This is a genomic window from Megalodesulfovibrio paquesii (assembly GCF_054653055.1).
The window spans coordinates 285198-398957 of sequence record NZ_BAAIGQ010000008.1 but is presented as its reverse complement, the minus strand read 5'-3'; the positions used below and the strand labels follow the sequence as shown (position 1 = coordinate 398957).

General features: G+C 62.0%; 104 protein-coding genes (2 of these 104 running past the window's edge). 50 read left to right on the top strand and 54 right to left on the bottom strand.

Annotated elements, in window-relative coordinates; genetic code table 11:
- The 5 genes from ACYQ00_RS20115 to ACYQ00_RS20095 form a co-directional block, all read left to right on the top strand.
- Positions 1-62, top strand: partial view of a phage virion morphogenesis protein gene (locus tag ACYQ00_RS20115; protein ID WP_460033850.1) — the 3' end only. Its footprint begins 478 nt before the window's first position; 62 of the gene's 540 nt are visible here — the last part of the coding sequence; its start codon lies off the left edge, out of view; it ends in the stop codon at positions 60-62.
- A 2-nt stretch (positions 63-64) separates the two neighbouring features.
- Positions 65-526: a hypothetical protein gene (locus ACYQ00_RS20110; protein ID WP_460033849.1), complete on the top strand. Its 462-nt coding sequence runs from the start codon at positions 65-67 to the stop codon at positions 524-526.
- A gap of 17 nt (positions 527-543) precedes the next feature.
- Complete coding sequence (locus ACYQ00_RS20105) at positions 544-1203, top strand: phage tail tube protein (protein ID WP_460033848.1); 660 nt, start codon at positions 544-546, stop codon at positions 1201-1203.
- A 115-nt stretch (positions 1204-1318) separates the two neighbouring features.
- Positions 1319-1630 (top strand): phage tail assembly chaperone, encoded by a 312-nt coding sequence (locus ACYQ00_RS20100; RefSeq protein ID WP_460033847.1) that lies wholly within the window; start codon positions 1319-1321, stop codon positions 1628-1630.
- A gap of 20 nt (positions 1631-1650) precedes the next feature.
- Positions 1651-1971 (top strand): DUF1799 domain-containing protein, encoded by a 321-nt coding sequence (locus tag ACYQ00_RS20095; protein ID WP_460033846.1) that lies wholly within the window; start codon positions 1651-1653, stop codon positions 1969-1971.
- A gap of 65 nt (positions 1972-2036) precedes the next feature.
- On the opposite strand, the gene ACYQ00_RS20090 is transcribed toward ACYQ00_RS20095, so the two are convergent.
- Positions 2037-2231, bottom strand: coding sequence for a hypothetical protein (locus ACYQ00_RS20090; protein ID WP_460033845.1), 195 nt, complete (start codon positions 2229-2231; stop codon positions 2037-2039).
- Between ACYQ00_RS20090 and ACYQ00_RS20085 the strand changes: the two genes are divergently transcribed.
- From ACYQ00_RS20085 to ACYQ00_RS20015, 15 genes are all read left to right on the top strand, one after another.
- Positions 2230-5814 carry a tape measure protein gene (locus ACYQ00_RS20085; RefSeq protein WP_460033844.1) on the top strand — a complete coding sequence of 1195 codons (3585 nt, stop codon included), beginning with the start codon at positions 2230-2232 and terminating at the stop codon, positions 5812-5814. The genes ACYQ00_RS20090 and ACYQ00_RS20085 overlap by 2 nt on opposite strands.
- Positions 5814-6191, top strand: coding sequence for a hypothetical protein (locus tag ACYQ00_RS20080; RefSeq protein ID WP_460033843.1), 378 nt, complete (start codon positions 5814-5816; stop codon positions 6189-6191). The genes ACYQ00_RS20085 and ACYQ00_RS20080 overlap by 1 nt, the downstream gene beginning before the upstream one ends.
- The gene (locus ACYQ00_RS20075; RefSeq protein WP_460033842.1) at positions 6188-7540 is read left to right on the top strand and encodes a hypothetical protein; all 1353 of its coding nucleotides are present in this window, start codon (positions 6188-6190) and stop codon (positions 7538-7540) included. Before ACYQ00_RS20080 ends, ACYQ00_RS20075 begins: the two co-directional genes overlap by 4 nt.
- Positions 7540-8025 carry a DUF1833 family protein gene (locus ACYQ00_RS20070; protein WP_460033841.1) on the top strand — a complete coding sequence of 162 codons (486 nt, stop codon included), beginning with the start codon at positions 7540-7542 and terminating at the stop codon, positions 8023-8025. The genes ACYQ00_RS20075 and ACYQ00_RS20070 overlap by 1 nt, the downstream gene beginning before the upstream one ends.
- Positions 8025-8429 carry a hypothetical protein gene (locus tag ACYQ00_RS20065; protein ID WP_460033840.1) on the top strand — a complete coding sequence of 135 codons (405 nt, stop codon included), beginning with the start codon at positions 8025-8027 and terminating at the stop codon, positions 8427-8429. The genes ACYQ00_RS20070 and ACYQ00_RS20065 overlap by 1 nt, the downstream gene beginning before the upstream one ends.
- On the top strand, positions 8426-12904 hold the full coding sequence (locus ACYQ00_RS20060; RefSeq protein WP_460033839.1) for a host specificity factor TipJ family phage tail protein: 4479 nt from the start codon (positions 8426-8428) through the stop codon (positions 12902-12904). Before ACYQ00_RS20065 ends, ACYQ00_RS20060 begins: the two co-directional genes overlap by 4 nt.
- 4 nt (positions 12905-12908) lie before the next feature.
- Entirely contained in the window at positions 12909-13946 is a 1038-nt protein-coding gene (locus ACYQ00_RS20055; protein ID WP_460033838.1) for a hypothetical protein, read from the top strand.
- A gap of 3 nt (positions 13947-13949) precedes the next feature.
- Positions 13950-14345 (top strand): hypothetical protein, encoded by a 396-nt coding sequence (locus ACYQ00_RS20050; protein ID WP_460033837.1) that lies wholly within the window; start codon positions 13950-13952, stop codon positions 14343-14345.
- Positions 14346-14542: 197 nt separating this feature from the next.
- The gene (locus ACYQ00_RS20045; RefSeq protein ID WP_460033836.1) at positions 14543-14713 is read left to right on the top strand and encodes a Com family DNA-binding transcriptional regulator; all 171 of its coding nucleotides are present in this window, start codon (positions 14543-14545) and stop codon (positions 14711-14713) included.
- The gene (locus ACYQ00_RS20040; protein ID WP_460033835.1) at positions 14697-15428 is read left to right on the top strand and encodes a DNA-methyltransferase; all 732 of its coding nucleotides are present in this window, start codon (positions 14697-14699) and stop codon (positions 15426-15428) included. The genes ACYQ00_RS20045 and ACYQ00_RS20040 overlap by 17 nt, the downstream gene beginning before the upstream one ends.
- A gap of 312 nt (positions 15429-15740) precedes the next feature.
- Positions 15741-16019: a sunset domain-containing protein gene (locus ACYQ00_RS20035; RefSeq protein WP_460033834.1), complete on the top strand. Its 279-nt coding sequence runs from the start codon at positions 15741-15743 to the stop codon at positions 16017-16019.
- A gap of 190 nt (positions 16020-16209) precedes the next feature.
- A complete protein-coding gene (locus ACYQ00_RS20030; protein ID WP_460033833.1) occupies positions 16210-17367 on the top strand; it encodes a DUF3592 domain-containing protein in 1158 nt (385 codons plus the stop codon).
- 149 nt (positions 17368-17516) lie between these two features.
- Positions 17517-18203, top strand: a complete 687-nt coding sequence (locus ACYQ00_RS20025; RefSeq protein WP_460033832.1) for a (2Fe-2S)-binding protein — start codon at positions 17517-17519, stop codon at positions 18201-18203.
- Between the two features lie 137 nt (positions 18204-18340).
- A complete protein-coding gene (locus tag ACYQ00_RS20020) occupies positions 18341-20674 on the top strand; it encodes a xanthine dehydrogenase family protein molybdopterin-binding subunit (RefSeq protein WP_460033831.1) in 2334 nt (777 codons plus the stop codon).
- Between the two features lie 2 nt (positions 20675-20676).
- Positions 20677-21654: an FAD binding domain-containing protein gene (locus ACYQ00_RS20015; RefSeq protein WP_460033830.1), complete on the top strand. Its 978-nt coding sequence runs from the start codon at positions 20677-20679 to the stop codon at positions 21652-21654.
- A 3-nt stretch (positions 21655-21657) separates the two neighbouring features.
- Here the strand turns inward: ACYQ00_RS20015 and ACYQ00_RS20010 are convergent, their stop codons facing one another.
- Together ACYQ00_RS20010 and ACYQ00_RS20005 are read right to left on the bottom strand one after the other, a co-directional pair.
- On the bottom strand, positions 21658-22425 hold the full coding sequence (locus ACYQ00_RS20010) for an energy-coupling factor ABC transporter ATP-binding protein (RefSeq protein ID WP_460033829.1): 768 nt from the start codon (positions 22423-22425) through the stop codon (positions 21658-21660).
- Entirely contained in the window at positions 22418-23167 is a 750-nt protein-coding gene (locus ACYQ00_RS20005; RefSeq protein WP_460033828.1) for an energy-coupling factor transporter transmembrane component T family protein, read from the bottom strand. The genes ACYQ00_RS20010 and ACYQ00_RS20005 overlap by 8 nt, the downstream gene beginning before the upstream one ends.
- A gap of 374 nt (positions 23168-23541) precedes the next feature.
- Between ACYQ00_RS20005 and ACYQ00_RS20000 the strand changes: the two genes are divergently transcribed.
- A complete protein-coding gene (locus ACYQ00_RS20000) occupies positions 23542-24126 on the top strand; it encodes an RlpA-like double-psi beta-barrel domain-containing protein (protein WP_460033827.1) in 585 nt (194 codons plus the stop codon).
- A gap of 235 nt (positions 24127-24361) precedes the next feature.
- Here ACYQ00_RS20000 and ACYQ00_RS19995 read toward each other — a convergent pair whose 3' ends face one another.
- Both ACYQ00_RS19995 and dacB read right to left on the bottom strand, forming a co-directional pair.
- Positions 24362-25330 (bottom strand): DUF1848 domain-containing protein, encoded by a 969-nt coding sequence (locus ACYQ00_RS19995; protein WP_460033826.1) that lies wholly within the window; start codon positions 25328-25330, stop codon positions 24362-24364.
- 99 nt (positions 25331-25429) lie between these two features.
- Positions 25430-26962, bottom strand: a complete 1533-nt coding sequence (dacB, locus tag ACYQ00_RS19990) for a D-alanyl-D-alanine carboxypeptidase/D-alanyl-D-alanine endopeptidase (RefSeq protein ID WP_460033825.1) — start codon at positions 26960-26962, stop codon at positions 25430-25432.
- 292 nt (positions 26963-27254) lie between these two features.
- On the opposite strand from dacB, the gene ACYQ00_RS19985 reads away from it, so the two are divergent.
- On the top strand, positions 27255-28925 hold the full coding sequence (locus ACYQ00_RS19985) for a PEGA domain-containing protein (protein ID WP_460033824.1): 1671 nt from the start codon (positions 27255-27257) through the stop codon (positions 28923-28925).
- Here ACYQ00_RS19985 and ACYQ00_RS19980 read toward each other — a convergent pair.
- Positions 28914-31496, bottom strand: coding sequence for a sensor domain-containing protein (locus tag ACYQ00_RS19980; protein ID WP_460033823.1), 2583 nt, complete (start codon positions 31494-31496; stop codon positions 28914-28916). The two genes, ACYQ00_RS19985 and ACYQ00_RS19980, sit on opposite strands and share 12 nt — an antisense overlap.
- Positions 31497-31688: 192 nt before the next feature.
- On the opposite strand from ACYQ00_RS19980, the gene ACYQ00_RS19975 reads away from it, so the two are divergent.
- Positions 31689-32141: a hypothetical protein gene (locus ACYQ00_RS19975; protein WP_460033822.1), complete on the top strand. Its 453-nt coding sequence runs from the start codon at positions 31689-31691 to the stop codon at positions 32139-32141.
- 68 nt (positions 32142-32209) lie between these two features.
- On the opposite strand, the gene ACYQ00_RS19970 is transcribed toward ACYQ00_RS19975, so the two are convergent.
- Positions 32210-33118 (bottom strand): M23 family metallopeptidase, encoded by a 909-nt coding sequence (locus ACYQ00_RS19970; RefSeq protein ID WP_460033821.1) that lies wholly within the window; start codon positions 33116-33118, stop codon positions 32210-32212.
- Between the two features lie 197 nt (positions 33119-33315).
- Here ACYQ00_RS19970 and minC point away from each other — a divergent pair, with 197 nt between their 5' ends.
- The 4 genes from minC (at position 33316) to ACYQ00_RS19950 (ending at position 37245) form a co-directional block, all read left to right on the top strand.
- Positions 33316-34068, top strand: coding sequence for a septum site-determining protein MinC (minC, locus tag ACYQ00_RS19965; protein WP_460033820.1), 753 nt, complete (start codon positions 33316-33318; stop codon positions 34066-34068).
- Between the two features lie 38 nt (positions 34069-34106).
- The gene (gene minD, locus ACYQ00_RS19960) at positions 34107-34937 is read left to right on the top strand and encodes a septum site-determining protein MinD (protein ID WP_460033819.1); all 831 of its coding nucleotides are present in this window, start codon (positions 34107-34109) and stop codon (positions 34935-34937) included.
- A gap of 3 nt (positions 34938-34940) precedes the next feature.
- Positions 34941-35201, top strand: coding sequence for a cell division topological specificity factor MinE (gene minE, locus ACYQ00_RS19955; protein ID WP_460033818.1), 261 nt, complete (start codon positions 34941-34943; stop codon positions 35199-35201).
- A gap of 268 nt (positions 35202-35469) precedes the next feature.
- On the top strand, positions 35470-37245 hold the full coding sequence (locus ACYQ00_RS19950) for a methyl-accepting chemotaxis protein (protein ID WP_460033817.1): 1776 nt from the start codon (positions 35470-35472) through the stop codon (positions 37243-37245).
- A 94-nt stretch (positions 37246-37339) separates the two neighbouring features.
- On the opposite strand, the gene ACYQ00_RS19945 is transcribed toward ACYQ00_RS19950, so the two are convergent.
- A complete protein-coding gene (locus ACYQ00_RS19945; RefSeq protein ID WP_460033816.1) occupies positions 37340-39337 on the bottom strand; it encodes an HD-GYP domain-containing protein in 1998 nt (665 codons plus the stop codon).
- A 161-nt stretch (positions 39338-39498) separates the two neighbouring features.
- Positions 39499-39954 carry an RrF2 family transcriptional regulator gene (locus tag ACYQ00_RS19940; protein ID WP_460033815.1) on the bottom strand — a complete coding sequence of 152 codons (456 nt, stop codon included), beginning with the start codon at positions 39952-39954 and terminating at the stop codon, positions 39499-39501.
- 368 nt (positions 39955-40322) lie between these two features.
- Here ACYQ00_RS19940 and ACYQ00_RS19935 point away from each other — a divergent pair, with 368 nt between their 5' ends.
- A complete protein-coding gene (locus ACYQ00_RS19935) occupies positions 40323-40745 on the top strand; it encodes a universal stress protein (RefSeq protein WP_460033814.1) in 423 nt (140 codons plus the stop codon).
- Positions 40746-40893: 148 nt separating this feature from the next.
- Here ACYQ00_RS19935 and ACYQ00_RS19930 read toward each other — a convergent pair whose 3' ends face one another.
- The 4 genes from ACYQ00_RS19930 to ACYQ00_RS19915 all read right to left on the bottom strand — a co-directional run bounded on the left by ACYQ00_RS19930 (position 40894) and on the right by ACYQ00_RS19915 (position 45186).
- Positions 40894-41535 carry a hypothetical protein gene (locus tag ACYQ00_RS19930; RefSeq protein WP_460033813.1) on the bottom strand — a complete coding sequence of 214 codons (642 nt, stop codon included), beginning with the start codon at positions 41533-41535 and terminating at the stop codon, positions 40894-40896.
- Positions 41536-41559: 24 nt separating this feature from the next.
- Positions 41560-42708 carry a lytic murein transglycosylase gene (locus ACYQ00_RS19925; RefSeq protein WP_460033812.1) on the bottom strand — a complete coding sequence of 383 codons (1149 nt, stop codon included), beginning with the start codon at positions 42706-42708 and terminating at the stop codon, positions 41560-41562.
- A gap of 12 nt (positions 42709-42720) precedes the next feature.
- The gene (locus ACYQ00_RS19920) at positions 42721-44529 is read right to left on the bottom strand and encodes a lytic murein transglycosylase (protein ID WP_460033811.1); all 1809 of its coding nucleotides are present in this window, start codon (positions 44527-44529) and stop codon (positions 42721-42723) included.
- Positions 44530-44679: 150 nt separating this feature from the next.
- Entirely contained in the window at positions 44680-45186 is a 507-nt protein-coding gene (locus ACYQ00_RS19915) for a hypothetical protein (RefSeq protein WP_460033810.1), read from the bottom strand.
- A 124-nt stretch (positions 45187-45310) separates the two neighbouring features.
- Here ACYQ00_RS19915 and ACYQ00_RS19910 point away from each other — a divergent pair, with 124 nt between their 5' ends.
- The 3 genes from ACYQ00_RS19910 to ACYQ00_RS19900 all read left to right on the top strand — a co-directional run bounded on the left by ACYQ00_RS19910 (position 45311) and on the right by ACYQ00_RS19900 (position 48481).
- Positions 45311-46663 (top strand): MATE family efflux transporter, encoded by a 1353-nt coding sequence (locus tag ACYQ00_RS19910; protein WP_460033809.1) that lies wholly within the window; start codon positions 45311-45313, stop codon positions 46661-46663.
- Between the two features lie 315 nt (positions 46664-46978).
- Positions 46979-47440, top strand: coding sequence for a PilZ domain-containing protein (locus ACYQ00_RS19905; RefSeq protein WP_460033808.1), 462 nt, complete (start codon positions 46979-46981; stop codon positions 47438-47440).
- 168 nt (positions 47441-47608) lie between these two features.
- Positions 47609-48481 carry an AAA family ATPase gene (locus ACYQ00_RS19900; RefSeq protein ID WP_460033807.1) on the top strand — a complete coding sequence of 291 codons (873 nt, stop codon included), beginning with the start codon at positions 47609-47611 and terminating at the stop codon, positions 48479-48481.
- A 77-nt stretch (positions 48482-48558) separates the two neighbouring features.
- On the opposite strand, the gene ACYQ00_RS19895 is transcribed toward ACYQ00_RS19900, so the two are convergent.
- The 4 genes from ACYQ00_RS19895 to ACYQ00_RS19880 are packed head-to-tail and all read right to left on the bottom strand — an operon-like array spanning position 48559 to position 52859.
- Entirely contained in the window at positions 48559-49044 is a 486-nt protein-coding gene (locus ACYQ00_RS19895) for a V-type ATP synthase subunit K (RefSeq protein ID WP_460033806.1), read from the bottom strand.
- A complete protein-coding gene (locus ACYQ00_RS19890) occupies positions 49035-50930 on the bottom strand; it encodes a V-type ATP synthase subunit I (RefSeq protein ID WP_460033805.1) in 1896 nt (631 codons plus the stop codon). Before ACYQ00_RS19890 ends, ACYQ00_RS19895 begins: the two co-directional genes overlap by 10 nt.
- Positions 50927-51544 carry a V-type ATP synthase subunit D gene (locus ACYQ00_RS19885; protein ID WP_460033804.1) on the bottom strand — a complete coding sequence of 206 codons (618 nt, stop codon included), beginning with the start codon at positions 51542-51544 and terminating at the stop codon, positions 50927-50929. The genes ACYQ00_RS19890 and ACYQ00_RS19885 overlap by 4 nt, the downstream gene beginning before the upstream one ends.
- A gap of 22 nt (positions 51545-51566) precedes the next feature.
- A complete protein-coding gene (locus ACYQ00_RS19880; RefSeq protein ID WP_460033803.1) occupies positions 51567-52859 on the bottom strand; it encodes a V-type ATP synthase subunit B in 1293 nt (430 codons plus the stop codon).
- 151 nt (positions 52860-53010) lie between these two features.
- Here ACYQ00_RS19880 and ACYQ00_RS19875 point away from each other — a divergent pair, with 151 nt between their 5' ends.
- Both ACYQ00_RS19875 and ACYQ00_RS19870 read left to right on the top strand, forming a co-directional pair.
- Positions 53011-53208 (top strand): hypothetical protein, encoded by a 198-nt coding sequence (locus ACYQ00_RS19875; protein WP_460033802.1) that lies wholly within the window; start codon positions 53011-53013, stop codon positions 53206-53208.
- A complete protein-coding gene (locus ACYQ00_RS19870; protein ID WP_460033801.1) occupies positions 53189-53662 on the top strand; it encodes a hypothetical protein in 474 nt (157 codons plus the stop codon). The genes ACYQ00_RS19875 and ACYQ00_RS19870 overlap by 20 nt, the downstream gene beginning before the upstream one ends.
- Here ACYQ00_RS19870 and ACYQ00_RS19865 read toward each other — a convergent pair.
- From ACYQ00_RS19865 to ACYQ00_RS19855, 3 genes are read right to left on the bottom strand one after another with little or no spacing between them, the layout of a single operon-like run.
- On the bottom strand, positions 53649-55463 hold the full coding sequence (locus ACYQ00_RS19865) for a V-type ATP synthase subunit A (RefSeq protein ID WP_460033800.1): 1815 nt from the start codon (positions 55461-55463) through the stop codon (positions 53649-53651). The genes ACYQ00_RS19870 and ACYQ00_RS19865 overlap by 14 nt on opposite strands.
- Positions 55464-55488: 25 nt before the next feature.
- On the bottom strand, positions 55489-56088 hold the full coding sequence (locus tag ACYQ00_RS19860) for a hypothetical protein (protein WP_460033799.1): 600 nt from the start codon (positions 56086-56088) through the stop codon (positions 55489-55491).
- Positions 56088-56741, bottom strand: coding sequence for a hypothetical protein (locus ACYQ00_RS19855; protein WP_460033798.1), 654 nt, complete (start codon positions 56739-56741; stop codon positions 56088-56090). Before ACYQ00_RS19855 ends, ACYQ00_RS19860 begins: the two co-directional genes overlap by 1 nt.
- A 247-nt stretch (positions 56742-56988) precedes the next feature.
- On the opposite strand from ACYQ00_RS19855, the gene ACYQ00_RS19850 reads away from it, so the two are divergent.
- Together ACYQ00_RS19850 and ACYQ00_RS19845 are read left to right on the top strand one after the other, a co-directional pair.
- Positions 56989-57399 carry an Hsp20/alpha crystallin family protein gene (locus tag ACYQ00_RS19850; RefSeq protein WP_460033797.1) on the top strand — a complete coding sequence of 137 codons (411 nt, stop codon included), beginning with the start codon at positions 56989-56991 and terminating at the stop codon, positions 57397-57399.
- A 20-nt stretch (positions 57400-57419) separates the two neighbouring features.
- A complete protein-coding gene (locus tag ACYQ00_RS19845) occupies positions 57420-57839 on the top strand; it encodes an Hsp20/alpha crystallin family protein (protein ID WP_460033796.1) in 420 nt (139 codons plus the stop codon).
- 30 nt (positions 57840-57869) lie between these two features.
- On the opposite strand, the gene ACYQ00_RS19840 is transcribed toward ACYQ00_RS19845, so the two are convergent.
- Positions 57870-59522 (bottom strand): GspE/PulE family protein, encoded by a 1653-nt coding sequence (locus tag ACYQ00_RS19840; protein ID WP_460033795.1) that lies wholly within the window; start codon positions 59520-59522, stop codon positions 57870-57872.
- Positions 59523-59903: 381 nt separating this feature from the next.
- Here ACYQ00_RS19840 and ACYQ00_RS19835 point away from each other — a divergent pair, with 381 nt between their 5' ends.
- Both ACYQ00_RS19835 and ACYQ00_RS19830 read left to right on the top strand, forming a co-directional pair.
- Complete coding sequence (locus ACYQ00_RS19835) at positions 59904-61178, top strand: EAL and HDOD domain-containing protein (protein ID WP_460033794.1); 1275 nt, start codon at positions 59904-59906, stop codon at positions 61176-61178.
- 91 nt (positions 61179-61269) lie between these two features.
- Positions 61270-62181 carry an AEC family transporter gene (locus tag ACYQ00_RS19830; RefSeq protein WP_460033793.1) on the top strand — a complete coding sequence of 304 codons (912 nt, stop codon included), beginning with the start codon at positions 61270-61272 and terminating at the stop codon, positions 62179-62181.
- A 312-nt stretch (positions 62182-62493) separates the two neighbouring features.
- Here the strand turns inward: ACYQ00_RS19830 and qrcD are convergent, their stop codons facing one another.
- Genes qrcD through qrcA form a run of 4 tightly spaced genes read right to left on the bottom strand, consistent with a single transcriptional unit; the run spans position 62494 to position 67273 of the window.
- The gene (gene qrcD / locus ACYQ00_RS19825; RefSeq protein ID WP_460033792.1) at positions 62494-63729 is read right to left on the bottom strand and encodes a menaquinone reductase integral membrane subunit QrcD; all 1236 of its coding nucleotides are present in this window, start codon (positions 63727-63729) and stop codon (positions 62494-62496) included.
- Entirely contained in the window at positions 63722-64522 is an 801-nt protein-coding gene (gene qrcC / locus ACYQ00_RS19820) for a menaquinone reductase iron-sulfur cluster-binding subunit QrcC (protein WP_460033791.1), read from the bottom strand. Before qrcC ends, qrcD begins: the two co-directional genes overlap by 8 nt.
- Positions 64523-64539: 17 nt before the next feature.
- Complete coding sequence (gene qrcB / locus ACYQ00_RS19815) at positions 64540-66621, bottom strand: menaquinone reductase molybdopterin-binding-like subunit QrcB (RefSeq protein WP_460033790.1); 2082 nt, start codon at positions 66619-66621, stop codon at positions 64540-64542.
- A gap of 13 nt (positions 66622-66634) precedes the next feature.
- Entirely contained in the window at positions 66635-67273 is a 639-nt protein-coding gene (gene qrcA, locus ACYQ00_RS19810; protein WP_460033789.1) for a menaquinone reductase multiheme cytochrome c subunit QrcA, read from the bottom strand.
- A 300-nt stretch (positions 67274-67573) separates the two neighbouring features.
- On the opposite strand from qrcA, the gene ACYQ00_RS19805 reads away from it, so the two are divergent.
- From ACYQ00_RS19805 to ACYQ00_RS19795, 3 genes are all read left to right on the top strand, one after another.
- A complete protein-coding gene (locus tag ACYQ00_RS19805; protein ID WP_460033788.1) occupies positions 67574-69622 on the top strand; it encodes a sensor histidine kinase in 2049 nt (682 codons plus the stop codon).
- A gap of 276 nt (positions 69623-69898) precedes the next feature.
- Positions 69899-70981, top strand: coding sequence for a radical SAM/SPASM domain-containing protein (locus ACYQ00_RS19800; RefSeq protein ID WP_460033787.1), 1083 nt, complete (start codon positions 69899-69901; stop codon positions 70979-70981).
- Complete coding sequence (locus ACYQ00_RS19795; protein WP_460033786.1) at positions 70978-71937, top strand: class I SAM-dependent methyltransferase; 960 nt, start codon at positions 70978-70980, stop codon at positions 71935-71937. The genes ACYQ00_RS19800 and ACYQ00_RS19795 overlap by 4 nt, the downstream gene beginning before the upstream one ends.
- A 25-nt stretch (positions 71938-71962) precedes the next feature.
- Here ACYQ00_RS19795 and ACYQ00_RS19790 read toward each other — a convergent pair whose 3' ends face one another.
- The 28 genes from ACYQ00_RS19790 to ffh all read right to left on the bottom strand — a co-directional run bounded on the left by ACYQ00_RS19790 (position 71963) and on the right by ffh (position 101357).
- Entirely contained in the window at positions 71963-72817 is an 855-nt protein-coding gene (locus ACYQ00_RS19790) for a methyltransferase domain-containing protein (protein ID WP_460033785.1), read from the bottom strand.
- A gap of 328 nt (positions 72818-73145) precedes the next feature.
- Entirely contained in the window at positions 73146-75056 is a 1911-nt protein-coding gene (gene asnB, locus ACYQ00_RS19785; RefSeq protein ID WP_460033784.1) for an asparagine synthase (glutamine-hydrolyzing), read from the bottom strand.
- On the bottom strand, positions 75056-75793 hold the full coding sequence (locus ACYQ00_RS19780; RefSeq protein WP_460033783.1) for a class I SAM-dependent methyltransferase: 738 nt from the start codon (positions 75791-75793) through the stop codon (positions 75056-75058). The genes asnB and ACYQ00_RS19780 overlap by 1 nt, the downstream gene beginning before the upstream one ends.
- 13 nt (positions 75794-75806) lie before the next feature.
- Positions 75807-77267: a B12-binding domain-containing radical SAM protein gene (locus ACYQ00_RS19775; protein ID WP_460033782.1), complete on the bottom strand. Its 1461-nt coding sequence runs from the start codon at positions 77265-77267 to the stop codon at positions 75807-75809.
- Positions 77264-78925, bottom strand: coding sequence for an ulvan lysase-like protein (locus tag ACYQ00_RS19770; RefSeq protein ID WP_460033781.1), 1662 nt, complete (start codon positions 78923-78925; stop codon positions 77264-77266). The genes ACYQ00_RS19775 and ACYQ00_RS19770 overlap by 4 nt, the downstream gene beginning before the upstream one ends.
- Entirely contained in the window at positions 78912-80477 is a 1566-nt protein-coding gene (locus tag ACYQ00_RS19765) for a hypothetical protein (RefSeq protein WP_460033780.1), read from the bottom strand. Before ACYQ00_RS19765 ends, ACYQ00_RS19770 begins: the two co-directional genes overlap by 14 nt.
- 78 nt (positions 80478-80555) lie before the next feature.
- Entirely contained in the window at positions 80556-81317 is a 762-nt protein-coding gene (locus ACYQ00_RS19760) for an FkbM family methyltransferase (protein ID WP_460033779.1), read from the bottom strand.
- A 1-nt stretch (position 81318) separates the two neighbouring features.
- The gene (locus ACYQ00_RS19755) at positions 81319-82302 is read right to left on the bottom strand and encodes a glycosyltransferase family 2 protein (RefSeq protein WP_460033778.1); all 984 of its coding nucleotides are present in this window, start codon (positions 82300-82302) and stop codon (positions 81319-81321) included.
- Between the two features lie 255 nt (positions 82303-82557).
- Positions 82558-83196, bottom strand: coding sequence for an HD domain-containing protein (locus ACYQ00_RS19750; RefSeq protein WP_460033777.1), 639 nt, complete (start codon positions 83194-83196; stop codon positions 82558-82560).
- A 2-nt stretch (positions 83197-83198) separates the two neighbouring features.
- Positions 83199-84380, bottom strand: coding sequence for a bifunctional glutamate N-acetyltransferase/amino-acid acetyltransferase ArgJ (argJ, locus tag ACYQ00_RS19745; RefSeq protein ID WP_460033776.1), 1182 nt, complete (start codon positions 84378-84380; stop codon positions 83199-83201).
- A gap of 171 nt (positions 84381-84551) precedes the next feature.
- Positions 84552-87062 carry a preprotein translocase subunit SecA gene (secA, locus tag ACYQ00_RS19740; protein ID WP_460033775.1) on the bottom strand — a complete coding sequence of 837 codons (2511 nt, stop codon included), beginning with the start codon at positions 87060-87062 and terminating at the stop codon, positions 84552-84554.
- 220 nt (positions 87063-87282) lie between these two features.
- Complete coding sequence (locus tag ACYQ00_RS19735) at positions 87283-87417, bottom strand: DUF3096 domain-containing protein (protein WP_460033774.1); 135 nt, start codon at positions 87415-87417, stop codon at positions 87283-87285.
- Between the two features lie 88 nt (positions 87418-87505).
- The gene (locus ACYQ00_RS19730) at positions 87506-88681 is read right to left on the bottom strand and encodes a (Fe-S)-binding protein (RefSeq protein WP_460033773.1); all 1176 of its coding nucleotides are present in this window, start codon (positions 88679-88681) and stop codon (positions 87506-87508) included.
- 1 nt (position 88682) lies between these two features.
- Entirely contained in the window at positions 88683-90074 is a 1392-nt protein-coding gene (locus tag ACYQ00_RS19725) for an FAD-binding oxidoreductase (protein WP_460033772.1), read from the bottom strand.
- Positions 90074-90559 (bottom strand): SsrA-binding protein SmpB, encoded by a 486-nt coding sequence (gene smpB, locus ACYQ00_RS19720; protein ID WP_460033771.1) that lies wholly within the window; start codon positions 90557-90559, stop codon positions 90074-90076. The genes ACYQ00_RS19725 and smpB overlap by 1 nt, the downstream gene beginning before the upstream one ends.
- Positions 90560-90776: 217 nt before the next feature.
- Positions 90777-92561, bottom strand: coding sequence for a phosphoenolpyruvate--protein phosphotransferase (ptsP, locus tag ACYQ00_RS19715; RefSeq protein ID WP_460033770.1), 1785 nt, complete (start codon positions 92559-92561; stop codon positions 90777-90779).
- A complete protein-coding gene (locus ACYQ00_RS19710; protein ID WP_460033769.1) occupies positions 92561-92815 on the bottom strand; it encodes an HPr family phosphocarrier protein in 255 nt (84 codons plus the stop codon). Before ACYQ00_RS19710 ends, ptsP begins: the two co-directional genes overlap by 1 nt.
- A gap of 223 nt (positions 92816-93038) precedes the next feature.
- A complete protein-coding gene (locus ACYQ00_RS19705) occupies positions 93039-93839 on the bottom strand; it encodes a PTS system mannose/fructose/sorbose family transporter subunit IID (protein WP_460033768.1) in 801 nt (266 codons plus the stop codon).
- A 106-nt stretch (positions 93840-93945) separates the two neighbouring features.
- Positions 93946-94830 (bottom strand): 16S rRNA (cytidine(1402)-2'-O)-methyltransferase, encoded by an 885-nt coding sequence (gene rsmI, locus ACYQ00_RS19700; RefSeq protein ID WP_460033767.1) that lies wholly within the window; start codon positions 94828-94830, stop codon positions 93946-93948.
- The gene (locus tag ACYQ00_RS19695; RefSeq protein WP_460033766.1) at positions 94772-95191 is read right to left on the bottom strand and encodes a YraN family protein; all 420 of its coding nucleotides are present in this window, start codon (positions 95189-95191) and stop codon (positions 94772-94774) included. Before ACYQ00_RS19695 ends, rsmI begins: the two co-directional genes overlap by 59 nt.
- Positions 95173-95832 carry a ribonuclease HII gene (locus ACYQ00_RS19690; protein ID WP_460033765.1) on the bottom strand — a complete coding sequence of 220 codons (660 nt, stop codon included), beginning with the start codon at positions 95830-95832 and terminating at the stop codon, positions 95173-95175. Before ACYQ00_RS19690 ends, ACYQ00_RS19695 begins: the two co-directional genes overlap by 19 nt.
- Before the next feature lie 117 nt (positions 95833-95949).
- Positions 95950-96300, bottom strand: a complete 351-nt coding sequence (rplS, locus tag ACYQ00_RS19685) for a 50S ribosomal protein L19 (protein ID WP_460033764.1) — start codon at positions 96298-96300, stop codon at positions 95950-95952.
- Between the two features lie 81 nt (positions 96301-96381).
- Entirely contained in the window at positions 96382-97701 is a 1320-nt protein-coding gene (gene trmD, locus ACYQ00_RS19680) for a tRNA (guanosine(37)-N1)-methyltransferase TrmD (RefSeq protein ID WP_460033763.1), read from the bottom strand.
- 8 nt (positions 97702-97709) lie between these two features.
- A complete protein-coding gene (locus ACYQ00_RS19675) occupies positions 97710-98612 on the bottom strand; it encodes an FRG domain-containing protein (protein ID WP_460033762.1) in 903 nt (300 codons plus the stop codon).
- Positions 98524-99183 carry a ribosome maturation factor RimM gene (gene rimM / locus ACYQ00_RS19670; RefSeq protein WP_460033761.1) on the bottom strand — a complete coding sequence of 220 codons (660 nt, stop codon included), beginning with the start codon at positions 99181-99183 and terminating at the stop codon, positions 98524-98526. The genes ACYQ00_RS19675 and rimM overlap by 89 nt, the downstream gene beginning before the upstream one ends.
- A 33-nt stretch (positions 99184-99216) precedes the next feature.
- Complete coding sequence (locus ACYQ00_RS19665) at positions 99217-99447, bottom strand: KH domain-containing protein (protein ID WP_460033911.1); 231 nt, start codon at positions 99445-99447, stop codon at positions 99217-99219.
- A 64-nt stretch (positions 99448-99511) separates the two neighbouring features.
- Positions 99512-99760 (bottom strand): 30S ribosomal protein S16, encoded by a 249-nt coding sequence (rpsP, locus tag ACYQ00_RS19660; protein WP_460033760.1) that lies wholly within the window; start codon positions 99758-99760, stop codon positions 99512-99514.
- Positions 99761-99788: 28 nt separating this feature from the next.
- Entirely contained in the window at positions 99789-101357 is a 1569-nt protein-coding gene (gene ffh / locus ACYQ00_RS19655) for a signal recognition particle protein (protein ID WP_460033759.1), read from the bottom strand.
- A gap of 261 nt (positions 101358-101618) precedes the next feature.
- Here ffh and ACYQ00_RS19650 point away from each other — a divergent pair, with 261 nt between their 5' ends.
- The 3 genes from ACYQ00_RS19650 to ACYQ00_RS19640 all read left to right on the top strand — a co-directional run bounded on the left by ACYQ00_RS19650 (position 101619) and on the right by ACYQ00_RS19640 (position 105745).
- A complete protein-coding gene (locus ACYQ00_RS19650) occupies positions 101619-103475 on the top strand; it encodes a hypothetical protein (protein WP_460033758.1) in 1857 nt (618 codons plus the stop codon).
- A 63-nt stretch (positions 103476-103538) separates the two neighbouring features.
- Complete coding sequence (locus tag ACYQ00_RS19645; protein WP_460033757.1) at positions 103539-104000, top strand: 4Fe-4S binding protein; 462 nt, start codon at positions 103539-103541, stop codon at positions 103998-104000.
- Positions 104001-104002: 2 nt separating this feature from the next.
- The gene (locus ACYQ00_RS19640) at positions 104003-105745 is read left to right on the top strand and encodes an aldehyde ferredoxin oxidoreductase N-terminal domain-containing protein (protein WP_460033756.1); all 1743 of its coding nucleotides are present in this window, start codon (positions 104003-104005) and stop codon (positions 105743-105745) included.
- Between the two features lie 57 nt (positions 105746-105802).
- Here ACYQ00_RS19640 and ACYQ00_RS19635 read toward each other — a convergent pair whose 3' ends face one another.
- Positions 105803-106903: a Fic family protein gene (locus ACYQ00_RS19635; RefSeq protein WP_460033755.1), complete on the bottom strand. Its 1101-nt coding sequence runs from the start codon at positions 106901-106903 to the stop codon at positions 105803-105805.
- Between the two features lie 185 nt (positions 106904-107088).
- On the opposite strand from ACYQ00_RS19635, the gene ACYQ00_RS19630 reads away from it, so the two are divergent.
- The 7 genes from ACYQ00_RS19630 to ACYQ00_RS19600 all read left to right on the top strand — a co-directional run.
- Entirely contained in the window at positions 107089-108297 is a 1209-nt protein-coding gene (locus ACYQ00_RS19630; RefSeq protein ID WP_460033754.1) for an efflux RND transporter periplasmic adaptor subunit, read from the top strand.
- Positions 108294-109034, top strand: a complete 741-nt coding sequence (locus tag ACYQ00_RS19625; protein ID WP_460033753.1) for an ABC transporter ATP-binding protein — start codon at positions 108294-108296, stop codon at positions 109032-109034. Before ACYQ00_RS19630 ends, ACYQ00_RS19625 begins: the two co-directional genes overlap by 4 nt.
- A gap of 5 nt (positions 109035-109039) precedes the next feature.
- Positions 109040-110272 carry an ABC transporter permease gene (locus ACYQ00_RS19620; protein WP_460033752.1) on the top strand — a complete coding sequence of 411 codons (1233 nt, stop codon included), beginning with the start codon at positions 109040-109042 and terminating at the stop codon, positions 110270-110272.
- Between the two features lie 40 nt (positions 110273-110312).
- Positions 110313-110846: a TPM domain-containing protein gene (locus ACYQ00_RS19615; RefSeq protein ID WP_460033751.1), complete on the top strand. Its 534-nt coding sequence runs from the start codon at positions 110313-110315 to the stop codon at positions 110844-110846.
- Positions 110843-111325: a ribonuclease HI gene (gene rnhA / locus ACYQ00_RS19610; RefSeq protein ID WP_460033750.1), complete on the top strand. Its 483-nt coding sequence runs from the start codon at positions 110843-110845 to the stop codon at positions 111323-111325. Before ACYQ00_RS19615 ends, rnhA begins: the two co-directional genes overlap by 4 nt.
- A 90-nt stretch (positions 111326-111415) precedes the next feature.
- Complete coding sequence (locus ACYQ00_RS19605; RefSeq protein WP_460033749.1) at positions 111416-112564, top strand: ABC transporter substrate-binding protein; 1149 nt, start codon at positions 111416-111418, stop codon at positions 112562-112564.
- 111 nt (positions 112565-112675) lie between these two features.
- Positions 112676-113760: the 5' portion of an ABC transporter substrate-binding protein gene (locus ACYQ00_RS19600; protein WP_460033748.1), read on the top strand. It continues 61 nt past the right edge of the window; 1085 of the gene's 1146 nt are visible here — the first part of the coding sequence; its start codon is at positions 112676-112678; its stop codon lies off the right edge, out of view.

Sequence of the window (113760 nt, the reverse complement as noted above, 5' to 3'; positions counted from 1 at the left end):
ATGAAACCAGCGTCAACCGGGATGCCATCCTGGCTGCCATTGCCAAGCACCTGGAGCTGTAAAGATGCCCACCCGAGCCGAAACAGAAGACGCCCTCCTGGACCTGCTGCGGGCCGGGCTGCCCGCCCTGAAACAGCTGGGCAGCCTGCCCCTGGGCCTGCACGACCGGGCCGCCCTGGACGTGCGGGATAGCGCCGTGTGGGTCTACTACGCCGGCGGAGAGCCCGGCGAGAACGAGTCCCTGTCCGGCCATCTGCAGCAGGAACAGTGGACCTTTGCCGTGCTCTGCCTGGCCAAGCGCTACCGCGGCGCCACCGAGGGCGCAGCCGCGGCCCTGGAGCTGCTGGAGGCCGTCATCGACCTCCTGGCCGGGGCCGTGCTGTACCCGGCCGACCCCAACGGGGATGGGCTCGGCCTGCACCTGTCCAAAGGCCCGGACCGCATCTTGCCGCTCCCCGAAGGCTGCGGCGTGGTCGGCTATGAAATCCTCATCACCTGCGACACCTTCATGCAGCGCCTGGACTAGGGCGCAAGGAGACTCCCATGGCAGTCAAACCCATCAAATGGTCCAACGTGGCCGTGCGCATGACCCCCGTGGCCGCCGGCTCGCCCGTGACCCTGGCCGCCGTCACCAACGCCGCGGAGCCCGTGTGCAGCGCCACGGCTCACGGCTTCGTGGTGGGCGACTATCTCTGGCTCACCGTGGACGCCGGCATGATGCAGCTCAACAACCGCATCGCCCGCGTCAAGGCCGCCACCGCGGACACCTTTACGTTGGAAAATCTGGACACCACGCTCTTTGACGCCGACGTGGAAGACAAGACCTACGCCCGCAAGCTCAGCTTCGACCACTCCCTGGCCACGGCCACCACGGTTTCCCCCAGCGGCGGCGAGCCCGACCAGATCGATACCACCACCATCCACTCCAGCGTCCGCACCTCCATGCCCGGCCTGCCCAGCGCCGCCAGCTACAGCTTTGACGCCATCTGGGACCCGGCCGACGCGGGCCAGCAGGCCTTCCAGGCCGCTGCCGACGCCCAGGACATGCGGGCCTTTCAGTTCCAGTTCGGGACCTCGGGCAGGATCATGGTCTTCGCCGGCTACCCCTCGGCCAACGGGCTGCCCGCCGGCTCGGCCCAGGGCCTGGTCACCACCAAGCTGGGCATCAACCTCGCCGCCCTGGCCACCAACTACGCGTCGTAGGGCACGGCGCAAGCAAACGGCAGGATTGGGGGAAACCTTTCTGGAGAAAGGTTCTCCCCCAAACCCCCTTCCAAAGACTTTTAACCGTTTAACCATTTAGCACGGGTGAATGGAAATGCTGAAATTGACCCCTGATCCGCAGTTCACGGCCAAAGTGGGCATCACCGTGCCCGGGCAGGACGCCCCGGCCCAAATCACCGTCACCTACAAGTACATGACCCGCAGCCAGGCCCAGGCCTGGGGGCAGGGGCTGGGCGAGAAAACGGACAACGAGGCCCTGGCGGACGTGGTCCTGGGCTGGGAAGGCGTGGACGCGCCCTACAGCCGTGAAACTCTGGACCAGCTGCTGGACGCCTACCCGGCCGCGGGCCTGGAGCTGCTGACCGCCTTCCGCCAAAACCTGCTGGAGAGCCGGCGAAAAAACTAAGGGCCGCCGCCCGCGCCCTCATGGCTGGAGGAAGCGGCGACAATGATCCCGAGAAGATGGCCGCACAGGCCGCGGCCCTGGGCCTGCCCGTGGAGCTGCTGGCCGAAGCCGACGGCTACGCGGATGTGGACGTCTACCCGGATAATTGGCCCGCCCTCTGGATCTTCAAGGACTTAGCCACGCAATGGCGGGTGGGCCTGGCCGGGGCCACGGGCCTGGACTACGCGGCCCTCCCGGCAGTCCTGGACCTGCGCGGCGTGCCCCAGGCCGAACGGGCAGACCTGTTTGACTGCCTGCAGGTGCTGGAGGCCGAGACATTAACGGCCTGGCACGAGGAGTGAGCGGCGGCAACGATGCGTTAAACGGCGGGCGGGGTGGCGTTAACAGGGAATCAGGCCGGGCGGCGTTAACGTGCCGCGCTGCCCCTTGACGTGCCGCCCCCGGCCCAGCCCCTGGCCCCGAACACCCCAAGGCCGGCAAGGATCAGCAACACCGGCAGCACCAGGAAGCCCCAGGCCCCGACGTACTTGCAGAGCAGCCCGGCGGCCACAACCACGCCCAGGAAGGCGAAAAACCCGAAGGCGACTTGGAAGAGCAGCATGGCCAAATCCTATGATGTAGGCATCCGGATCACGGCAAAGGACGAGACCGGTCCAGCGTTATCCAAAACGCGGGCCGGTGTCGAGTCCATATCCCGCCAGCTGGAGTCCATGCGCTCCCAGGCCCTGGCTACGTTCACGGGCCTCGCCGCAGGGGCATCCGTTGTCTATGCCCTGAAGCAGATCGGGAGCGCCGCATTCGCCTCTGCTGTCGAATTGGACAAGCTCGGTCGCACGCTGACCGGCGTTTTTGGCAGCCGGGCCGCGTTGGAACTGGGATATCTCAAGGCTGCCGCAACCACGTTCGGGAAGAGCCTGACTGAGACCTCGCGGGCGTATGTGAAATTTGCGGTGGCGGCTGAATCCGCGGGGTTTGCTACGGAGGCCACGCGTAGGACCTTTGATGCCACCGTGAAGGCCGTGTCAAAGGTTGGGGGCTCGTCGGAGGACGTGTCTGGCGCATTGTTGGCACTGTCACAGATGCTCTCCAAAGGCGTGGTTAGCGCAGAAGAGTTCCGGCAACAGTTTGGGGAGCGCGTCCCGGGTGCGGCAAAGCTTGGAGCCAACGCCATGGGGCTGACCATGGCGGAATTCTCCAAGCTCATGGAGTCTGGCAAACTGGCGTCTGCGGAATTCGTGGAGAAGTTAACACCCCAGCTGGAACAGTTCGGTGCCGGATGGGAGGCGACCGCAACCGGGATCCAGGCATCTACCGCGCGGGTCAGGGATTCCTTCGCCTCATTGTCTGACGGGGCGCTTAATCTGCAGCCCGTGCTCAATGTCCTGGATGAAGTGGACCAACGGCTGAAGACCTTGGATCAAACCGTCCGCGCCCTAAACGTCAAGTCCAAGGTGCAGGATGCATATGACGCTCGCATACTGACCAGCGAGCAGTACAAGGAGGCATTGAGCCTGTACCCAAGCGGTGCAGAACGCATCGCCTCATCCGTGCTGTCTACGGTAACTGCAGGGCTTGCGAGCGGATGGGATGAAAAAGTGCGGGCCGAAATTTACGGCGCGTCGGTACTGGCTGAGACCGTGTTGCGGCAAGGGGAGGACAACCGCAAGCGTCTCGTGGAGCAGTACACCGAAGACTATAAACGGGTGGCGGAAGAGAGGACTAAGGCACTCGAAGAATCTGTAGGCTCTATGTCGGGCGGGAAGCAGCTCCGCGAAATGACGAGGCAGCTGCACACGTTTGAACGCGAATTGACCCGCATGGCCGGCAAGGAATATGTCCTCAAGCTCAAAATGGACACAACCGGGCCGCTTGCCCAGTCGTTACGGGAGCTGGGGATGACCGAAGACCAGCTTCGCGGGGCGGAAGACACCTTTTCGCGTGCGGCCTCCAGATCGCTGACGGCGGATAGCAAGTACATCCTTGATCAGCGCAACGCCCGCGCCAAAAGCGCACACGAATCTTGGCTGAAAGAGCAGTATGGGCTGTCCGACAAGTCCGACGCCACCATCTCCCAGGTGGGTGCCTCCCTGGTGACCCAGGCCCGCCAGGCCATTGCCGACGGCGTCAAGTACGAGCTGGGCGCGCGGGACATGGCCACGGGCAAAATAGACTGCAGCGGCTTTGTCTCCCAGATCAACCAGGCCACCATCACCGGCATTGAGGCGCAGTCCAAGGCCAATCTGCCCGACGGCCTGGCCCAGGCCCTCACGGGCACCTCGGAATCCATCATCACCAAGGTGGGCAAGCTCACCGGGGAGACCCTCAAACTCCAGGCCAACAAGCTGGACCTTTCCAAGATCCGCGAGGGCATGCTTATCGGCCTGGACACCGGCCCGACCAGTTTTGACGCCGGCCGGAAATACGGCATCGATCACATTGCCCAGTTTGTGAAGGATGCCAACGGGGTGATGCAAGTCATCGAATCCCGCGGCCGCCGAGGGGTGACAGAGACCGACGCCGAGGCCTGGCTCAAGCGCTTTGGCGACTCGGTCAAGGCCTATGTGGTGGACCCCTATGAATCCATGCGCCCGGCGTGGGATCGCACCCTGGCTGACTATGCCCGGGGCGCGAAGACCATGCAGGATCTGCAGCGGGAGACCACGGACAAGGTCAAGGAGGCCACCCTCTCCGAGGCGGACTACAGGCGCTGGGCGCTGGATCAGACCATCCAGGCCGAGCGCCAGAAGGCCATCGAAGCCGGGGCCACGGCCGAGGAGCTGCGGGCCATCGACGCCGGCCTGGCCGACTACAAGGCCGCCACCTTGCAAAAAATCGCCGCCGAGGAAGCCCAGGCCAACGCCCAACAGCTCCAAACCGCCCGCCAGCATGCCCAGCAGCTGGCCCGCGTGATGCAGGATCTAGGCGAGGCCACCGGGGACAAGGGGCTCATGCGGGAGGGCCTGCTCAGTGACATCGCCTCCCAGGCCCAAGAGCTCAAGCTGCTGGCCAAGACGCAGGAAGAATTTGACCTCATCGAGCGCCAAGCCAACCTGAAAGCCGCCCAGGCCCGGCGGGACACGGCGCTGGACTTCGGGGAATACTGGTCCGCCATGGATGAGCTGGGCGCGGCCTCCAGGGCCGCGGCGGAGCAGGAACAAGACATCTGGAAAGAGGTGCTGCAGACCTGGATTGCCAACTCCGATGCCATGGCCCAGGCCCGCGTGGCCGCCTATGACCAGGTGATTGCCAAGGCCCTGGAGGCCGGCAACACCGAGCTAGCCGCCCAGGTGCAGGTGGCCAAGGCCGCCGCAGCGTCCGACGCGGCCCTGAAGAAGCTGCAGGACGCGCAACAGACCGGCACGCCGGGGGAGGCCTTCCTGGCCCGCCTCTCCGAGGGGCTGGAGGAATTCAAGGACGCGGCCACCAAGGCGCGGGAGTCGGCGGTCGAATTTGCCGACAGCGTCCTGGCGCTCAAGAGTGAGGCGGCCAGCGCCCTGGGGCAGTTTGGCGGCGACCTGATGTACGGGCTGCTGACTGGTGAGGCAGTGGGCGCCTTTGCAGAACTGGGGGACACCGCCGCACGGGCGTTTAGTGACAAATTCGCCAGCGTGTTGGAATCCCAGCTCAATGATATTTTCGATTGGGTGCTGGCCGAGATGAAGACCGCGCTTTCCGGCATGTTCTCCGGAGGCAGTGGCAGCGGCCTGCTGGGCGGCCTGTTTTCATCCATCTTTGGCGGCGGGTTTGACAGCAGCGCCATCTGGACAGGTATTGAGGGCGGGACATTTTCCACGGCGGGCATCCTCGCCAGCGCCAAGGGCAACGTCTTCAACGCGCCCGGACTGTCCGACTACGCCAACAAAATCGTGACCAGGCCCACAGTGTTCCCCTTCGCCGCTGGAGGCGTGCCGAATCTTGGGCTGATGGGCGAGGCCGGGCCGGAAGCGATCATGCCGCTGACGCGGTTGCCCTCCGGGGATCTTGGCGTGAAGGCTTCTGCCAGTGGAGACAGTCCACAGCCCATTACCGTGAACATCAACAAGTCTCCGGGAACAGATGTGGAAGTCTCCCAGGGGGACAACGGCGCGCTCAATATTGAGGTGCTGGCGACGGCACTGGACGGCGTCTATTCTCGATGGGCGGGCCAAGGGAAGGGACCGTATCGCAACGTCAGGGGGTGGTAATGGCGCTGGCAAGCTGGCCGGAATGGATGCCACAATGGCCGCTGATTGACTTTGACAGTGTGCCGCGTGGGGGACTCTCCAGCACGGGAGAGGCCCTGTACGTGGTGCAGAATCGAGCGTTCCCGGAGCAGGATGCGTCGTTCAAGTTCCTTGTGACATTGGAGCAGAAGGAGCGCTTTCGGGAATGGTACCGGACAGCCCTGAACGGGGGGTGCGCCCCTTTCGCATGCCCTTGGGCAGAGACTGTCGGGCTGCCAGGGTATTACGCTCGCTGTACGGAGCCGTATGAATCCAAGCATCTTGGCCTGGAAAACTGGCAGCTGACCCTGCACCTGGAGTTGATCGCCCCGGGCGGAATCGTGCGGGGGGGCGCATGAACAGAATCGCGCGCCCCGTCTGGCCGTTGGCGCTCCCGTCGCCCACCATTGCAACGCCGTCAGGAAAGGCCGGAGATGACCGCCTCAAGCGGGAACTGCAATCTGGCCGGTTCGAGTTCCGACGCTTTGGGGAGGGTACTTCGGATACCGTGCAGCTCGATTTACGTTGCATCCGCGTCCAGGCACAGCAGTTCCTGGAGTATGTGCGCCAGGATTTGGCCATGGGCGCACGCTGGTTTGAAGCGGACTGGTTGCCCAGGATGGGCTATGGATCAGCCAGAATCCTCGAATATGCACCACGCAAGGGGTATGGGGGACTGTATTCCGACTATTCGCTAACCTTGGCCGTCCGGCCCATGGAGCGGGTCACCGCCTGGGGTAACTGCGGGTTGGCAGAACTGCTCCCCTCGCCCCTGCAGGTGACATATAATTGGAAGAAACGCCCCCTCTGGGTTGAGTGCGCCATCAAAGATACGGCCGCCACGACGGCATACGGCGTCGCAGTGCTTGCTGATGGCACCATGCAGTTGTGGGGCGATATCCCGGATTCGCTTTCCGGTCTGGATGGGTGGACCTACTTCAAGAACGTCTCCCGCGCCTGGGTCCAATACGGCGGCATGCTCTACATCACGACATCAGGAGAACTGAAAAAGCACGGGACCTTGCTTCCAAGCATCATGAACAACTGGCCCACCATTACAGATGCCGTCATGCTCTGGTGGCCTCGTGGAGGGACAGTCCAGGGTGAAAACGTGCTGGTGCAGCGCAGGGACGGAGCGCTTGTCGGCTTCGGACGCGCCCTGGGAGAGTACCCCCCGCCTGCTGGCATGGCTTATCCGCTCAAGAGTATCAGCCTTGGAGGGACAAGTACGTCTCCAGTGGCTGCCGCAGTGGACGCGACAGGCAAGCTGTGGGTCTGGGGAGTTGATGACGTCACCGGGAAGCTGGTCTCGACAGCCCCGACCATCACAGACGCCGTGGCGGTGTGTGTGGTTGCAGATCAGGCCCAGGGACCGGGCATGGTGCAACGCGTCAACGGGGAGTGGGTGTTCTGGTCTGGAAGTCAATCCGCTACGCACCCGTATTGGGCCTCATTCCGGGCCATGCCGCAATGGTTCCGCGCAGCGGCCATGCAGTCACTAGGGCCAGCTGTGGACGTGTCTACTCAATATCCAGCGTACTCTGGTGGGATGGGCCTTGATGCTCATGAGGTGCTGCGTGTGTGGGGCGGTGCGTCGTTACTGTCCAGCATGACGCCGCGAGGGCTGCACGCCGTACAGGCTGCTGGTTTTGCCCATGTTGGACAATACGCCAGGCTGTACGGCGGCGTGGCGTTGGAGGTGTTGTGATGCGATATGCCACCATGAGCGAAGCCATCCAGGAGGCCTACGCGACCGCGCCGGCACAGGTGACCTATTTTGACACGCTGATGTTGGCGCATCCAGCGCTGGATGAACCCATCCAGGTGGTGCATTCCGATCTCCCGCTCCAAACGCCACAAGGGTTGTATCACCCGCTGCGGTTTGGGCTCAAGCTGCCAGAAGTGGAGGGGAAGGTGTGTGGTGAAATGGCCATCACCTGTGGCCCTGCCCCGGCGGAAATCTATGACGCCCTGGACGCCATTGCCCGGCAGGGAGATTCCGCCACGCTGCGCTATCGGCAATACCTGGGGCACCACACAGAACCGGACATGGACATCCCAGTTCCATTGGAACTGACTACGGTGACGCACACCGCCGCCAGCACGGAAATCCGCGCCCAATATCCGAACCTCACGGATATGGAATTTCCGCGTCGAAAAAAGACCGCAACGAACTGTCAGGGGGCGCTGTGATGGCCCATTGGGTGGAGCAGTACACAGGGCAGCCGTGGACTCCGGAGCAGGACTGTTTTTACTGGTTCGTCAGGATCAGCCGGGAACAGTTCGGGCGCGACATCCCCGGATACATGGCAGACCATGCCCGGCTGGTGCATGCCGCTGCCCGCGCCTTGTCCGGCGATTTGGCTAGTCATTATCCTTGCCAGCAGACCGCGACACCGCATGACGGCGATGCGGCCCTACTCACGCAGCATCGCGTGCCGCATCATATCGGTATGGTTGTGTGGCTCAAGGGCAAGTTGCATGTGTTGCACGCGTTGCAGAATGTGGGCGTGGTGTGCAGTGACCGCCGCAGCCTGCAGGCCAACGGCTGGCACCTGGCCGGCTTTTGGACGCCTTTGAACAAGGAGGCAGCATGAGCGGGCCACTTGATCCTACCCGCGGACGGGTGGGATGGGTCAGTAACCCCGTGACAACCAGACGTGACTTGGTCGTCGTGGAGGTGCCCGCCGGGGCAACTATCCGCGAATTGCTGGAACTGCACCAGCCAGGATACGTGCGTCCCTTTGTGGCATTGGTCAATGGGCAGCCTGTGTTGCAAGACCAATGGAACGATCCACTGCCTGCCGGGGCAACTGTCCATTTCATGCAACTGGCCCTCGCCGGGGGAGGCGGCTCCAATGGGTTACAGATTCTGGCGTCCATCGCCGTCATTGCCGCGTCCTTGCTGATCCCCTATGCATTCTCCTTGACCGGTATTGCTGCCACGCTGGTCTCGTCAGCCACTCTGATGGGCGGCACCCTGCTTGTTAACCTTATGTTTGCCAGGAAGGGAGGGAGTGCAGCCACCACAGACCTCGGATTGGACACAAAGGCCCTGGCCAGCCTGAATGCCGGAGGAAACCGGGTCCGACTGGGAGAGCCGTGGGTTGAGCATTTCGGGCGTGTGTTGTTTTATCCTGACCTGATCCAGAAAGCCTACACCAGTATCTATTGGGCCACACAGGACCAGTATTTTTACGCCATCTATGAAATCGGCGTCGGGGCGTATGACATACAGGGCGTATATATCGATGAAACGCCACTGACGGATTACACCGAGGCCCAATATAACATTGTACCTCCGGGCGGCACACCGTCGCTGGTGCCACAGATCGTCTACACCTCGGATGAAGTTAGCGGCCAGGAACTGCAGTCGGATGCTTACCTGACGGCCATTGTGAACCCGGCGGGAACAGCCATCAACGAAATCGAATTCGACATCGTGTTTCCTGCCGGATTGGGACAGTATCTGTCGAACGGCATGTTCTTCAGCGCGGCCTGCAACGTGGAAGTGACGGTGCGACAGATCGATGACAATGAGCACGTTGTCCATGACTGGGCGCTTTTGTGGGCGTGGCCGTACTATCTGGCCTGGAAGGAACCGCTGCGCTGGTCGTATCGCCTGCCCGCTCCATGGGGGCCGGGGCGCTATGAGGTGCGTTTCCGGCGTGGCATGGAAGAACTGATGCAGACAGACGCCATTGACAGCGTTATTGTCGGCGGCCTGCGTGGGTTTGGCTGGATGCATCCCACCTATGGAGACGTCACGCTCCTGGAGGTCAAGATCAAGGCCACGGACCAGATGAGTCCGAACGTGGTGGACAAGATCAACGTCATTGCCACGCGGAAATTACGCACCGTTGGGCCGACGGGCTTCGGAGACGTTGTCGCTACCAGAAACCCCATTGACGCCATTGCCTACATGGTGACGTCCATGAACGGCGGAGGGCAGCCAGAAGAGTTCCTGGACTGGGAAGGGCTGTACGAGTTGCGCCAGCTCATGGAGGAAAAAGGGCACTGCTACGATTTCCGCCACGCCTCCACAACCTCCGTCATGGATGCCGTGGAACAGGCGGCGCTCCTGTGCCGGGCTGTTCCGTATCTGCCTAGTGGAAAGTTTTCCCTGGTGCGGGACGAGTGGCATGACGTCCCGGCCTTCTCCTATTCCGACGATGACTACACTCGTGACAGTCTGAATGTGGTGAACAACTTGCGCCGGACCAGCCGGGACGCCACCTGTGTGACGTGCAAGTACGTGAACCCGGTGACGTGGGAAGAGGAGAGCGTCACGTACCTTGATGAGTTCGGCAGCGAGGATCGTCCCAAGGAAATCACCCTGGCGGGCTGCACCAATCGCCAGCACGCCTATGAGCTGGCCAAGTATTTCTACCTGGATGACCGGCTGAACCGGACTACTGTTGAATTTGTCACCGGGCTGATGGGGTTGATCCCGCAACTCGGACAACGCATCCAACTGGCCAGTACGCGCCCTTCGCAAGGACAGTGCGGGCTGGTGGCGGACCTGGATGGGACCAATATCTACCTATCCGAACCGGTGGACTTTGCGGGAGAGACGAGCGGAAATCTGTATGTGACGCTGGCGGACGGGACCAGTTCCGGCCCGCACGTGGTGACAGCCACAGAGAGCCCGCATTGCGTGCAAGGATCGCTGCCGGCAGAGGTCAGAACCCAGGCGGAATACCACACACAGGCGTCAAAATACTCCCTGGAGACGGAAACACGCAAGCTTCTGGATATCAGAGTGTTGGGCGTACTGCCGGAAGAACGCAACAGCATTCGGATCGTGGGGAATATTGTCCATGAAGAAGTGTTTGAACCCGCCGGAGATGCGCCGCCGGTCGGACAGCTGTACGGCGCTATCCCTCCGTTGACGAGCGTGAATCTGCGGTATGTGGATGCCGTTTCTGGGGGCGGGTATTCGCTCGCCGCCTCTTGGGCCGGAGGAGCAACAACATTCCGAGTGCAATTGTACATTAACGGTATCCTTTCCAATACCTGGGATTATTACACGGGATATACCCTGGATGTTGTGGCGGCAGGACTGCCGGTCACGTTGCAGGTCACGCCGTATGTGGATGGCGTAATCAGTCCGGCGGATGCGTTGTCCACCTCGTATGACGCCATTCCAGCGCCATCCAATCTGCGGCTCGCGTCTCAGGATAGCGACCGCATTACCGTGGCCTGGGATGCCCTGTCCGGAATATCGACATACCAGGTCGGACTGTATGTTGATGGGGCACTGGTGGTCGGCACTGTCACGCCCGAGATCACATACACGGTGACTACGGCACAGCTACAGCAACTTGGCGGGCCATGGCCAGAGATGGTGGTCAAAGTGGCCGCGGTCTCCGGGTCCACAGCCAACCCCGCGGCGGCGCTGACAGTGTCGTGGCCCTCGATGGAGGCGCCGCAAAACCTCCATCTGGTGGATATCTTGGCGGGTGGTGTGGTTGTGAGTTGGGATGCCGTGCCTGGTGCGGTGGAGTATGTGGTATATCGCGGGAGCACTCCAGGGTTTGACCCCGCAGCCTCTGGAATGCTGGCCTGGGTGGGCGGGGCCACGACAGCGACCATTGGCGCGGCGATGAACCCGCCATACGCGCATTATTTTGTGGTGGCGGCCCGGGACGCCGTGTTTGACACCGTGGGAGAACTGACCTTTTCGGCAGAATTGATGGTGGCGTCCATTCACGCCACGGCAGATGCTGCAGAGGTTGTGGTGGGCGAGACGGTGTCTGGCAATTCGCTGGTCAATGACTGGGGTGGCTCTGCCGCGCTTTCTGTTGTGGCCGTAAATGGCGATCCGGCGGGCGTCGGCAGTGCGGTTGCAGGCAGTTCGGGCGGGGTGTTCGTGCTCCAGCCCAACGGAGACTGGGTGTTTGATCCGGGCACAGACTTCAACTGGCTCGCGTCGAACCAAAGTGCGGAAACCTTCGTGGAGTATACCGTCTCTGATGGTCGCTTCTCGCAGGTCGGGATGGTGACTGTCACGGTGGGTGGGGTGAATTTTGACGCCTTTGCCGTAACAGCCTGGGGCAACGCAGGACTGGCGGAATCAATGCCCACAAACTTGCGCGCGGTATGGGTGGATTGCGCCGTGCTCTCGTCCTCTTCCACCGCGGCGTACGGGGTGGCGGTTCAGGCCGATGGCACCATGCAGTTGTGGGGCGATGTGCCTGCCGGACTGGCCGGGTGGGAATCACTGACGGATGTGGCCCGCGCCTGGGTTCGGGGCGCAGGCATGCTCTACATCACGACATCGGGAGAACTGAAAAAGCACGGGACGTTATCATCATATATCACGAACAACTGGCCCACCATTACAGATGCCGTCATGCTCTGGTGGCCAAGGTCTATTGGCGGGGAGCAGATGACAAACGTCCTGGTGCAGCGAACGGATGGAACGCTGTTCGGGTTTGGGCAGGTGCTAGGCAACTATTCGCCGCCCGCTGGCATGGCGTATCCGCTCAAGAGTATCAGCCTTGGGGGGACCAACACATACCCCGTTGCCGCCACAGTGGACGCGACAGACAAGCTGTGGGTCTGGGGTATCAATAACTTGACCCCCAACCTGGTGACTGCCGCACCAACGGTATCTGACGCGGTGGCGGTATGTATTGAAGAAAACAGCACACAAGGACCGGGTATGGTGCAGCATGCTGACGGGAGTTGGTCTTTCTGGGGCGTGGGCGCGAGCTCCAGCTATTGGGCTTCTTTCCGGGCCATTCCCTCTGGGTTCTATCCTGAGCAGATGCAGACACTTGGACCTGCGGAATCCTCTTCGACTGCTTACGCGGCGTACTCAGGAGGAATGGGGCGAAACACTGATGGGTTGTTGAAAGTATGGGGCGGTGCATCGTTGCTTGCAAATCTTACTCCGCCAGAGGATCCTATGTTGGTTGAACAGATGAGCGGTTTTGCACATTCAGCAGCATCCAAAATGTATGGAATGGTCGCTTTGCTGCGTGATGGTGCATCGAACGTGTTGATGGCCAGCAGTGGAGATGTGGTGCGCACCAGCGCGGGTGAAGATATCTTGTATAGGAGTTGATACGATGGCAAAAACAATCCCACAATTGCCTGCGCTTGCATCGCTGGCGGATGATGATGCATTGGTCATGGAAGACACCAGCGACGCCGTTACAAGCCGTGCTACGGTGGCACAGATGGTCGCGTACGCCCGGTCTGGCATGGTGCCGGATACCGATGCCCGGCTGTCCGATGCCCGCACGCCCACGGCGCACAAAACCAGCCACGCGATTGGAGGGGCAGACGCCCTGACGCCATCGGATATCGGCGCAGCGGCGGCGGATCATACGCATGATGGGCTGACTGGAGGAGGTGGGCAAGGCGAATGCCGCCTGGAATATGCCAGCGCCACAGAAGTGAAGCTGCAGCCAGTGGGCCGGGGCAGCATGCTCTGGCCGGACGGTAGCAATCTGACCCTCCCGGCGGCCGGCCTGTCCCTGGCCAGCAGCGGGCTGACAGCGGAGACGGTCTATTATGTTTATCTGACGTCGGCCGGCGCATTGGAGGCGTCCACCACTGCCCCGGCGACAACGGACGGCTGGAGGCACAAAACCGGTGACCCGACCAGGCTGCTCGTCGGCCTGGTCCGGCCCAATGCCAGCGGGCAAATCCAAGTTGATGCGGCATATATAGGGGTGCTGTCCTGGTTTAATCGCAGGCGCAGGCACGGGACAAACACTATCAAAGCCCAACGCTCCACCACCTCGCAGCTGACACCGGTAGTGTTAAGCGCGGCGGCTGAGCAAATCGGGTTTTTGAGCTGGAACGAAATTGTCCAGGTGGGGCTGACCGGGATCCTCCTGACCAGTGGTGCGGCAGCGGTGTACTGCGGGGTGGGGATTGATGGCGCACTCCTCGGATCGCTGACGCCTGCCCAGACGTCCGGGGCCAACATCTGGGCGACCGCAGCCACCCCTATGGCTCCGGCGCTCGTGTCTGAGGGCTGGCACTCTGCCATGGCCATGGGCTGCGTGAATGCCGGGGTGACCTACAGCATGTCCTTGTACGGGACGACCACCAATGACAACCTGTGCGCGCGCATCCACGTGGCGCTGGAGGGATAGCAGATGATCATCAACACCCAAACAATCTGGCATGAGCTGGATAGCGCCGGACTGTCAGGACTGTTTAACCGTCTCTCCATTGGCTCAGATGGCGCCATCCTTGGTGACCTGACGAACGACGAGCGCGCGGCGGTGCAGGCCGTGCTGGACGCCCACGACCCCACGCCCCTGACCCCGGCCCCGCGCATCCTAAGTCGGGTGCAGTTCCTGGGCCGGCTCACACCCCAGGAATGGGCCGCCGCCGTCACCAGTCCCGTGCCTGAGGTCATGTACTTTGTGGAGCTGGTGCGTGCGGCTTCAGAAATTGATCTGGACGACGCCCAGACGCAGGCGGGGCTGCAGGTGGCCGTACAGGCCGGGGTGCTGGAATCATGGAGGACCGCGCAGGTGCTGGCATGACATGAGGCGTTTTTGGGGCGTTAACAGCGAGTTACCGCCCCAAAAACGGAGGCGCAGGCGGGGTGGTGACACACCCCACCGGCCCGGTGCACGAACACCGGACCACGGCCGGAGCCGCTGCGCCATGAGAGCCCGGAGTGGCAACCCCAGGGCCGCATGGACGTAGCAGGGCCAAGGCCTAACAATCAAGCAGGGATATGGATCAAATCCGATGCGGAAGCTGCAATAAACTCTTGGCCAAGGGCGAGGTTGTTCATATCGCCATCAAATGCCCCCGCTGTGGGGCGCTCAATCACGTGCGGGCCGCGAGCCCCAGGCAAGAGGCCCGAGAGGCTCCTACGGGAGCGCAACGTGCGGATAATCTTTGACAATGGCAAAGTGTTTCAGGGAGATGCGGTCACGGTGTTGCGGGACCAGCCCGCACTATCCGTGGACGCCGTGGTGACAGACCCGCCGTATTCCAGCGGCGGCACCCATGCGGCCGCTCGAAAGCGCGATCCGGCGACGAAATATCAAAACACCGGGACTGCCAAGAGCTACCCGGCCATGCTGGGCGACAGCAAGGATCAACGGAGTTACGCCCTGTGGGCCACGCTCTGGCTGGCCGAGTGCTGGCGCATCGCCCGGCCGGGCGCGCCACTGCTTATGTTCACGGACTGGCGACAACTGCCCCTGGCCTCGGACGTGGTCCAGGCCGCTGGCTGGGAATGGCGCGGCCTGGTGATCTGGCACAAGCCCAGCGCCCGGCCCATGCTCGGGGAGTTCAGACGGGACGCCGAATATGTGGTCTATGCCGCCAAGCCGCCCTGGAAGCGCCTGCATGACCGCTGCCTGCCCGGCATCTTCCGCCACGCGGTTAACACCGCCGCCAAGGTGCACCTGACCAGCAAGCCCATCCCGCTCATCAAGGACCTGCTGGCCGTGACCCCCGAGGGCGGCACCGTCCTGGACCCGTTCCTGGGCGGCGGAACAACCGCCATCGCCTGCATCGAGACTGGCAGGCAGTTCGTGGGGGTGGAGCTGTCACCAGAGTACGCAGCCCTGGCGGCAGACCGGATCAGACAGGCGGAGGCTGACGGGTAACCCAGAGTATGCGCCACGACGGGCGGCATGATCCGGACGAAGGGCGGCGGCGTTATATCAAAGTTCGCCGTCGCCTATATCGTTACAAAAGATACTTCGTCTTGCGAACTTGTGCCAAATCACCCGCTAATTTGTGCCAAATCGCGCGCGAAGTTACACCACAAGCAATGGCTACCCATCATCTGGTTTAGCGGGTGAAACCTTGCGTCACAGACGGAAACAGAATAATATACTTAAAAATATTGAGCACTCGTAGCATGACGAACATCAGGCCCGCGCAATGGTCGGCGGCTCTTTTTGACGAGGGATCCCATGATGTATCGCACGCCGCTTCACGTCCTGTGTTGTTCCTTGCTGTTCTGCGCGCTCTGTCTTGCCTCGGCCGGTGTTGGCAGCACACCCTCCGGCAGCGGCCTGTTGCCTGTGGCCCAAGCCGCGAGCGCGGCGCTGCATGGCAATCCTAATTCGCATATCTATCACGGCCCGAGCTGCCGATATTATCATTGTAAAGCCTGCACGATGCCCTTCTCAAGCAGGCAAGAGGCTGAAGCCGCGGGCTACCGGCCGTGCAAGGTGTGTGGAGGCAGGTAATTACGAGGCCTGCCTGTTCTGTTGCCGCCAGCATGGGTACCAGACTTGCTGTTTGAGTGAATCTGCCTCTCACCTTTCTCGATCTCAACATTCCTCATTTCCGCGGTGATGTCCGGCTTTCTGCGCCCTCTTGCCCCATCCTCCCTTATTGCGGCATAGTACCCGGCATCCCCCAGCCCTGGAGCGCCGCATGCCCACACCCAGCCGGACCCCACCCAGCCGGCCCACCTCCCGCTCTGCTTCCCGCCAGCCCCTGCCCCGGCCGCCGCGTGACTTCCGGCTGTATGGTGTCGCCATGGCCATTGCCCGGCTTTTGCCGTTTATGCTGATGCTGCCAGTGCTGGTCCTGGCAGTGGCAGGGATGTTTTTTTCTCCGTCCCTTCGGGAGGCTGCACCCGCCTTACTGGCTGTGGCCGCCATCCTGCTGCCCTTGAGCTTGTGGTTGCAGAGACTGACCAAATCCATGCGCGACGGCCAACAGGAGGCGGCAATCCGCTTCACCACGGCATCGCCCCGGGCCTGCCTTCTGGAAAACCTGCGCTATGCCGACATGGGCGGTCAGGCCTTCCTGGTGTTGGATGCAGACGCCAGGAAGCCGCTATTTCCGGCCATGATGCGCTTCAGCCGCCGCGTCTGGAACCTTCCGGCAACCGAAGAGGTGGATCTCTTTCTGGACTCCTCAGGCGTCTCCCCGATCTTTGCCCTTGCCGCCAGGAATGTCTCCGGCTGGGGTGAACGGCTGACCCGCGCCACCCTGGATACCGGCTGGCGACAAACCCGGCGGTTGTTTTTCTGGCTTGGGGCGCTTTTCATCTTTGGGTTGATTGTGCTGAGCGTGCTGCTGATCCGGGAGTATCAGTCCCTGCAGCAAACGCGGGCCTGGGCAGAAGAGAGCCTCTCCTGGCCCGCGGTCCCGGCCACCATACACTCCAGCCACGTGGAGGAAACACGTATTTCCTCCGGCAAACGCACCGTCAAAGGCTGGAAGGCTGTCGTGGAATATCAGTATGTTATGGATGAAATTTCCTACCCGGGGCAGCGCATCCGCTATGGCTACGCCGCCGAGCCCAGCCCGGACGAAGCCGAAGCCATCGTGGCCCGGTATCCCGCAGGAGCCACGGCCGAGGTGCGCGTGGACCCGCGCATGCCAGCCCGTTCGGTGCTTGAGCCCGGCCATGTGGCGCCGCTTGCCCACGAGCTGGCGACCCTGCGGCTGGTTGGCTTTGGCGGCTGTGGCGCCATCCTGCTGCTGATGGGCATCCCCGCGGGGGTGCTGGCCTATTATTCCAAGCGCCGGCGGCAGCTCATTGCCCGGCTGGAAGAGGCGGGAATGCTGGCCCGGCAATGAGCGGCGGCTCTCTGGATTTTTTCTGACCCTTGGCGTAGACGGGGAGATGACAACGCCGGCTTGTGGCGTTGTCATCTGGAACCATCCTCTGGGATCGCCAGTGGCCTGCCATTGCAGCGCGCAACACGCACCGGCCCGGGAGTCTTTGCATGTCTTCGTCGTCCTCCAAGCATTCCCCCCCACCCTGCCCGCCGTCCTCTTGTGAGGATGTTTCGGGCGGCATGAGCCGTCGCGGCTTCATCAAATCCCTGGGGGCTTCCGCTGTGGTCAACACCCTGGCCTCGGGACTGGCCGCCGGTGCTGCCACCATGGCCGATGCTGCCCGGGCCGCCGCGCAGGACGATATGCCCCCGCCCATTCTGCAGGGGCTGACCCCTCTGACGCTCACGATCAACAGCACCCCCCGCACCGTGCTGGCCGAGCCGCGCTGGACCCTGCTGTACGTCCTGCGCGAGGTGCTGGGCATCACCAGCCCCAAGCCCGGCTGCGAGCGCGGTGAGTGCGGCGCCTGCACCGTGCTGGTGGACGGCGCGGCCCGCTACGCCTGCATGATGCTGGCCTTCGAGGCCCAGGGCAAATCCATTGAGACCGTGGAAAGCCTCATGGATGGCGAACGGCTGGGGCCGGTGCAGCAAGCGTTTCTGGAGGAAGATGCCCTGCAGTGCGGCTATTGCACCCCCGGGCAGATCATGGCCGCTGAAGCCCTGTTGCGCCAGCAGGCCGATCCCACCCTGGAGGAGATCCGTGTGGGCATGAGCGGCAACCTCTGCCGCTGTGGCGCCTACCGGCATATCCTCACGGCTGTGGCTGCGGCCGCCATCAAAAAGAAGGATTGATCTTCCACCCTTGCCTGCCCACTGGTTGCCCATGGCCACCACTGGCCGCAAAGGCGCGCAAGGGGCCGGCATGACAAACCGGAACAACAACATCTCAGGCTGCCAAGACGCTCTAGGATCCCGCAAGGACGTGCTGCATGGCCGACAAAGGCTACTTCGATCCCGTCTCCCCGCTCCCTCAGCCCGCCAGGCCGGGCGAGCCGCCGCATCCCTGGGAACGCACCACCCTCATCGGCCAGCGCATCCCACGGGTGGACGCCTATGAACGTGTCTGCGGCGCGGCGATCTATCCTTCAGATGTGCACCTGCCCGGCATGCTCCATGCCGCCATCCTGCACTGCCCACACGCCCACGCCATTGTCCGCGGCCTGGACGTGACCGCGGCCAGAGCCATGCCCGGCGTGCATGACATCATCACCGCCCGCACGCCCGAGGCCGCCTTGCGCTGGCCATATGCCGAGGGACATTCCCTGCCGCTCTTTGACCCGCACCTGCGCTTCGAGGGCGAGGAAGTGGCCGCCGTGGCGGCGGAAACCCCCTGGCAGGCCTGGGACGCCGTCCGGGCCATCGCCGTGGAGTTTGATGAGCGGCCCGTAGCGGTGGAAGAACGTCTGGCTCTGACGGAAAAGGCGCCCAACGTTCATCCCGGCGGCAATCTGGCCCGCCCCATCCAGCAATACTCCCGCGGGGATCTGACCAAGGGACGGGCCGAGGCGGCTGCCATCCTCACCGGCTCCTTCCGCACCGCATCCCAACTGCACATCCCCCTGGAGCGTCACGGCTGCGTGGCCCAATGGGATGGCGACGGCCTGACCATCTGGGAATCCACCCAGGGGGTCTTTCCCGCTCAGGAACGCATTGCCGCAGTGCTCGGCCTGCCTCTCAACAAGGTCCGCGTCCGGGGCGAATACGTGGGCGGCGGGTTTGGTTCCAAGCTGGAGACGAGCAAATATGCCGTCATCGCCGCCATCCTGGCCCGTCGTACCGGCAGGCCGGTCAAGCTGTTCCTCTCGCGCGAACAGACCATGCTCGCCATGGGCTTGCGGCCCGCGGCAATCATGGAGATGGAGCTCGCAGCCAAGGCCGACGGCACCCTCGCGGCAATCAACCTCACCGTCCTCGCCTCTGGCGGAGCGTATGGCGCCGGTGGCAGTTCCCTGGTGGACTGGCCGGCCAGGGATCTGTACGCCTGCCCCAATGTCCGCACCGAGATGACCGACGTTTTTCTGCACAGCCAGCCCTCGCGCCCCTTCCGCGCCCCCGGCTACCCCCAGGGAGCCTGGGCTCTGGAGCAGATGATGGATCAGCTGGCCGAAACCCTGGCCATGGATCCCGTGGCCCTGCGGCTCAAGAACATCCCCACCGTCTCCCAGGCCCGCGAGGGAGCGCCGCCATACACCAGCACGGGCCTCAAGGCCTGTCTGGAAGAAGGAGCCACGGCCTTCAACTGGCAGGAATCCCGCCAGCGGACTGCAGCCCAGCCGGCGAATTTCACCACCCGCCGCGGTGTGGGCATGGCCGCCTGCACCTGGCTGGTGGGCGGCGGCTTCCCGCCTTCTACGGTCCTGCTCAAGATGCTGGCCGATGGTTCCCTGATTCTGAACATGGGCGCCAGCGACATCGGTTGTGGCAGCAAAACCATCATGGCCATGGTGGCTGCGGAAGAAATGGGGGTGACCCTGGACCGCATTCACATCGAGCATGCAGACACGGCCGCCACCCAGTATGCCACAGCTTCCGGCGGTTCCAAGACCGTCCCCACAGAGGCCCCGGCCGTGCGCGAGGCCGCCCAGGAACTCAAACGGGTGCTCCTCGGCTGGGCAGCAGAGGAACTGAATCTCAAGCCCGACGCCCTGCGCTACGACGGTGCCGTCATTGTCACCCACAAGCAGGCGGACAAAAAGGAAAAGCGAATTGCAGTCACCGAACTGGCCCGGCTCAAGCAGCAGCGCGTGGCCATCGGCCAGGGACACAAACGGCCCAACCCCAAGGGCAGGGCCATCTGCCCCTTTGGCGCGCAGTTCTGCGAGGTGGAGGTGGACACCCTGACTGGCGAAATCCGCATCATCCGGTTTCTGGCCTGCCATGAATCCGGCCGGGTCATGAACCGCCTGACCTACGATTGCCAGGTCCACGGCGGGGTGACCATGGGCACGGGCTTTGCCCTCACGGAAGGCCGTATCCTGGATGCAGCCACCGGCAAACTCTGCAACCGCAACCTGCACGACTATAAACTGCCGACCATGCTCGACATTGCTGCCGATACCGTCTCCTTGCCCCTGGACCTGCCCGACGGCGCTGCCAACTCTGCCGGCGCCAAGGGGTTGGGCGAGCCCGTGGTGGTGCCCACGGCGCCGGCCATCGCCAACGCCATCGCCGACGCCCTGCGCCCCTGGCAGGTGCGGCTCAGCGTGACGCCCATCACCCCCGCGTCAGTGTTGCACGCCCTTGCCGCGGCAAAGGAGGCCTGAGCATGTTTGAAGATTTTGCCTATGTCCGACCCAAAAGCGTGGCCCAGGCCGCGCAACAACTCCAGAGCGAACAGGCCCATGCCCTGGCCGGCGGCTCGGATCTGCTCGGCTGCCTGCGCGAGCGCATCTTCCCGGCCAAGCTGGTCGTCTCCCTCTCGGATTTGCAGGATCTACGCGGCATCGCCCGCACGGCCGAGGGCGGTCTGGCCATGGGCGCACTGACCAGTATTGCGGATCTGGCGCAATCCCCGGAAGTCCAGACCCTCTATCCCGGCCTGGCCCAGGCGGCGTCCGAAGTCGCCAGCCCGCAACTGCGCAACCAGGGCACCCTGGGCGGCAATCTCTGCCAGAAGCCCCGCTGCTGGTACTACCGAGGGGATTTTTCCTGCCTGCGCAAGGGCGGCCCGGTCTGCCTGGCTGTGGATGGCGAGAACCAGCTCCACTGCATCCTGGGCGGCGATGCCTGCGTCATGGTCCACCCGTCAGACACGGCGCCCATGCTCCAGGCCTTGGGCGCCACCATCTGGGTGGCCGGCCCCGCCGGCGACCGCGAACTGCCCCTGGAGCAGCTCTTCATGCCCCCGGCCCAGGACCCCACCCGGGAAACAACCCTCCAGCCCGGCGAACTCGTCACCCACGTGCACCTGCCCCCGCCCCCGCCCGGCCTGCACACCAGCTACCGGAAAATCCGGGCGCGCCGCTCCTGGGACTTTGCCCTGGCAGGCATGGCCCTGGCTGCAGTGCTTGACGACGATTTCATGGTGGATTGCCGCATTGTGCTTGCCGCCGCTGCCCCGTTCCCCTGGCGGGCCAGGGAGGCGGAAACCGTGCTCCTCGGCAAGCGCCTCACCCGGGCACTGTGTGCCGAGGCCGCCATCTCTGCCATGGCGCAGGCCGAGCCCCTGAAAAAAAACGCCTACAAAATCGAACTGTTCAAGGGAATGATCGAACAGGAACTGGGCAAACTCCTGCGCCTGTGAACCTCAGCTGCCCGGGCGGACAGGGTGCAGATGCGGGCGTTGCGGATCGGCCTCGTCTTCCTGCTCTCCCGGCCCGCCGTGACGGTGGCTGTGCAGCACATCCATCGGCACGGGCCGCAGCCTGCCGTCTTCCATGGCCAGACAGGCATCCACGGTGCGGGAGAGGAAGTCCCAGTCGTGGGAGACAATAAGCATCCCCTGCGGCAATTCCTTGAGAATATGCATAATTCTCCGCCGCATCGCCGGATCCAGGTCATTGGTCGGTTCATCCAGCAACAGCACCTTTGGGGACATTGCCAGCACCGTCCCCAGGGCCACCAGCCGCTTCTCTCCGCCTGAGAGCCGATGGCAGACGCGATCTTCATATCCCTGCAAGCCCAGTGACTTCAGGGTGCTGCGGGCAACAGATTCGGCCTCCCGGGGTGGCATCCCCAAATTCAGCGGCCCAAAGGCCAAGTCTTCCAGAACAGTCGGCGAAAAAAGCTGATCATCCGCCTGCTGAAACACAAACCCGACCTCGCGGCGCATGGCCCGGAGAGATTCCTTCCCAGCTATTTGCGTACCATTGAAGCGCAGCACTCCGCTATCAGGCTGCAAAATTCCAATAAGGCAATGCAGCAAACTCGTTTTACCGCTGCCATTTGGGCCAATGAGCCCTATTTTTCGAGTGGTAACGCTGATATTGCAGTCATCCAATATCTTTTGATCCCTTCCTGAATACCGAAGGGAGGCATTCTCAAGAGAAAGCACCGCACATTCAACATCATTCATAAAACAACTCCAATCCGTTCAGGCCATGCACAGCCCCACACTCTATGGCCACCAGCAGGGCCAGCCACCCGGCCATCCCGGCCAACGCAAGCCAATCGCTCCTTCGTAAAGGCGGCTCAGGCAAATGCCGGAAACTGCCATCATACCCGCGCAACTGCATGGCCTGATACACGCGATGGGCCTGATCCAGCGTTCGTACCACTGTCATGGCGAACATGTTTCCCGTAGTACGCCAGGTGCGCCAATTCATTCCAGGCGAATAACCACGCAAGGCGGCTGCAGTGTGCAGTTGTTGGTGCATAGATTTGATATCGTATATATATCGTGCACAAAAAAACAACATGGAGCACAGCTTTTTAGGAAGTCGCAACGCTTCCATACTGCGGATCAACGCGTGAAGTGGTGAGCCAATCACCATGCCGAGCACCAGACAGGCAATGGCGTTGGCGCGTGCCGTTGCCAGCCATGCCAGCTGCAGACCGTCCGCCCGCACCGTCAACGGCCCGAAGGTATGGAGCACCTCCCCCTTGCCAGAGAACGGTACCACCAGCCAGAGCAGTAGGATAAAGACATTGACCGCGCCCAGGCCCCGCAGCACGGCAGCCCGGCCGGGCCATCCCAGCACCAGCGCCCCGAGTACCAGGGGGGCCGCGGCCATCAGAGTCAGAGGATCCCTGCTGATTGCCAACACTGCAGAAAACGCCAGACAAGCAGTCAGACGCACGCGAAGATGCAACGTCATGGCGCTGCTCCCCCTGGATAGCCATGCAATGCGACGTGCTGCCATGCCATGCCTCGTGAATCTGTTGAAGGTTGGTGGAGCAGTATCCCGAGCTCAACGTTGCGTCAAGATGACATATCAGTCATGTTGCAGTGTCTGAAATACGAAATTACACCATCTTGCCTGCAGTCTATAAAAAGTATAGACCCTGAACACTATTGACAAAGCCCGAATTGATATGTCATGGGAATATTGCAACCTTGTCGTTGTGACAGTCAGAGCCCTGTACGCTGCTGCGGCGAACTGCTCGCCTCGGCGCCCCGGCACGCCGGGCACCTCCATGCCTGCGCATGGCGTGGCTCCAGCACACCAGGACCCTGAACCCGGACTCAACCATGCGTACTCTATTACTTTGTAAAGCCATCCTCATCCTCGGCGTCATCTGCTATTTCCAGTATCGGCTCAATCAGGAGCTGGAAACACAACTGGAAGGCTACCGCGCCAGCTACAATCAACTCCAACTCGCCCAGGCCAGTACTGAGGGAGCTCTGGAAGGCCTGCAGCTTTCCAGCTACACACAGCAACTCAAACTCATCAACTCGCTTGCAGACAACAAGTCAAAGGTCACTGAACTGCTGCGCATGGTGCAGCAAAAAGACTTCCTCATCCAGAGCATGACCAGGGGCCGTGTTTGTACTGTCACAGCATACAGCCCCACGGTCGGACAAACAGATGACACTCCGTTCACCACCGCCAACAACAAGCGTGTCCGCGATGGCATTGTGGCTGTTTCGCGCGATCTGTTCGCCAACGGCTGGAACTTTGGCCGTAAGATCTACATCAAAGACCACGGCGTCTACACCATAGACGACCTCATGAACGAACGGATGCGCAACAGCCTGGATATCTTCATGTTCGATACGGAAACTGCCTTGAAGTTTGGCAAAAGACAAATCCGCGCCTATCTCCTCGGTGCGTAATCCTCTGCCCCATGCGAATCCACCTCTCTGTGCTTTGTCTGGTTGCTCTCCTTTTGTCCGCACATCCAGCGCTTGCCAAACAACGCAAGCAAGACGCACCGCAAGACAGCTCCCAAGATGCCATGACGCAATGCCAAAAAGAAGCTGCAGACAAGCAAATCCTTATGGACAAGCTGCAGCAGTATCTTAAGCAATGCATCGCCAGGAAAACCAAGTGATACTTTTTGACGCTGTATCACAGCATGGCCCAGGATTCAGCATTTCGTAAATGCCAATTCTTTCTCGCCCCCTTGAAATGCGTTACCGCGTAACAATACACGCAACCTCGCGGGCAGCTTTCATACATGCCGATATCCCGGCTCGCTGAACAAAGACAGTGGTCGCGTTGTCCCGAATCCTTGCTGTGCGCAATAGGCCAGCCCAGGCGTTGCTGGAAGAATTCGCCATCCAGACACGCCCCTGCCAACACTCCTGCCGCCGCAAGCGTCCCCGGACCTGCATCCGGCTGCGCGCAACGTTGCAGCATCATGCCGTTTTTGTGAGCCGATTCCTGCATGCCGGGCACAGTGTGTTCCAGAAGTTCTGCCGAAGGCGGCAGCACCCCCCAACACCCGCCATCCAGCCTCTGCAGCCTGCGCAACCGGGGCAGTATCTTGCCATACGGCTCCAGGAGACTGACGACCACCCGTTGCGTTGTGCCACGCAACATCCCGGCAATGCGCGCAAACTGGCGGACATGATACGCCGGCGGGCAGGCTTGGCTAAAGAAAATGGGATCATACCGCCAGGTGAGCCGCTCCGGTCCAAACCGCTCGGCAATGCGCCGCATCGCCGCTGTCACGGCCTCTGGCGGCGGCGTGCCCGGGTCATAGACCCGCGGGTAGCCGACAACCGTCACCATGAAGTGAAAATCCAGGCCGCGACCGCGCAACCAGTCGAGATGCGGCAACAACGGCCGCGGGTCGCGCGTCCAGAAGACCACGCCCGCCACATCCTGCGGCTGCAACGAGATTCGGGAGACCTGCTGCCGATTGAACGGGTTGGGCGTTTCGCAAAAACCAGCCTCGACCCGATGCAGGAACCAGGAAGCATAGCACGCTGGGATATCAGTTCTTCTGCTCGCACTGATCAACATAGGACGCGAAACGGCTCCGAGACCTGGCAAAGCTAATGCTACTGCGGCGGGATGTGTACTTTTTGCCATAGATATCCATGAAGAATAAATTCATGAAAAAATCAAAATGAGTTTCAGTATTTTTCACGAAAATGACTACACTATCATTTATGTCATCATTTTCGTCTGTTATACACCAGTAATCAAGACAATAATGGCATCCTGCAGTTCGCGAGCCTCCTTGGGGGCACCTGCATTGTTATTGACCGTGATCGCAAAGGCAACCCACCGTCCTTGCATATCTTTTGCGTACCCGGCAATACTGCTGTGCCCGGTGACGTACCCGACCTTGCCATGCACCATGCCCTCACCTTTTGTCCCCAGAAGCCGCCGTCCCATGCTGCCATGCCGACCGGCCACGGGCAGTGTTTCATAAAAGACTGGAAACACTGGCCGAGTTGTCATGGCGCGGAGCATTTCCGCCATGGCTCTGGGCGAAACGAGATTCTTGCGGGACAGGCCGGAACCATCCACAATATTCATTCCCGTGCCTGGCACCCCCAGCGTGCGCGCCCATTGCTGCACCTGCTCGGCGCCGTTGGCAAAGCAGGCCTTCCCTGTGCGCTCGCCCGCCAGGGCATGCTGAATCAACTCTGCGAATAGATTGTGACTTTCCATGTTCGTCACCGTGGCAATCTCCCGCAATGGCACAGACTGCCGTTCCAGCAGCCGTGTACCGCCTTGCGGAATATCCCGGAGCACCCTGGAGCGCCCAGACACAGTGATGCCACGGGCCTTCAAGGCGTTTCGCAGATTGAACAAGAAATACGCAGCAGGGTCATTCACGGAAACCGAAGCCGAGATGCCCCGCCCGCGCGCTGACAAGGCCCCTCGAAGAGTCACGATTTCGGAACCCAACTCCCTGAGCATGCTAAAATCTTCGCCTTTGCCCATGGCCACGGCCTGATTGTTTACCGAAAGAAACCCTTCCGGAACGGTTTTCACAGCCACTGGCGAGCCAGGTTGCTTTGGAGTGACGGTCACTTCCACTGTATTTTCCCCGCAGCTCAATGCATCGACAGGGGTAGCGTAATAGTAGGACAAGTCATCCCACTCCCAGGCTGGCCCGAGTCTGGGGCCGGTAAACTGCGAGGTATCTGCCACCAGATCACCGTGTACGAGTTTGATGCCCTTCGCTGCCAATGCGTCGGCCAGTTCTCCCATACAAAAATCGCCGTTAGGGCACCACATAGCTGAAAACGACGGATCCCCATTGCTACGAACAATCAAATCGCCAGCAATAGTTCCTGCCGAAAGACTTCCTGTATGCGAGATGGATGTTGAAAATTTGTACGAATCGCCAAGTATATCCAGAGCCGAGGCTGTGGTGAAGAGTTTCAGCGTCGAAGCAGGAACAAACATTTTGTCCGCATTATGCTGAACAGGTTCTCCCAGTGCAGCATTAATCGGTAACAGCACAACACCTATGTGTGCGGAGTCCAGACCAGAATGAGCAATGCGTTCCTGCATGGCTGCAGTCAGGGCGTCACGTTCCTGGCGGGTCCATGGTTGCCCGGTGGCGGCTGAGGGCAGCGCCGTGAAGCCAGGCGTCTGCTGTGCGGGCACGGGAACCGCCTGGGCGAACAGCAGAAGCGCACCGAAGAGCAGGCAAATACCGAAGAGTGGAAAATGGTTGTCGCGCAGTTGGATGGAGGGGGACATGGACACTCCGAACGGTTCGCAGGTATCTAGGTTTTATTTAGATTCAACTTTAAGTTTTACACAATGTCTCACCGCACGCACAACCGGCCGAAGGGGAAGGACATATTTGGCGGCCCTCTCAATTTCCCGCTTTCCGCTTGCCGCACCCCTTGAATTGGGCTAAAGTTGCCCAAACAGTCAAGGACCGGTAGCCGCCATGCGCAATCGCTCACATCCCCCTGGGCTCGCCGGAGGGCATGCTGGCATCATCCACCTGGGATGGTTCTTTTTTTGCGCCTGGACATGCTGTTTCATGCTCCTGCCTCTGGCTGCCTCCGCCACGCAATTGGCCTATCCGCCACGCCTGACCGTGTGGGAAATGCTCTTCGGGCCTCCACCGGATGGCCAGCGCCACGCCACCACGGGCGCCGCGACCTCCCAGGCCGGAGCCGACGCGCCTCTGCCTGAAGGAGGGGTTACCATTACTCCCTCTGCGGCACTGTCTGCATCAGGCAATCTCTGCGACCCCGGCGCCCCCCCCACGGCCGAGCCTCCGCTGGCAGCCGCCACTGAGGAGGACGTCCTGAAAAAGCTGCTGTGCCCGTACATGGACAGCCCCGCGTCCTCTGCCTCCTCTGCCGCCACCCGGCAACCCAACCGCAGCAGAGCGCCGGCGGCCGCCTCCGTTGCAGCCGGCAAAGCCCGTGGGTTCGGACGGGTATTCGTCACCACAGAACCGGCGGATGCCAGGGTTCGTCTGCTCCATCGCGAGGAAGCCTTTGCTCAAGGCATGGCCCTTCCGCAAGGGACGTACGTGCTGGAGGCGCAACGAGAAGGGTACGCCCCGGTGCGCCGCGAGATCCAGCTCCAGGCCGGGCAGGACGTCTCCTGCACCCTGGAACTGGCCGAGGCACCGAAGGCCGGCAAGTTGTTTGTCCGCACCAAGCCAGAAGGCGCAACCGTGCGGGTGGTAAACATCAAGCCCGTGTTTTCTCAAGGCATGGCGCTGGCGCCAGGCACGTATCACCTGGACGCGTTTTTGGATGGGTACCACACCGCTGCCGCCACCGTGCATCTTGAGGCTGGGGAAGAACAAACAGTCACCATCGAGCTCGCACCGGCTGGGCCGCAGGGGCGCCTGTTTGTGCAAACCGCTCCGGCCGGCGCGTATGTCCGCATTCTCGACATCGCCCCCCGTTTCCGCCAGGGCATGCAGCTGGAAGGCGGCACGTACACCTTGAGCGCAACGCTGCCCGGCCACGACAGCGTCACCATGCAGGCAGATGTGCGCCCCGGCCAGGATACCACAGTCACCATGCAATTACCGGAAACACCTGCACCCGGCGTCCTGTATGTGGATGGCCTGCCGGCTGGCGGGCAGGTGCGGGTGATGAGCGTGCGACCGGCGTTTACCCAGGGCATGCCCCTGCGCCCTGGTGCGCACCCGCTTGAAATCGCCCTGCCAGGACGTCCCCTGCTCCGCCACACCGTGGAAATCGCTTCGGGGCAACCCGCCCGGGTGCTCATCCCGGCGCTCCTGGCTGCACAGCGCGCCACCCCACGCCGCACCGTGAAAAAGGACACCTCGCATGCGGCGCCCGAGCCTCTCCAGCCTTCGGGTCAGTCCCCGCCAGCGCCAACGGGCGGCACCGGAACGGCCTTCGCAGCGCCTCCGGCATCCCCGCACGCAACGGAAATCTCCCCCGAAGCAGCATTGGCCACTGCCACCACTGCCAGCGGGGGCCGGCTCTTCGTCCAAACCGAGCCCGGCGATGCCGATATCCGGATCATTCACCAGTCGTGGAATATCCCGGCCCCATATGCGGAAGGCATGTTGCTTCCCGAAGGCATGTACGGTGTCAGCGTATTCAAGGACGGCTACGCCCCTGTGCTGGAGCGCGTGCAGGTGCTGGCAGGCAAAAGCACGCGCCTGCGTCTGGATCTCAAAGGTCCAGCGCACGAGGCGGCGGCGCTACACCCCTGAGGTTCCTGCCGCCGCGGCACCCGGGCGCTGGACAGACTGCGAAGGGAGCCGAAGCGATCCGTTCAATTTGCCTAGGAAATCCTGCACCTTTTCCGCATGCATGGGCTTGCCGAGCATGTAGCCTTGGGCAGCCTCGCAGCCGAGGCTCCGCAACGCCTCCAGCTGCTCCGGCTCCTCCACCCCTTCCGCCACCACCCGCAGCTTCAGCGCCTGGGCCAATTGAATGATGGCGTGCACGATGGCGTCGTCGCTGCTCCCATTGCGCGCGGCCCCCAAACGCTGAACAAACGAGCGGTCCACTTTGAGTGAATCCAGCGGGAACTGGTGCAAATAGGCCAGGGAGGAATAGCCGGTGCCGAAGTCATCCACAGCCAGGCGCACCTGCAGTTCCTTGAGCCGTTCCAGGAGCACCCGGGCGGAGGCGGCGTTTTCCATAACCACGCTCTCCGTCAATTCCAGGCACAGGCAGGTCGGCGGCAGTCCGCTGGCTTTGACAACCTGGCGTACCTGATCAATGAGATCCGACTGCACAAACTGCCTGGCCGAAAGGTTCACGGACATGGTCAGCGTCTGGGCCAGTGGGAAACGCTCCCGCCAGGAGGCCAGATCCCGCAGGGCGCCGGATAACACCTGCCGTCCCAGGCTGACGATGAGTCCCGTCTCCTCAGCCAATTCTATGAATTCAGCAGGATAGACCAGACCGCGATCCGGATGCCGCCATCGGGCCAGAGCCTCGAACCCCAGCAGGGTGCGATCCTTGATAGAGACAATGGGCTGGTAATGGGCGACAATTTCTTCATGGGCAATGGCCCGCCGCAGCTCCTCTTCCAGCTGCATGGCATCCTGGAGACGGTCACGCATGGAGGCGTTGAAGACCACAAAGGTATTCTTGCCGCGATCCTTGGCCATGGACATGGCAATATCCGCGTCGCGCAGCAGCATTTCCTCATGGTCAACTTCCAAATCCCCCATGGCAATGCCGATGGAGGCCGTGAACTGCAGCCGACGGTGCATCAGCTCCACGGGTTCTTCGATTTCCTGCAGGATCTCGCGGGCCATGCGCTCGGCATCATCCTGCGAATACACGGAATCCAGCAACACGCCAAACTCATCGCCCCCCAGGCGGGACACGGTGTCGATGGGTTGCATGAGCCGGGCAATTCGTTGGCCGATAATCTGGATCAGCTGGTCACCGGCGGCGTGGCCCAGGCTGTCATTCACGAGCTTGAAGCGGTCGATATCCACAAACAGCAGGGCAAAGGGCGCACGGCCATGCCGCTTGGCCCGCTCCATGGCCCGACGCAAACGGTCCAACAGCAGGGCGCGATTGGGCAACCCGGTCAGCTTGTCATGAAAACTGTGAAAAACCAGCTGTTCCTCGGCCCGCTTGCGCTCGGTAATATCAAGGAAAATCCGGTACGCGCCCTGCATTTCCTCATTGATGATAATGGGAAAGGACAGCATGTACACATGGACGATCTGCCCGTCCTTGCGACGGCGGATGGTTTCCGCGGCCACATGCTCACCCTGGGAAAGCCGGCGAGTCATCTCCTCGGCCTGGGGGGCCAGGCCGGCCGGCACAATGAACGGGCCCAGGCGCTTGCTCCAGATCTCTTCGAATTCATACCCGAACAGCTTCTCGAAGGCCTTGTTCACCCCGGTCACACTGCCCTCGCGGTCGCAAATGGCAATGGCTTGCGGTGAATTTTCAAAAAGCTGTTGGAAATAGGCCTTTTGCTGGAGCATGCGCTCTTCCACCTGCTTGCGGCTGGTGATGTCCAGCATGATGGCCTGACAGCGGGCCGGCAGCCCCAGACGTGGCGGCAGCAGCGTGATGCGCGTTTCCATCCACTTGAATTCCCCATCGCTGCCGCGCAGCCGGCAGTCCATGGAAAACTTGGTAGATTCGGTACAGTGGCGGCGCAAGGCCTCCTGCCGCAGAGAGGCCATGTCCTCAGGCGGCAGCAGGGAGGCCATGGTGGCCCCGGAGGCGATCAGGGCCTTGGCGGAATGGCCGAGCAAGGTGATGTTCTGGGAGACATAAATGAGCGGCCAGTCGCCCTCCATCTCCCAGACCACCAGCAACACCGGGGAAAGCTCCACCACCAGATTGGCCTGGCGCAAGGCGTCTTCGGCGCGTTTGCGTTCTGCGATGTCCGTGAGGAAAAAGTCCAGTATGCCCGGAGAACCTGATCCGCCCTCAGCCTGGAGCGCCTGTCCGGACTCGACGTGCCGGGCACTGAGCTGCACCCACACAGGTGTCTCGTCCACCTGCAGCAGGAGCATTTCCTCGCCCTGCACGTTGCTGCCCTCGGCAAAAAGTTGCGCTGTACGGTCCCGGCCGCCGGGTGTGGTGAAGGCGGTGCGCACATCCTGTACACTGTTCAAAAAACTTTCCACAGTGCGATGTCCAAACAGCCGCGCCGCCTCGCGGTTTACCAGCAGCGGCACGCCATCTCTGGTGCAGCGCAGGATGCCCACGGGTGCGTTTTCGAACAGTGAACGGATGCCGGCGTCGGAGACGGCCTGGCGCATGAAGTACTGCAGATCTTCGGAACTGGCGTGCGTCATGTAGTCGGAGTTGGTCCACCTGTTCCGCGGCGATTGGAGGAACAGGCGAGTTGAGTTGTTCACAACACGGGCAAGCCATGATACGGACGTCAGAGTTTGACGCCTGTCACACCGGCGCGCTGAAGTGCCCATGTGCGCGCCCTGTCGATGCAGGCATCCCATTAACAACGCTGCGAGTCAACTGTCGAAATCATGATTCGGCATTTTTCGGCGGCGCAGCAAGGTGGCGGTAGCTCTCGTATGGCTTGGTTTTCTCGCAGATTGACAGAAAAAGACATTGCGCCCATTCACCTCGGAAAGATGAAAGCCTACAAGTTGCCCCGCGGCAGGGGCGACATTTTGTTCACCGGCGCATTGCTGGCATTGTACAAGGAAGAGCTGACTACGGAGGAGCGCGAAAGCAGCGTCAATAACTTCCTTGATGTACTGGCCTTGTTCAAAACAGAAAAGCAGCAGTACTTTTTGTATTATGAAGTTAAATTCACCGGAGAGCAATACAAGCTCGGGCGGCAGCAATATGCTGCGTTGCTCAAGAGCATGCAGGAAGTGGAACAGTTTCTGAACAAAATGTCCTATTCGAACAGCAGTTCATTTCGCTCCATTGTGCTTTCGGAAGCCAAGATTTACGACGCTGCCTGCGGTTGAGGACAGCCTTGGCATGTGGCCGGCTTGTTTGAGCGATACAGGCTGAGCCTGCCGCCCCTCCAATGGGATCAGTTCAGAATGTAGATGAGCGGGTTCACCACCTGGCCACGCACATGCACTTCATAGTGCAGATGCGAGCCGGTCGTTCTGCCCGTGGCGCCCACACGGCCAATAAGCTGCCCACGCTTGACCGTATCCCCCGGCTTCACGGCGATGCTGCTGCAGTGCGCGTATCTGGTGCGCAGGCCGGGGCGGTGCTCGATTTCGATGGTCAGCCCGTAGCCGGAAAAACGCTTGGCAAAGACCACCTTGCCCGAGGCTGGCGCCACAATGGGCGTGCCAGTGGGGGCGGCAATGTCGATACCCTTGTGCATGATGCGCCGGCCGGAGATGGGGTGCCGCCGTACGCCAAACGGCGAGGTGAAACGCCCGCGCACCGGCCAGATGGACGGCAGTTCCTGAATGACCTTCGGGCTCTGCTGGCGCACGGCCACAAAAATATCCTGCTGGCGGACTTCCTCCAGGTACAGCTCGTCGCCCATCTCATTGAGCAGGCGGTTCAGCGTACGCCCAACCTGGCGCGGCGTGTACAAGGCCACGTCTTCCAGCCGGTCTTGCGAGTATTTCAGCCCCATGCTTGCCGCCCGCTCAAAATCCTCTTCTGAAGGATTGCCAAACATCAAGGAAAGCTTGGTGTTCAGCAGCAGGATGCGATCCATGCGGCCGGCAAGGTTACGGACAGTGGAGACCTGCATCAGAAGCGCGTCGCGCAGCACGGCGTCACGATCCTGGCCGATGACCTGACGGATGAGATTCGACTCCTCGTTGCGGCTTTGCCACCAGAAGAGCAGGAGCGAGGCTGTCATCAGGGCCAGGAGCAGGCCGGCAGCAGGAAGCAGCCAGCCACGCACGTGCAGGTGCCTGCAGCTGCCGTGGTCTTCCCGAAAGACGACAAGATGGTATTTTTTGCGGAGCATGAAACCTGGGGTTACGCTGGAGGTGCCGCCCTGGTTGTCAGAGGAAAGCACCCCTGGCGTCAAGTTTTTTTTCGGTCATCTGTGGTGCGGCCGGCCGTGCGGCAGGCTGTGGGGCACCGGGCGCAGGGCTTGCATCGCGCGCCGCTGCCGTCTACACATGCCGAAAGACTTTGCAACCGCTATGCCCGGAGCTCCCCATGCCCGATTCCACTGCCCCAGTGTTGATCAAAGGCCGCGTGCACCCCATGGCCATGCTGCTGCTGCGCAGCACCGATACGGACGCCATTCTGGCACATCTTGATGAAATGCGCGGCGGTGCGGATGGTCCGGATTTGCTGTCCCGTTCCCTGCTCTGCCTGGACTGCTCCTGGCTGGGCGAACACAAGGACGAGCTGGATCTTCCCCGGCTGGCCGCCACCCTGCGCGGTGCCGGCCTGGCCCTGGTGGCCGTCAAGGAACCTTCCCCTGCCCAGGAAGCGCTGCTCGCCACACTGGGGTGCGTGCGGTTTGAAGAACAGGGGCGCGTGCAGCAGGCCAGGCCGGAACGCATCCTGCCCATGGTGGTGGACCGGCCCGTGCGCTGCGGGCAAAGCGTGTATGCCAAAGGCCGGGATTTGATTGTATTGGCCGGGGTCAATCCCGGGGCCGAGGTTCTTGCCGATGGCAACATCCATGTGTATGGTGCCCTGCGGGGCCGGGCTTTGGCCGGCGCCATGGGCGATGTGGAGGCCCGGGTGCATTGCGGGCAGTTCCTGCCAGAGCTGGTGGGAGTGGCTGGTGTGTACCTGACCAGTGACGAACTGGTGGGCCGCACCTCGCAGGGGCCGGCGCTATGCCTGCTGGATGGCGAGGAACTGACCATCCTGGCCGCACCTCACGGCTTGGCTGCACCTCACGGCCTGGCTGCCTCCCAGGGCGCTGCCGAGGCCGGTGCATCCGCAAAACTGTAACAATTTTTCGCTCCGTTACGGCGCAACAGGAATTTCACGTGGCAACTGTCATCGTCGTCACTTCCGGCAAGGGCGGGGTGGGCAAAACCACCACCGTGGCCGCCATGGGCACCGGGCTGGCCCTGCGGGGCAACAAGGTCGCGGTCATCGACTTCGACGTCGGCCTGCGCAACCTCGACCTCATCATGGGCTGCGAACGGCGTGTGGTGTATGACTTCATCAACGTCATTCACGGCGAGGCCACCCTGCGGCAGGCGCTCATCAAGGACAAGCGCGTGGATTCGCTTTACATCCTGCCCACCTCGCAAACCCGTGACAAGGACGCCCTGACCACCGAAGGCGTGGAGCTGATCATCGACCAGCTCAAGCACGAGTTCGACTATATCCTGTGCGACTCGCCTGCCGGCATTGAGCATGGCGCCATGATGGCCATGCACCATGCGGACGAAGCCGTGGTGGTCTGCAATCCGGAAGTCTCGTCGGTGCGGGATTCCGACCGCATCATCGGCCTTTTGGCCAGCAAGACCAAACGGGCCATCGAAGGCCAGACGCCCGTGCGCGAACGCCTGCTCATCACCCGCTACGACGCCGAACGCGTCGCCCGTGGCGAAATGCTCAGCGTGCAGGATGTCCAGGATATCCTGGCCGTGCCCCTCATTGGCGTCATCCCGGAATCCCGGGCCATCCTTCAGGCCTCCAACGAGGGCAACCCGGTCATCTTCGATGGCGAGACCGAAGCCGGCCAGGCCTATGCCGACGCCGTGGGCCGCCTGTGCGGCGAGGAACGGCCCCTGCGGTTCATCACCCCGGAAAAACGCGGCTTCCTGGCCAAGCTCTTCGGCAAGGACAAGAAGTCCAAGGGGGCATGATCCATGGGCATCTTCGACTTTCTGCGCCCCAAGAAGAACAGCGCCTGCGTGGCCAAGGAGCGGCTGCAAATCATCGTCGCCCACCAGCGGGCCCTGAACAGCGGGCATGACTACCTGCCCGTGCTGCAAAAGGAGCTGCTGGAAGTCATCCGCCGCTACATCCCGGTCACCGAAGAACAAGTAAAAATTGAGCTGGACAGACAGGGGGATTGCCACGTCCTGGAGCTCAATGTCACCCTGCCGGACAAAAACAATCAGAGCTGATCCGCACCGCGCATTGCCCTGCTGCCTGTTCTGCACTCCTCATGCTCCGTTTGCGCGGGGAACGGCCTTGCGCCGTTCCCCGCGCTCGTGTATGCAGGGGCCGTGCAGTCCGGGGCCTTCGTCATGCTGGTATTGAGCCGCCCGATTGTCAGCAGCTGGCGCCCGTTGCTACAGGGAATATCCCGAACCATGCCGCGCATGAGATGGCCTGGCACACAATAACGCCCCACCATGTAACCACGCTGAGATGGGGCCGAGGGGGAACACCATGAACAATTTACGTATCGGCATCAGGCTGGTCGGCGCCTTCATTCTGGTTGCGCTGTTGACGGTGGCCGTGGGCATCTCGGCGCGCTCGGAGCTGAAAACCTCGGAACGCAATCTGGAAAACATTGCCGATGATTATCTGCCGAGCATCGAATCCCTGGCCCGCATGCGCTACAACCTGCGCAACCTCACCGTGGTCATCCGGACGTTGCTGCTGCCGCAGATTTCCGAGACGGAACGCACCCGACAGCTGGGACTGTTCGAGCAGGCCCGCAAAGAATATCAACGCGCCATGGAAGACTATGCCCCCCTGCAGCGCAGCCCAGACGAAGAGACCGCCTGGAAAAACTACCAGGGTGCCCTGGCCAGGGCACGCGAGGCCAACAACAAGGTGCTGGAGATGATCGCCGCCTGGCGCAAGGATCCAGCCAACACGTCCCTTCTGGACGCCGCCACCAGTTTTGCCATGGGCGACGTGGCCGAGCGCAATCGCGAGATTATTGCCTACGTGGGCGATATGATGGCCATTAACGTCAAGAATTCCAACGCGGACAGGGCCCAGGCCCGGCAGGACATCTCCCGCAGCATCAGCCTGCTGACCTGGGCGGCCGTCATCGCGCCCCTGCTGGCCCTGGGGCTTGGACTCTGGCTGTCGCGGTCCATCTCCCTGGCCCTGGGGCAGGCCGTTCGGTTTGCCGAAACCGTGGCCACGGGCAATCTGGACGCCCGCCTGGACCTGCAACAGCGAGACGAGGTGGGCAGACTGGCCGACAGCCTACGCAGCATGGTCACCCAGCTGAAGCGGACCATTCAGGAAGCCCGCGAGCATTCCCGTCAGGCCCAGGTGGAAAGCGATAACGCCCGCCAGGCCATGCAACAGGCCACCGAAGCGCAGCGCAAGGCCGAACAGGCCAGGGCCGAGGGCCTGCGCGAGGCGGCCCACAAACTGGAAAATGTGGTCACCGTGGTCTCTTCCGCCTCCGAGCAGCTGGCCGCGCAGGTGGAACAGTCCAGCCGGGGAGCGGAAACCCAGACGGCACGCGTGGCCGAAACAGCCACGGCCATGGAACAAATGAACGCCACCGTGCTTGAGGTGGCCAAAAACGCCTCCACTGCCGCAGATGTGGCGGAGCAGGCCCGCAAGCAGGCAGCCGAAGGCTCAGGCGTGGTGCGCGAGGTGATTGCCGGCATCGAACAGGTAGCCGAGCAGTCAGGCAGCCTCAAGGCAGACATGGACGGTCTGGGCCGGCAGGCCGAAGGCATTGGCCAGGTGCTCGACGTCATTTCCGACATCGCGGATCAGACCAATCTCCTGGCACTCAATGCGGCCATCGAAGCCGCCCGGGCCGGCGATGCCGGCAGGGGCTTTGCCGTGGTGGCCGACGAGGTCCGCAAGCTGGCCGAAAAGACCATGCAGGCCACCCGGGAAGTGGGCGAAGCCATCCGGGGCATTCAGGAAGGCGCGCGCAAGAACATGGGCAATGTGGAAGCCTCGGCGCAGGCCATCGGGCAGGTCACGGCCATGGCCTCCCAGTCTGGCCAGGCCTTGCAGCAGATCGTGTCCCTGGCGGATATGGTTTCGGATCAGGTGCGCAACATCGCTGCGGCCTCCGAAGAGCAAAGCGCCACCAGCGAGGAAATCAACCGTTCTGTGGAAGACATCAACCGCGTCTCCATGGAAACCGCCCAGGCCATGCGCCAGAGCGCCCAAATTGTAGGGGAACTGGCCACCCAGGCCCAGGTGCTGCAACGGCTCATCGCCGAGTTGCGGCAGTAGCCCGACCCGTTTGCAGGCAGCACAGCATACAACCGGCCGGGGCGCGTGATCTTGCGGTCTTGCGGATCCCCCCCGGTCTGGGGCTGGCGTCACATCAGCCGGCTCTGTCCTCGTCGCGGTAGCGTTCCTGGATGGCTTCCAGCAGGGGAAGAATCTGAAAGAAGGCGTCCACCAGCTCAGGATCGAACTGGCGGCCGCGCTCGTCGGTGATGGTCTCCAGCACCTGGGCGCGGGGCCAGGGTTCCTTGTAGCAGCGGCGGGAAGACAGGGCATCGAACACGTCGGCCAGGGCCACGATGCGCGCGGCAAGCGGAATCTCCTCCCCGCGCAGGCCCTGCCCCAGCGTCAGCGAGGCTGCCGTCAGATCCGGGATGCGGCCGGGATAGCCACTGCCGTCCCAGCGCTCGTGGTGCCCCAGGCAGATGTCCAGGCACATGCGGTCCAGCGCTGGCGCTGCACCATGAAACAACAGCGCCCCATGCACGGGATGCCATTTCATGATGTCAAATTCCTCGGGAGTCAGCTTGCCGGGCTTCTTGAGGATGGCATCGGCAATGCCCACCTTGCCCACATCATGCAGCATGGCCGCCAGCCGCAGCAAATCCCGCGTGGCGTGCATCTCGTGGATGTCCACGCCCCTGTTTCGGGCCCATTGCGCATAGATCTCGCTGGAATATGCGCCCACCCGCTGCACATGCGGCCCTGTCTCGTGCGGATCCCGCATTTCCGCCAGTTTCATCATCCGCAGCACGCGTTCGCGGGTCATCACGGCCCGTTCCAGGGCTGCCGCGGCGTGGCTGGCGTACAGGGGCATGTACGCCAACAGGTCGCGCGGGAACGCGGTCACCTCCCCCCGGAGGTCCCTGGCGTTGATGATCTGCATCACCCCCACCAGCGCGCCATGGTGCGTGTGCAGGGGGATGGACAGGATGGAACGGGTGCGGTAGCCGTGCTGCTCGTCAAAGGACCGGTTGAAGGCATACGGCATGCCCGCGGGAATGGCATACGCATCATCAATGACCAGGGTCTTGCCTGTGCGGGCGGCGTAGCCGACGATGGACGTCTCATCAATGGGCAGGGAATAGCTGCGATAAATCTCGGCATTGGCTTCATGCTGCCGGAACAACGTGTCGTTATGCACGTAGGAAAAGCGCAGCCGGCCGTCTTCCACCAGAAAGATGGTCCCGGCGTCGGCCTGGACCAGCTGCCGGGATTCGTGCAGCACGGCGTCAAGGATGGCGTCCAGGTCTTCAAACCGGTTCAGCCGTTCGGTGGTATCCAGGATGTGCTTGAGGCGATGCTGATGCCGGGCGCTTTCGATGGGGGCGGCAGCCTGGGCGGCCAGGGCCTTGAGCAGCTGCATGTCCGCGCGGCCAAAGACGCCGGGCGTGGGGCTGGCCACATTGATGACCCCGATGACCTTGCCCTGAATGTTCATGAGCTCGCTCATCATGGTGGAAAGTGTGCGCTCGCCGGGCTCGCCCGCAAAGGTCAGGGCTGCCGCGTCGGCATCGGACCTGCCGGCCACAGCCCGACCCGGGCCAAGGCACTCCGCCCCGGCGCTTTCCATCTCTCCCTCGCTGAGCCGCAACGACACGCAGACATCCCCGGCCCGGAACAGCCGGCGAGCCTCGTCCACCACGATCTTACACACCTCCGCCGGACTGCGGCCACCGGCCGCCCGGGCCGCCAGCTCGCAAAACCGGTCCACCTCCTCATGCACGGCGTGCAACTCCTGGCGCAAGGACTCCTGTCCGGCCAGCAGGCCGGCCAGCACGCCCAGCAATTCCGCCACGGCCTGCGCACCCTCTGTGCTCCGTGCCGCACCGTCCCTCGCAGGGCCAAGCCGGACTTCGCCGACAATGGGGCCCGCTTCATTCAGGACGGTCCCCACCTCTCCCGCGCCGAGGTGGATGGGGAATGCGATCCGGGAGGACTCGCGGTCCTCGCTCAGGACGGGCTCCGCATCATCCGGAAAAACATGCACCGAGAGCGGCTCCCCTCCGGCCAACATCCGCAACCGTCGCGCCATGGCCGGATCTGCCACCAGGGCCCGCAGGGAAGAGGCAAGGCGCAACGAGGAGGAAGGCATGTGCATCTCGTTGAAAATGGTGAAGGTGTGGAACACAACATATCACAAGGGCAGGTCGGGCGACAACCACTTGCAGACAAAACCCCCAGCCTGCGTCTGGCACAGGCCGGGGGTTGAACAGGCTGCCCACCGTGGGAGCGCCGGAATCGAGTGCGAGGCGGCTAGCCTTGCTCGCGCGGCAACAGGCAGCGCTCCACCCCACCGCCGGCGCGCTCCGCCTCGCGCATGAGATCCAGGAAGGTGATGGCGTCCAGCCGTTCCAGCATGGCCTTGGTGGCCTCAATCCAGACCTTGCGGGTCAGGCAGTCGGAAGAAATGGGACACACCCCGGCGTCCTTGGCGCACTCCGTCAGGGCCATTTCCCCCTCCATGGCCCGAACCACCGCGCCCACGGCAATGCGTTCCGGCAGATCTGAAAGCACATGCCCGCCGCGGGGTCCACGCTTGCTCTTGATAAAGCCGGCTTGCTTGAGGGGGCGGATAAGTTTTTCCAGATACTTGACAGATACGCCCTGCCGCTTGGAAATATCGGAAATGCGCACCGGCCCGGCCTGGCTGTTCATGGCGATATCCAGCACCATGCGGGTGCCATAGCGGCTGCGAGTGGAAAGCTTCATGCCTGCTCCTTGCATGACTGGCTGCAATTTCAGCCAGATAAGTGAACCCCCCTTCATGCAGGGGAGAATGCAGATTGCGAAAGGCCAATCCCTACCAGAATGGTGGAACAAAGGCAAGCAGAAACCCGCCACCACCGTTGCCCTATCGTATATTCTTCTCCTTTTCATTATCTAAATTAGGGCTACGCTCCCTCCATCAGGAAGAGCACATCGTTTGGGCAAAATTTTGTGACAAGTTTCACATTTGCGCCTTGCCTTTTCCCTCCTATTCCTTATCTTACGTATGAAGCTCCGGAGATGGCCGTTTCCCCGGGGCCAAGGGAAGGTGTGCCTGCATTGTCGTGCTCCCAGCCACAAGGAGAAGGCGTATGAAGCTGCTCGTTGCGCATGACGGCTCGCCTCAGGCGGGCAAGGCCCTGGAGATGGCAACCACTTTGGCAAAGAACCTTCACGGCGAGATTACCGTCATCACGGTCACGCCGGATCTGACCTACCCTTTGGACGAACTGCCCCTTGAGCTTTCCGAGCGCCTCCAGGAGAGTGTGGCCGAGGAAACGCAAAAGCTCTTGCGCAGTATTACCGCGGACATGGCCCAGGCTGGCTGCCCGGTGAAAACGGTGGACAAGACCGGCCGGCCTGCGGATGCCATTGTGGCCGCAGCCAAGGAGCTTGGCGTGGACATGATTGTGGTGGGCTCCACCGGCAAGCAGGGAGCGAGCCGCCTTCTGCTGGGCTCGGTTTCCGCCTCGGTGGCCGAGCATGCGCCGATGAGCGTGCTGGTGGTCAGATAACGAAACACACATCGGGGGCCGCGAGTACGCCGCCTCCATCACAAAGGGCGGGAACCATGTTCGTCATGGTTCCCGCCCTGGCACGTCGGGTACCCGGCAATTTCAGGCGCTCGAAAGCACGGACCGGCAGTGCCGCGGCCCGGAAGGGTCAGTCATTGTCATCATAGCTGCCCAAATCCCCCTCCTCATCTCCCTGCTGCGCCTCCACCCCCAGCCGGTCCAGCAGCCGGGCCACCTTTGCCTCCAAGGGCAGGTCCGCACGGACAAGGTGCCGGGCCAGGGTCATGGCGCTGGGCTCCAGGGCGCCAAGCCGGGAGGCCAATTGCTCACGGTCCAAGGTGGCGGCAGCGGCTGCCTCCGGATGCGACGTCCCGGCCAACGCGGCCAGGCAGGTGGGTACATCGGCAATGAGGTATACCGGCGTCAGCGGCAGGCAGGACAAGGCCTGGGCATCAAAATAAGGGACAATGCGGTCATCCACCACATACACCCGTCCCGCGCCGTTCAGGGCGCGCATGGCCTTGCCTGCGGCGAGTTGCAGGTCTTCGCACCGCTCCTGCCCTTCGCACCCCAGCAAGGCCACCAGCATGTCCAGGCGATCAGCCAGGGCCGAGGCCAGAGGGCCGCGACCGCTGCCGGGCAGGCCGATGAGCAGCAGGGATTGCGCTCCGGGATCAAACGGCTGCGGCGCCAGCGTCCCCTGGCGCATGGCAAAGGTGGCTGTGCGCTCCGGGTCTTGGATGCTGGCCTTTTCCTGAATGAAATGCTCGGTGGAATGCTGTCTGGACATGCCGGCGTGCTCCTGCGCTGGGGGCTAGTCTGGAACCTGCGAGGCGACATGGTCCGCCACATGCAGGATGGTATTCACATACACCACGCTGGGGTTGTAGCGGAAGAGGACGCGACGAAGTTTGCTGCGATCCGCTGCCGTCCCCTCCCAGCCGTGTCCTTTGAGGAAGTTGCCCATGGAGTGCAAGGCGTCTTCCAGGGTGAAGAGATCCAGACTGCCATCGCGGTTGCCATCCACGCCGAACTTCAGCGCGCTGGAGGGCATGAACTGGGCGATGCCTATGGCGCCATAGATGGAACCGGGGATGGCCAGCACATCCCGCTTGCCGCCGGAGGCGTAGGTAATGAGCGCCTTGAGCTCGCGATACGCCCAGTCGGCTTTTTCCCGGGTCTTGGCCTGCATCCAGGCCAGGGCCGGGCCCTGGGGGTTGTCCCGGGCAAAGGCCGGTTGGATCAGGGCGGTGTTTTCGCACAGGGCCATGCTGGCCAGGGTCTGAAAGGCCGGGGCTTCGCCCAGGAACAAGCCGACGCGGGTTTCCACGGTCAGCAGGCCCGTGGTCACCGTGGGGGGCACGCCGTATGCGGCCTCGATCTGCCGGAGCAATGGCCGGTTGGCGCGGTAAAAGACCACAGCCTCGGCCAGCCGCTCAGGCGTGACGATGGTCCGGTACACCTGGGGGCCTTCGGGTTCGGGCGGCAGGTCCACCTGCGGCGGGGCCTTGCGGGTTTCCACGCGCAGGCGGGCCAGCAGATCTTCGGTGGCCTTGCCGGTCAGCGGCGCGCCACTGACCTTTTCATAGCGTCTGATGGCCAGCCGCGTGCCGGGACCCATCCGGCCATCGGGCTTGCCCTCCAGATAGCCCAGGGCCTTGAGCCGCTGCTGGATATCCCGGACCAGGGCGGAACCGAATTTTTTGTGGAAGAGATCCTCAATCTTGTCCACCATGGGCGCGGTGGTGAAGGCCGCCTCGGGCCGGCAGAACTGGCGTTCCAGCCAGCCTTTGTCCACTCCATCGGCAACGAGCTTCTGGATGAGCGGCCGCCAGGTCGCCAGCTGTTGTGCGGCCTGCTGCGGGCCGGGCTGGGAACCGGGCTGGGACGCCGCCGGCGCGGCCCAGCCCGGCGCGAAGCTCGTCATCAACAGCAGGACAAGCGCCACACAGTTTGCGCGCATCTCAGTATCTCCTCATTTCAGGCCGGCGATGGCGCCGCCGGAAACGGTGTTGCCCTGCAGGCGGGCCCCGGCCTGACCACCCAGCGCGGCGGCGATGGCATTGTCATCAAAATAGGAATTGCTCACGGACGCATCCTTGGAAATGGGATCCAGATCCAGAAGGCTGCCCGCGGCATTGTCCCGCAGCACGCATTGTTCCAGCCCCAGCCCGCTCAGGCCCCGGCCCTGGATGACTGCCGGGGCCTGGACGCCGCGGAGCACCCCGTTGATCAGCTTGAGCCCGGTTGTGCGAAACCCGCTCAGGGCCGGGCCGCGGGTCTGCTCAATGAGGCACTGCAACAGACGGAGATCGGCCGCACCATCGGCGGCCAGCCCGATGCCCGCCGGGCCGTGCAGCCGGACATGCTGCAGGGTCACGCTGCTGGAGCCGGTCACCGCCACCAGAGAGAGGGTCCCCTGCACCGGCCGGACAGCCAGATTTTCCAGAAACACATCCTGGCAGCGATCGATCTGCAGCGCCGGCAGAAGCACCTCGCCCCGGCCCACGAGGGTCAGCCGCTGCAGCCCTTGCAGCAGCAGCGGCACCCCCCGGGTATTGTAATTGCCGGGCGCGAGTTCGATGCGCCGATTGGAGCCCAGGGCGGCTTGCAGGGACGGCAGGGAATTGACCACCACCGGCGCACCGGCCCGGGCTGGTGCGGCCACCGGGGCCAGCTCGCGGGTCAGGTGCTCGGCCACGCCCAGCACAGTGTTCACATACGTTTCGCTGCGGTTGTACCGCCAGACCACCTGCTGCCGCTTGCCCAGATCCATCTTGCCGGACCAGCCCCACCCCTTGAAATACTTGCCAATGGAGTAGATGGCGTCCTCGGCGAGAAAGAGATCCACCTTGCCGTCGCCATCACCGTCGGCCCCGAATTTCTCGATGTTGGAGGGCATGAACTGCGGCAGCCCCACGGCGCCATACGGTGAACTGGGGAAGGAGAAGGGATCCTTGCCCGTGGCCTTGCACCAGCGCAGGAGGGCAGCCAGTTCCTCAAAGGCCCAGTCCCCGCGGATACGGGCTGTTTCCTTGAGCCAGTGCGTCTCCGAAGGGCTCATCTTCACATTGGAGAAAAAGCGGGTGGCGCGGTCGGGGTCGCCGTCCAGGGCCATGCTGGCCAGGATGGTCACGGCGCGGTCGTGTCCCAAAATGCGGCCGTGGCGGGTTTCCACGGTAAGGATGGCCGTGGCCATTTCGCCCGGCACGCCAAACTGGGCGGTCATGCCCTGCAGTGTACCGTAGTTGGCCACGTGGAACTCCCGGGCCTCGGCCAGACGGAAGGGCTTGAGCACGCCGGCGTGCACACGGCCATGGGTCCAGACCGTGGGCAGGGGTGAGGCCTTGCCGGCGCGGGTCAGGGCTTTTTCCAGGGCATCCACCACATCCTGGTTGGGCAGGCCGTCCACGGGCAGGCCCTGCGATTCCTGAAAGGCCTCAATGGCCGCGCGGGTGCCAGGGCCGTATTTCCCATCTGGCGTATCGGAAAAACGCCCAAGCGTGGCGAGCTGCTCCTGAATCTTGCGCACCGTCACCCCACCCTTGAGGCTTTTGTACAAAGCGCGGAGCTTGTCTCCCATCGGTTCAGGATCATAGACCATTTCCGGCCGGGCGAAGAGTTTGGCCACCCAGGGGCCGTCAAGCCCTGACTGGACCAGCCGACGGGCGACGGGATCCCACATGGAGGCCGCCTCGGCCGGGGAGGGCAACCCTGCCAGCAGGCACACGGTGGCGGAAAGTGCCATGGCAACAAACAGATGAAAAAAGCGGACGCCGATCATAGAATCCTTGCTGCACATCGCCCGGCCAGGGCCAGAATAAGGACCAGATTCAGGGCCTGAACAAGAGCCGGGGCGGGTCGTTCGCGGGGGGATATCCTGGGTCGAGTGAGGGCAACAGCGTCGGGAGTACCTGCTTTTTGTCAGAACCCGCTACGGCCGGGCAAGTGTGCCACCGCGGGCCGCAGCCAGAAGCCGCTCGCGAATCTGCCCTTTGTAGATGGTCTGTTCCGGTGCGCCCCCCTGCGTGCCGGAAAGCCGAATCAGCGCATTGCCAAGCATTTCAGCAGTCAGACTATGGCGCACGGTGTCGATGCGCACGGTCACGGCATAGCGTTCCAGCCCTGGCTCCGCATCCATGCTGCGCAGCAGTTCCTGGGCCAGGCGCACGTCCAGCTCGCCCTCCACGCCAGGATACAGCCCCAGATCCACGGTCCTCTCCCTCGGGGCGCCAGGAGTGCGCGGGATGACGGCAGACGGCACCTCCGGTTCCAATACCCCGAACCGTTCGGCCCATTGCCGCCAGACCGCCTCATTCAGCAGCTCCATGGGCACATCCGCAGGCCACAACGCGTACATGGCGCCTGCCGCGCTCACGGTCACCAGCAAACATGCCATCAGCACGGCCTTGCGCAGGGAGGGCTCACGGGAAGACGCCATTGCCCACGTATACCATCGCCCGCCGTCGTTGTCATGCCCTGGGGCCATACCATGGAGATTCTTGCCAGAACTTCATCCGCAGGCTACATGCAGGGCATCCCCGCCACTCCAACGCCGGCACACCATGCGCCCAGACCTGCTGACCCAGCCCATCCCCCAGGCAACCTTGCACATTGCCGTGCCGGCCAGTGTGGGATTTCTGTTTTTGACCCTGTTCAACGTGGTGGACACCTGGTTTGCCGGGCAACTCTCCACGGATGCCCTGGCCGCCCTCTCCCGCTCCTTTCCGGTGTACTTCATCGTCCTGGCTGCGGGCAACGGCCTGGCGACCGGCGCCACGGCCTGCATCGGCGGCGCCCTGGGCGCAGGGGACAAGGCCAAGGCCGCAGGCTATGCCATCCAGACGCTGCTCCTTGGCGGGCTGGCCGGGGTGCTCCTTGGGGGCCTGGGGCTGGCCCTGGCGCCCACGCTCTTCCGGCTCCTGGGTGCGGACGAGTCGAACCTCCCCCTGTGTCTGGCGTACATGAACACCATGTTCCTCGGCGCGCCCCTGTTGCTGCTCATGTTCATGAGCAACGCCGTGCTCCAGGCCATGGGCAACACCCGCTGTTACCGCAACTATTTGATTTTGAGTTTTTTCCTGAACTGTCTGCTGGACCCTTGGTTCATCCACGGCGGCCTGGGCCTGCCGGCCATGGGCGTGCGCGGCGTGGCCCTGGCCACGGTGGTCTGCTATGCCGTGGGGGTCTGGCGCCTGGGCCGTGGGGTGGCGGCAAGCGGCATTCTGGAGAGCGTGCAGCGCAAGGACTTCAGGCTCCACCCGGCCCTGTTTCTGGATATCATGCGCCAGGGCCTGCCGGCTTCCTTCACCCATTTCACCATTGGCCTGGGCATCTTCGTCATCACCTTTTACCTGGGCCAGTATGGCGACGTGGCCGTGGCGGCCTACGGCGTGGCCACACGCATCGAGCAACTGGCCCTGCTGCCGGCTGTGGGACTCAACGTCTCCACCCTGGCCCTGGTGGCGCAGAACTATGGCGCCGGAAAACTGGACCGCGTGAGCGCCACACTCCGGCATGCCTTGTGGCTGGGAGCCGGGGTGATGGCTGTTGGCGGCGTGCTGCTGCACTTTCTGGCTGAGCCGCTCATGGCCGCGTTCACCGACGATGCGGCTGTGGTGGAGAGCGGCGCCGTCTACTTACGTCTGGCCGCATTCATTCTCTACGCCTATGTGGTGGTGTATGTGCATGTGGCGGCATTGCAAGGGGTACGCAAACCTATGTTCGGGGTTGTTATTGGCGTGTACCGTCAATTGCTTGCCCCGATAATTCTGTTTCATATTGGAGTGTTTGTGTTTAAATGGAATATTCTATGGATCTGGTGGAGCATTTTTTTGATCACCTGGTCAGCCGCATTGTGCAGCCTTGTGTTTGGCAGAAGAATCATTTCCCGTGCAATAGCTGACCGTTCAACATGATTTTCAGACATCCACAAGTGCGCGCTGCATTGCAATCCCTGGTGATTCATCTTTATTGCACTACAAATTTACCAAGGAGCATTTATCTGAATTGATGGTTTTCACCAATACATTTTCTAGACTTTTTCTTGCAATGCGATATACAGATACAGCAGCGATTCAACAGCAACTTAAGACTGGCAATTTGATTCGAGATGCGGTACATAGAGGCATAGATGCGCCAAGAGAACGCGCATCGCATCGGTTCGTCAACGATGCGCCGGCCCGCGCCTGCCATGATGCAGGCCATCCGGCACACTGGACAAGGAGCCTTGCATGGACGATTCCACCAAACACCCGTCGCCGGCGGCCACCGGCAACACAAGCCCTGAGGCTGCCACCCCCGCGGCGGACGATCCCGGCCAGCAGCCTTTTCGCAAGTCGTTCCGGGTGCCTGTTGGGGACAGATACGCCCTGGCTGTGCAGATTGGCGGTGTCAGCTACGGCGCATTCGACCTGGTGGAAGGCGGGGTGGGCATCTTCCACTCCCGGCATGCGGCCTTTTCCGTGGGCCAAACCCTGGAGGGCCTGCTGCTCCAGTTCCGGGGCGATACCCTCAGCCTGGCCGGCCGTGTGGTGCATGTCTTTCGCAATGAAGATGGCATGATTCGTTACGGCGTGGAGTTTTTGGACATGGACGCCGAAACCCAGGCGCGGCTGGCGGAATTCGTGCGATTGGCCCGCCTGGAGTACCTTAACCAACAGGGCCAACATGCCGATGAGCCCGATGCGCGCTGACTTGCCTGCCGCAAGCCCTGCTGCGGCTGCGCGAGGGGCGCAGCCCCTGCCCTCCCCTGCTCTGGGCAGCGCGGGCATGGACGGCATTGTGGGTAATGCAGGCAACGCGGACTACAGGGCGCAGCTGTTCTGCGGAATGCCATAACCCTTTGAGGGAGGCTTGCGGTCATGGAAATCACTTGTCCGAAGTGCGGGTTTTCCCGCACTGTCGACGACGCGAAAATCCCTTCCAAAAAGGCGATTGTTCACTGCAAAAGCTGCGGAAACAAGTTTCCCCTGGCCCGCGCCCGCTCCATTGCCGTGCTGCTCTCCAAGGGCGGGGTGGGAAAAACCACCACCAGCGTGAACCTGGCCGCCGGTCTGGCGCTGGAAGGCCAGCGTGTGCTGCTCGTGGACACCGACACCCAGGGCCAGGACGCCTACATGCTCGGCGTGAAGCCCAAGGCCGGCCTGACCGAGCTGGTCACCGAGGAGCTCAAGCCCAAGGACGCCATCTTCAAGGCCCGTGACAATCTCTGGCTCCTGGCCGGCGGCAAGTCCCTGGCCGGTGTCAAACGCATGATCGACCGCAAGGACTTTGGCGGGGAAATGACCCTCACCGAGGCCCTGGCCCCCCTGGAGACGCAGTTCGACTTCATCATCATCGACTCTTCCCCGGGCTGGGACCCGCTGACCGTGAACGTGCTCTTCTACGCCAAGGAGATTCTCATCCCCATTTCCCTGGAGGTCATGAGCCTGCAGGGGCTCTCGGAATTCATCAAGAGCCTGTCGTCCATCAAAAAGTACCGCAAGGAAGTGGGCATCAAGTACCTCGTGCCCACCTTCATGGACGAGCGCATCAAAAACCCCGGCGAAATCCTGGAAAAGCTGCGCAAGATCTACCCGCAGCACATCTGCGAGCCCATCCGCTACAACGTCCGCCTTTCCGAGGCCCCGGCCTACGGCATGACCATCTTCGAATATGCCGGTGGATCTCCCGGCGCGGTGGACTACAAAGGGCTGGTCAAGCGCGTGATGGAATCCGGCGAGGAAGAAAGCTGAGCCGCCGTGCCCCATGCGCTGCCCGGCTGCCCGACTGCCCGGCTGCCGGCTGCCCGGCCGGCTTGATCGCGGACTGGCTATCTGAGTGTCCCCTGGATGAAGACCATCACAAAAAGGGCCACGGTCTCCACCACGCCCAAGGTCATCAGGTAGTTGCCGAACCCCTTGCCTGTCTCGCCCAGGGCGTCCGCCCCGGCGGCCCCGGCCCGGCCCTGGTACCAGGCCGAGATGCCCATGGCCAGCCCGCCCAGCAGCCCGGCCATGAGCATGGCCGGCCAGGGAATGAAGGCCGATTCCCCCGCCGCAGCCGCGGCCAGGGCGGCGTTGCACTGGGTGTTCATGGCATTCATGAGAATCATGCCATAGATGGTTTGGGAGAGGGGCGCGCCGATAAAGGCGATAATGATGAAGGGGGCGGCCCGGTTCTGGGCGTAGCACTTCTTCCAGGCGCCAATGCCGGCCATGCCCGCCGCGCCCGCGCCCAGGGCCGAGCCAATTGCCGAAAGCCCCAGGGCCATGGCCGCACCGGCCTTGCCCAGGGCTGCCATCATGATCAGTTCCATCCGTGTGCTCCTTCAGCCTGCCGGGGGGCCTCCGCTTCTGACGGCGCGCGATGTTCCGGCGCCGCCCCGCGCGTGGCAACCCGGAAGGGCTGGTAATCTTTCCCGGCCCAGGTCAGGCCCAGGTGGTTGGCGAATTCCAGGGTGTTCAGGCGCACACCATGCACCAGCACCCCCATGCAGGACAAAAGAATGTTCCCGGCGTGCCCCACAAACAGCACTGCCGCGGCCAGCAGTCCCGAGAGCGGCCCGTTCACGCCGTCGGCCAGGGCCATGTCATTCACGGCCCGGGCCATGGCCAGGGAGGCCGCGCCCACAGCATACAGCCGCACGTACGAGACCACATCCACAAAATTGCTGATGATGTTCAGGGGCAGCATGACGTGAGCCGTCCAGGCCGTTTTCAGCTGCGCAAGCGGGGTCATGAACAGCACCACCAGCAGGCCGGAGCCCCCGGCCACCCAACCCATCCAGCCAGGAAAGACCGCGCCAAGCACCATCATCCGCGCCGCATAATACATGCTCCAGACGATTCCCAGCCAGCCCAGCTGGGCCAGCGCCGTGGTGGAAGGCCAGAGCCGCAGGGCATTCCAGAGATGGGCCAGGGATAGGTGCAGCGCCCCCAGGAGAAAGCACAAGGCCATGAGGTTGTGGTCTGCGGCGTCGCCAGTCAGCCAGTCCAGCCGCATCCCATCCAGAAGCGCCGGCAGGCGGACTGCGCCGAACCAGGTGCCCGTGAGCGCCCCCCAGGCCAGTGTGGCCGTGCTCATGATCGTCAACAGGGTGAAGGCCCGGCCGGGAAGCTGTGGCCAACGCCACCGCCCCAGCAGGGAGGCGGCCAGAAAGAGCAGCCCGTAGCCGGCGTCGCCCACGAGCATGGCGAAGAACAGACTCAAAAAGACGAGCACCGGCGCGCCGACATCTGGTTCGCCATACCCTGGCAGGATGCCTACGGCTTCGAAGACGCTTTTGACCGGCTCCAGCCAGCGCGGGTAGCGCAGCAGCGTGGGCGGGGCCTGGGTCTGATCCGCCATGGGGGTGCGTTCCGCCGGAGCCAGGAGCGCGGCCCAGCCGCGGCTGGCGCATGCCTCGGCCAGGGCGGCGGCCTCGTCTTCCGGCACATAGCCGCGCAGGTGGGCCAGGGCAACACCCGCGGCGGCTGGCTCCAGCTGCGCCATGCTCTGCCGGGCCTCGGTCCAGCGCAGGGCGTCTTCCAGTTCCGCCGCATGCCGCTCCAGGACCGGGCGGAACCGGGCCAGCCGGGCCAGCTCCTCCCGCGCGGTCTCCAGCCCGGCTGCTGTGGCGGCCAGCTCCGCCTCCACGGCGCCCAGTTCCCGCGCCGGCCAGGGCACGGGAAGCAGCGGCAGATCCGATGCAGCGGTGTGAGAGTCTCCATACTCCACCAGGACATGATAGGTTTCCACGGCATTGCTGGAGGTGGGGGCCAGGGGCTGCCAGGCTGCGCCGGGCACGTCCGGGAGCCGCACCCCTCTGGGGACGCGGTACAAGGTCAACGAGACGCCGGCAGCCCGCACAGCGTCCAGGCAGGTGCGATCATACCGGCCCAGGGGGGCCACCGCGTCACGTTCGCGTTCCAGATCAGCCAGGCGGTCGGCCAGGGCGTCCTGCCGGGTCAGGAGTTCGGCGACCTGCCCGGCCAGGTCCACCGGGGCTTCTTCGGTTGGAGCGTTTTCCCCGACGGCCGGCAGCCGGCTGAGCGAGGCCCGGACCCTGGCCAGCGCTGCCGCCGCCTGTTCCACGCCCGTCGCCGACCCTGCCGAATCCACGGGCGTCAGATGCACCACGCCCAGCGCACCCAGGAGGGACAGGGCGGCGTCCTGGTCTCCGTCAGGACACAAGAGGTCAAGGCGGTGCATGGGCACGATCATGAGGTGCTCCTGCGGCGTTCCTTCTGCCGGCTCTTGGCCATCTTGGCCCGGACCACGGCCGCGGTCTCCTGGTCCCCCAGGGCAATCTTGATGCGCCGGATATGGTCGCGGGCCTGTGGGATCTTCACCTTTTCAAAGAGATTGACCCGCTGGGAGGTGGTGCGCAGCTCCTCGGCCACGGCCTGACGCTGGGTATGCAGAAAATGGATCTCCAGCTGCAGCACGGCCAGCTGCCGCGCCGTTCTGATGCCCTCGTCCGACCACAGCGGGGAGGTTCCCAGCGGTGGCAGGGTCTGCACAAAGGCCACCTCATCCAACGTCTCCACCTGCACCCCGGCCACGTTAGCCTGGCGGACCTGCAGGGAGGCCACCTTCATATATGGTGCAAAATCAAACGGTTCCGCAAATAACGCCAGCCATGCTGCCGCATCGTGCTCCACCGCGGCCAGGGCCTGGCGCTTTTCCTGGAGCTTCCGGGAGAGCCGCCGCAACTCCGCCTGCAGCTGCTGCTTTTTGAGCTGCAGCGTGGGCAGGTAGCGGGTAAAGCGCTCCAGGGCCTCGCGCTGGGCCTTGAGTTCATGCTTGGTGGATTTGACGGTGCTGACTGCGCCCATGACCTGCCACTCCCCGGCCGGATCACACCGGCCAGAATTCCTCGGCCAACGCCGTGGGAATGGCTGTTTCCGCGCGATCGAAGCAGCGGGCCAGAATGCTCCACCCGCGGTCCAGGGCTGCTTCCAAGGGCAGATTGACCGAAAGGTCCATCAATTGCTTTTCGAACAGTCCGGCATAGGTCAGCAGCTTGCGATCCCAGGCGTTCATGCGGAAGCCCATGGCCTGTTTTTCCTTGGCTTCCCGGGCCTCGGCGTACAGCTGGATCATCACGTTCATGATGGTCCGATGGTCCTTGCGGGTCTGCCCGTTCACCAGCTGCTTGAGCCGGGAGAGGGAACCAAAGGGCTCAATGCGGCCGTTTTTCAGATAAAACTGCCCCTCGGTGATGTAGCCGGTGTTGTCCGGCACGGGATGAGTGACGTCATCGCCGGGCATGGTGGTCACGGCCAGCACGGTCAGGGAGCCCGCACCCTGGAAGTCCACGGCCTTTTCGTAACGCGAGGCCAGCTGGGAATACAAATCGCCGGGATACCCGCGGGTGGAGGGAATCTGCTCCATGGTGTTGGCGATTTCCTTCAGGGCATCGCAAAAATTGGTCATGTCCGTCAGCAGGCAGAGCACCCGGCGGCCCTTGAGGGCAAAGGCCTCGGCCACGGCCAGGGCGATGTCCGGGGCCAGCAGACACTCCACCGTGGGATCAGCCGCGGTGTGGATGAAGAGCACGGCCCGGGAGAGCGCGCCCTGCTCTTCCAGCAGATCGCGGAAAAAGAGGTAGTCGTCATGCTTGAGACCCATGCCGCCCAGGACGATGACGTCCACCTCGGCCTGCATGGCGATGCGGGCCAGGAGCGGATTGTACGGCTCCCCGGCCGCGGCGAAGATGGGCAGCTTTTGCGACTCCACCAGGGTGTTGAAGATGTCGATCATCGGGATGCCCGTGCGGACCATGCGTGAGGGCACCACCCGCCTGACCGGGTTGACCGGCGGGCCGGCCACGTCGATGAGCGCGTCGGTGAGTGCCGGCCCCTTGTCCCGCGGCAGGCCGCCGCCGGTGAAGACGCGGCCCAGGAGGCTGTCGGAAAAGTGCATGCGCACGCCGTGGCCGAGGAAGCGGATCTTGGCGTTGGTGGCCACGCCGCGGCCGCCGCCAAAGACCTGCAGATACACCCGCCCCCGTTCCAGCCGGATGACCTGGGCCAGGGAACTGTTCTTGGGCGAAGAGACCTCGGCCAGCTCGCCATAAGCCACGGCATCTGCCTGGACCATGATGACATTGCCGGCAATCTGTTCAATGCGGTGGTAGATTCTATGCATGCGGAGCCCTGTCATCCAATGAGCCAAAAGATGCGTATGGTTGCAACGTGCCACCCGTACAGAGCAGGGTCAACCCGTATCCCATGAAAATCAGTCCATGCCGGTTGCTTTTTCCTGAAAAACTGCCCATACTTTTCCTGAGGTGAATGCGATGGATAAGAATTATCTCGGCGTCACCGCTGAAATGGTGCGCCGTGTCAATGCTGCCAGGATTGCGCGCAAGAAAACCGGAGAAGCAGCTCCGGAACATGTTGATTTTCTTGGGCGCCCCATCAAAATCAACCTGTTTTTTGACAGGGATGAGGTAAAGAGGGCCTGGAGAGTCGTTCGTGAGCGCGCAAGAACGTAAGTACAACTATATTTTTGAAGAACTGGCCGGGGAGCCCGATGATCTCATCGGGCTCCTTGCATATGGCATCTATAAACGTGAAAAAATTGAGTATATTAAATCGTTTTGGACGAAACATGACCGCGGCCCCACGGACGACGAACTCGCCGTCTTTCATGATCTGAGCATGAGTCGGCTCAGCTCTTATTTGCGTCTTGCCGAATCTGACCTCGCCGAATTTCAGAATCTGCTCATTGAAGATCACGCCACGCAACTTTCGGACACCTATGAACGACGACTCAACTTGGAGTTGCGTTCCATCAAGCCCTCATGGAAAGATGCCATCCTCCAAAGCTTCTTAGGTTCCGTCTTGTTCACCATTTTCATTGGGGCGCTTGCGGTGCTGTTGATTGGATGGCGTGGTGGCATCAACACCATCGTGCAAGAGTCAGTCAAGCTGTTTACAGGCCAATAAGGGTCTGGACTCCAGCATTTTCCGGATCTTCCCCGTCTTCTTCCATCCCGGCCGCCTCCCGGCAGCGTTGCCGGATTTCCGTCTCCATGGCCTCGAACTGCGGGGCGTCCATGGGGATGCGGTTGAAGTCCTGGAAGCGCTGGGTCAGATTGAGGAAAAACCGCCGGGCCGCGTCCTTGTCCTCCAGGGCAAACTCCCGGGTCAGGATCTCGGAAACCAGCCCAAAGACGCGGCGCTGGCGGGCGGCATCCGTGGCGCCGTCCACGGGATCGTAGGCGTCTTGCTGCAGGTAGGCGGCGTCCAGGAATTCTCCTTTCAGATAGAGCAGATAGTCTTCGAGGCTGGTGCCTTCATCGCCCACCACCTGCATCATCTGCTTCACTTCCGCACCCTGGGCCAGGAGCCGGCGGGCGGCCTCCACCTGCGCCGCGTCCGCCACACCGGGGTACTTGCTCCAGGAATCCAGGGGATCGATGGCCGGGTAGCGTCGGGCGTCGGACCGGGCGCGGGAAAGTCCCAGAAAGGCCCCGACCACCTTGAGGGTGGCCTGGGTCACCGGCTCCTCGAAATTCCCCCCGGCCGGACTCACGGTGCCGCCGATGGTCACGGAGCCGGTCTGCCCGTCGTGCAGGCGGACCACGCCGCCGCGCTCGTAAAAGGCCGCGACCACGGATTCCAGATAGGCCGGAAAGGCTTCCTCGCCGGGAATCTCCTCCAGCCGCCCGCTCATTTCCCGGAGGGCCTGGGCCCAGCGGGAGGTGGAGTCGGCCAGCAGGAGCACCTTCAGCCCCATCTGCCGGTAGTGCTCGGCCATGGTCACGGCGGTATAGACGCTGGCCTCGCGCGCGGCCACGGGCATGCTGGAGGTGTTGCAGATGATGATGGTCCGCTCCATGAGCGAGCGGCCGGTGCGGGGATCTTCCAGTTCCGGGAAGGTGCGGATGGTCTCCACCACCTCACCGGCCCGCTCCCCGCAGGCGGCCACCACCACCACATCCACATCGGCATGGCGGGAGGTGATCTGCTGCAGCACGGTCTTGCCCGCGCCAAAGGGGCCGGGGATACAGTACACCCCGCCCAGGGCCACGGGGTTGCAGGTATCGATGATGCGGATCTTCGTGGTCATGGGCTGGGTGGGCCGCAGGCGCTCGGCATAGGCAGTGATGGGAATCTTCACCGGCCAGCGCTGGGAAAGACGGATTTCGTGCTCGCGGCGTTCCTCGTCCAGAACCACGGCCACCACGTCATCCATGGCGTATTCGCCGGCCTCGGCCAGGGAGATCAGGGTCAGCCGGCCCTTGAGACCGTAGGGAACCATGATGGCGTGGGAAAAGATGGCCTCGGGTACGTGGCCAATGGCCATGCCGGCCCGCAAGGGCATGCCGGTGCTGGCGCAAGGGGTAAAGGCCCAGCGGCGTTCCGGGTCCAGGGCGCGGTGGTAGCTGCCGCGGGCCAGGAAGAAGCCGTGCTCGGCGGCGATGGCATCCAGAGGCGTCTGCAGGCCGTCGAAGACCTGGCCAAGCATCCCCGGCCCCAGCTCCACGGTCAGGAGCTCGCCGGTAAAGACGACCTTGTCTCCCACACGCAGGCCGTGGGTGGCCTCAAACACCTGCAGATCAGCGTAGCGGCCTCGCACGCGGATAACTTCGGCCTTGAGCCCTGTTTTTCGCACGGCTCCCTCGCCGGCCTCCTCGAGTTGCACATAGGCCACCTCGTTCTGGACGACGGGATGATCGAACTCCACGGTGACGAGGTTGCCGCCCACGCCGACGATACGGCCGACATTCTCCGACTGCTGCATGCAATATCCTGCGTCTGCTCCCGGCTCAGTGTGGCGCGGGGTGTTCCGCCGGTCCGGGGGCGGTGTCCTGGGCGCCCAGGGCGTCCAGGGCATTGAGCCCCAGGCGGCCCAGTCTGGCCAGGGCGGCGCGGCCTTCTTCCGCATTCCAGCCAGCCCAGCGCAGGGCCAGGCGCAGCCTGCCGGCATAGGCCACCAGAAAGGCGTCGCCAAAAGGACTGGCGGTGGCGAGTTCGTCCAGAAATTGTTCGCGAGCCCTGTCCAGGGCCATCTCCCGGGCCAGGGGGTCCGGGGCGTTCACGGCCTGCTCCACCGCCTGTTCCAGGGCCACGGACCAGCCGGGGTGCTCGCGAAGCTCCAGGGTTGCGTCATCCTGCCGGAGGGCTGCACGACGACGCTGCACGGCGTTGCCCAGCTGGGCCTCGAAGGCGGCATACGCCTTGACCGCCGGATGATGGGCTTCCTCCAGGGCGCCTTCCAGCACGGCCTGCAGTTCCATGAGCAGCTCTTCCGACACATGCGCCAGACACGCGCCGATGAAGTCGTCTTCACCCAAGGGCGGCACGGCGCCCGGCTCCCGCAGGCTGACGGTGGGCAGGCTCGACACCAGATAATAATAGGCAGGCATTATGGCGCTCCCCTCGGGTCGGTCATCCCGTTTTCCGCAATGTCCTGCGCCGCGGCGGCCAGATGCTCGGCCAGGGCCGGCCGCACCAGCTGGGCAAGACTTTCGGCAATGGCCTGACTGGTGAAGTCGATGTACATGTACCCTTCCCGCGTTCCCAGGCGGAAGCCTCTTAGGATGTCCGCATCGGCGCGGATCTCCACGCCCTGGAGCAGCTCTTCCCGGAACTTTTTGAGGAAGAAGCCGGCCAGGGCTTCCTTGTCCTTGGGGGAAAGGATGATCTCCAGCCCGCTTTCCCGGGGGGAGGCGGCGCAGGAGGCGGTCACCTGCTCCAGCATGCGCACCAGCACCTCGCGGTCCAGGGTGCGCTCCACCTCTTCCTCCAACACGCTGACAAAGAGATCCTGAATGGCGGCGCGCAGGGTCAGCAGCAGATCCCGGGCCGCATGGCGCAAGGCCTGGGCTCCCTGCTGACGCTGGCGGGCGGCCTCCTCGGCGGCCTCCCGGCGCAAGGTCTCAGCCTCGGCGCGCGCAGCAGCGCGGATGCTCCGGGCCTCTTCCCGCGCGGCGTCCAGAAGCGCCTCGGCCTTGGCCTGCCCCTGCTCCACGGCGTCTGTCCGGATGCGCTCCAGCAACGCGGCCATTGCGTCTGCCATCAATCCTCCATGCGGCGGTTCAACATGACGTACCACCGTGTGTACTGCATCTTTGTTGATTTCATGTGAAGCCTAGCCTTTTTTCCACGCCGATGTAAACCATTCTCCGCATTCTCATGAAACGATTGTCATCTGCAGCAGCCAGGGCCATTGACTGCCAGCGCACTGGCCTTACATTGAAAATCGGTTGTGCAACCCCACAGTGCGCCGCGTCTGACCCCTTTGCGTGCAACTCGGAGTGTGTGTTATGGTTATTGATTTCAGCCCCTTTTATGCCGGGGTTTCCCCGCTGGAACAGCTGTTTGACCGCCGCTGGCCCCCTGGCGTCTGGCGCAATGAGCCGGTTTTTCCCCTGCTCAATGTCAGCCACGACGAGACAGCCATTTTCGTGCACTGCCGCCTGCCCGGCGTGGCCATTGAGGATGTGGAATTGACCCTGACCGGGGACACCCTGGTCATCAAGGGCGAACGCAAACCCGTGCAGGGACGGTATTATCGCCAGGAGCGCCCTTCGGGGCCCTTCCAGCGGGTGGCCACCATCAACGCCCCGGTGGATCAGGACAACATCAAGGCCACGCTCAAGGATGGCATCCTGGCCATTGTGCTGCCCAAGGCCGCACCGGCCGCGCCGCGTACCATCACCATTGCCGCATCGTAAGCCTTCAGGAGCTCCCCGCCATGGCCGCCAGCACCACGCCCCCCGGCTTCCCAGGATTCCCAGGCCTGCACCCCCGCCTTGCCACTCCGAATCGCGAGCCGCACCGCATCATTCCGGATACGGACATCATTGAGCTGGAAGACGGCTTTCACATTTTTCTGGACATGCCGGGCATCGACAAGGAGAGCCTGCGCATCAGCCTGAACGGCAGCGAGCTGCACGTTTCCGCGCGCACCCGTTTTGACCTGGACAAGGCCATGCGCGGCTCCAAGACCCTGGCACACATGGAGTTTGGCGGCGGCGAGTACCTGGCGGCATTCACCATTTCCGACGATGTGGACCGCGAGCGCATCCGGGCCACGGTGCACAACGGCGTCATCGACCTGCACCTGCCCCGGAGTACCCGCCAGACCACCCGCATCGCCATCCTGCGGGGGTGAGGACCGGGAGCGTCAGCGTCTTCGCGCGGACTACATGAACAAAATGGGCGCGGCTTCTTCCAGGGTGGTGATGCCTTTGGCCACCTTGTTCAGCGCGTCCGTCTTCATGGAGCGGAATTTCTTGGCGGCGGAGGCGGAGCGGCCGATATCCTTGGAGGATTTCCGGGCCACGATCATCTCCTGAATTTCCTCGTCAATGGACAGGGCCTCATACACGCCCACACGGCCGGCGTAGCCCGTATCGCGGCAGCGGGGGCAGCCCTTGCCTTTCATGAAAGTGATGGACCGCTTGAGGTGCAGGGCCTCCACCATGCTTGGCGTGGGCTGGTATTCCATCAGGCAATACTTGCAGTTGCGCCGCACCAGGCGCTGTCCCACGGCAATGAGCAGGGTGGAGGAAATGAGGAAGGGCTCGATGCCCATGTCGATAAAGCGGGTGATGGCGCCAGGGGCGTCGTTGGTGTGCACGGTGGAGAGCAGACGGTGGCCGGTCATGGCCGCTTCGATGGCGATCTGGGCCGTCTCATGGTCCCGGATTTCCCCCACCATCAGCACGTCCGGGTCCTGCCGCAGGATGGACTTGAGGCCCGAGGCAAAGGTCATGCCGGCCTTTCGGTTCAGCTGCACCTGGCGGATGGTATCCACCCTGGTTTCCACAGGATCTTCCAGGGTGATGATGTTGATCTCCGGCCTGTCCACCTTGGAGAGCATGGCGTAAAGCAGTGTGGTTTTCCCGCTGCCGGTGGGGCCGCACGCCAGAAGCATGCCATAGGATTTGTTGAGATTCTCCTCCAGGCGCTGCTGGTCGTCGTCGTTCATGCCCAGATCTTCGAGATTCAGGGACTTGCGCGCCTTCATCAGCAGACGCAGGACCATGTTCTCGCCGTAAATGGTGGGCAGGGACGAGACGCGGACGTTGACTTCCTTGGTCTGCACATTGAAGGAGAACCGGCCGTCCTGCGGCACGCGGGTGACGGAAATATCCATGTTCGCCAGGAGCTTCATGCGCGAGACGAACTGCATGAACACGGACTTGGGTGGAGCCGGATATTCCCGCAACACGCCGTCGATGCGGAACCGCAGCTGCACGCGGTCGCGCTGGGGGCTGATGTGGATGTCCGAGGCGTTTTCCATCACTGCCTGCGACAACACCTGGTTCACCAGACGGACGATGGGCGCATCTTCCAGGGCAGCCATGGAAATATCGCCCAGGCCGTCGGCGATGAGCTCGTCGTCGCTTTCCACATGAAATTCCTCGATGGCGCCCACGAGGTCTTTCATGTCAGTGGTTTTGCCGTAGTACTGGAAGAGCAGCTCGTCCAGATCGCCCTTGGGGCAATACACGGGCTCAATATCGTACTTGGTGGACTTTTCCAGGATGTCCAGCATGCCCACATTCAGCGGGTCCGAGGTGGCCAGCCAGATCATGGTGCCCTTTTGCCGCAAGACCACCACATGGTGCTTGCGGGCCACATCCATGGGCAGAATCCTGGATAAGGACGTATCGACGGGATATTTATCGGTGGAGTACTTGTCTATCTGGAGCTGATTGGCCACATACTCCATCAGCTCGTCTTCTTTGAGCTTGCCCTGGTGACGCAAGTATTCCGCCAGCTTGAGGCCGGACTTGCGCTGCACCATGCGCGCCTGACGCGTTTCTTCGTCGGAAGAGAAACCCGGCATTGCGGGCGCATCCGCTGGCTTCATCATTGCGCTGTCACATGATCCTTGTGGAGGCTCGATCGGTTCATGTCAGGCCCTGCCGCAACCTGGCTGCGTATGGTGCGGAAAGCTCCGCAACAAGACGGCAACAAGGCTTCAGCTGGAGAGACCGTGCCCTGGAGCGGCGGCCCGTTGCAGGAGATGCAACAATTCCGGCCTGCATGCAACGCCACGGCTTCCAGCTATGTACGCCAAGCCTCGCGTGGCGTCCAGCCCAAAGTCCCGGAATCTCAACCGCCTCCACTCAGGCCATGCAATCCGCTCTTTCAGCCCGTCGCATTCCGTGGTACAAGGCAAACCTGCCGAGACGACACAGGTGAACGAGTGAGATGAGAGGAGCGCATGGCTGACCAGACCCCCGACACGATCAAGGCGGAAACATCCCCTTTGTACGTGGACACCTTCTTCGCCCGTCAGCCCATTTTTGACGCGAGCAAAAACATCTGGGGCTATGCCCTGCTCTATCGACACGCCCCGGATGCGACCAAAGCGACCTTTGACGACAAAGACATCGCCACCCTCACTGTCATCTCCAACGCCATCATGAACCTGCCCAAGGCCGGGGAGCGGGCCAAGAAGTTGTGCATCAACTTCACCGAAGAAAGCCTGCTGCGCAAAATCCCGCTGACCTTGCCCGCAGCAACCACCATCATTCTGGTGGATGAAAGCTTTTCCGCCACCGCGGAGGTGGTGGATGCGCTCAAGGAATTCAAATCCCTGGGCTATGAGGTGGCGCTGAACGACTTTTCCGGCCAGCCGGGCTGCGAGCCCCTGCTGGAGCTGGCGGACCTGGTTTTTATCGACATTCTGAACAAGGATATCCCCCGGCTCAAGGAACTGACCATCCTGGCCAAGTCCCATCACGCTGCCCTGGCGGCCAAGCGTGTGGAGGACATCAAGCAGTTCGAATTCCTGAGCAAGGTGGGCTACACCCTGTTCCAGGGCTTTTTCTTTGAAAAACCGGTCATCGTCCCTGGCCGCAAGCTGACCTCCAACCAGATTTCCCGCCTCATGCTCTTCAAGGTGCTGGAAAAGGAAAACCCGGACTTTCACGAGATTGCCCGGGTGATCGAGACGGACGTTTCCATCAGCTACCGCCTTCTGGCCCTGACCAACTCGGCCAGTTTCAGCCTGCCGCGCAAGGTCGACAGCATCCGTCAGGCATTGGTGTTGCTGGGCATGAAGCAGATTCGCAGCTGGCTGTGGCTCATCTTCCTCACGGACATGAGCCCCAAGCACAAGACCTCGGAACTGCCCTACCTCTCCGCCATTCGCGCCAAGTTTCTGGAGCGCACGGCGCTGAACCATGACATGCCCATCGCCAAGGCGGATCTGCTGTACCTGCTTGGCCTGTTCTCCCTGCTGGAGGCCATGCTGGACGTGCCCTTCAAGGAGATCGTCAAGAATCTCCCTCTGGATGAGGCCCTGGCCACCGCATTGAGCGGCGAGGTGAACGAGTACACCCCCTGGCTGAGCATGGCCCGTTTTTTTGAGCAGGGAGAGTGGGACAGGATTGACGAGGTCATCTCCCAGCTGGAGCTTGAACCCATGACCGTGGCCAACTCGTACGCCGAGGCCCTCACCTGGGCCAAGACCCTGCAGGGCGAAGGGCAGTGACGCCTCCCCGCGTCTGAACGCACCCGCCCTGCCCGTCTGTTGCTAGCAGTTTTTTTTCACTTGTTGCCGACGCCACCCCATCGACGATTCCGTGACCATTCTTCTCCCCATTTTCGCGTGCATTGCACTTGGCTGGGTCAGCAGCCGGCTCAAGCTCCTGCCGGAAACCTTCTGGCGGGATGCCGAGCGGCTGACGTATTACCTATTTCTGCCGGCCATGCTGGTCTCCAACCTGGCGGCCGCGCCACTGCTGGCCACGGATGGGCTCCCGGCCGTTTCCATGGCCGGAGCCATCACCTCTGCCGTGGTGGCAGTGACCGGGCTGGCGCTGTTCCTGCAGGCCCGCATCGGCTTTACCGGCCCGGCTTTCTCCTCCATCTTCCAGGGAGCCATCCGGCCCAACACCTATGTGGCCCTGGCCGCGGCCGCGGCGCTGTTCGGGCAGGAAGGCCTGACCCTTTCCGCCCTGGTGATGATGGCCCTGGTGCCCCTGGCCAACCTGCTTTGCGTGCCTGTAGTCTCTCATTTCGGGTGCCGCGAGGGTTTTGGCCTGGCCGGTGTGGTCGGCTCCCTGTTCAAAAACCCGCTGCTCATGGCCTGTATGGTTGGCTTTTCCGTCAACCTGACCGGCCTTCCCCTGCCGGAGCCGGCCTTCGAGACGGTCCGCCTGCTTGGCCGTGCGGCGCTTCCCATGGGGCTGATGGCGGTGGGCGCCGGGCTGGTGCTCAAGGAACTGCCCCAGTACTGGAAACCATTGCTGTTATCTTTTGTCCTCAAGTTCCTGGCCCTGCCAACCCTGACCTGGCTGGCCTGCTCCCTGTACCGCACCCCGCCGCGGGCCGCCGCCATCTGCGTGCTGTTCGCCGCGGTGCCTGCGGCGTCATCCTCCTACATCCTCGCCCGACAACTTGGGGGGGATGACCGGCTGATGGCCGCCATCATCACCGGGCAAACCCTCTTTTCAGCGCTGACCTTACCGGCAACGATCTATCTCCTGGGATAACAGCTGCTCCCATTGCGGCTGGATTCCCAGACCGGGCCCAGGTCTGCAACGCCCAGCTGGCATACAGCTCCGCGCCTGCAGCGGATGCCCGCAGCACAGGAGCCCTCTTCCAGTGCCGCCACGAGATGGCTGTCCCAAATCCTCGCCGCCGGGTCGCCCGCATTCCAGGGGGAACCGACTGTCCATACCGGTGATACAAGGCAAGATTCGCCTGCATACGTCAGCCCACCGTCCCGGTTCAGCTTTCCTCCACAAAAAAACGGGCGGCCCTTGCGGACCGCCCGTTGATGCAACCAGAGTACAATGCCGTCATTATTTGGCGGCGTTGAGCGCCTTTTCCTGTGGGAAGACCGGCAGGTAGCGGTAGGAGAGCGAGATCAGCAACGCACCGTAGGCGATGACCAGGAAGGTCGGGGCCCATTCGGCTTCGTTGGGGATGTAAATCTCCCACTTGTCAAAGGGCATGACCGGTGCCGCAAGGCCCTGCACGGTGAAGACGTAGCGGTTGATGCTGACGCCGATACAGTCCAGGATGGCAGCGGTGTACAGCAGCGCAGGATTCTCGCGGATGGACTTCACATTGAGCATGATCATGGGGATCACGCCGCAGATGACGATTTCCGTCCACAGCTGCCATTGGCCATACACGGTGCCGAAGAACAGGTCGCTGAAATTCAGCCCCATGGACGGCAGCACGCTGGTGGCCCAGCCGTAGGTATCGAGAATCTTCAAGGGCACATAGACCAGCAGCATGGTGCCGGCCACCTTGCCCATGAGCGCCTTGATCTTGAAATCCACCATCTTGCGGCCGGAAACCTTCTCGATGATCGTGGCAATCAGCATCGTGAACACCGGGCCGGACGCCACGGCGGACAGCACGAAGAGGAAGAAGGTCCAGGGCCAGATGAAGAAGCCGGGACGGTAGGAGTACGGACGGCTGAAGAGCACACCGTACATGCCGCCCAGAGAGCCCTGGTGGAAGAAGGACAGGAAGGCGCCCATGCCGGCGAAAAGCGGCATGATCACGTGGAAGTTGTGCGCCAGGTTATGCAGGAAGGGGATCTTGTTCAGCTGGCGGTTTTCCAGGACGATGGGCACATATTCAATGGCCAGGACCATCAGGTAACAGGTGATGCAGAACATCACCTCGACCAGCATGGAGTGGACGTTGGCGTGCCAGAAGCCGAACCAGGCCCGCAGTGGCTGGCCGACGTCCAGGGCGAGAACAATCATGGCCCCGGAATAGCAGATGAAGCCGATGATGACCGCCAGGTTGATGATGTGCTTGAGCGGATCGATGTTCAGAATGTAGCGCAGCAGGCCGGTGAAGAAGGCGCCGGCGCCAAGCGCAATCACTGCAAGGTCGAAGGTGATCCACAGCCCGAAACCGAAGGTGTTGTCCAGGGCGGTTTCGCCGATCCCGAAGAGCAACACCCGGGCCATCCAGTAGCCGCCCCAGGCGAGAACAACACCAAGGACAGCCAACCAGATCAAGAACTTGCCCAGGGAGCACCGTGGGCATCCCTCAGGGAGCAACGCCTTATCCATGATGTCCTCCTCCGAGAGGCGTGAAATCACCAGTTTTTTCGTTCTCGAGGTAGTGGTCGCCCAGGCGGCGCACCCATTCGCGGCGGCTCAGGTAATACACCTGCGGGTCCATGCCCAGCCGCTCCAGGAGCCGGAAGGCATATTCGCTATGCGCCAGCTTGTGCACCAGGTGCTTGGGATTGTTCAGGTCGCCGAACACGATGGCGCCGTTGGGACAAGCCTCGGTGCAGGCGGTGACATACGCGCCTTCCGGCAGATCGTACGGATCATTGCCTTCCACGCGGGCCTTGTCCTTGGCCTTCATCCAGCGATGGTGGCAGAAGGTGCACTTCTCGACCACACCGCGAGGACGCACGCTGACATCGGGGCTCAGCGTCTTTTCCCAGCCCTGGGGCCATTCGGGATCGTACCAGTTGAAGTACCGGGCCTTGTAAGGACATGCCGCCATGCAGTACCGGCAGCCGAAGCAGCGGGGATACACCTGGCTGATGATCCCGCCCTCTTCATCCTTTTTGGTCACCGTGGCCGGGCACACAGGCACGCAGGCGGGGTTGCCGCACTGCTGGCAGGGCCGGGGCAGGAAGGCGGTGTCGTGGTCCGGGTAGGGTTTTTCGTTGGAGAGCTCAAACACCTTGAGCCAATTCATCACCCGACGCTTATTGGAGGACTCGGCTTCGGGAGCCAGGTTGTTTTCAGCCTGGCAGGCCACCATGCACGCGCCGCAGCCCGTGCACTTGTCGAGGTCGATGGCCATCCCCCAGAGGATCTTGAACGATTGTTGTGCGCCTGACATGTTGCTGATCCTTCCCCTTAGGCTTTTTCAATTGCGACGCCGGTCTGGGTCCAGATGGAAAGGCCGGAGCCGGGCTCGACCTGGGCCGCGAACAGCTTGGCCACGTTGGCGCCTTTGTCCTTGGCGAATTCGTCAAAGGCCGTGTGCCCGAAGTTGCACGGGGCCATGACCACGCCATCCATGACCATTTCGCTGATGTTGACCACAGCGGGGATTTTCACGCCGGATGCGCCTTTGAGCGTGACCTTCTGCCCCTGCGCCACCCCGGCCTTGCTGGCCGTGCTCTTGTTCAGGTGCACATACAGCAGGGTACCGGTCAGCTCGAACTCGCGGATGAGCTTCAGGTTCTGCGGGGGCACCGCCGTGGTGGCCGTGCCGAAGCCCAGCTTGTTCACCGCGGCCAGGGTCAGGCCGGCTTCAGGGGCCTTGATTTCCAGGCTCTTGGCAATGGCCTCGGCCGCCATGGAGGGCTGGCCACCGGTCACCGCATCGCTCACGAACGGCTTGCCGGCTGCCAGGTCTGCAGCATTGGCGCCAACGGCCTTGGCCTTGGCTGCAAGCACGTCCTTGAAGGAATTGAAGCCCAGATTGGCGTTCAGCTTGGCTGCGATACCCAGGATCACGTCGCCGCCATGAATGTTCGCCCCAGGATTCACCGCGTCGATAACAGGCTTGTTCAGGCAGTAGACCGCCGTACCGCAGCCGGCAGGCGTGGCCACGTCGTCGTAGCGTTCGATCCCCAGGGGCGAAGGCAGCACCAGATCCGCCATGGTGGCGGTTTCGTCCATGAACTGGGCGATGGCGACCTTGAAAGGAATCTTGGCCAACGTGGCCGCCACATCCAAGGGCAATGCGTACACGGGGTTGGCTTCGTACGTGATCAGCACGTCCGGTTTGGCCTTGTCGTCGCCAGCCAGGGACTGCATGTACGCGACCAGGTCATTGGCCATGACCGCCTTGCGAGGCATGGCCTTTTCCACCACCGGAGCAAACTCAGGCACGGCGCGCAGGCCGGTCTTCTGATTGAACGCCCCAAGCAGCAGGTTCAGGGCCATCCCCGCAGCAACGGCTGCCGGGCTGCCGCCCTGGCCGAACTCGGAGCCCGGGATAACCACGGGCGCCTTGGCGGACTTGAGTCCTTCGGCCAGCATGGTCAGTTTGTCTTCGGACACGCCGGACATCTGCGCCACCACGGCCGGTTCAAACTTGGCCGCCAGGGCCTTGAACGCGGCAAAATCAGCGGCTTGCGAAGTGAAGCCTGCCTTGATGAGCAGGTTTGCCAACCCGAGGGCCACCACAGCCTGCGAACCAGGACGCGCAGCCACCCAAAGATCCGACCCCACGGCGGTGTTGGTCTGACTGGGGCCGACATACACGTACTTGGCCATGGGCGCTTCGCCGTGGGGACGCGCCGCGGAGTAGGCGCGCCGGGTCCTCGTGGCAGGCCCCCAGGATTCCAGGATATCCGCGCCAAGCGCCAGCACGAAATCGCTGCCTGCGGTTTCGAACCCGGGCACACCGGCGCCGCCCATGAGTTCCCAGGCGCTGGCCAGGGTTTGGGCATCGGAGGGCATGAGGAAGAACTGCTTGGAGCCCATCAGGCTCACGAACGCGGAGAGGACTTCGTTGATCGTGCCGGTCTGATCCCCGGAGATCACGGCCAGACGCGCGCCAGAGCCCTTGATGAAGCCAAGCTTTTCATCCAGCAGGGCCAGGGCGTCGGTCCAGGAGATTTCCTTCCAGGCCCCGTCCGAGGTCTTGCGCAGGGGGCGCTTGATCCGGGAGGGGCTGTACAGCATCTGCACTTCCGTGGCCGCCAGGGGCGAAATCTTGCCGCCGGAAAGGGGATGCTCGGGGTTGCCGATGGTCCGGACAGGGCGGCCGCTCACCGTGCGCACGAGCATGGCAGTGGCGGTGGGGCACAGCTTGCTGACCGTGGGGACGTAGGCGTCCTTGCCATCGATATTTTTGGGCACCCAGGACCAGTTCTGGGTCCAGATGGAAATATCGTCGGTGAGCTTCCAGGGGATGGGGGTGAACACGCTCCCCACAGCCCCGCCAATCAGGAGTTTGACTATGCTGCGTCTATCGATTCCCATTGCGCCGCCCTCTCTACTTATGGCACGCGAAGCACGCGTTGTTTTTGTCATTGTAGGCGCGGTGATCCGGCAAGGCGTGGCAGTACTCGCACGCCCACATCTTCATGGTGCTCGCGCTGTATCCGGTGATCCGGTTGGACGAGAACTTGGGCGTCGTTTCAGAATCGCCGAGGTCGGGATGGCACCCGGCAGCGCTGCAGAGCTGCTTTTCGGTCCAGTCAGTGTGGCACTGGCCGCAATTCTCCAGACTGTGGGCGGCATGGCTGAAGAAGACGTTGTCAGGCTGCATCTGATAGACTTTCCAATCCGGCTCCTGTCCCTTCTTCACATACTCGTTCACGTACTCCCGCTCCTTGGTCGTGCTGCCAATGGGAGATTCGTGACAGTCCGCGCATTCCTTGGTCTCAGGAATACCGCCAAAAGAACCATCTGCACGGAAGTAATGGCAGTCCGTGCACGTCATGCCTGCCTCTTCCTTGTGAATCTTGTGGTTGAAGGCGATTGGCTGGGACTGTTCGCTGAAAAGCAGCTTTGGGAAAAGCCACCATCCTACGAGCAGAGACAAGACCAAGCCTAGCCCGAGGGGTAAGAACCCGCCCAGGACCGTGCTCTGGCCGCCGGTGTCAGCGTTGTGCGCGCGCTTCTCCTCCATATCCCTCTACCACCTCTGAAAGGTTAGTGATTGCAGGACGTCCCGCTGTACTTGCGCGTTCTTCTTTCCCATCTCGTTCCGTTTGTGTCAAGGTGAAATAGTTCACGAGCAATCCTTTTGGTTACAGCAGCGTGAATTTGTTGTGCTTGACTTTTCCTGTGCTTCCGCGCCTCCGTCCGCGTTTTCCACACTTTGCTTATTTCTCGACTTATGGCAGTATCCTTCTCACCCCGCTGCGACAGCCATTCACGGCCCCCCGGGAATATCAATCCTGGCTTTCGTGTGGAGATGCAGGGAGTTATGACGCACCGTCCCCCCATAGCAAAGTCTTCTGGCCATGCCCTCCTGCATGCTCTTTTTCTTTCGCCCCGCAGCAGGCACCTGTTCAAGGCGGCCCTGATTCTATCCTGGCTGGGCCTGGGGCTGTACCTCCTTTTCCTGGAGAGCCTGAACGGTCTGTGGCAGGAAATCCTCTCGTATTCCTTTATCTTTCCAATTCTTCTGGCTGCCACTACCTGGGGCAGGCTGGGTGGGCTCGGCGTTGCACTGGCCTCGGCACTGGTGGCCGGTGCACCGCTCATGACAGATCCGAGCGCCCAGATATCCATCAAGCTATACCGCTTTTCATACCAATTCATCCTGTTCCATGCCATTGGCATCGCCGTGGCCTTGCTGTGGGAACGCAGCCGCCAGAGCCAGGAGAATCTGACCCGCTTTTTTCAAGGGCTGCCGCTGGGAATTTTCCGATGGTCGTTCGAGAATGAGCTGACAGTAGCCAACCCTGCCCTGCTGCAAATGCTTGGCCACACAGAGCTGCAATCCCTGCAACAACAAAAGTTTTCCGATCTGTTCGTGAATACCCGCGAATTGGAGCACTGGCGGCAGAGCCTGCGCAATGACGAAGCCCCCATGCCTCTGGTGACGCAGCTGCGGCGTAGGGACGGCAGTCTGATTTGGGCCAAACTTGTTGCGCGGCTGACCAGCGATCCGGTGACCGGGGACGTTTGCTATGAGGGCGCTGTCGAGGATGTGACCAGTCACATGGAAGCAGATGCGGCGCTCCGGAAAATAAATGGACAACTGCGCGATATAATTGAATTTCTCCCTGATGCAACCTTTGTGGTCGACGCCAGCCGGCGCGTGGTGTTCTGGAACAAGGCCATGGAGGAGATGACTGGTCTCAGCAAGGAGGAAATGCTGGGGAAGGGGAGCCAAGAGTACTCATTGGCATTTTACAAGCAGCCGAAACCACTACTTATCGATCTTTTTTTCGCCGAGGACCAAGCCCCACATGAGCGGTACCGTGCGCTGGAACGCCGGGGCGACACATACATTGCCGATGTGTTTGTCCCGCACCTGGATGGGGGGCGAGGCGCGCATGTGCACGGCATTGCCTCGCCGTTGCGAGATGAATCCGGCGCAATCATCGGCGCCATCGAATCCATTCGCGACATCACCCAACGCGTTGCCGCCGAAGAAGCGCTCCGCAGCGCCAGGGACGATATGGAACGGCAGGTGGAGGCCCGAACCGCGGAGCTGCGCCTGGCCAACGCCCGGCTGCAGGAGATGGATCAGCTCAAATCCCTGTTCCTTTCCTCGGCCTCGCACGAATTGCGCACGCCGCTCACGTCCGTCCTTGGCTTCGTCAAGCTGATCAAGCGGGACGTCATCCGCCACCTGTTGCCACTGACGGAAGAACACCCGTCCATTCAGGGCAAGGCCAAGCGAATCCTGGACAATCTGGCCATCATTGAAACGGAGGGCGCACGGCTGGCCCGGCTGGTGAATGACTTGCTGGATCTGAACAAAATCGAATCCGGCAGCATGGAATGGCGCGATCAGCCATTAGACGTGCAGGAACTCATTCACAACGCAGTGGAAACGCTCTCCCCGCAGCTGGCCTCGCGCCCCAACCTCAGTCTGGAACTGGAACTGCAGCACAACCTGCCGACCATCGTTGCGGATGGGGACCGCATGGCCCAGGTGCTGGTGAATCTGCTGTCCAATGCCGTGAAGTTCACCCCGCAGGGGATCATCCGCATACATGCGCGGGCCGAATCTCGCGCCCACCTGCTGATCCGGGTGCAGGATTCCGGCGTAGGCATCCCAAGAGCCTCTCTCCCCCATATCTTCAACAAGTTCTACCAGACAGAAGAAGCCTCCAATCTGCCGTCGGCCCTGCGTGGCTCTGGGTTGGGGCTGACCATCTGCCGTCAGATTGTCGAACATTACGGAGGCCGCATCTGGGCCGAATCCGAACCCGGCAAGGGCTCCACCTTCCTGGTCCGCCTGCCCCTGCGCGAAGGCCAGGTCCTTTCCGACATGCCCATGACGGATTGGACACAGTAGATCGAAAATTCCGCCTCACGCGCTTCCTGTTTGCGACGCCTCATGGTGGCGCTTGGGACACAGTTTTCTGCTTGTTAGCAAAAGCCGAGAAGCCCATGTGATTTCGCCCCGGACCAAGCCCCGCCCCCGATGACACATACACATAACCAAATGAAAATTAACCGTTTATCCTGGTTGCTGTCCGGGTAATATTGCTTTACTAAGTAAAAGCCGCGCCGTCCTTGGATGCAACCTCGGCACTGTTACCCTTGCCGCAGCACAAATAATCTCGGAGCCATGATGAATGACATTAATAAGTATTTGGCAAACCTATGGATAATCAAAAACCCGAGCATCCTCGGGAAAATCGCGAAGGGCTTTTTCCGCGCCTGGGTCCTGAACCGACCAACGCTTAAAACCATTGAAATTTTCCCAACCATGTCGTGCAATATTGCATGTAAGATGTGTTCCGTTGAGAAGTACAAAAAAGTGCAGGGCGCGCCGCTTTCTCTTCAGGAATACGAGTCCATTGCGAAACAAACCTCTCAGCTCGGCGCATTTTCCGTCAACATTTTAGGCGGGGAGCCGCTAACGTATAACCGACTGTCTGACGTTATACGGATTTTCAAACAACGCGGATTTCTTGCGCTTGTTGTAACGAACGGTCTTTTGGCTAGTCGAGAGCGTTGCCAGGAATTACGCGACGCAGGGCTCCACACGCTTTGCTTCAGCCTCGACAATGTTGATCGCGAAAAAAATGATCGCATTCGCGGGCAGGTCGGCCACTATGACGCTGTCATGGCTGGAATCGAAAATGCCAAATCTGTTGGTCTGGATATTCGAATCGGCATGGTCTTTTTCCCTGGCTATGTCGAAGAAGGTATTGCGGTGCAGCAATTTGCCAAGAAGCTTGGCATCAAGACCTCTGGCGGTCAGGTTGCACCTGTTGGCTCCTGGGAAGGCAATCCGCCGCTCTCCAAAGAAGAGCACGACATGGTCCGCACGCATCTCTCGAGAGAGCCGCTCATGACGTTTGACTGGGCCATGAGCTACAAGCTTCGCCAGTGCTGCCCTGCCGGAAAGGAGAAAATTGCGATCAGCAATTTTGGGGACATTTTCGGCTGTTCCGTCAACCCTATTTCCTTTGGCAATGTCCGCACCGAATCTGTTGCGGAAATCATGGCCCGGATGCAGCGTTTCTCACAGTTTGCCAAGAATTCTCCAGTCTGTCTTGCTGCTGAAGATACAGAGTTCCAAGAGCGGTATCTCGCGCCGTTATCTCAGTTTGACAGCTACCCTGTATCCTATACTGAGCACCCAACCATCAAGAATTCCGCTGAAATCGACTCGCTCTGCTCCACAAATGGCGCAACAAAATGACCAAGACCATTCTTTTTGAAGAACCATCCTGCGTGATTTGCGGTGCATCGCAGCGTGCCGAAATTGCCCGAGGCGTGGACACGATTTATCAGACCTCGGAACAAGAGTTTTCCTATGTTGCCTGCAGCGCCTGCGGCCACCTTTATCTTTGCCCCAGGCCGCGCCGGGAGTCTGCCCACTTGATCTACCCCGCCAATTACGGCGCGCAGTTCAGTGCGCAGTCAGGCGCGAAAGGCATAGGCGAACTCAAACGCCGCATCGCATTGGCCCGGCTCAAACGCGTTTCCCACATACTTCGCCCTGGCGTCCGGATACTGGAGCTGGGCTGTGGTGACGGCCAGTTATTGCAGTCAATCCGCGCCGCCCACCCGTCTGCAGAATTGTGGGGGGCTGATATCCAGCTTGCCCCGCACACGCGTGAGCAGTTCCACGCGCAGCAGATCTTCTTCAAGGAGTCCTTTGCCGAAGAGCTGGAATTCCCGGACGGCTACTTTGATTTGATTATCATGACGCAACTGATCGAGCACCTGTGGGCACCTGAGCAGGTGCTGGAGAACACCCGCAGGATATTGAATCCTGCAGGCTACATGCTCATTGAAACGCCCAATACGGACGGCTACGACAGAGCCTTCTTCAAGACGGGCGCCTGGGGGGGCTATTACTTCCCGCGCCACCTCAACCTGTTCAACACCACTTCATTGACCAGACTCCTGGCCAATCATGGGTTTCGTGTTGAGGAATTCAACTTTCTCCTGGCGCCGGTCATCTGGGTTTATTCCATCCGGGCGATGGCATCCGCGCGCCATCCGATTGTCAGAAAGCTACTCAGCCCGCTTGCAACTATAAACTTCTTGTCGCTATCCTGCTTTTCTTTCTGCGATGTCATCGCACGGGTTGCAGGATTGCAGACATCAAACATGCAGGCAGTGGTTCGCTTCGACCAGGCAAACCAATAGAATACACTGCCAGACATCGCCTTACTTATTCGAGCAGCTCCCCAGTCGCAGGCTTGCGCTTTGCCAGTTTATACATAAATGCAGCATTAACATGCACACTGCCCATTCCAAAAGGATATTGCACCATTTCCAACACGTGGAAATACTTATTTAGTGCATTGTCAATTGCCCACGCAGTGTTGCAATGATCGATCTTAATTACCTTGTTATAATTGACTTGTAACAACTTCGAATTCCGGCGTGACGTCAGCAACGCCCTTCCCAGGCTCCACGCCAAACCGCCCTCGGTTGGAATCACTACTATCAACCGACCGTCATCATTCAGCATTCGAGCCATTGATTCTACAAAGACCTCTAAGTGAAATACATGTTCAAGGGTGTCGATGCTAAACATGCTCCCAATGACATTGTCTGCCAGAGGTGCTTTTCGACAATCGCAACAAATAAGTGTTGCTTGAGGATGAAGTTGTTTGCATTTACGCAACAACTCTATATTATTATCCACGCCAATTATATCTGCATCGTCCCCAATTCGACTAAAGCCAGTACCGGTACCACACCCCAGGTCTAAAAAAGGCGGGACCATCTCCTGTGACAACCGCTGCATGCGGCTTTTGACACGCGCCTCAATCATGCCTGTCAACGATCCCGATTTGTAATGTACCGCATGAATTTTATCGATATTGTCTACATACCGTTTGTACTCTGGATCTGTATACAGGGCTGGAACTGGAAGTTGCGTTGATGGCATTAAAATGTGGATGCCATCTCGCACAGGAAATGTTCGCTGGCAGTTCGAGCAACTATGTTCTGTCTCCCCACACGCCAGGGGGAGGCAACAATCAGGGCATTGAAGCAGTTCTTCAAGCTTTACGGTCATACATAATCCTTCCGTTCTTCACTGACTTGTGGAGTATCCCAGACTGGCACCAGCGGCGATCCTGGCGGCCTTTCATGCTCAACACCACTTAACGGTCATTGCAGAATCCTTCACGCACAGCATCATTCTTCGCTTGCGGCATCAAGAAAAAATCGCCTGCTTTCCCAACTACAAATCTAACTCAACATCACCACCCTCCCCTGTTGGGGCCAAAAAAAACCGCAACCTGGAGCGCGGCAATCCATCTACGTACTACTTTTCTATTATAATTAATTCGTTCTTGACTCCAATCGTCCAATATCCTTGCGGGAGCTCCGACTCTTGCTGCTCATGCTGCCACCTCGTCCACGTGCGCCTGGAGCCACAACTCCAAGATAAGCAGGGCCATGACCTGCTTGTTGTCCACCAGCTCTGCGGAGCGCACGGTACCGAGCCGTTCGGTCAGGCGTTTGGCGTTGAAGATGCCTCGTTCCAGGCACCGGCGGCTCAACAGCACATCCCGCACATAGTCGTCAAAATCCCTGCCAAAGCACCGTTCGAACGGGATATAGAACGCCTTTTTCGGCGCGTCCACGGTCTGGTCCGGGAGGATTCCCCGCATGGCCTCCCGGAGGATGCACTTGTTCCGGCGGCCCTGGATTTTAAGCCCATCTGGAACCGCGAGGCAGTATTCCACCAAACGATGGTCCAAGAAGGGTACGCGCGCCTCCAGGCTGTGCGCCATGGCCATGGCATCCTGCTTGGCCAGGGTATAATCCGCCAGCCAGTTTTCAATGTCAAACCGCAGCAGCGTGCTCAGTAGACCCGTTCCACCGTGGAGGCGCCCCCGCAACAGGGCAAGCAGCCGCTGGTCCCCTGCCCAGGCAGCGCCCGCGCCTCCCGCGAGGAGCCCGCGCTTTTCTTCTTCCGAAAAAAGCGCCGCGATGCGCAAATACTGTTCGCCCACGTCGCGTCGGGCCAGAGCGCTTGCAAGCTGCTGCAGCTTGCGCTTACCCTTTTCGCCAAGCGCCGCGGGGTACGGGAAAAACTTGTCCAGCCAGCCACCCGAGACCCAGCCCAGGCCCCTGGCTGCCAGCAGAAATATCCAGCCCGGCAACACCTGGCGCAAGGCGTTGCCGCGTTTCAACGCCAAGTGATGCACGTATCCGGCCAGAATCTCATCCGCCCCCTCCCCCGAGAGCACCACCTTGACGTGTTGTGCTGTGGCGCGCGCCAGCAGCCAGGTTGGCAACGTGATGGCATCGCCAATAGGTTTGCTCATGGAGGCAGCCACCTTCGACAACAGGCTGTACTGGCTGGCATCCACGCTCAGGGTGGTGTGCATGGTCCCGATGTGCCGGGACAAGGCCGCGGCAGCCTCCAGCTCGTCCACCTCGGCGCCAAATCCGCCAATGGTGAACGTCCGTACGGGGAGATCGCTGTGCCGCTGCATCAATGCTACAATGGACGCAGAGTCTATTCCGCCGGAAAGATAGGCACCGATGGGCACGTCGCCGCGCATTCTGAGGCGGACGCTGTCTTCCAGCAGCTCACGGAAGCCTTCCTCCCATTCACGTTCTGTTTTCGCCTGGACCGCAGCCGGCAGCGGGGTCCAATACTGGTGCGTGGCAGTGCCCGAGTTGCGATGCAAGAGCACTGTTCCCTGTGGGAGCGAGTGCACACCCTCGATCAGCGTGCCGGATTCCGGCACATACCGCAGCGTCAGATACGCGCCGAGCCCCTCGGCAGACAGCGGGCCTCTGGCCTGCGGCAAGGCCAGCAGCGAACGAATCTCCGAGGAAAACGCCAGACGTGCACCGTCTGTCCAATAAAACAAGGGTCGAATGCCCAATCTGTCCCGCGCGAGCAGCAGGGTCTGCGTAGCCGCATCCCACAGCGCAAAGGCAAACTCGCCATTGAACCGCTCCACGCAGGCCGGGCCATACTCTTCATAGGCATGGACAATGACTTCTGTATCTGTCGCGGTCGTGAATCGGTGCCCTTGTCGCTCCAGGTCCTGCCGCAGCTCGATATAGTTGTAGATCTCGCCATTGTAGACCACCACAACCATGCCATTTTCATTAAAAATAGGCTGGCCGCCGGTGGTGAGATCTATGATGGAGAGGCGACGGTGGCCCAGGCTGATCTGGTCAGTACAGTACTCGCCAGCCTGATCTGGCCCGCGATGCTGTAAACGTGCCATCATGCACTGGAGCAGTGCGTCATCCCTGAAGCCAACAAAGCCGCAAATGCCGCACATTACGACAATCTCTCCAACACAATAAGCGCCTTGAGGGCACAGGCCCCCCGCCATACCGGCGCCGTCGCGCGCTCCAGGGCACTGAGGGGGCCGTAGGCCCAGCCGGGCAGAAAGGATTGTGTGCGGAACCCCATGCTCAGCAGGTACGCGGCGAATCCAAAACGCTCGAAAGCCACCACACGCATCGCATCCTGCACCACAGTTGGTGTGTTCCCTTGATTGCGGAAGAGGAGGTACGGAACAGCAGAATTGCCATCAAAAGGCTTTTTGGGGCGAGTGCTGCGCAGCAGAGGATCACCCGGCCGCCACCCGAGATCAAGATCCTCAGGCATACAGAATTTGTTCACCATGTACCCCAATGGGGAAATCCAGGGCTCCACCATGACCAGACGGCCACCGGGACGCAACACGCGGACAGCCTCTCGCAAAAAAGCCACTGGGTCCGGCAGGTGATGCAAAAAATCCAGCCCCACTACATTGTCCAGCGCGCCATCCGCCACCGGGAGCCGCTGGGCGTCACAACAGAGGTCGTGCCAGGGGCAGGGAAGCAGATCCGACGACAGAATGCCCGGCGTCGACGCCTTGAACAGTCCCGGCCCACCCCCAACCTCCAGGGAGTTACCCCCTGGGGCCATGTTGGTCCGAATGCGATGGAAGAAATCGCCTTCATACACCTTGCGCAGGCCGGCCTTGGCATTCCAGACGGCCCGATGTGTCAGCAATGTTTGATGGCTCACAATACGGCTCCGGCTAGTCGCCGCCTCGCGAAAAACGCAGCACCTTCACCCCGGCATTCACATAGCGCCGGAACTGCTCCAGGCTTCTGACCTCCTTAAGGCGTTCCCAGATGTAACTGGGGCGCATGTAGAACGAACGGTACGCATGGCGCACATACCATTGCAGTTCCTCATTGGAGAGCGTGCAGAAGGCCTTGTTGAACAGCGGCTGTGTGTGGAGCTGGGTCAGGTCGATGTCCGTGCCATCCTTGATTTCCGGATGCTTTTTTCGCAACGAGTCGAAAAGCGGCGTGCCCGGATACGCCGTGAGGATGCCGTAGGTCACCAGCGTGGGCGCAATTTCATTGACAAAGGCAATGGTCCGATCAAGGGTTTCTCTCGTATCACCAGGCAGGCCGATCATCAGGTGGGCATGTGTACGCAACCCCGCCTGGCGAGCCCAGGCGAACGCCTGACGGATGACGCTGGTGTTTGAACCTTTGCCGATCCGCTTGAGCACCTCATCGCTCCCGGATTCCACGCCCATGCGGATCGTGGTGCAGCCAGCCCGGCGCATGAGAGTGAGCATCTCCGGATTCACATGGGTAACCCTGGTGGAGCAGATCCAGGTCACATCCAGCTTATTGGCTAGGATGCCTTCGCATATCGCGGCAACGCGCTCGGGAATGGTGGTAAAATTCTCATCCCGGAAAAAAATTTCTTTGTATCCCTGTTGCACGCAGGAGTCGATTTCCATGAGCACCCGCTCTGGGCTCATGGCGCGTTCCACCCGGCCATAAAAGTATGGGCTTGCACAGAAGGTGCAGCGCCCCGGGCAGCCCCGGCTGGTTTGCATGGTGGTGAACGGCCTGCGGGAGATGATTGGATTGAAATATTTGTCCGGATCCAGCTGGCTGCGATCGGCAATGGGCAGGAGGTCCAGGTTCTGGCACAGTGGATAATCCGGATTGACAACGCAAGTGCCAGCCTCATCCAAAAATGCCAGCCCTTGCACATCCTTCCATGATGCATCGCCTTTACTCAGGGCATCAATCAAATCTCGCAGCACCCATTCCGCTTCACGCCGGATGATGATGTCAATGGCTCCGCGACGCCGCGGGTCCGTCAAGGATGATTCCGGCTCCGCAGTGACATGCCCGCCATACGCAATGGTTATCAAGCCGGGCGCAGCCTTTTTCAGGGCCGCAAAGTACTCGCAATCATCATTCAGCGTGGTGGTGGAAGTCAGCATCACGGCAACATTGCAGTCGGCAATTATCCGCGAAACCTCCGGAAGCGACAACCCATCTGCCTGGGCATCAACCACGAGTGTCTCGTGCCCGGCCGAATTGAGCATCCCCGCACAATGCAACAAAGGCATGGGCGGAAACGAGGTACCGCCAATACGCCCGCCCTTGCACCAGCATCCATAGACGAGATCGCGGGCTACATTGCCGGTTTTCTCAGAATACGGCACGATGAATGCCACTTTCATAACACGCTCCTCTTGATCCCGTCGCTTTCAATGACGGTGCGTATCTTTACGCCGGCAAGGCCGCTGATGTCGAGAAAAGATCCCCCTTCACGATCTGCGACATGAAAATTCGAACTGGGAACATGCATCTGCCCCCAGCCGACACTCCAAAACAACTGTTTGCACGGCCTGTCCCAGGTCAATGTATCCAGCACTTCCACTCCATTGGCCTGTACAGTCACCTGCCGGTGCAGCGAGGCATCTGCATATTGCCTGGGCTTGACGAATGTAGCCTTGATTTTTTCATTGATGAACGCCCCGCCCTGCCCGAAGCCCCCTACAACATGACTTAACACTCGATGCGGCAGCAACGCGCGATGAAAAAAATTCGGCTTCTTTATCTTGGCCATTCTGCTTGAACAGTACGCCTCGCCGGTTTCGGCGTTCCATTGCGATGTAGCTTGAGGATCAAACCATTGCGATGTAGCGCGGGTTCCATCGCCAAAGCACAACACATATCCAGCATCGGCACAGCTGAAGCGCTCATCATAATACACTTCAAACAAACAGCTTTTACGAATATTGCAGAGAACGACAAAGTCGCCTCGCACCGCTTTCACCATTCCAGCTTCTGGGAAATACACTTCTTGAGGAATAGCCCTGCAAGGTTCCGGAGATGGCTGCTCCCCATCGTCGCATAAGGCGTTGCCTAACTCCAAAAGGGTTTGCAGGTGATTCGCCAGAAAGAACCCACGATAGCGATCATCCAGGCAATGCAGCAGCAGCCCCCTCCCGTGCGTCCGGCCTTCAGCCCAGCCCTGGAGTGCGGCTGCGGCTGGCTGCAGGTGGCGAAAAAGAAACAAGCCATGCGGCAAAAGATATCTTGTATTTCTTGAGCCATACACCCCCCCCACAGTGCCGTCGGGGTGAACGAAGTGCGCAAAAAACGACAGCGCCTTGCCCACCATGGCAGCCGCCCGCGTATCGCCACTGCGCCGCCAGTACTTTGCCAGGAAGTCGATGGAAACACTGGTGTACCCGGGGTCAGCACCGCCGTATTCCGAAAACCATCCCTCCGCAGACTGATGCGCCGCCAGTACATCCAATGCGGCATCACATCCGCGCTGCCATCGGGCATCACCAGTCAGCTCGCGCAGATTGCCCAAGGCTGCGGCCGCACCGGCAGTGTGATTAAGCACAACGGCATCATGGTGTCTGGAAAGCCATGCACCAGCTTTTTCCAACGCATCATACACACTCTTGTCGAGATCCAGCGGCTCGCCTGCATCGCGAAAAAGCAGCAAAGCCTCCGTGATCATGGCCATGCTGAACGCTGTGGCAACATGAGATTGCTCATGCGGGAGCCACTCATCAAAAGTACCATCGGATCGTTGCATGGATGCCCAGAACCGACACCCGGCACTGGTCCATTCCTTCAGCGCCTCGTGACCATGCCAAGGAGAACGCGGGTCGAGATACAAACAGGCAAGCGCCAAAACGAGATACTGATACGTTGCGGCAGGAAACTCGCGTTCAGTCCGATAATGCCAAAAATATCTGTCAAAACACCCAAACTCCGGCGAGGAGGGATCCCGATTGCACAGGGAAAAGGCCCAGCCACCCCAGTGGTACGCATCCTGGAGCGCTGCGGACAATAACGTTGTATTAAGATGACTCATGGTTGCAAAAGCCCTTTGCAAGAAGAGCGCATGCCGGAGATGAAGCGCAAAATGAGAGCACGATGGTTAGGTATGCCATTCTGATAGTAAATGCATCAATACTCGCGAACACGAAAAAAATTCCTGCGTAACACAGACCGAGATACGCGGCAAACCACTCTCTCTTACATCCTAAATAAATGATGCCTGCCACACCAAACAACACAAAAACATCAGGCCAGACTCGACCAAGCAATAACGGGTCGCGAAACCATGATGCGTCTGAAAAGCGAAGGTATGGCCCCCAAACTTTTAAGAAAAACGCTTTGGTCTCAGCAAAATCATCGTACGTTAACCTCGGATGATTCAATCTTTCACTGCTGGCCCCGACAGCCCGGGGGAAAAAATACTTGTCTGTCAACGCGGCATACTCGCTTTCAGAAGGCGCGACCCATGACAAATACCTATAATGTTTCAACTGTGCTTCCTGAAAACGTGCCGGGGCGTTCCCCCAAAACCTCGTATGCTCCGGCAACATCGCAAGAGGACTCACAACGCCAAACGAAGCCAGCCCACCTGCCAGGCGATGAACCAAGGTGTAATCGTTGCTTTCTTTTACCTTATTCAGGATGCGGATTGCCGCGCCTTCAACCTGGCTCTCTGACATGCCAGCACCAATCCACTGATCACCGATATCGACTATCGCTTCCCTGGATAGATACTCTCCAAATGCAGGCGCATGCATGGCCGGCAGCCCCAAAGCCACGGCCTCGTCCCTTAATACCCGCGGATTTTGTTTTGCGAATTGGCTTGCAAAATTAAGATGCCAGACGGTGAGGCTCAACGGCTTAAGTTCCCCGCCCAAGGCATATTTATACAAAGGAAATGCCCAGAATGCCAACATGCAGACGCAGGCCCCTGCAAGCACCTGCCGAATGGATATCTTCCTCAGGAATAACAACACGCAACAACCAAAAAACAGAAAAAGCACTGACTGTACTCGAAGCTGCAGAGCCAGTGAAGAACACGTCAAAAAGAGCCCAAATGCCCACTTTCCATTACCAATATCTTTCAAAATACGGAGTAAAAAGACTGCACCAAGAACACAAAAACTACTGTTCAGTGACTCAGTCATCAACGCATTGTGCATCGCCTGATAGAAAGGCAAAAAGGAAAGCGTTGCACAAAATACAAGATGTACTCGCGAAGGCCATGCCTTATTCAAGGTAAGGAAAAGATATCCTTGCGCCAGGGCAGCTACCGCATGTTGGAATAATGCCAGTGCGGGCCAAATCCAATGCTGCGGCAAAAGCTCAACAACACGCCAAACAAGCCCCATTCCCCACGGCGTGTGCGAATACACCAGGGACAAACCTGAATGAAGCAGACGAGAAGCAGAGTCGATTCCGCGAAAGTATTCAGCACTAAGAATATACGCCTCAGAGTCCACCCAAAAGGTTGCCCCCAAGCTCAAACCGTACAGATGGCCAAGCGCAATGATAATCCAGAAGACCCTGTCTCTCGGCGTACCGCACACCCAACGCAGCGTCATGCAATTGCTAAGCAAAGTCACAAATAGCATCCTTTATCCATAAACCAGATACACTACACCCACTTTCGTTCGCGCGCCATTTCGAACGGATCGCCCCGGTTATTCCTTCACGCAGACAACATCCGTATAACTCTTCCAGTTCTCAGGCTCCGGGATAAATGAAGAAACAGGCGAACCATCCAGCAATCGGGGAACCAACCCCAGGCTGCGAATGAGCTCAATAAGGGCGGCATGCTCAAATCCGGCCCGAGCAAGTCCGAAGGGCCAATATTCAAAGAGCACCACGGGCCGACTGCTCCTGGCTATGGTGTCTCGCATCCCCTGGAATGCCGCAAACTCATAGCCCTGAATATCCATTTTGATAAAATCCACTGAAGAAACATGCTGGCAATATGAATCGATGGAAACGATCTCTGTCGCTTCTCCCTGTCCTGCACCCCCGGGGCCTGCAAGATGGTGGTCTATGTTGCCCTGGTCTGAAAGAATCAAAGTTCCGCTCCCCGGCGTTGCCCCCACAGCCGCGCGGATCGCTTCAACCTGACCCCGCCCGGCAACAGCATCCACGAGATGCGCATAATTCTCCACGCTGGGTTCAAAACAACAGACTCGCCCGCCCGGGCCAACAAGGGAAGCAAGCTGCACAGAGTAGTGGCCAATATTGGCCCCCACATCCAAAACAGTCATTCCTGCTTTGACATGCTGGCGCAAACAGCGGGAGATTCGCCGCTCCGCAACATTTTTCAACAGCGTGTAGAGGGTTCGATATGTTGGAAAATGCAGATCATACAGCCGATAGAACTGTCGTCCCCAAAAGGGGATTCGCAAATCCTGCAAGTCGCCTTCTCCCTGATCACCCGCCATGTTATTCATGCCTGGCGGTGGCGCAAGAGTTGGCAGGTCTGTCCGAGAGATTCAGGCACCGCAAGTGGTAGAGTGTTTCTTCGGACAGTTTCCGCTGGGCGGCTTGCAACGAGGCCAGAATCCCTGCGAGATACACGAACGAGGAAATGACGAACAGGGTTCCTGCAAGCGTGACGGTGGGCCAGGAGGCTGTCAGCGGTGCGTTGAACCACCAGACAGCCACGAGAAATCTCCCCACAAGCGCCAGTGCAAACAGCAACAGCAACGCTGCAAGCACCCCGAAAAAGTGCGAGGAGCGGTACAAAATGAACATGGTCACAATCGTTTTCAATTGCTTGAACACATATTCGGCCATGGAACGAAACAGACGAGAAGGACGCGTCTTTGGATTCACGCCGATTTCAATATGATCAATTTTCATATTGGACAATCCGGCCTGAATGATTGTCTCAATGCAATAGGAAAAGTCAGAAATAACATTCAGCCGGAGCATTGCATTGCGACTATAGGCACGAAATCCGCTCGTCGCATCGGGGATGCTCGTCTTCGACACAAAGCGGACCACCTTGCTGCCAATGACCTGCAATGTCTCCTTAATAAGAGAAAATTCTTTATGCTCGCGGATTGGCCGGCAGCCAACCACCAGATCCGAGTTTTCATCAAGCATTGTCCGGACAAGCTTCACGATATCCCGTCCAGGATATTGATTATCACCATCTGTGTTTACCAAAATATCCGCATCATTTCGCAAGGCATTTTCCACCCCAGCCCGAAATGCGGCAGCGAGCCCCATATTGTGTGGCAGACGCACAATATAATCAACGCCAAACTCCTGGGCAACGCGCACGGTTTCATCAGTGGAACCATCGTCAACGACCTGCGTGACAATACTATCTATCCCGTCAATGTGCTTTGGAAGACTTGACAAGACCAGGGGAAGCGTCTGCTCTTCATTATAGCACGGGATTTGAATGAGTAATTTCATATGGCACCGCAACACTACGGGAAGAATTACTTGATGGAGTGTAACTAATTATTTCCAATTCAACTGGTTGTCAACACAAGGGAGACTGTGAGCCGCAACAGGCGCAACGTCGTGTTCCCCATCCCGGCGCCGCTCCAACGTTTGATTCATTTCCCCAGAGTGCGTTCCCTACACGTACTGAGAACCAGCGGGGGGCCGAGTTCCCGATCGACACAACGTGGCCATTGGATTGCCCAATTCCGGCGCTCTCTCCCCCTACCCTTTCCCGTTCTTGCGTTCCCACCAGCTGCGGTCCGGGCCTTTGAACCACCAGTCCGTGTGGTCGGTTTCGCTGATGCGTTGGGCCAGTTCCCTGCCGGCCGGGGTGCGCAGGCGTTCCAGGGCGCTGTCCAGCCAGGCCTTGGCATAGGGGTTGCCAAGGTCCTGCTGTTCCTTGAGGTTCAGGATCAGGTCCAGTTGATCGGCGTCCTGCGCCAGCGCGGCCTCCGGGGTCTCGGCGGCCTCCAGCTCGTGCCAGAGGGGCAGAAGCAGCGGCGCCAATCCGGTGCCGGCCATGGCGTCCTGAAGGGCCTCGGTGCGGCGGCTGGTGTTGTACTTGCGGGCCACGTAATTGAAATCTCCGGTGCGGGCCTCGTGCAGGTCGTGAAACAGGCAGAGCATGGCCGTGTGGGAAGGGTTGGCTCCCTCGGTCATGGTGGCCAGCACGAAGCCGGCCACGGCCGTGCGGAAGGAATGCTCGGCCACGTTTTCCGCGCCCGTGCCCAGGAACTGGTAGCCCGTGCGCGGGGTCTTGCGGAGCATGCCGCACTCGAACAGAAAATCCGCCAGGCGGGTCAGGGTGTCCCGCCCGGCGAAATTCATCTGAAACTCGGAATATTCTGATTGATCCTGCATGATTACGTCGTGTATTCGGCGTTGATGGTCACGTATTCGTGGGTCAGATCCGAGGCCAGCAGCACATAGGAGCCTGGGCCGGAGCCAATGCTCAGGTGCACGACGATATCCTGCCGGCGCATGTGCGGGGCCAGGAGCGCCTTGTGATCCTGCGCGATGGGCGCGCCCTTGGCAAAGATGGGAATGCCGCACAGGGTCAGGTTGACCTCGCTGGGATCAAACTCCACGCCGCTGCGGCCCAGGGCGCAGACGATGCGGCCCCAGTTGGGGTCGCGGCCGTACATGGCTGTCTTGACCAGGGGCGAATGGCCGATGGTCCGGGCCACGGTTTCGGCGTCCTGCATGTTGTTGGCCCCGACCACGTGGATGCGGACCACTTTGGAGCCACCCTCGGCGTCCTGGACCAGCATGTAGGCCAGGGTCTGACAGACCTGGGTCACCGCCTCCACCAGGGCGTCTGTTTCCTCCTCGCCAATGGTCACGCCGCTGGCGCCGTTGGCCAAAGCAAAGACCGTGTCATTGGTGGAGGTATCTCCATCCACGGTAACGCGGTTGAAGCTCGCCTCCACCGCAGCGCGGAGGATGGCCCGCCACAGACCCGGCTCCACGGCGGCATCCGTGAAGACCACAGCCAGCATGGTGGCCATGTTGGGGCAGATCATGCCCGCGCCCTTGGCCATGCCGAACACGGCGCATTCCTTGCCCTGGCTGCTGGTCAGTCTGGCGGCGGCCATTTTGGGGAAGGCGTCGGTGGTCATGATGGCCTTGGCAAAGTCCGTGGCTTCGGCCTTGCCGAGGTTGTCCCGCACCAGGGGCATGGCCGCGGCCCATTTTTCCATGGGGATCCGCACGCCAATCACGCCTGTGGATGCCGGGAGAATATCCCCTTCCTCCACGCCAAGCGCGTCGGCCAGCTGGCGGCAGGCCAGACGACAGTCGTCCAGGCCGTCCTGGCCGGTGCAGGCGTTGGCCTGACCGGCATTGATGACCACGGCGCGCGCGGTTTCGGAGGCTTCCAGGCGCTCGCGGGCCACGAGCACCGGCGCGGCCTGAAACTTGTTCGTGGTAAACACCCCGGCCGCCACGGCAGGACGGTCGGAAACAAGCACAGCCAGATCGTTGCGGTCTTTCTTGAAGCCGGCCGCCACCGCGGCGAAGGAGTATCCTTGGGGAACGGGAATCATGGGGGGTCTCCGGAGTCAGGGATCAGGAGGGGGAGGAACGGGGAGAAGAGGCGGGGGAACTGAGTTCCCCCGCGCCCCCTCCAACGGTGAGCCTGTGAATCATCCCAGCTACAGCTCGTTGTAGGGGGGCGGAGGAGCATCTTTCTTCAGAAGTCGTTTTCCCCGATTCGCTTACAATCCTTTGCCGCAGCACTTCTTGTACTTCTGCCCGCTGCCGCAGGGGCAGGGGTCGTTGCGGCCGACTTTGGGGGCGGCGCGGCGGGCCGGTTTTTTCTTGACCTGCTGGGTTTCGGAGCCACCGGAGTAGTTCAGGTTGGCGGCTTCGTCCTTGTGCTTCAGTTCCGTCTCACTCACGCGCTGGAAGCGCAGGCGGGTCAGGGCGCGCAGGGCATTTTCTTTAATAATGTAGAGCATCTCCTGGAATATTTCAAACCCCTCGCGCTTGTATTCCTGCTTGGGATCCTTCTGGCCATAGCCGCGCAGACCAATGCCGTCGCGCAGGTGGTCCATGTTGGAGAGATGCTCCTTCCAGTTGCGGTCCAGGGCTTCCAGGAGGAAAAAGCTCAGGATTGTCTGATACTGTTCGGAGGCTTCCTGCTGCAGGTTGGCAAGATTCTCCAGCACGTATTCGCGAGCCTCCTCGCGGGTGGGGAGATCCTCGGAGATATCGGCCACGCGGGAAACGGCGAAGGCTTCTTCCAGCCGGGCGCGGACGGCGTTTTCTGTTTCCCCATCGCCCTTGGCCTGATCCAGGGCAGCGTAAATGTCGTCCAGAATGTCATCCACATATTCATGGACCAGGGGTTCGAGGTCCTGGGCCGCCATGATTTCGCGGCGCAGGGTGTAAATGACCTCGCGCTGCTGGTTCATGACGTTATCAAAGTCCAGGAGCTGCTTGCGGATGTCGAAGTTGTGGGCTTCCACGCGCTTCTGGGCGTTTTCGATGGCCTTGGAAACCATGCGGTTTTCGATGGCCTCGCCCTCTTCCATGCCCAGGCGCTCCATCAGGCCCTTGATGCGGTCGGAGCCGAAGAGGCGCATCAGGTCGTCATCCAGGGCCAGGTAGAACCGGGAGGAGCCGGGGTCGCCCTGACGGCCGGAACGGCCGCGCAGCTGGTTGTCGATGCGCCGGCTTTCGTGGCGCTCCGTGCCCAGGATGTGCAGGCCGCCCAGTTCGGCCACGCCTTCGCCCAGCTTGATGTCCGTGCCGCGGCCGGCCATGTTGGTGGCGATGGTCACCTTGCCCTTTTCACCGGCATGGGCCACGATTTCCGCCTCGCGCTCATGCTGCTTGGCGTTGAGGACCTCATGCGGCACCCGGGCGCGGTTGAGCATCTGGGAAAGCATCTCGCTCTTTTCGATGGAGATGGTGCCCACGAGCACGGGCTGCCCCTTCTTGTGCAACTCGGCGATGTCTTTGCAGATGGCGTTGAACTTTTCGCCCTGGCTTTTGTAGATGGCGTCGGGATAATCCTGGCGGACCATGGGCCGATGCGTGGGCACGGCGATGACGTCCAGATCGTAAATCTGTTTGAATTCCACCGCTTCCGTGTCCGCGGTACCTGTCATGCCCGAGAGCTTGTTGTACATGCGGAAGTAGTTCTGGAAGGTGATGGAGGCCAGCGTCTGGTTCTCGGCTTCCACCTTCACGCCTTCCTTGGCTTCCAGGGACTGGTGCAGGCCATCGGAGTAACGCCGACCGGGCATGAGGCGGCCGGTGAACTCGTCCACGATGATGACCTGCCCGTCCTTGACGATATAATCCACATCACGCTGGAAGAGCTGGTGCGCCTTCAGGCCCTGGAGCACGTGGTGCTGGAAGGTAATGTTGGCCGGATCATAGAGGTTATCCAGCTGGAGCATGCCTTCCACGCGGGCCACGCCTTCGTCGGTGAGGGCCACGGTGCGGGCCTTCTCGTCCATGGTAAAGTGCGTGTCGCGCTTGAGGGAGGGAATGATGGCGCTCACGCGGGCATACAGCGCGGTGCTCTGCTCGGCCGGGCCGGAGATGATCAGCGGGGTTCTGGCTTCATCAATCAGGATGGAGTCCACTTCGTCCACAATGGCGTAATGCAGGCTGCGCTGGACGAGCTGCTCCTTGTAGAACTTCATGTTGTCGCGCAGGTAGTCGAAGCCGAATTCGTTGTTGGTGCCGTAGGTGACGTCCGCACCATAGTTTTCCTGCCGTTCCTGGTCCGTGAGGCCATGCACGATAATGCCCGTGCTCAGGCCGAGGAAGTTGTACAGGCGGCCCATCCATTCGGCGTCGCGCTTGGCCAGGTAGTCGTTGACCGTGACGACGTGCACGCCCTTGCCCTCCAGGGCATTCAGGACCACGGGCAGGGTGGCCACCAGGGTTTTGCCTTCGCCGGTTTTCATTTCGGCGATGGTGCCGTGGTGCAGGACCATGCCACCGACGAGCTGCACGTCAAAATGGCGCATGTCCAGCACGCGGCGGCCGGCTTCGCGCACCAGGGCGAACACGTCGGGCAGGATCTCATTCAGGGGACGGCCGTTGGCCACCTCTTCCTTCCAGCTGACGATGCGGGCGCGCATGTCATCATCAGACAGGGCCTGCATGTCGGGCTCAAGGCCGTTGATGCGCTGGACGAGGGGGCGGAGGCTTTTGAGAAATCGATCGTTTTTGGAACCGATAAGCTTGGCGACAAGACTGCCGAACATGGATTCTCCTTGGAGCGGGAACGGGGCGCAGGGTCTGCGGGCGCATGTGCGGCGGGCCGGATCAAGTGAGTTGATCACAGGGCCTGCTCTGGCGCCATGACCAAATCACCCGGACCACGTATCACGGCCGGGCGAGGTGCCCGGGTGGAAAACCGGCAGCCTGCGGCACGCAACTCGGCTTCATACAACGAGGCCCGCAGAAACGCAATTCGCCCGCCAGCTAGCGCAACAGTCCCAGCGCTCCGATGACGATCAGGTAGATCGCCACCACGAAGTTGAGGATTTTCGGATGAATGAGAATGACAATACCCGCGATGAGCGCCAGCAATGGTTGCAAATCCAGATGCATGGACATGTTGACCTCCCGTGGGTTGGCGTGCGTCCGGCCCGCTTGCAAGTGGGCACCCGGGGGCCGGGGCACAAAACATTTTCAGAGTAATAGATCAGGATTCGAGAATGTCCAGCCAATGCGAGACAGTCACTCCTCCCGGTGCCGTGGCTCCCAGCTGCACGGTACAGCCGGAACAGCCCGTCAGCACCTGCGCCGGCCGGGTCGTGCCCTCCCCTCCTGCCGCGCCCATGGGCAACAAGGCCTTCCAGCAGGCAGCCGCCACCCGGGCCGGCAGGCCCGTGCCGCCCAGCTGCATCACCCCGCCCAGGCCGCAACAGCGGTCCGTGACGGCATGGTCCAGCGCCGCGCCCAGCACGCGCTGCAAAAACGGCCCATCAGGATTGCCCTCTCTGGCGTGGCATGGCTGATGCCAGACCACGTATTGCGGCCGCCGGGCCTGATCCACCTCCAAACGGGTCTGCCGGAAAAACGGGCTGAGCGGCTGCACGGCATCGCGAAACCGGGCGGCCTCCACCGCGTCCCACCCTTTGACCAGGGCCTCGCTGCCATCACCATAGTCCGTAAGCCCGGCCCGGCAGGAGGCGCAGAAGCTCACCAGCAGCGGCCGGCCGGCCTTGCGCCAGGCCTTGATGTTCCGGCGTTGCATCTCGCGCCGGGCCTCGGGCAGGCCAGCGTGGCCCAGTGTGGCCCCGCAACAGCCGAAACCTTTCACCTCCAGCACCCGGAAACCGCAATGCTCCAGGATACGTCTCGCCCGGGCAACCCACTGCGGCCGCAGGTGTGTGGCCGTGCAGCCCGGGAAAATGGCCACTTCCCGGCCGCCGCCCCAGACGTCCCACTGGACCACCTGCAGCCAGGGCGTCACCTCGGGCAAAGCCAATCCTCGCGCCCCGGCCATTGCTTCGGGGAACGCGGCGGGAACATGCTCGAATGCCTGGGCCATGAGCGGCCAGAGTACGCCGGCGCGGGTGATCCACTGCTTCCAGAGCCAGCTCCGCCAGTCCGGATGCCCGGCCCGCAAGGCCGCCACCGTGGCCGCGGTATCCAGACCCTGCGGGCAGGTCGCGGCGCATCGGCCGCAGCCCAGGCACATGGCGGCCAGTTGCTCGGCCTTGCGGGGCTGCACGGCCGTGGAACCAGCCCGCAGCTGCATCACCAGCTGGTGGGTGGCCTTGGGAGAAAGCTCCTCGTGCCCGGTGCTGGTGAACAGTGGGCAGACATCCATGCAGCGGCCGCAGGCTATGCAGTCTTTGGGCAGCCGGTCCATGTCAGTAGGCCTTGCCAGGGTTGAGGATGCCGTGCGGATCAAAGACGTTTTTGATGTCCCGCATCAGCCGGCGTTCGGTGGCGCCCAGCTGCCGGCCCACGGCAGGGAGCTTCATCATGCCGATGCCGTGCTCGCCGGAGAGGCTGCCGCCGAGGGTCATGGCCGTTTCCTGGATGGCGGCCTTGGCGCGGGAGGCGGCTTCCTCCTGCCCCGGTTCGTGCATGACCGAGACGTGCATGTTGCCGTCGCCCAGGTGGCCGGCAAAGAGCACCCGCACCCCTTCCTGCTCGCCAATGGCTTCAAAGCGGGTCAGGGCTTCCAGGACCTTGCCGCGCGGCAGGGTGACGTCATCGGAGAGCTTTTTGCTCCCGGCCTTGAAGGACGCCGGGTTGATGCTGCGGCGGATGTCCCAGAGGGCTTCCTCTCGCTCGCCCGTGGCCTGTTCCAGAAACACCGGACCAAAAGGCTCCACCACCCCGCGTGCCCGGTCCAGGGAGGCCTCCAGGGCTTCAGGGTCGCCGTCCAGACGCAGCAGCAGCACGGCGTTGGTGGCTGCAGGCCAGGGGACCAGCGGCGGCGGCATGAGCTGTTCCAGGCAACGGCACATCCCCTGGCCCAGGAACTCCATGGCCGCGGGCAGCAGCCCGGCGGCGAACACGGCCTGGGAGGCCTGCAGACAGGCGTCCATGCGGGGGTAGCCGGCCATGAGTGAGGCCGTGGCCCGTGGTTTTGGTTGCAATTTAAGGATGATCCGCGAAAAGATGGCCAGGGTGCCCTCGCTGCCCACCAGCAGACGGGTCAGGTCCAGCCCCACCACATTTTTGTGCGTACGGCCGCCGGTTTCGATGACCTCCCCACCGGGCAGCACCGCCCGCAGGCCAAGGACGTGATCGCGGGTGACGCCGTACTTGAGCGCGCGCATGCCGCCGGCACAGGTGGCCACATTGCCCCCGATGGTGGACATGCGCCCGCTGGCCGGGTCTGGCGGATAGAAAAGCCCCTGGGCTTCCACGGCCCGCTGCAACCGGCCCGTGAGTACCCCCGGCTCCACCACGGCCACGAAATCCTGCGCATCAATTTCCAGAATCTGATCCATGCCCAGCAGGGAAACCACCACCCCGCCGGCCACAGGCACGCAGCCGCCCACGGTGTTCGTGGCCCTGGCCCTCGGGATGAGAGGCACGCGTTCGGCCTGGGCCCAGCGCAGCAGTTCGATAAGCTGCTCCTCGGATGTCGGCCGGACCACTGCCCAGGGCATGCGCAGCTGGCGGCAGGCATCAATCCCGTAAACGAGCATGGATTCGGGATCAAACAGGGCCTGTTCGCCGGGAAAGAGCGTCTCCAGGAAAGAACGCCGGGCCGGGCTGAGCCTTTCCGGAACGGCGGGATGCATCAGCCCTCCTTGCCCGCGCGGGACAGTTCGCGGCGGGTATCCCGCGCCACGGCCTTGTCCTTGAGGGCCTGGCGCTGGTCATGCAGTTTCCGTCCTCGTCCCACGGCGATTTCCAGTTTGATCTTGCCATGATGCAGATACAGGGCCACGGGCACCACGGTCAGGCCCTTCTGCTCGATGTGTCGCATGAGCTCGGCGATTTCACGGTGATGCAGCAGCAGCTTGCGGGGCCGCTCGGGGTCGTGCCCGCCGTGGCCCACGGGGCCGGCGTTGGCGTATGGGGCAATGTGCACGCCCACCAGCCAGGCCTCGCCGTCTTTGATGCGGATGTAGCCGTCCTTGAAGGTCACCTTGCCATCGCGCAGGCTTTTCACCTCCGACCCGAGCAGAACCAGGCCGGCTTCGTAGCGTTCCAGGAATTCATAGTCGTGGCGGGCGCGGCGGTTTTCCGCGAGCCGCCCACCGCCGGACTTTTGTTTGGCCATTGCAGATCCAGCCTTGGGGCTTGTCGCTCAAATGCGTTGCAGGGGGCGCACCATGTTCTGCGGAAAGGTGCTGCCCTTTGCGAGAACGGCCCCCTTCCAACAACATCGCGTCAGGAAAGAAGGGGTATATCAAAATGGTCGGGAAAGGGAAACGCAGGGAACCGCGGTATTTTCCAGGAGAGTCCGCGCTCCCATGCCCTGCATCAGGAACCAGGCCTTAATCAAGCAGCGACGAGAAGAACATCAGCTCCTCGGGAAAGCGTTTGAAGACCGAATCGCGCACCAGCTGGTTCGTTTCGGCCACCGTGCGGGCCTGCAGCACATCATGCAGCAGGTTTTTGCAGTCCTGCATGGTGGTCTGCCGGATCACCCGCTTGATGCCCGGGATGGCGTGCGGGGTGATGGAGATGTTATCCACCTGCATGCCCAGGAGAATGGGCACGCAATACGGGTCCGAGGCCAGCTCCCCGCACACACTCACCTCAATGCCGGCCTGGTGCCCGGAATCCACCACATACTTGATGGAGCGCACAATGGCCGGATGCAGGGGCTGATACAGATACGACACGTGCTTGTTGATGCGATCGATGCCCAGGGAGTACTGGATCAGGTCGTTGGTGCCGATGGAGAAGAAATCCACCTCACGCGCCAGGACGTCGGCAATGAACACGGCGCAGGGCAACTCGACCATGATGCCGATGGGCATGTCCGGATCAAAGGGGATGCCCAGCCCGGCCAGCTCCTGTTGCACATCGCGCACCACGGCCTTGCATTGGTCGATCTCATTGACTCCGGAGATGAGCGGAAACATGATGGCCACGTTGCCGTGGTGGCTGGCGCGGCAGATGGCCCGGACCTGCTGGCGGAACAGTTCCGGATGCTTGAGGGTGAAGCGCACGGCGCGCAGGCCCAGGGCCGGGTTGGGCTCATCCAGCTTGCCAAACTGGCGGGCGAGCTTGTCCGCGCCCAAATCCAGGGTCCGGAAGGTCACCCGCCGCGGGGCCAGCAGGGCGGCCAGTTCGGAATATTCCGTGGCCATGGCTTCTTCGTCTGGAATGGTGGCCCGGTCCATGAAGGAGTATTCCGTGCGGTACAGCCCCACCCCCTCGCCGCCGACGTCAAGCACCGCGGCAACTTCCTCAAAAATTTCAATATTCGCAAAGACATTGACCCTATAGCCGTCAATGGTCTCTGCCGGCAGGCCGCACTCGCGGGTGATGGAGGACTGGTAGTTCTCAAACTGATATTTCAGATCGGAGTAGTAGGCCAGTTCGTCCTCGTTGGGATCCACAAGGATGCTGCCCTTGAGGCCGTCGAGGATGACCAGATCGCCGTCGGCAACCTCCTCTTCCAGCCCCTCCACGCCCACCAGGGCAGGGATCTGCAAGGATCTTGCAAGGATGCCTGTGTGCGACGTCTTGCCCCCCTGCACCGTGGCCAGGGACATGATCTTGGAAATATCCAGCCCGATGGTGTCGGCCGGCGTGAGGTCGTGGGCCATCATCACAAAGCGGGCGTTGGTGTCCAGCCGGGCGGATGGATCCACCTGGGCATGCGGCTGGCCGAGCAGCTTGTCCATGATCCGGCGGGAAACCAGGCGGACATCCTGGATGCGCTCGCGGATGTAGGCATCGTCAATGGCGGCAAAGGCCTGGGCAATCTGGTCCACGGCCTTTTCCAGGCCCCATTCCGCGGTAATACCCATCTCGTTGACGATTTTCTGGGCGCTGCGCAGGAGCTTGGGGTCCTGGCTGATCATCAGGTGCGTGTCGATGATGGCCGCGTGCTCCTGCAACTCCTTGGGCACCTTGCCGCGGGCGGCGGAAAGCTCCTCGCGCACCCGCTGGAAGGCCAGTTCCAGACGGGCGTTTTCGAACTTCTTCAGATCGTCGGGAATGGCTTCGCGCGGAATCTGGGCGAAGCGGCTGCGGTTGACGAAGAGCGCCCGCCCCACAGACACGCCCGCCGACACCGGAATGCCTTTAAGCACCTTTCTGGCCACTATTTTTCCTCGCCAAATCTGGTCGAAAAGCAATGAGAGAGGCGGTCCACGGCTTCCCGGGCATCCACGCCGCGGGCCATGAGCTCCAGCTCGCTGCCGCGAGAGGCGGCCAGGGAGAGGATATCGAGGATGGACTTGGCATCCACTTCCTGATCCTCCAGCCTAATCTGGATATCCGATTGAAATTTCTGGGCTTCCTGAGCCAGCACTGCCGCCGGGCGGGCGTGCAGCCCCAGTTCGTTCAGTACATGCACATTGCAGACGCAGGCTCCGTTGTCGGAGCATGCACCTGCTGCGGGGGAGGAAGGCGGCGATTCGATCATGGCGGTCGTCTACGGAGTCGTCCTGTTGCAGTCCAAACGGTCAGGGCGCGGGCCCCAGCCCCCCGGTACCAGGTGTATTCCAGTGGCGGTTCTGCTGCGTTCCGTTCTCATTTCAATCGGTTGCCTTGGCGGCGCCTGGCGCTGGGCCAGCGGATCACACCAGCAGCAGCGGCAACGCCGTGGCCGCCGTGAGCACAAGCAGCGCAATCACTTCCCGACCGATGCCGCCGTAATAGACGGCCACAGCCGCAGCACCCACCACCGCCACGCTCATGAACCAGGAGCCAACCAGCATCTCTCCGGGCCAGGAAAGATGCAAGAACAGCGCCAGGAGCACGGCGTTGCCATATTTCAGGCGCTGGGCCCAGTCGATGAGCCGCCAGCGCTTCAGCCTCGTCAGAAACTTCAGGCCTTCCTTGAATCCCACCCAAAAGGTGATGAACTTGAAGGCATGCAGCCCGAAAAACCAGGCCAGCCCCCAGAGCAGGGCCAGCGTTTCGCACTCACCTGCCACCAGACAGGCCGTGGACAAAGACCAGAACACCAGCAGGCTCCCCGAAAACAGCGAATCGCCGATGGCGGAGAGCGTGTAGACTGTGGTGTCCTTGACCGTGGTCAGCACCTGCGGGGGAAAAAGCCCTTTGGCAATCTTGTCTTCCAGAGAAAGAAACACGCCCACCAGCAACGGCGTCCAAAACGGGTGGGAATTGTAATGCGCCACATAGCGCTGCCGCGCATCGCGCCGGGCATTCGGATCAGAATAAATAACCTGCAGGCCCGGCTCCATGGCGTAAATCAATCCCACATTCTGCATGCCGCGCGTGTTGAAGGCTGCGGCCACCATGTACGAGCGCAAGAAACATCGCGCCAGCGCCCGGCCCAATCTGGCCCCTGGAGTCCCCTCGGGAAGTGGCTCGGAAGTGGCGCCAGCTGGCGGTACAGACTCTGAGGGCATGCCCGCCATCCCGGCCTGGCCCGCGGCGCCCCGTGTGCCCGAGCCTCCTGCCTCATTCGACGCGCAGGCCCCGCCCGCGCCTTGCGACGCCTTGGCGGATTGCGGCTCAGTCGGACGTGAGGCGGTGGACACGTTCATAGAGTTCCTTGGCCGTCCATCCAGAGACAGCCGCCTGGACTCGTTTGGCGGCTTCCCGGGGCTTGCAGCCTGCCTCGCGCGCGGCGGCGAGCAGGTGATCCACCTCGCTGTCCGCCGTCCGGGTGGTGGCAGCTTCCTGCCGCGGCGGACCGATGACCACGGTGGCCTCGCCCCGCACGTCCTGCGTACTCTCCTGACGGCTATGGTCCTGATCTTCCTGCGGCGTGGCAAGCCATGCATCCAGGGAGGTCAGGATAAACTCCTCGTGCAGCTTGGTCAATTCCCTGGCCACACAACATTCACGCTCTCCGAGGATTTCCCGCGCCTGGATCAGCGTCTCCTGCACCCGGCTGCCCCGCTCAAAAAACACCAGGGTGGCCGGCAGGGTGGCGTATGGCCGGAACATCTCGCGGCGCTCCGAGGCCTTCCGCGGGGGAAATCCCAGAAATACGAATGGATACGGCGGCAAACCGGAAGCTGACAAGGCCGCCAGAATCGCCGACGGTCCCGGCACAGGCGAAACCGCCAGCCCCCGCTCCCGGCAGGCCCGCACCAGCCGGTAGCCCGGATCGGCCAACAGCGGCGTGCCGGCATCGCTTACCAGGGCCACCTCCCTGCCCTCTTCCAGCAGGGCCAGGGCCTGTTCGATGCGCGACTCCTCATTGTGCTCGTAAAAACTCAGAAATCGCGGCGAAGGCAGGCCCAGCCTGGCAAAGAGCATGCCCGTGCGTCGGGTATCCTCGGCCAGAACCACCTCTGCCTTGCCCAGAATCTCCAGGGCGCGGGCCGAGATATCACCAAGGTTGCCAATGGGTGTGGCCACGATCCAAAGCATCGGCGACCTCGAACGCATGCGGATGATGCGTGATGCTGAAAGGTTCCTGCCGGTTGCGGACAGCCAGCACGTCAAACCGGCACGGGCGCCCCCAGCTGTCGTGCGCCGAAAGCCAGGCCCCGGCGGCCTTGATCAGCTGGCGCTGCTTGACCAGGGTCACTGTTTCGGCCGGGTCCCCATGCGCAGCGTCGGCCCGCGTGCGCACTTCCACGAAGACCACCGTGCCATCGGGAGCCTCACAGACGAGATCCAGCTCCAGCCGCCCCTCGCGCCAGTTGCGATCCAGCACGCGCAAGCCCGCGGCGGCGAGAAACCGGGCCGCGGCGGCCTCTCCCTCCCGGCCCAGCTGCAGGTGCGGGCTCAGAGACCGGGCAGGCACAGCTGGCCATCCCCCCCGGGCCGCACGCCGCGAAAGGTCATGCGGTGCTGTGGGCAGGGGCCCAGGGCCTTGATGGCCGCGCGGTGCGCCGCGGAGCCATAGCCTTTGTGGCCGGCAAAGCCGTAGCCGGGATGGCGGGTGTCCAGGGCGAGCATGACCCGGTCCCGGGTGGTTTTGGCCAGGATGGAGGCGGCGGCGATGGCCGGAATGAGGGCATCGCCATCCACAATGGCCTGCTGCGGCAGCGGAAACTGGGGGATGGTCCTGTTGCCATCCACAGCCAGAAATCCTGGCGAGGTCTTGAGCCGCCGCACGGCACGCGCCATGGCCCGGAGGGTGGCCTGCAGGATGTTCACGGCCTCGATCTCCCGCGGCCAGGAAAAACCCACGGCCCAGGCCAGACACTGGGATTTGATCTCCCCGGCCAGACGCTGGCGCACCTCGGCCCGGACCTGCTTGGAGTCGTCCAGACCGGGCAGGCGGGAAAAATCAAACGTTGGGGCAAACACCGCCGCCGCCGCGACCACCGGCCCGGCCAGGCAACCCCGGCCGGCCTCGTCCACCCCGGCAAAGGGGCCGGGGTGCCGTTCCAGCAGGGGCGCGACAAAAGACTGCCATGGCGCAGCCCCGCACTGCGACACGTCCTTCCCATGAGACAAAGTCCCTGAAAAAGGAGGCGTCGTGGCGCGTGGCCGAGCCATGGCGAACGGCGTGCAAAACCGGTGGAACAACAGACCAGCAGGCCCGAGGGCCGCGGCCTAGTCCCACTGATTCTTGGTCTTGATCTTGGCAGCCTTGCCCTTGAGGCCGCGCAGGTAGTACAGGCGGCTGCGGCGGACCTTGCCTTCGCTGATCACTTCCACGCGCTCGATGGCCGGGGTGTGGAAGGGGAACACGCGCTCCACGCCCACACCATCAGAGGTCTTGCGGACGGTGAAGGTGGAGGTGGTGGTGCCGCGCTTGATGCGCAGCACCGCGCCCTGGAAGACCTGGATGCGTTCCTTTTCGCCTTCGATGATGCGCAGGTGCACCTTCACGGTGTCGCCGGGACGGAATTTGGGCAGATCCACGCGCATGTGTTCGCGTTCAATCTTGCTGATGATATCCATGGTCGGTCTCCTTCTGAAAAAACGGGCGTCGTGGACCCGAAACGTTGCATCGTTACCCGGCACATCGCCTGCGCACTCGACTCACCACACGTCCTGGAGCAGGCGATCCAGAACCGCCGTGGCCGCCGCGCGCACCGGGAGGTGGTTGTAGGCGTCCAACGGACGAACGGGCGGCAGCATGCCCTGCGCCGCACACATGGCCTCGGGAGCAAGCCCGTGCCCTGCGCCCAGCAGCAGACATACCGGCGCCTCTTCCAGCCAGCGTCTGGCCTCGTCAAACGAAACCAGCACCGGCCACATCTTCCTGTAGCGCCGCGGCGCCTCGGCCAGGGCGCTGGTGGCCAGCACCCGCGGCGGCCGGCCCGCAGCCTCCTCCACCATCCGCAGGGCTGCTTCCAGCGAAGCCGCCACGCGAACCCGGGAGAGCGCCTGGGCGCGGTGGGCATTTACCCGACCGCCCGCGCCAATGGTCCAGTGACCCAACACCCGGTGGGCCAGCTCCTGCTGGTCCTCCAACGGCGTAATCACCGTGACATCAGCCACCCCGTAGCAACAGGAAACGCGACCGATATCATGGATGTCAAAGGTGGTCAAGGACGCAGTGCCGGTTCGTCCCTCTTTGAGCCGAACCGGGGAGTGCACATGCAAAATATGTAAATTTCTCCCCAGCTTGCGACGTGACGGCGTCTGTTCCAGGCTGCGAAGGTATTCGTAATCCGTCGCGGTCAGGGCCGCGGATGCCAGCAGATCCGGCCGGCGCTCCAGGGTGGTCCGCAGGGATTCCTGCCGCCGCCAGAGGCTGACCGCGCCATGATCCCCGCCCAGGAGCACCTCGGGCACGCGCTGGCCGGCGTAGTCCTCGGGTCGCGTATAGTGCGGATATTCCAGAAGACCATGGGAAAAGCTTTCCTCCTCGCCGCTCTCGTCCTTGCCCATGAAACCGGGGGTCAGCCGGGCCACGGCTTCCATCAGGCACAGCGCCGCAGCCTCGCCGCCATTGAGGACGTAATCCCCCAGGCTCACTTCCACAATGGGATGCAGCGCACCCAGCCGGGCGTCCACGCCTTCGTAGCGGCCGCAGAGGATGGTCAGGGACGGCTGGGCAGCCAGCTCCCGGGCCATGGCCTGGGTGAACGGTTTGCCGCGAGGGCTGAGCAGCACAATGGGGCCGGGATTGGGAATGGAATCAATGGCCTGGCAGAGCGGATCCAGCTGCATGACCATGCCGGGCCCGCCGCCGTAGGGGCGATCGTCCACGGCCTTGTAATTGCCGGTGACGAACTCCCGCGGATTGACCGTGGCGAAGGAAATCAACCCTTTTTCCACGCCCTTGCCCATGAGGGCACAGGCCATGGGGGAGGTGAAGAACTCCGGAAACAGTGTGATGCAGGTGAAATGCATGGTATTGGTCAGCGGGTGCGTGGTGCGCCGGGGCTGTAGTGCCGGGTCAGCCAGATGGCCAGGCCATCCAGGCCGGGGAGCAGGATGCGCTCGGTGATGTTGGCCTGATCCAGCTTGTCGCGCACTTCCCACTTGAGTTCCTTGGGAATGACGATGCGCCGCCAGAGATACGGATATTGGAGCAGCCAGTCGTCCAGGCGCATGGTCACGTCGGAAAGCACAGAGAACAGCGCGAACTGGTTGACGATGCGCGCATCCAGAGAGGGTGGCTCAAAGAACAGGCAATATGGCCGGTCGCCCTCACCCAACTCCCGCGGCTGGGAGGCCAGATCGCCGATGCGGCGGACGGCGCGTTCCAGCATGCCCACGGTAAAGACCTTGGCCCCGGCCTCGCCCAGGATGGTCCGCAAGCAGGCCGGCAGGAGCTGCTGGGTTTTGACGAATTCCATGGCCCAGATGACGCCGTCGCGATCGTACTGCCCCATGTTGGCGGTGGCGAAATGCATGGCCACGAAGGGAGAATAGGTCCAGTCCAGGAGCCGGGTGGGCAGGCCATGATGCTGGGCCACAGCCCACCACCACCAATCGGACTGGGCGCCTTCGCGACTGTCTGTGGTGCCGTATTTCTTGAAGTTGCGCAGCAGGTGGTATTCCAGGTCAGGGTACGGGCCGCCCAGGCGCTGGAGGCTGGTGCACAGGGGGTAGTCGATATCCGAAAGGCCGCGAAAGACGTAATTGGCGCGAAAATGCTGGATATCCGGCTGCCAGCTATGGTCGTACACCCGTTCGCAAAGCTCTTCCCAGCTGGAGACGACGATGTCGTCAGGGAGTCTTCCGTTTCCGATTGTCCGGTCGGCTGGCCCGCTGTCCATCCCGTTGCCGTGGGTGCTGTGCTGGGGCGTCGAATCCATGGCGGGTCTCCTTGGCCGGCGGGTCGCTCCGGGTCTGTTCCAGATAGACGTCCACCAGCCCTGGGGGAGGATCTATCACGATGCGTCGGGCGTCCGCATCCACTTCCACAAGAAAATCCTCGTGGGCAGGAAAGAGAATTTCCTCTCCTGCAGGAGTACGGATGGCCCAGACGTCGTACTCGTCCGCCGTTTCCAGGAGGTGGTCGAACACGCCCAGGACGACGCCGTCTTCCAGCACCACTTCGGCGCCGAGGAGGTCTTCAATGTAGACCTCGTCCTCCTCGGGTGCGGGCAGGTCGGCCGCATCCACGAGGATGTCCGCCTCTCGCCAGGCTTCGGCCTGGGTCCGGTCGTCAATGCCTTCCACCAGCAGCAGGGCTGCCGCCTCTCCCGGCGCGGCCCAGCGGGCCTTGCGCACGACGAAAGGCCGGGGCGCGGCGGAACCGCGCGCCAGCCAGACGCGTTTGAGAGCCAGAAAATCCCCGGGCTCCTCGGCGTAGCAGGCGCATTTCAGCTCGCCGCGCACGCCGTGGGGCTTGAGCACCCGGCCCAGAACAAGACGCGAGGCCATGACCCGTAGCCGTCCCGTGCGCCCGGAGGGGCGCTATTCCAGGATTTCCAGCACGGCCCGGCGTTTCTCCCGTACGGAGATGGCCGAGAGCACGGTGCGGATGGCCTTGGCGGTGCGTCCCTGGCGGCCGATGACCTTGCCGAGGTCGTCCTTGGCCACGGTGAGTTCGATGACGTCCGCCTGTTCGCCGGGTTTCACCGTCACCTGCACGGCCTCGGGTTCGTCCACCAGGGAGCGGGCGACATAGTCGATGAAGGTCTGCATGGAATCGGACATGCGTGCCTCGTGCGCCGTCGCCCGGCCAGCCGGTCAGGACTGGCCGCAGCGACTAGGCGGAAGCCTTTTTGGCTTGCTTGATGAGGGACTTGACGGTGTCCGTGGGCTCGGCGCCCTGGTCCAGCCACTTGGCAAGCTTTTCCTGGTCCATGTTGACCACGGCGGGGCTGACCATGGGGTTGTAGAAGCCCAGGATGTCCAGGGCACGACCATCGCGGCGGGACTCGACGTCCATGGCGACGATGCGGTAGAAGGGGCGCTTTTTGGAACCCATGCGGGTGAGGCGGATCTTGACGGCCATTGCGGTCTCCTTGAGTGAATAACAGGAATTATTTCTTGCGCTTTTTGCGCGTGGACTTCTTCTTTTTGGTGAACGAACTTTTGGGCTGTGCGGGCTGGTCTCCCATGCCGGGCATGCCGGGCATGCCTCCCATACCGGGCATGCCTCCCATACCGCCCAAGCCTTCCATGCCTGGCATGCCGCCCATACCGCCGGGCAGCTTGGGTGCGCCGCCGGAAAGGCCGCGGGCCAGGCCGCCCATGCCCTTGGGCATGCGGGGCATCTGGGGCAGCATCCCTTTTTTGCCTTTCTTGCCGCCGCCGCCCATCATCTGCTGCATCATTTTCTGCATGCCGAAGAAGTTGGTCAGCAGCGCGGCGACTTCCTGCTCGCTGCGGCCGGAGCCGCGGGCCACGCGGCGCTGGCGGGAGGCGTTTTCCAGCAGCTTGGGCTGGCGACGTTCCTGCACGGTCATGGAATTGATCATGGCTTCCACCTTGACCAGCTCCTTGTCCGGCGGGGCCATGTCGCCCAGCTTCTTGCGCAGGTCGCCCATGCCGGGGATGAGCTTCATCAACCCGTCCAGGGAGCCGAGCTTCTTGAGCTGGCGCATCTGCTTGCGGAAGTCTTCAAAGTCGAACTCCGCGCGCATCATCTTTTCGCCCATGGCCATGGCGTCCTGCTCGTCCATGGCTTCCTGGGCTTTTTCGATGAGGGAGAGCACGTCGCCCATGCCCAGGATGCGGCCGGCGGCGCGGTCGGGGTGGAAGACTTCCAGATCGGAGAGCTTCTCGCCCATGCCCACGAGCTTGACCGGCTTGCCCAGCACGCGCTTGATGGAGAGGGCTGCGCCGCCGCGGGCATCGCCATCCATCTTGGTCAGGACCACGCCGGAGACGTCCAGCCGCTCGTTGAAGCTCTGGGCGATGTTCACGGCTTCCTGGCCGGTCATGGCGTCGGCCACAAAGAGGATTTCCTGCGGTCCGACGGCGGCCTTGATGTTGGCCAGCTCCTGCATCAGGGGCTCGTCGATGTGCAGACGGCCGGCGGTGTCCAGCAGGACCACGTCGTGCCCCTGCTCCACGGCCTGAGCCACGGCCGCGCGGGCGATATCCACGGGATTCTGATCCGCGGAGGAATTGAAGGAAGGAACATTGAGCTGCCGGGCCAGGGTGTGCAGCTGCTCGATGGCCGCAGGGCGGTAGACGTCCGCCGGGACCATCAGGGGCTTTTTCCCTTGTCTCCTGAGCAGGTTGGCCAGCTTGCCCGTGGTGGTGGTCTTGCCCGAGCCCTGCAGGCCGACCATCATGAAGATGGTGGGCGCACCTTTGGCAAAGACCAGATCCGTGGACTGGCCGCCCAGAAGCTCGACCATCTCGTCATGGACGATCTTGACCACCTGCTGGCCAGGGGTGAGGCTTTTCATCACCTCCACACCAAGGCAGCGTTCCCGGATGCGGTCGATGAATTCCTTGACCACCTTGAAGTTGACGTCGGCTTCCAGAAGCGCCAGACGCACCTCGCGCAGGCCCTCCTGGATGTTTGACTCATCCAGGCGGCCCTGGCCGCGGAAGCGTTTGAAGACGTCGCTCAAGCGATCGGAAAGGCTCTCGAACATGCGATCCCTGGGGCCGGCTCAATAAAACCGGGTTGCTCCCGCCCGAAGATTCCCCGGCAGTTCCGGGGCGCGGGATGAAAGAGGGTGAGGGGTACTCGATTCAACGATCGAAGTCAACCCGCCCCGCAACCCTTTCCATTACAAGACCGCAATGCAATATGCAATGCCATTCTCTTTACCTGGATGCTTTTGCCGGGTATTGTGAATAATTCCATGCCTCATTTCCCGTCACCCTAGCTCAGCTGCCACCGGGTCCCTGCCATGCGAGTCCTCCCTTCCTTCCTCCTGCCAGTCGTGCTTGTCTGCCTGCTTGTGCTGCACGGCGTTTGCCTTGCGCAAAACGACACCCAGCCTGCCGCCGAGGCGCCCCCCGCCGCAAACACCACAAAGCCGGCAACAAAGCCGGCGACGACACAAGCCAAAGAGCAAGCCAGGGAACCTGTCGCAGCGCCGGCCACGGAGCCGGCCAACGCCTCCGAGCCGGCCAATGCCTCGGCACCCCTGCCCGCCGAGGAGCTGGTGGAACCAGAGGATGTGCAGGTGGAAGTCAACGCCACCCTGCTGACCCTGGTGGACGCCATGGACAGCCTGCGCGCCTCCATCAAGGAGCAGGAAAAACGGCTGAAAGCTGCCGCCACCACGACCCAGCGCCAGGAAATTGAGTCGGGAATTGACGCCCTGGCCAAAGCCCTGCGGGAGCGGCAGAAGAATTTTGAACAGGTGGCCGCCGGCGTGGATCTGGACGCCCTGGCCGAGCAGCATGAGGACAGCCTGGACTGGAGCGCGGACCTGCGCGAGCTCATGGCGCCCATCCTCGCGGAACTCAAAAAGCTCACCGCCCGGCCGCGGGATCTCGAACGGTTGCGTGCCGAGATCAACCGCCTGAACCTCCTGCTCCCCAAAATCGATGCCGGCCTGCAGCGCATGATCGTCCTCAAGGAGGAAACCAAGGACAAGGAACTCGCCAAACGTCTGGCCGCCTACATTGACGACTGGCAAGACAAGCGCGACAGCGCCGCCAGCGCCCTGAGCGTGACCCAGCTCAAACTCAAGGAAAAGCTGGCCGAGGAAAGTTCCATCATGTCCATGCTGCGCGGGCTGTTCCAGAATTTCTTTCTCAGCCGGGGCAAGAACCTTATTATGGCCCTGGGCGCGGGCGGGCTGGTGTTCGCGGTCATGCGTCTGGCCCTGCGGCTCCTGCTCCGCACCGGCCACGGCAAGCGCTGGGCCAAGCGTTCCATGTTCTTCCGCGCCGCCACGGTCATTTACACGTTTCTCTGCACCCTGGCCGCTACCCTCGTCGGGCTGGCCATTCTGTACAACGCCGGGGACTGGGTGCTCCTCGGCCTCACGGTGCTGCTGCTGGTGGGCATTCTCTGGTCTGCCAAATACAGTCTCGCCACGCTGTCGGAACAGGTCAAACTCCTGTGCAACCTGGGCGCCGTGCGCGAGGGAGAACGCCTCGTGTACAACGGCCTGCCCTTCAAGGTCGGCCGCATCAACTATTACACCACCCTGGTCAACCCGCTCCTGCAGGGCGGCACCGTGCGCCTGCGCCTGAGCGACCTGTACTCCCTTTCCTCCCGCCCCATACACGCCGAAGAGGAATGGTTCCCCTCCCGCAAGGGGGACTATGTGCTGCTGAGTGACGGCACCTTCGGCAAGGTCATTCTGCAGACGCCGGAGCTGGTCATCCTTGACGCGTACGGGGGCAACCGCCTGCACATCCCGGCCTCGGACTATCTGGGCAAGAATCCACGCAATCTGACCACAGGATTCGGGCATCTGGTGGTCATTGGCATTGATTATTCCCTGCAGGCCGAAAGCCTGGAAGACATCCCCGGACTGATGGAGATGGATCTGCGTGCCGGCCTGGAGCAGGCTGGTTACGGCCCGAAACTCACCGGGCTGTTCGTACAGTTCAAGGAGGCGGCGGACTCCTCCCTGAACATCGCCGCCTATGCCGGCTTCTCCGGCGAGCTGGCCGGGGACTACTGGAGCCTGCAGCGTCTGGTGGCCCGTCTGGTCACTCAATCCTGCACCGACCACGGCTGGAATATCCCTTTCCCACAGCGCACAGTGCATCTGGTACAACCAACTGACTTCAACAGGTCATAATGCGCTGGCATACAAGATGCCGCCACGTTCTCACCCGACAGCTGCCCAGAGGAGAGCCCGCTCATGAAAATACTGCGCCCCAGCCGCATGGAACGCTGCATCGGCTGCCATTCCTGTTCCCTTGCCTGCGCAAGACAGGTGTACAAACAACTGTCCTGGACCAACTGCGGCATCCGCATCCATTCTTCCGGTGGCATCACCACCGGCTTTGAGGCCAAAACCTGCGTGGCCTGCGATCCTGCCCCCTGCGCCATGGCCTGCCCCACGGAAGCCATCACCCAGCGCCAGGGTGGCGGCGTCAAGCTCAAGCAGGCCCTCTGCATCCGCTGCGGCGCCTGCGCCGAGGCCTGCCCCGTGGACGCCATCATGATTTCCCCGGATGACGGGCTGGCCTATCTGTGCCTCCATTGCGGCCGCTGCGTGGCCTACTGTCCCCACGACTGCCTGGAGCTGGCCGAAAAGGATTCGCCCTTTTGCGCTCCGGACACCCCCTACCAGAACGCCTGCAGCCTTTCGGAGAAATAACTATGGGTTCCAATATGTTTCGCGTCCTGCACGTTCGCATGGATCAAGGCAAGGGGCAGGTTCTGGAGGTGGCCGGCCGCGCCGAGCACCTCGGCGGCTGCGGCCTTGCCGCGTTGCTGTACCAGCAATTTGGTGATCTCTCCCTGCCGGCCCTGGACCCCAGCCAGCCGCTGATCTTCGCCATCGGCCCCCTGACCGGCTGGTTCCCGCTGATGAGCAAGACCGTCTGCGGCTTCAAGAGCCCATACACCGAGGAATACGCCGAGAGCCACGCCGGCGGGCGTCTGGGGCTCTCCCTGCGCTTCTCCGGGCTGGATGCCCTGGTCATCACCGGCGCGGCCCCGCGGCTGACCTGCCTGGTGACTGGCGCGAACCGGGTGGAGTTTCAGGATGTCAGCTTCATGCAGGGGATGGACGTCTTTACCACGGGCAAACACCTGCGGCGCTATGGCAAGTCCAACGCCGGCCACCGTTCCACCCTGCGCATCGGCCCGGCCGGCGAGAACCGCTCGGCCTTCGCCTGCATCAATGTGGACACCTTCCGCCATTTCGGCCGCCTGGGCGCCGGGGCGGTCATGGGCGCAAAAAACCTCAAAGGCATCATCGTTGCCGGCAACAAGTCCCTGCCCCTGCCAGCCAGCAAGGACTACCCCAAATTATACAAGGATATCCACAGTGTTCTGACGGACACGGACATGATGCGCAAGTACCACGACCTGGGAACCCCCATCAACATGGCCGTGCTCAACGGCCTGCGGGCCCTGCCCTGGCGCAACCTCCAGGCCACCAGCGACGAAGGCGCCATCGACGGCGTCTCCGGCGAGTGCTTTGCCGAGCAGCTCCTGCTGCGCAAGACCGCCTGCGCCGGCTGCCCGGTGGGCTGCATCCACATCGGCCTCTTGCGCCAGCTTTTTGCCGAAGATCACAACTACCTGTACAAGCAGGTCGGCTATGACCACGAAACCGTCTTTGCCAACGGCTCCATGCTGGGCATGACCAAGGCCTGGAAGATCCTCGTGCTGCTCGACGAGGCGGAAAAGCAGGGCCTGGACGCCATCTCCTCTGGCGTGGCCCTGGCATGGGCTACCGAGGCCTTCGAAAAGGGGCTGATCACCGAGCGTGAGACCCTCGTGCCCCTCAAATGGGACGACGTGGAAAGCTACCGCCTGGCCTGCGTGCACTTGAGCCTAGCCAGCAACGACTTCTACCGCCACCTGGCCCAGGGCGCGCTCAAGGCCGCAGCCGTGTACGGCGGCGCAGAGTTTGCCTGTGTGCTCGGCCAGGAGATGGCCGGCTATGCCACGGGCGAGAACTTCTTCATCTCCCAGGCCATGGGCTTCCGCTACTCGCACCTGGACGCCGCCGGCTACAGCTACGACCAGAAAACCCAAGACAAGGACACCGAAAAGGCCGTGGACTTCCTCATCCAGGACGAAAAGGCCCGGGTGATGCTCAATTCCCTGGTTTCCTGCCTCTTTGCCCGCAGCGCCTACACCGAGGAACGTATTCACGCCGCCCTCCTCGCCACGGACCAGCCCGAGCTGGCCGAAAACCTGGACGCCAGTGTGGAAGCCATCCGTCGCACCCGCTGGCGGCTCAAACTCCAGAGCGGCTACCAGCCCGAACAGGTCAGGCTCCCCAAACGCTTCCTGGAAATCGAGACCTGGAAAGGCAAAATGGACCCCAGCTACGTGACGGCCCTGCGGGATCTGTACGCGAGGAAGATTCGGGAGATGGGGGCGTAACATATTCCGCCGGCCTCCTGAGAAGCCGGAAGCGAGGACGCCGCAGCGGCCAGGGCCTCACGCCTCGCACATGCTCACCAGCTCGTGCAGGGAGAAGATCTGCGGACGCCGACCGCTGCCCTCGCGGACGACCTGGAGCACCCCTGCCTCTCGCAGATTGAGCAGCATTTTGCTTATGCTGGCATAGGTCGGGCCGCCAGGACCGAGAGCAATCTGCGCACTGGTAAAGACCGGTCGGCGAAAGCATTGATCCAGCAACGGCACCGCATACTGCGACCGCGTGCACTCGATTACCCGCTCTTTGAGTCTGGCATACAGTTGCATGACTGCCATGGCCGTTTCCGTGTTCTTTTGCGCCTGGGCCCGAATTGCGTTCATAAAAAACACAATCCACCGCAGCCAGCTTTCCGGTGTGTTGTCCAGCTGTCTGAGCTGCTCGATGTATTTTTCCCGATGTTCCTCCAGGTACGCGGAGATGTAGAACACAGGACTTGCAAGCAGACCTTTCTCGTACAAAAAGAGCGGCACCAGAATGCGCCCGAGACGGCCATTGCCATCCAGAAACGGGTGGATGATTTCGAACTGGGCATGGACGATGGCCAGCTGCACCAGGGCGTCCACCTCGTCATAATGATAATACGATTCCCAGTTGTTGAGCAGCTCCGGCACCCGCAATGGTTCCGGAGGCACGAACTGCGCCTGCTCCATGGTGGTGCCGGCACCGCCGATCCAATTCTGCACGGTGCGGAACTGTCCCCGGGCCTTGTGACGCCCGCGGACGCTGTCCAGCAATATCTCATGCAGTCGCTTCAACAGATTGAGCGAGAACGGTCTCGTTTTCAGTTCTTCCTGGGCAATATGCAGCGCCTTGCGATAGTTAATGATCTCGAACACGTCATTGCGGCGCGACTCCTGCGTGGGAGTCTCGCCTGCCTCGTAGCGGAACACATCGCCCACGGTCGCCTGCGTGCCTTCAATCCGCGACGAAAGCACGGCTTCTTTCATGGTCAGCGGCGCAAGCAGCACCTCCGGGTTGGGTACGCCGATCAACGTCCCCTTGAACATGGCCAGCGCGCTGTTGGCCTGCACAATGACGCGCAAGGCCAGCCCCAGATCCAGATCGTCAAACGGGAGAAAACGCGGCAAAAATGGCAGCATGTTTGTCTCACGTGAAAACGCGACAAAAATGTTTGTATCAATCGAATCGCCAAAACGCTTGATACAAGCTCTGATGTCTCGTGTCCAGTTGAGACAAGCTTCTCCCCCCTTTTACCCATCCTTACCAACCCTTCACACGTTCCCCTCTTCCCCTGGGATGTGATTCGCACTAATGTGCCGGCGATATGCGCACACTTCTCCTTCTTTTGCTTTTGGCCGGGGCCGTGGGTGGCGGGTGGTGGTGGTGGCAGGAACGCAAGGGCCCGCCGCAACCGCAGGTACTGGCCACGGAAACCCTGGGCAAGCGAGACATTCGCGAGGTTCTGGAGGCCACGGGCATCGTCAAGAGCCAGGTTGGCGCGGTGGTCAAGATTGGCGTGCAGGCCGACGGCCGCATCACCAACCTGCCCTATCGCATTGGCGATCCCGTGCAGAAGGGCGAGCTCATTGCCCAGGTGGACGATCGTGAGCTGCAGGCCCAGAAGCGTCAGCTGGAGGCCAACATCCGCCGCTACGAGGCCGAGCTGGACTATTCCCGCCGCTACCTGACCCGCCAGCGCGATCTGCTGCGCGGCAAAGCCATCGACCCGAACACCGTGGAAGACGCCGAGCGGAGCATGACCGTGAACGATGCCGCCCTGGCCACAGCCCGGGCCGAGCTGGAAGCCGTGAACATCCGCCTGTCATATCACAGAATTTATTCACCCCTCACCGGCGTGGTGGGCAACGTCACCTCGCAGGAGGGTGAGACCGTGGTCGCCGGGCTGCAGGCGGTGAATCTGATCACAGTCATCGACCCCTCGCGCCTGGAAATGTGGATCTACATGGATGAGACGGACATCGGCCGCGTGGTGCCGGGCCAGCAGGTGGAATTCACCGTGGACGCCTACCCTGACGACATTTTCACCACCAAGGTCGAGCAGATCTATCCCATCCCGGAAATCCGCGACAGCATTGTCTATTATCAGGTGCTTTGCCACATCACCCCGGAGCAGGCCACGCGGTTGCGGCCGGAGATGACCACCCAGTGCCGCGTAGTGGTCAGGGAAAAGCCAGGTGTTCTGGCCCTGCCCAACACGGCCCTCAAATGGGTGGACAGCAAGAATGTGGTCTACGTGATCAATCCTGCCGCGGCCGTACCCGGCGCAGGCGGCAACGCCACGCAGCGGGTCACCACGCTGCGCCGCGAGGGCACTGACTTTACCCTGGGCCTGCGCGGACCCTCGTACAGCGAGGTGCTGGGCGGCTTTGCCGAGGGCGAGGTGGTGGCCACGCAGGTGGTGGTGCCGCAGAACAAAAAAGCGGCGGCCAGTACCAGCCAGTCGGGCGGCGGGCATCCTGGCGGTCCGCCTCCCGGTCCGCCCCCGGGCGGCGGAGGTGGCGGCAATCGATGAACGCCACTGTCTCGCCCGTCATCGAACTCAGTCAGGTCTCCCGGTCCTTTGCCCGCAGCGGCCCTGTCGAGCATGAAGAGGACCCGGCAGCCAATGGCAATGGGACCGTCACCGTGCTGCAGGACATCAACCTGCAGGTCGCGCCCGGCGAGTTTGCGGCGCTGCAGGGCACGTCCGGCTCTGGCAAGTCCACCCTGCTGCATATTCTCGGGCTCCTGGACCGCGTCAGCACCGGGTCGTACAAGCTGCTGGGCAAGGATGTGTCGCACCAGTCGGACGATACCCTCTCCACCCTGCGCAGCCGGCATATCGGCTTCGTGTTCCAGAGCTTTTACCTCATCCCGTACGCCACGGCCCTGGACAACGTGCTCATGCCCGGCCTGTACACCAGCACCCCCCAGCGCCAGCTGCAGCAGCGGGCCAGGGAACTGTTGCAGATGGTGGGCCTGAGCGACCGCATGCACCACAAGCCCAGCCAGCTTTCCGGCGGGCAGCAGCAGCGGGTGGCCCTGGCCAGGGCCCTGGTGAACGGCCCCTCCCTGCTCCTGGCCGACGAACCCACCGGCCAGCTGGATTCCCGCACCACCGAGGAAATCCTGCAGTTGTTCGCCACCATCAACGAGCAGGGCGCCACGGTGATTCTGGTCACCCACGACCCCAACGTCGCAGCCTACGCCCGCCGCAGGCTGCACATGGAAGACGGCCGCATCGTGGGCGATGCACGCAGCGGGAACTGACTGCCGTGTATCGTCTGGCCATCTTCTTCCGCATCCTTGGCATGGCCTTCACTGCGGTGAACGCTTTTCGCCTGCGCACGGTCTTTGTGGCCCTGGCCGTGGCCCTGGGCATAGCCTCGCTCACGCTGATCGTGGCTGCCGTGGACGGTGCGGACAAGCAGGCCCGCGAGGTGGTGGCCACCTTTGGCGTGGATGCAGTGCTCATCTTCGGAGGTGACATACGTTCCGGCCCCTCGGGGCGACGCTCCATGACCCTGACCTGGGACGACGCCAAAGCCATGCGGGATTCCCTGCCCGGCGCCTATCTCGTCATCCCCATGCGCTCCATCATGAACAAGGTCACCCTGCGCCACGGCAACCGGAACATGGACCTGCCCAACCTGGTGGGCGCCACGGCGGATTACGCCCAGGCCTGGGACTGGCCCATGGCCGAAGGCCGCGACCTGCGGGAGGAAGACGTCCGCCAGGCCGCCAAGGTGGCCCTGGTGGGCGAAACCATCGTCCAGCTGCTGTTTCCCAACGAGAATCCGCTGGGCCAGACCATTTTTGCCAACAACCTGCCTGTACAGATCGTCGGCCGGCTGGCCGAACGCGGCTCCGCCAGCGGCGGCATGCCCGTGGACAGCCGGGTCATCATCCCCCTGACCACCCTGACCCAGCGCTACAATCTGGACCGCAAATACTTCCGCGCCCTGCGCATCAAGTTCCACAACCCGGAACTCATGCCCACGCACATGGAAAATGTCCGCTCCCTGCTGCGGCATCTGCATCAGCTGGAAGAAGGCGAAGCCGACGACTTCACCATCATTTCAGCGGATGAAATCCTCAAGTTCCTGAGCATGCTCCAGGGCAGTCTGGTGGCCTTTCTGGGCATCACGGCCACGGTCTCGCTGCTGGTGGGCGGCTTTGTGCTGGCCAATCTGTTCTATCTCAGTGTCAAGGAGCGCCAGCAGGAAGTGGGGCTCAAGCGGGCCATGGGCGCGAAATCATGGCACATAACCCTGCAGTTTCTGGCTGAGGCAGTGGCCCTGACCCTGTTTGGCGCAGTGCTGGGCGTGGGCCTGGGCATTGGCATTGGCGAGATTCTGACCCGCTATGAGATCCTGACCATCGTCCTTTCCTGGAAGATCGGCGTGCTGGCTCTGGCCGCCAGCCTGACGGTGGGCGTGCTCTTCGGACTCAAGCCGGCGCGCGAGGCAGCCCGGCTGCATCCCATTGAAGCCTTGCGCGGAGGATGATAGGGCTTCCCCATTCCGTTCATGCAACAGGGAAGAGCCTATGGTGTTTTTCGGAAGCTTTCGACACTTCCGCGGCCCGCTGGTCCGCGGTGGCAGCGCCAGCGAACGCATCGCCCGCATGCTGGGCCTGGCGGCCGTGTTCGCGGCCTGTGTGCTGTTGTTCCAGTGGAACACCCAGCGGCACATAGATCGTCTCAAAACCAACGAGACCATTTACGACGCCACCGGCATGCTCACGGCCGATCAAAAAGACGCACTGCTGCAGTTCTCCAAGATGTTCAAGGAGGAATTCGGCCTGGAGGTGCGCCTGGCCGTGACCAACGACGCCAACGCCATCAAGCCCCCGGCGCCGGATCCCGGCGTCATCTTCCTGGGCATCAATCCAGCCACGCGTGAAGTGGTCCTGCAGGTGCCCCCCCTGGCAGCGAGAGCACTTGGTGAGGAAACCCTCGCCTCCCTGCGCCAGGACCACTTTCCCCCGTATTTTGACGACGGCTCCTGGCCCAAGGGCCTGATCCTGGCCCTTTCCACCCTCTGGGACACCCTCCTCAACCAAAGTGCGGCAGCTCCATGACAGTGACCTGCGCCGGCGAAGGGCCGGTGATCATTTACACGGACGGCTCCTGCCTGGGCAATCCCGGCCCCGGCGGCTGGGCCGCCATTTTCCGCTGGAATGGCCACAGCAAGGAAATGAGCGGTGGCCACAGCCTGACCACCAACAATCGCATGGAAATGCTCGCGGCCATCATGGCCCTGGATTCCCTCAAGCGCGACTGTACGGTGCAGCTTTATACCGACTCCCGCTACCTGCGCGACGGCATCGAGAAAAAATGGCTGGCCGGCTGGAAGCGCCGCGGCTGGCTCACGGCGGACAAAAAACCCGTCAAGAACCAGGACCTGTGGCGGCAGCTGGATACCCTGCTCAGCCGCCACAAGGTGACCATGCACTGGGTGGAAGGCCATGCCGGCCACCCGGAAAACGAACGCTGCGACGTGCTGGCCAAGGCTGCGGCCAGCAAGCGCAATCTGCCGCCGGATCCCGGCTATCCCTAACCAACCCGGCCCACCCGGCCTACGAGGTTTGAGGCTGCGTACTGCGTTTTTCCACGTTTCAGGCTCTCTTACACAGAGGGGGAACCCGTCATGCGTTTCCGCGCCTTGCCGTTCCTGTTGCTGGTTGTGCACCTGTTTCTCTGTTCCACCGTGGCTGCCTGGGCTGCCGATCCGGTCAAGATCGGCGTGGTAGTCTCGGCCAGCGGCCCGGCTGCCTTTTTGGGCGAGCCGGAGAAGAACACCGCCGAGATGGTGGCCGCAGCCATCAACGCCAAGGGCGGCGTGCTCGGCCGGCCCGTCGAACTGGTGATCTACGACGACGAAACCGACGTGAACAAGTGCGTCCTGGCCGTGGACAAGCTCCTGAAAAAGGACAAGGTCGTGGCCGTCATCGGACCCACCACCTCGGGCAACACCCTGGCCGTGATGTCCAAGTTCGAGCCGGCCAAGGTGCCGCTCATTTCCATGTCCGCCGCGGAAAAGATCACCTCTCCGGTCAATCCCTGGGTCTTCAAGGTCGCCCCGTCCGACCGGCATGCCGCAGAGCGCATCCTCCAGGACGCCAAGGCCAAGGGAATGCAGAAAATCGCCATCATCACCGTGAGTGACGGCTTTGGTCAGGCCGGCCGCGAGGTGCTGCAGCAGCTCCTGCCCGCCCAGGGCTTCGAGCTGGTGGCCGACGAGGTCTTCGGCCCCAAAGATACGGACATGACCGCCCAGCTCACGGCCATCAAGGACAAAAACCCCGACGCCATCATCTGCTGGGGCACCAACCCCGGCCCGGCCGTGGTGGCCCGCAACCGGCAGCAGCTGGGCATTACCATCCCGCTGTACCAGAGCCACGGCGTGGCCTCCAAAAAGTTCATCGAACTGGCCGGGGACGCCGCCGAAGGCTTGTTGCTGCCGGCCGGCCGGCTGATCGTGGCCGAGCAGATCCCGGCGGACCATCCGCAAAAGGCGGTGGTGGTCGGGTACAGCAAGGAATACGAAGACACGTTCAAGTCCCCGGTCTCCACCTTTGGCGGCCATGCCTGGGACGCCCTGACCCTCATTGCGGAAGCCGCGAAGCTGGGCAACAGCGTGGAGCCCCAGGCCCTGCGCGACAATATCGAGAAGCTGCAGAACATTGTGGGCACAGCCGGCGTGTTCTCCTTCAGCCCCCAGGACCACAACGGCCTGACCCTGGACGCCTTCACCATGGTCAAGATCGAAGGCGGCGCCTGGAAGTTGGTGGAATAATTCGACCTGTATCACGTGGCCGCCGGGCTTGACTTTCCCGGCGGCCGCATGCAGACAACGGGAACCCAAACGTCCACTCGCATTTCATATTCCATGCCCGAAGGAGCCTTCATGTATCGTCTCCTCGCCCTCCTGAGCCTCCTTGCCCTGCCCCTGCTCGCTGCCAGCCAGCCGGCCCAGGCCGCCGGACCCATCAAGCTTGGTGCGGTGTTTTCGGTGACCGGTCCGGCGTCCTTCCTGGGAGAGCCGGAGAAGCAGACCATCGAGCTCCTGGTCAAACAGCTCAACGACGCCGGCGGCGTGCTTGGGCGCCCGCTTGAAGTCATCATCTATGACGACGAAACCGACGTGAACAAGTGCGTCCTGGCTGTGGACAAGCTCCTGAAGAAGGACAAGGTTGCAGCCGTCATCGGCCCCACCACCTCGGGCAACACCCTGGCCGTGAAAGCCAAGTTCGAGGCCGCCAGGATCCCCATGGTCTCCTGCGCCGCGGCCGAAAAAATCACCACGCCGGTCTCCCCCTGGGTCTACAAAACGCCCCAGACCGACCGCCACGCCGTGGAACGCATCCTGCGCCATGCCACGGCCCAGGGCATCAAAAAGGTGGCCATCCTCACGGTGAGCGACGGCTACGGCCAGGCCGGCCGCGAGGTGCTGCAGCAGCTCCTGCCCGCCCAGGGCTTCGAGCTGGTGGCCGACGAAGTGTACGGCCCCAAAGACACGGACATGACCGCCCAGCTCACGGCCATCAAGGACAAAGCCCCCGACGCCATCATCTGCTGGGGCACCAACCCCGGCCCGGCCGTGGTGGCCCGCAACCGTCAGCAGCTGGGCATCACCATCCCGCTGTACATGAGCCATGGCGTGGCCTCCAAGAAGTTCATCGAACTGGCCGGGGACGCGGCCGAGGGCCTGTTCCTGCCCGCCGGTCGCCTGGCCGTGGCGGCCCAGGTGCCTGCCGACCATCCGCAAAAGAAGCTCCTGACCGACTACATCGCCGCCTATGAGGCTGCGTACAAGATGCCCGTCTCCTCCTTTGGCGGCTACGCCTACGACGGGCTGATGCTCATCGTGGAGGCCATCAAGATGGGCAACTCCGCAGAACCCCAGGCCATTCGCGACAACCTGGAGAAGATCACCAACTTTGTGGCCACCGGCGGCGTCTTCAACATGAGCGCCGAAGACCACAACGGCCT

Excerpts from the sequence above, each read along its gene's own strand:
- ACYQ00_RS20110 (WP_460033849.1), top strand. The coding sequence starts at position 65 with ATGCCCACCCGAGCCGAAACAGAAGACGCCCTCCTGGACCTGCTGCGG.
- ACYQ00_RS20105 (WP_460033848.1), top strand. The coding sequence starts at position 544 with ATGGCAGTCAAACCCATCAAATGGTCCAACGTGGCCGTGCGCATGACC.
- ACYQ00_RS20100 (WP_460033847.1), top strand. The coding sequence starts at position 1,319 with ATGCTGAAATTGACCCCTGATCCGCAGTTCACGGCCAAAGTGGGCATC.
- ACYQ00_RS20095 (WP_460033846.1), top strand. The coding sequence starts at position 1,651 with ATGGCTGGAGGAAGCGGCGACAATGATCCCGAGAAGATGGCCGCACAG.
- ACYQ00_RS20085 (WP_460033844.1), top strand. The coding sequence starts at position 2,230 with ATGGCCAAATCCTATGATGTAGGCATCCGGATCACGGCAAAGGACGAG.
- ACYQ00_RS20090 (WP_460033845.1), bottom strand. The coding sequence starts at position 2,231 with ATGCTGCTCTTCCAAGTCGCCTTCGGGTTTTTCGCCTTCCTGGGCGTG.
- ACYQ00_RS20080 (WP_460033843.1), top strand. The coding sequence starts at position 5,814 with ATGGCGCTGGCAAGCTGGCCGGAATGGATGCCACAATGGCCGCTGATT.
- ACYQ00_RS20075 (WP_460033842.1), top strand. The coding sequence starts at position 6,188 with ATGAACAGAATCGCGCGCCCCGTCTGGCCGTTGGCGCTCCCGTCGCCC.
- ACYQ00_RS20070 (WP_460033841.1), top strand. The coding sequence starts at position 7,540 with ATGCGATATGCCACCATGAGCGAAGCCATCCAGGAGGCCTACGCGACC.
- ACYQ00_RS20065 (WP_460033840.1), top strand. The coding sequence starts at position 8,025 with ATGGCCCATTGGGTGGAGCAGTACACAGGGCAGCCGTGGACTCCGGAG.
- ACYQ00_RS20060 (WP_460033839.1), top strand. The coding sequence starts at position 8,426 with ATGAGCGGGCCACTTGATCCTACCCGCGGACGGGTGGGATGGGTCAGT.
- ACYQ00_RS20055 (WP_460033838.1), top strand. The coding sequence starts at position 12,909 with ATGGCAAAAACAATCCCACAATTGCCTGCGCTTGCATCGCTGGCGGAT.
- ACYQ00_RS20050 (WP_460033837.1), top strand. The coding sequence starts at position 13,950 with ATGATCATCAACACCCAAACAATCTGGCATGAGCTGGATAGCGCCGGA.
- ACYQ00_RS20045 (WP_460033836.1), top strand. The coding sequence starts at position 14,543 with ATGGATCAAATCCGATGCGGAAGCTGCAATAAACTCTTGGCCAAGGGC.
- ACYQ00_RS20035 (WP_460033834.1), top strand. The coding sequence starts at position 15,741 with ATGATGTATCGCACGCCGCTTCACGTCCTGTGTTGTTCCTTGCTGTTC.
- ACYQ00_RS20030 (WP_460033833.1), top strand. The coding sequence starts at position 16,210 with ATGCCCACACCCAGCCGGACCCCACCCAGCCGGCCCACCTCCCGCTCT.
- ACYQ00_RS20025 (WP_460033832.1), top strand. The coding sequence starts at position 17,517 with ATGTCTTCGTCGTCCTCCAAGCATTCCCCCCCACCCTGCCCGCCGTCC.
- ACYQ00_RS20020 (WP_460033831.1), top strand. The coding sequence starts at position 18,341 with ATGGCCGACAAAGGCTACTTCGATCCCGTCTCCCCGCTCCCTCAGCCC.
- ACYQ00_RS20015 (WP_460033830.1), top strand. The coding sequence starts at position 20,677 with ATGTTTGAAGATTTTGCCTATGTCCGACCCAAAAGCGTGGCCCAGGCC.
- ACYQ00_RS20010 (WP_460033829.1), bottom strand. The coding sequence starts at position 22,425 with ATGAATGATGTTGAATGTGCGGTGCTTTCTCTTGAGAATGCCTCCCTT.
- ACYQ00_RS20005 (WP_460033828.1), bottom strand. The coding sequence starts at position 23,167 with ATGACGTTGCATCTTCGCGTGCGTCTGACTGCTTGTCTGGCGTTTTCT.
- ACYQ00_RS20000 (WP_460033827.1), top strand. The coding sequence starts at position 23,542 with ATGCGTACTCTATTACTTTGTAAAGCCATCCTCATCCTCGGCGTCATC.
- ACYQ00_RS19995 (WP_460033826.1), bottom strand. The coding sequence starts at position 25,330 with ATGGCAAAAAGTACACATCCCGCCGCAGTAGCATTAGCTTTGCCAGGT.
- dacB (WP_460033825.1), bottom strand. The coding sequence starts at position 26,962 with ATGTCCCCCTCCATCCAACTGCGCGACAACCATTTTCCACTCTTCGGT.
- ACYQ00_RS19985 (WP_460033824.1), top strand. The coding sequence starts at position 27,255 with ATGCTCCTGCCTCTGGCTGCCTCCGCCACGCAATTGGCCTATCCGCCA.
- ACYQ00_RS19980 (WP_460033823.1), bottom strand. The coding sequence starts at position 31,496 with ATGACGCACGCCAGTTCCGAAGATCTGCAGTACTTCATGCGCCAGGCC.
- ACYQ00_RS19975 (WP_460033822.1), top strand. The coding sequence starts at position 31,689 with ATGATTCGGCATTTTTCGGCGGCGCAGCAAGGTGGCGGTAGCTCTCGT.
- ACYQ00_RS19970 (WP_460033821.1), bottom strand. The coding sequence starts at position 33,118 with ATGCTCCGCAAAAAATACCATCTTGTCGTCTTTCGGGAAGACCACGGC.
- minC (WP_460033820.1), top strand. The coding sequence starts at position 33,316 with ATGCCCGATTCCACTGCCCCAGTGTTGATCAAAGGCCGCGTGCACCCC.
- minE (WP_460033818.1), top strand. The coding sequence starts at position 34,941 with ATGGGCATCTTCGACTTTCTGCGCCCCAAGAAGAACAGCGCCTGCGTG.
- ACYQ00_RS19950 (WP_460033817.1), top strand. The coding sequence starts at position 35,470 with ATGAACAATTTACGTATCGGCATCAGGCTGGTCGGCGCCTTCATTCTG.
- ACYQ00_RS19945 (WP_460033816.1), bottom strand. The coding sequence starts at position 39,337 with ATGCCTTCCTCCTCGTTGCGCCTTGCCTCTTCCCTGCGGGCCCTGGTG.
- ACYQ00_RS19940 (WP_460033815.1), bottom strand. The coding sequence starts at position 39,954 with ATGAAGCTTTCCACTCGCAGCCGCTATGGCACCCGCATGGTGCTGGAT.
- ACYQ00_RS19935 (WP_460033814.1), top strand. The coding sequence starts at position 40,323 with ATGAAGCTGCTCGTTGCGCATGACGGCTCGCCTCAGGCGGGCAAGGCC.
- ACYQ00_RS19930 (WP_460033813.1), bottom strand. The coding sequence starts at position 41,535 with ATGTCCAGACAGCATTCCACCGAGCATTTCATTCAGGAAAAGGCCAGC.
- ACYQ00_RS19925 (WP_460033812.1), bottom strand. The coding sequence starts at position 42,708 with ATGCGCGCAAACTGTGTGGCGCTTGTCCTGCTGTTGATGACGAGCTTC.
- ACYQ00_RS19920 (WP_460033811.1), bottom strand. The coding sequence starts at position 44,529 with ATGATCGGCGTCCGCTTTTTTCATCTGTTTGTTGCCATGGCACTTTCC.
- ACYQ00_RS19915 (WP_460033810.1), bottom strand. The coding sequence starts at position 45,186 with ATGGCGTCTTCCCGTGAGCCCTCCCTGCGCAAGGCCGTGCTGATGGCA.
- ACYQ00_RS19910 (WP_460033809.1), top strand. The coding sequence starts at position 45,311 with ATGCGCCCAGACCTGCTGACCCAGCCCATCCCCCAGGCAACCTTGCAC.
- ACYQ00_RS19905 (WP_460033808.1), top strand. The coding sequence starts at position 46,979 with ATGGACGATTCCACCAAACACCCGTCGCCGGCGGCCACCGGCAACACA.
- ACYQ00_RS19900 (WP_460033807.1), top strand. The coding sequence starts at position 47,609 with ATGGAAATCACTTGTCCGAAGTGCGGGTTTTCCCGCACTGTCGACGAC.
- ACYQ00_RS19895 (WP_460033806.1), bottom strand. The coding sequence starts at position 49,044 with ATGGAACTGATCATGATGGCAGCCCTGGGCAAGGCCGGTGCGGCCATG.
- ACYQ00_RS19890 (WP_460033805.1), bottom strand. The coding sequence starts at position 50,930 with ATGATCGTGCCCATGCACCGCCTTGACCTCTTGTGTCCTGACGGAGAC.
- ACYQ00_RS19885 (WP_460033804.1), bottom strand. The coding sequence starts at position 51,544 with ATGGGCGCAGTCAGCACCGTCAAATCCACCAAGCATGAACTCAAGGCC.
- ACYQ00_RS19880 (WP_460033803.1), bottom strand. The coding sequence starts at position 52,859 with ATGCATAGAATCTACCACCGCATTGAACAGATTGCCGGCAATGTCATC.
- ACYQ00_RS19875 (WP_460033802.1), top strand. The coding sequence starts at position 53,011 with ATGGATAAGAATTATCTCGGCGTCACCGCTGAAATGGTGCGCCGTGTC.
- ACYQ00_RS19865 (WP_460033800.1), bottom strand. The coding sequence starts at position 55,463 with ATGCAGCAGTCGGAGAATGTCGGCCGTATCGTCGGCGTGGGCGGCAAC.
- ACYQ00_RS19860 (WP_460033799.1), bottom strand. The coding sequence starts at position 56,088 with ATGCCTGCCTATTATTATCTGGTGTCGAGCCTGCCCACCGTCAGCCTG.
- ACYQ00_RS19855 (WP_460033798.1), bottom strand. The coding sequence starts at position 56,741 with ATGGCAGACGCAATGGCCGCGTTGCTGGAGCGCATCCGGACAGACGCC.
- ACYQ00_RS19850 (WP_460033797.1), top strand. The coding sequence starts at position 56,989 with ATGGTTATTGATTTCAGCCCCTTTTATGCCGGGGTTTCCCCGCTGGAA.
- ACYQ00_RS19845 (WP_460033796.1), top strand. The coding sequence starts at position 57,420 with ATGGCCGCCAGCACCACGCCCCCCGGCTTCCCAGGATTCCCAGGCCTG.
- ACYQ00_RS19840 (WP_460033795.1), bottom strand. The coding sequence starts at position 59,522 with ATGCCGGGTTTCTCTTCCGACGAAGAAACGCGTCAGGCGCGCATGGTG.
- ACYQ00_RS19835 (WP_460033794.1), top strand. The coding sequence starts at position 59,904 with ATGGCTGACCAGACCCCCGACACGATCAAGGCGGAAACATCCCCTTTG.
- qrcD (WP_460033792.1), bottom strand. The coding sequence starts at position 63,729 with ATGGATAAGGCGTTGCTCCCTGAGGGATGCCCACGGTGCTCCCTGGGC.
- qrcC (WP_460033791.1), bottom strand. The coding sequence starts at position 64,522 with ATGTCAGGCGCACAACAATCGTTCAAGATCCTCTGGGGGATGGCCATC.
- qrcB (WP_460033790.1), bottom strand. The coding sequence starts at position 66,621 with ATGGGAATCGATAGACGCAGCATAGTCAAACTCCTGATTGGCGGGGCT.
- qrcA (WP_460033789.1), bottom strand. The coding sequence starts at position 67,273 with ATGGAGGAGAAGCGCGCGCACAACGCTGACACCGGCGGCCAGAGCACG.
- ACYQ00_RS19805 (WP_460033788.1), top strand. The coding sequence starts at position 67,574 with ATGACGCACCGTCCCCCCATAGCAAAGTCTTCTGGCCATGCCCTCCTG.
- ACYQ00_RS19800 (WP_460033787.1), top strand. The coding sequence starts at position 69,899 with ATGATGAATGACATTAATAAGTATTTGGCAAACCTATGGATAATCAAA.
- ACYQ00_RS19795 (WP_460033786.1), top strand. The coding sequence starts at position 70,978 with ATGACCAAGACCATTCTTTTTGAAGAACCATCCTGCGTGATTTGCGGT.
- ACYQ00_RS19790 (WP_460033785.1), bottom strand. The coding sequence starts at position 72,817 with ATGACCGTAAAGCTTGAAGAACTGCTTCAATGCCCTGATTGTTGCCTC.
- asnB (WP_460033784.1), bottom strand. The coding sequence starts at position 75,056 with ATGTGCGGCATTTGCGGCTTTGTTGGCTTCAGGGATGACGCACTGCTC.
- ACYQ00_RS19775 (WP_460033782.1), bottom strand. The coding sequence starts at position 77,267 with ATGAAAGTGGCATTCATCGTGCCGTATTCTGAGAAAACCGGCAATGTA.
- ACYQ00_RS19770 (WP_460033781.1), bottom strand. The coding sequence starts at position 78,925 with ATGAGTCATCTTAATACAACGTTATTGTCCGCAGCGCTCCAGGATGCG.
- ACYQ00_RS19760 (WP_460033779.1), bottom strand. The coding sequence starts at position 81,317 with ATGGCGGGTGATCAGGGAGAAGGCGACTTGCAGGATTTGCGAATCCCC.
- ACYQ00_RS19755 (WP_460033778.1), bottom strand. The coding sequence starts at position 82,302 with ATGAAATTACTCATTCAAATCCCGTGCTATAATGAAGAGCAGACGCTT.
- ACYQ00_RS19750 (WP_460033777.1), bottom strand. The coding sequence starts at position 83,196 with ATGCAGGATCAATCAGAATATTCCGAGTTTCAGATGAATTTCGCCGGG.
- argJ (WP_460033776.1), bottom strand. The coding sequence starts at position 84,380 with ATGATTCCCGTTCCCCAAGGATACTCCTTCGCCGCGGTGGCGGCCGGC.
- secA (WP_460033775.1), bottom strand. The coding sequence starts at position 87,062 with ATGTTCGGCAGTCTTGTCGCCAAGCTTATCGGTTCCAAAAACGATCGA.
- ACYQ00_RS19735 (WP_460033774.1), bottom strand. The coding sequence starts at position 87,417 with ATGTCCATGCATCTGGATTTGCAACCATTGCTGGCGCTCATCGCGGGT.
- ACYQ00_RS19730 (WP_460033773.1), bottom strand. The coding sequence starts at position 88,681 with ATGGACCGGCTGCCCAAAGACTGCATAGCCTGCGGCCGCTGCATGGAT.
- ACYQ00_RS19725 (WP_460033772.1), bottom strand. The coding sequence starts at position 90,074 with ATGCATCCCGCCGTTCCGGAAAGGCTCAGCCCGGCCCGGCGTTCTTTC.
- smpB (WP_460033771.1), bottom strand. The coding sequence starts at position 90,559 with ATGGCCAAACAAAAGTCCGGCGGTGGGCGGCTCGCGGAAAACCGCCGC.
- ACYQ00_RS19705 (WP_460033768.1), bottom strand. The coding sequence starts at position 93,839 with ATGCCCTCAGAGTCTGTACCGCCAGCTGGCGCCACTTCCGAGCCACTT.
- rsmI (WP_460033767.1), bottom strand. The coding sequence starts at position 94,830 with ATGCGTTCGAGGTCGCCGATGCTTTGGATCGTGGCCACACCCATTGGC.
- rplS (WP_460033764.1), bottom strand. The coding sequence starts at position 96,300 with ATGGATATCATCAGCAAGATTGAACGCGAACACATGCGCGTGGATCTG.
- trmD (WP_460033763.1), bottom strand. The coding sequence starts at position 97,701 with ATGCATTTCACCTGCATCACACTGTTTCCGGAGTTCTTCACCTCCCCC.
- ACYQ00_RS19675 (WP_460033762.1), bottom strand. The coding sequence starts at position 98,612 with ATGGATTCGACGCCCCAGCACAGCACCCACGGCAACGGGATGGACAGC.
- rimM (WP_460033761.1), bottom strand. The coding sequence starts at position 99,183 with ATGGCCTCGCGTCTTGTTCTGGGCCGGGTGCTCAAGCCCCACGGCGTG.
- ACYQ00_RS19665 (WP_460033911.1), bottom strand. The coding sequence starts at position 99,447 with ATGCAGACCTTCATCGACTATGTCGCCCGCTCCCTGGTGGACGAACCC.
- rpsP (WP_460033760.1), bottom strand. The coding sequence starts at position 99,760 with ATGGCCGTCAAGATCCGCCTCACCCGCATGGGTTCCAAAAAGCGCCCC.
- ffh (WP_460033759.1), bottom strand. The coding sequence starts at position 101,357 with ATGTTCGAGAGCCTTTCCGATCGCTTGAGCGACGTCTTCAAACGCTTC.
- ACYQ00_RS19650 (WP_460033758.1), top strand. The coding sequence starts at position 101,619 with ATGCGAGTCCTCCCTTCCTTCCTCCTGCCAGTCGTGCTTGTCTGCCTG.
- ACYQ00_RS19645 (WP_460033757.1), top strand. The coding sequence starts at position 103,539 with ATGAAAATACTGCGCCCCAGCCGCATGGAACGCTGCATCGGCTGCCAT.
- ACYQ00_RS19640 (WP_460033756.1), top strand. The coding sequence starts at position 104,003 with ATGGGTTCCAATATGTTTCGCGTCCTGCACGTTCGCATGGATCAAGGC.
- ACYQ00_RS19635 (WP_460033755.1), bottom strand. The coding sequence starts at position 106,903 with ATGCTGCCATTTTTGCCGCGTTTTCTCCCGTTTGACGATCTGGATCTG.
- ACYQ00_RS19630 (WP_460033754.1), top strand. The coding sequence starts at position 107,089 with ATGCGCACACTTCTCCTTCTTTTGCTTTTGGCCGGGGCCGTGGGTGGC.
- ACYQ00_RS19625 (WP_460033753.1), top strand. The coding sequence starts at position 108,294 with ATGAACGCCACTGTCTCGCCCGTCATCGAACTCAGTCAGGTCTCCCGG.
- ACYQ00_RS19615 (WP_460033751.1), top strand. The coding sequence starts at position 110,313 with ATGGTGTTTTTCGGAAGCTTTCGACACTTCCGCGGCCCGCTGGTCCGC.
- rnhA (WP_460033750.1), top strand. The coding sequence starts at position 110,843 with ATGACAGTGACCTGCGCCGGCGAAGGGCCGGTGATCATTTACACGGAC.
- ACYQ00_RS19605 (WP_460033749.1), top strand. The coding sequence starts at position 111,416 with ATGCGTTTCCGCGCCTTGCCGTTCCTGTTGCTGGTTGTGCACCTGTTT.